At 65.7% G+C, this 110,252-nt stretch carries 116 protein-coding genes and 1 tRNA gene (2 of these 117 only partly in view); 40 read left to right on the top strand and 77 right to left on the bottom strand.

What is annotated here, in order from left to right:
• The 29 genes from HDC35_RS10700 to rpsL all read right to left on the bottom strand — a co-directional run.
• Positions 1 to 605: the 5' portion of an SRPBCC family protein gene (locus HDC35_RS10700; RefSeq protein WP_184646425.1), read on the bottom strand. It extends 67 nt beyond the left edge of the window; only the first 605 of its 672 coding nucleotides appear in the window; its start codon is at positions 603 to 605; its stop codon lies beyond the left edge, outside the window.
• 54 nt (positions 606 to 659) lie between these two features.
• A complete protein-coding gene (locus HDC35_RS10695) occupies positions 660 to 1,307 on the bottom strand; it encodes an adenylate kinase (protein WP_184646581.1) in 648 nt (215 codons plus the stop codon).
• A 54-nt stretch (positions 1,308 to 1,361) separates the two neighbouring features.
• Positions 1,362 to 2,735, bottom strand: a complete 1,374-nt coding sequence (secY, locus tag HDC35_RS10690) for a preprotein translocase subunit SecY (RefSeq protein WP_184646423.1) — start codon at positions 2,733 to 2,735, stop codon at positions 1,362 to 1,364.
• Positions 2,736 to 3,004: 269 nt separating this feature from the next.
• The gene (gene rplO, locus HDC35_RS10685; protein ID WP_184646421.1) at positions 3,005 to 3,526 is read right to left on the bottom strand and encodes a 50S ribosomal protein L15; all 522 of its coding nucleotides are present in this window, start codon (positions 3,524 to 3,526) and stop codon (positions 3,005 to 3,007) included.
• 45 nt (positions 3,527 to 3,571) lie between these two features.
• Entirely contained in the window at positions 3,572 to 3,778 is a 207-nt protein-coding gene (locus HDC35_RS10680; protein WP_037556386.1) for a DUF1737 domain-containing protein, read from the bottom strand.
• A 6-nt stretch (positions 3,779 to 3,784) separates the two neighbouring features.
• Entirely contained in the window at positions 3,785 to 3,970 is a 186-nt protein-coding gene (gene rpmD, locus HDC35_RS10675) for a 50S ribosomal protein L30 (RefSeq protein ID WP_037515666.1), read from the bottom strand.
• Between the two features lie 4 nt (positions 3,971 to 3,974).
• Positions 3,975 to 4,688 (bottom strand): 30S ribosomal protein S5, encoded by a 714-nt coding sequence (rpsE, locus tag HDC35_RS10670; protein WP_221438192.1) that lies wholly within the window; start codon positions 4,686 to 4,688, stop codon positions 3,975 to 3,977.
• A 2-nt stretch (positions 4,689 to 4,690) separates the two neighbouring features.
• Positions 4,691 to 5,044: a 50S ribosomal protein L18 gene (rplR, locus tag HDC35_RS10665; protein ID WP_120221718.1), complete on the bottom strand. Its 354-nt coding sequence runs from the start codon at positions 5,042 to 5,044 to the stop codon at positions 4,691 to 4,693.
• A 3-nt stretch (positions 5,045 to 5,047) separates the two neighbouring features.
• Positions 5,048 to 5,581: a 50S ribosomal protein L6 gene (rplF, locus tag HDC35_RS10660; RefSeq protein WP_184646419.1), complete on the bottom strand. Its 534-nt coding sequence runs from the start codon at positions 5,579 to 5,581 to the stop codon at positions 5,048 to 5,050.
• Complete coding sequence (rpsH, locus tag HDC35_RS10655; RefSeq protein WP_037556380.1) at positions 5,581 to 5,985, bottom strand: 30S ribosomal protein S8; 405 nt, start codon at positions 5,983 to 5,985, stop codon at positions 5,581 to 5,583. The genes rplF and rpsH overlap by 1 nt, the downstream gene beginning before the upstream one ends.
• Positions 5,986 to 5,997: 12 nt before the next feature.
• Positions 5,998 to 6,303, bottom strand: coding sequence for a 30S ribosomal protein S14 (gene rpsN / locus HDC35_RS10650; RefSeq protein WP_037556379.1), 306 nt, complete (start codon positions 6,301 to 6,303; stop codon positions 5,998 to 6,000).
• A 49-nt stretch (positions 6,304 to 6,352) separates the two neighbouring features.
• The gene (gene rplE, locus HDC35_RS10645; protein ID WP_058805188.1) at positions 6,353 to 6,931 is read right to left on the bottom strand and encodes a 50S ribosomal protein L5; all 579 of its coding nucleotides are present in this window, start codon (positions 6,929 to 6,931) and stop codon (positions 6,353 to 6,355) included.
• Positions 6,924 to 7,241, bottom strand: a complete 318-nt coding sequence (gene rplX / locus HDC35_RS10640; protein ID WP_184646417.1) for a 50S ribosomal protein L24 — start codon at positions 7,239 to 7,241, stop codon at positions 6,924 to 6,926. Before rplX ends, rplE begins: the two co-directional genes overlap by 8 nt.
• 2 nt (positions 7,242 to 7,243) lie before the next feature.
• Positions 7,244 to 7,612: a 50S ribosomal protein L14 gene (gene rplN, locus HDC35_RS10635; protein ID WP_011543078.1), complete on the bottom strand. Its 369-nt coding sequence runs from the start codon at positions 7,610 to 7,612 to the stop codon at positions 7,244 to 7,246.
• 60 nt (positions 7,613 to 7,672) lie between these two features.
• A complete protein-coding gene (rpsQ, locus tag HDC35_RS10630) occupies positions 7,673 to 7,942 on the bottom strand; it encodes a 30S ribosomal protein S17 (RefSeq protein ID WP_039578283.1) in 270 nt (89 codons plus the stop codon).
• 11 nt (positions 7,943 to 7,953) lie between these two features.
• Positions 7,954 to 8,157 (bottom strand): 50S ribosomal protein L29, encoded by a 204-nt coding sequence (gene rpmC / locus HDC35_RS10625; RefSeq protein WP_184646415.1) that lies wholly within the window; start codon positions 8,155 to 8,157, stop codon positions 7,954 to 7,956.
• 4 nt (positions 8,158 to 8,161) lie between these two features.
• Entirely contained in the window at positions 8,162 to 8,593 is a 432-nt protein-coding gene (gene rplP / locus HDC35_RS10620; RefSeq protein WP_058805191.1) for a 50S ribosomal protein L16, read from the bottom strand.
• Positions 8,594 to 8,604: 11 nt separating this feature from the next.
• The gene (gene rpsC, locus HDC35_RS10615) at positions 8,605 to 9,312 is read right to left on the bottom strand and encodes a 30S ribosomal protein S3 (protein WP_184646413.1); all 708 of its coding nucleotides are present in this window, start codon (positions 9,310 to 9,312) and stop codon (positions 8,605 to 8,607) included.
• Position 9,313: 1 nt separating this feature from the next.
• Positions 9,314 to 9,694 carry a 50S ribosomal protein L22 gene (gene rplV / locus HDC35_RS10610; RefSeq protein WP_054589690.1) on the bottom strand — a complete coding sequence of 127 codons (381 nt, stop codon included), beginning with the start codon at positions 9,692 to 9,694 and terminating at the stop codon, positions 9,314 to 9,316.
• Positions 9,694 to 9,969, bottom strand: coding sequence for a 30S ribosomal protein S19 (gene rpsS / locus HDC35_RS10605; protein ID WP_037556370.1), 276 nt, complete (start codon positions 9,967 to 9,969; stop codon positions 9,694 to 9,696). The genes rplV and rpsS overlap by 1 nt, the downstream gene beginning before the upstream one ends.
• Positions 9,970 to 9,972: 3 nt before the next feature.
• A complete protein-coding gene (gene rplB / locus HDC35_RS10600; protein WP_184646411.1) occupies positions 9,973 to 10,809 on the bottom strand; it encodes a 50S ribosomal protein L2 in 837 nt (278 codons plus the stop codon).
• A 21-nt stretch (positions 10,810 to 10,830) separates the two neighbouring features.
• Positions 10,831 to 11,139 (bottom strand): 50S ribosomal protein L23, encoded by a 309-nt coding sequence (locus HDC35_RS10595; protein ID WP_184646409.1) that lies wholly within the window; start codon positions 11,137 to 11,139, stop codon positions 10,831 to 10,833.
• Complete coding sequence (rplD, locus tag HDC35_RS10590) at positions 11,132 to 11,758, bottom strand: 50S ribosomal protein L4 (RefSeq protein ID WP_184646407.1); 627 nt, start codon at positions 11,756 to 11,758, stop codon at positions 11,132 to 11,134. Before rplD ends, HDC35_RS10595 begins: the two co-directional genes overlap by 8 nt.
• Before the next feature lie 2 nt (positions 11,759 to 11,760).
• Positions 11,761 to 12,534, bottom strand: a complete 774-nt coding sequence (rplC, locus tag HDC35_RS10585) for a 50S ribosomal protein L3 (protein ID WP_184646405.1) — start codon at positions 12,532 to 12,534, stop codon at positions 11,761 to 11,763.
• Positions 12,535 to 12,812: 278 nt separating this feature from the next.
• Positions 12,813 to 13,124 (bottom strand): 30S ribosomal protein S10, encoded by a 312-nt coding sequence (gene rpsJ, locus HDC35_RS10580; protein WP_003042199.1) that lies wholly within the window; start codon positions 13,122 to 13,124, stop codon positions 12,813 to 12,815.
• 147 nt (positions 13,125 to 13,271) lie between these two features.
• Positions 13,272 to 14,462 carry an elongation factor Tu gene (gene tuf / locus HDC35_RS10575; RefSeq protein WP_058805194.1) on the bottom strand — a complete coding sequence of 397 codons (1,191 nt, stop codon included), beginning with the start codon at positions 14,460 to 14,462 and terminating at the stop codon, positions 13,272 to 13,274.
• Positions 14,463 to 14,593: 131 nt separating this feature from the next.
• Positions 14,594 to 16,687, bottom strand: a complete 2,094-nt coding sequence (gene fusA / locus HDC35_RS10570; RefSeq protein ID WP_184646403.1) for an elongation factor G — start codon at positions 16,685 to 16,687, stop codon at positions 14,594 to 14,596.
• Positions 16,688 to 16,783: 96 nt separating this feature from the next.
• On the bottom strand, positions 16,784 to 17,254 hold the full coding sequence (gene rpsG / locus HDC35_RS10565; protein WP_033074359.1) for a 30S ribosomal protein S7: 471 nt from the start codon (positions 17,252 to 17,254) through the stop codon (positions 16,784 to 16,786).
• A 73-nt stretch (positions 17,255 to 17,327) separates the two neighbouring features.
• Positions 17,328 to 17,699, bottom strand: coding sequence for a 30S ribosomal protein S12 (rpsL, locus tag HDC35_RS10560; protein ID WP_058805196.1), 372 nt, complete (start codon positions 17,697 to 17,699; stop codon positions 17,328 to 17,330).
• A 306-nt stretch (positions 17,700 to 18,005) separates the two neighbouring features.
• On the opposite strand from rpsL, the gene HDC35_RS10555 reads away from it, so the two are divergent.
• The gene (locus HDC35_RS10555; protein ID WP_184646401.1) at positions 18,006 to 18,509 is read left to right on the top strand and encodes a DNA-deoxyinosine glycosylase; all 504 of its coding nucleotides are present in this window, start codon (positions 18,006 to 18,008) and stop codon (positions 18,507 to 18,509) included.
• Between the two features lie 142 nt (positions 18,510 to 18,651).
• On the opposite strand, the gene HDC35_RS10550 is transcribed toward HDC35_RS10555, so the two are convergent.
• Entirely contained in the window at positions 18,652 to 19,953 is a 1,302-nt protein-coding gene (locus HDC35_RS10550) for an amidohydrolase family protein (RefSeq protein WP_184646399.1), read from the bottom strand.
• Positions 19,954 to 19,994: 41 nt separating this feature from the next.
• A complete protein-coding gene (locus HDC35_RS10545; RefSeq protein ID WP_184646397.1) occupies positions 19,995 to 22,361 on the bottom strand; it encodes a S8 family peptidase in 2,367 nt (788 codons plus the stop codon).
• A 129-nt stretch (positions 22,362 to 22,490) separates the two neighbouring features.
• Between HDC35_RS10545 and HDC35_RS10540 the strand changes: the two genes are divergently transcribed.
• Positions 22,491 to 23,168 (top strand): pyrimidine 5'-nucleotidase, encoded by a 678-nt coding sequence (locus HDC35_RS10540; RefSeq protein ID WP_184646395.1) that lies wholly within the window; start codon positions 22,491 to 22,493, stop codon positions 23,166 to 23,168.
• Positions 23,165 to 24,007, top strand: a complete 843-nt coding sequence (gene dapD, locus HDC35_RS10535; protein ID WP_184646393.1) for a 2,3,4,5-tetrahydropyridine-2,6-dicarboxylate N-succinyltransferase — start codon at positions 23,165 to 23,167, stop codon at positions 24,005 to 24,007. The genes HDC35_RS10540 and dapD overlap by 4 nt, the downstream gene beginning before the upstream one ends.
• Here dapD and HDC35_RS10530 read toward each other — a convergent pair.
• Positions 23,985 to 26,030 (bottom strand): DUF3857 domain-containing protein, encoded by a 2,046-nt coding sequence (locus HDC35_RS10530; RefSeq protein ID WP_260397650.1) that lies wholly within the window; start codon positions 26,028 to 26,030, stop codon positions 23,985 to 23,987. The genes dapD and HDC35_RS10530 overlap by 23 nt on opposite strands.
• Positions 26,031 to 26,103: 73 nt before the next feature.
• Positions 26,104 to 26,790: a 2,3-diphosphoglycerate-dependent phosphoglycerate mutase gene (gene gpmA / locus HDC35_RS10525; RefSeq protein WP_184646391.1), complete on the bottom strand. Its 687-nt coding sequence runs from the start codon at positions 26,788 to 26,790 to the stop codon at positions 26,104 to 26,106.
• A gap of 189 nt (positions 26,791 to 26,979) precedes the next feature.
• On the opposite strand from gpmA, the gene HDC35_RS10520 reads away from it, so the two are divergent.
• Positions 26,980 to 27,438 (top strand): Hsp20 family protein, encoded by a 459-nt coding sequence (locus tag HDC35_RS10520; RefSeq protein WP_184646389.1) that lies wholly within the window; start codon positions 26,980 to 26,982, stop codon positions 27,436 to 27,438.
• A gap of 67 nt (positions 27,439 to 27,505) precedes the next feature.
• Here the strand turns inward: HDC35_RS10520 and HDC35_RS10515 are convergent, their stop codons facing one another.
• The 12 genes from HDC35_RS10515 to HDC35_RS10460 form a co-directional block, all read right to left on the bottom strand.
• Entirely contained in the window at positions 27,506 to 27,982 is a 477-nt protein-coding gene (locus HDC35_RS10515) for a GNAT family N-acetyltransferase (RefSeq protein WP_311770751.1), read from the bottom strand.
• On the bottom strand, positions 27,979 to 29,088 hold the full coding sequence (locus HDC35_RS10510; RefSeq protein ID WP_184646387.1) for a carboxypeptidase family protein: 1,110 nt from the start codon (positions 29,086 to 29,088) through the stop codon (positions 27,979 to 27,981). The genes HDC35_RS10515 and HDC35_RS10510 overlap by 4 nt, the downstream gene beginning before the upstream one ends.
• The gene (locus HDC35_RS10505; protein WP_184646385.1) at positions 29,085 to 29,714 is read right to left on the bottom strand and encodes a DUF4136 domain-containing protein; all 630 of its coding nucleotides are present in this window, start codon (positions 29,712 to 29,714) and stop codon (positions 29,085 to 29,087) included. The genes HDC35_RS10510 and HDC35_RS10505 overlap by 4 nt, the downstream gene beginning before the upstream one ends.
• A 91-nt stretch (positions 29,715 to 29,805) precedes the next feature.
• Positions 29,806 to 30,468, bottom strand: coding sequence for a cell wall hydrolase (locus HDC35_RS10500; RefSeq protein WP_184646383.1), 663 nt, complete (start codon positions 30,466 to 30,468; stop codon positions 29,806 to 29,808).
• A gap of 195 nt (positions 30,469 to 30,663) precedes the next feature.
• A complete protein-coding gene (locus tag HDC35_RS10495) occupies positions 30,664 to 31,095 on the bottom strand; it encodes a DUF1491 family protein (RefSeq protein WP_260397649.1) in 432 nt (143 codons plus the stop codon).
• 70 nt (positions 31,096 to 31,165) lie between these two features.
• Complete coding sequence (locus tag HDC35_RS10490; protein WP_184646382.1) at positions 31,166 to 31,630, bottom strand: PTS sugar transporter subunit IIA; 465 nt, start codon at positions 31,628 to 31,630, stop codon at positions 31,166 to 31,168.
• A 149-nt stretch (positions 31,631 to 31,779) separates the two neighbouring features.
• Positions 31,780 to 32,355 (bottom strand): ribosome hibernation-promoting factor, HPF/YfiA family, encoded by a 576-nt coding sequence (gene hpf / locus HDC35_RS10485; protein WP_058804353.1) that lies wholly within the window; start codon positions 32,353 to 32,355, stop codon positions 31,780 to 31,782.
• A gap of 46 nt (positions 32,356 to 32,401) precedes the next feature.
• On the bottom strand, positions 32,402 to 33,100 hold the full coding sequence (gene dnaQ, locus HDC35_RS10480) for a DNA polymerase III subunit epsilon (protein ID WP_184646380.1): 699 nt from the start codon (positions 33,098 to 33,100) through the stop codon (positions 32,402 to 32,404).
• Between the two features lie 19 nt (positions 33,101 to 33,119).
• Positions 33,120 to 33,743: a dephospho-CoA kinase gene (gene coaE / locus HDC35_RS10475; protein WP_184646378.1), complete on the bottom strand. Its 624-nt coding sequence runs from the start codon at positions 33,741 to 33,743 to the stop codon at positions 33,120 to 33,122.
• Positions 33,740 to 34,546 carry a shikimate dehydrogenase gene (locus HDC35_RS10470; RefSeq protein WP_184646573.1) on the bottom strand — a complete coding sequence of 269 codons (807 nt, stop codon included), beginning with the start codon at positions 34,544 to 34,546 and terminating at the stop codon, positions 33,740 to 33,742. Before HDC35_RS10470 ends, coaE begins: the two co-directional genes overlap by 4 nt.
• 2 nt (positions 34,547 to 34,548) lie before the next feature.
• Positions 34,549 to 35,145, bottom strand: a complete 597-nt coding sequence (locus tag HDC35_RS10465) for a Maf family protein (RefSeq protein WP_184646376.1) — start codon at positions 35,143 to 35,145, stop codon at positions 34,549 to 34,551.
• Entirely contained in the window at positions 35,142 to 35,954 is an 813-nt protein-coding gene (locus HDC35_RS10460; protein ID WP_184646374.1) for a pyruvate, water dikinase regulatory protein, read from the bottom strand. Before HDC35_RS10460 ends, HDC35_RS10465 begins: the two co-directional genes overlap by 4 nt.
• Positions 35,955 to 36,290: 336 nt before the next feature.
• Between HDC35_RS10460 and hemE the strand changes: the two genes are divergently transcribed.
• The 6 genes from hemE (at position 36,291) to HDC35_RS10430 (ending at position 41,278) form a co-directional block, all read left to right on the top strand.
• Positions 36,291 to 37,319: a uroporphyrinogen decarboxylase gene (gene hemE / locus HDC35_RS10455; RefSeq protein ID WP_184646372.1), complete on the top strand. Its 1,029-nt coding sequence runs from the start codon at positions 36,291 to 36,293 to the stop codon at positions 37,317 to 37,319.
• A 33-nt stretch (positions 37,320 to 37,352) separates the two neighbouring features.
• Entirely contained in the window at positions 37,353 to 37,769 is a 417-nt protein-coding gene (locus HDC35_RS10450) for a CopD family protein (protein ID WP_409437944.1), read from the top strand.
• Positions 37,770 to 38,516: 747 nt separating this feature from the next.
• Positions 38,517 to 39,773, top strand: coding sequence for a transcription termination factor Rho (rho, locus tag HDC35_RS10445; RefSeq protein ID WP_184646368.1), 1,257 nt, complete (start codon positions 38,517 to 38,519; stop codon positions 39,771 to 39,773).
• 9 nt (positions 39,774 to 39,782) lie between these two features.
• Positions 39,783 to 40,076 (top strand): antibiotic biosynthesis monooxygenase, encoded by a 294-nt coding sequence (locus tag HDC35_RS10440; protein WP_184646366.1) that lies wholly within the window; start codon positions 39,783 to 39,785, stop codon positions 40,074 to 40,076.
• A 59-nt stretch (positions 40,077 to 40,135) separates the two neighbouring features.
• Complete coding sequence (locus HDC35_RS10435) at positions 40,136 to 40,798, top strand: TerC family protein (protein ID WP_221438222.1); 663 nt, start codon at positions 40,136 to 40,138, stop codon at positions 40,796 to 40,798.
• A gap of 93 nt (positions 40,799 to 40,891) precedes the next feature.
• Complete coding sequence (locus HDC35_RS10430) at positions 40,892 to 41,278, top strand: DUF1489 family protein (RefSeq protein ID WP_260397648.1); 387 nt, start codon at positions 40,892 to 40,894, stop codon at positions 41,276 to 41,278.
• Here HDC35_RS10430 and HDC35_RS10425 read toward each other — a convergent pair.
• Both HDC35_RS10425 and HDC35_RS10420 read right to left on the bottom strand, forming a co-directional pair.
• Positions 41,275 to 41,679 (bottom strand): nuclear transport factor 2 family protein, encoded by a 405-nt coding sequence (locus HDC35_RS10425; protein ID WP_184646362.1) that lies wholly within the window; start codon positions 41,677 to 41,679, stop codon positions 41,275 to 41,277. The two genes, HDC35_RS10430 and HDC35_RS10425, sit on opposite strands and share 4 nt — an antisense overlap.
• Entirely contained in the window at positions 41,676 to 42,374 is a 699-nt protein-coding gene (locus tag HDC35_RS10420) for a dienelactone hydrolase family protein (protein WP_184646360.1), read from the bottom strand. Before HDC35_RS10420 ends, HDC35_RS10425 begins: the two co-directional genes overlap by 4 nt.
• 108 nt (positions 42,375 to 42,482) lie before the next feature.
• On the opposite strand from HDC35_RS10420, the gene HDC35_RS10415 reads away from it, so the two are divergent.
• The 12 genes from HDC35_RS10415 to HDC35_RS10360 all read left to right on the top strand — a co-directional run bounded on the left by HDC35_RS10415 (position 42,483) and on the right by HDC35_RS10360 (position 57,390).
• Positions 42,483 to 42,779 carry a DUF6489 family protein gene (locus tag HDC35_RS10415; RefSeq protein WP_058804340.1) on the top strand — a complete coding sequence of 99 codons (297 nt, stop codon included), beginning with the start codon at positions 42,483 to 42,485 and terminating at the stop codon, positions 42,777 to 42,779.
• 23 nt (positions 42,780 to 42,802) lie between these two features.
• Positions 42,803 to 44,107, top strand: a complete 1,305-nt coding sequence (mnmE, locus tag HDC35_RS10410; protein WP_311770754.1) for a tRNA uridine-5-carboxymethylaminomethyl(34) synthesis GTPase MnmE — start codon at positions 42,803 to 42,805, stop codon at positions 44,105 to 44,107.
• A 75-nt stretch (positions 44,108 to 44,182) separates the two neighbouring features.
• Entirely contained in the window at positions 44,183 to 46,051 is a 1,869-nt protein-coding gene (mnmG, locus tag HDC35_RS10405; RefSeq protein WP_184646358.1) for a tRNA uridine-5-carboxymethylaminomethyl(34) synthesis enzyme MnmG, read from the top strand.
• 281 nt (positions 46,052 to 46,332) lie between these two features.
• The gene (gene rsmG, locus HDC35_RS10400) at positions 46,333 to 46,974 is read left to right on the top strand and encodes a 16S rRNA (guanine(527)-N(7))-methyltransferase RsmG (protein ID WP_184646356.1); all 642 of its coding nucleotides are present in this window, start codon (positions 46,333 to 46,335) and stop codon (positions 46,972 to 46,974) included.
• The gene (locus tag HDC35_RS10395; RefSeq protein WP_184646354.1) at positions 46,971 to 47,753 is read left to right on the top strand and encodes a ParA family protein; all 783 of its coding nucleotides are present in this window, start codon (positions 46,971 to 46,973) and stop codon (positions 47,751 to 47,753) included. Before rsmG ends, HDC35_RS10395 begins: the two co-directional genes overlap by 4 nt.
• The gene (locus HDC35_RS10390; RefSeq protein ID WP_184646352.1) at positions 47,754 to 48,713 is read left to right on the top strand and encodes a ParB/RepB/Spo0J family partition protein; all 960 of its coding nucleotides are present in this window, start codon (positions 47,754 to 47,756) and stop codon (positions 48,711 to 48,713) included.
• A gap of 337 nt (positions 48,714 to 49,050) precedes the next feature.
• Positions 49,051 to 49,548, top strand: a complete 498-nt coding sequence (locus tag HDC35_RS10385) for a DUF4402 domain-containing protein (RefSeq protein ID WP_184646350.1) — start codon at positions 49,051 to 49,053, stop codon at positions 49,546 to 49,548.
• Between the two features lie 193 nt (positions 49,549 to 49,741).
• Complete coding sequence (locus HDC35_RS10380) at positions 49,742 to 50,569, top strand: molecular chaperone (protein ID WP_184646348.1); 828 nt, start codon at positions 49,742 to 49,744, stop codon at positions 50,567 to 50,569.
• A gap of 33 nt (positions 50,570 to 50,602) precedes the next feature.
• Positions 50,603 to 53,395, top strand: a complete 2,793-nt coding sequence (locus HDC35_RS10375) for a carboxypeptidase-like regulatory domain-containing protein (RefSeq protein WP_184646345.1) — start codon at positions 50,603 to 50,605, stop codon at positions 53,393 to 53,395.
• Positions 53,396 to 53,539: 144 nt separating this feature from the next.
• The gene (locus HDC35_RS10370) at positions 53,540 to 55,075 is read left to right on the top strand and encodes an NAD(P)/FAD-dependent oxidoreductase (RefSeq protein WP_184646343.1); all 1,536 of its coding nucleotides are present in this window, start codon (positions 53,540 to 53,542) and stop codon (positions 55,073 to 55,075) included.
• Between the two features lie 24 nt (positions 55,076 to 55,099).
• Positions 55,100 to 55,531, top strand: a complete 432-nt coding sequence (locus HDC35_RS10365; RefSeq protein WP_184646341.1) for a GtrA family protein — start codon at positions 55,100 to 55,102, stop codon at positions 55,529 to 55,531.
• Complete coding sequence (locus tag HDC35_RS10360) at positions 55,528 to 57,390, top strand: hypothetical protein (RefSeq protein WP_184646339.1); 1,863 nt, start codon at positions 55,528 to 55,530, stop codon at positions 57,388 to 57,390. The genes HDC35_RS10365 and HDC35_RS10360 overlap by 4 nt, the downstream gene beginning before the upstream one ends.
• A 1-nt stretch (position 57,391) precedes the next feature.
• On the opposite strand, the gene msrB is transcribed toward HDC35_RS10360, so the two are convergent.
• The 4 genes from msrB to HDC35_RS10340 all read right to left on the bottom strand — a co-directional run bounded on the left by msrB (position 57,392) and on the right by HDC35_RS10340 (position 61,480).
• Positions 57,392 to 57,877 (bottom strand): peptide-methionine (R)-S-oxide reductase MsrB, encoded by a 486-nt coding sequence (msrB, locus tag HDC35_RS10355; protein WP_184646337.1) that lies wholly within the window; start codon positions 57,875 to 57,877, stop codon positions 57,392 to 57,394.
• 43 nt (positions 57,878 to 57,920) lie between these two features.
• On the bottom strand, positions 57,921 to 59,177 hold the full coding sequence (locus tag HDC35_RS10350) for a cytochrome P450 (protein WP_184646335.1): 1,257 nt from the start codon (positions 59,175 to 59,177) through the stop codon (positions 57,921 to 57,923).
• A gap of 69 nt (positions 59,178 to 59,246) precedes the next feature.
• Positions 59,247 to 60,530 (bottom strand): ABC transporter permease, encoded by a 1,284-nt coding sequence (locus HDC35_RS10345; protein WP_184646332.1) that lies wholly within the window; start codon positions 60,528 to 60,530, stop codon positions 59,247 to 59,249.
• A complete protein-coding gene (locus HDC35_RS10340) occupies positions 60,527 to 61,480 on the bottom strand; it encodes an ABC transporter ATP-binding protein (RefSeq protein WP_184646330.1) in 954 nt (317 codons plus the stop codon). The genes HDC35_RS10345 and HDC35_RS10340 overlap by 4 nt, the downstream gene beginning before the upstream one ends.
• Before the next feature lie 67 nt (positions 61,481 to 61,547).
• On the opposite strand from HDC35_RS10340, the gene queG reads away from it, so the two are divergent.
• Positions 61,548 to 62,600 carry a tRNA epoxyqueuosine(34) reductase QueG gene (gene queG / locus HDC35_RS10335; protein WP_184646327.1) on the top strand — a complete coding sequence of 351 codons (1,053 nt, stop codon included), beginning with the start codon at positions 61,548 to 61,550 and terminating at the stop codon, positions 62,598 to 62,600.
• A gap of 7 nt (positions 62,601 to 62,607) precedes the next feature.
• Here queG and HDC35_RS10330 read toward each other — a convergent pair whose 3' ends face one another.
• Positions 62,608 to 62,988 carry a hypothetical protein gene (locus tag HDC35_RS10330; RefSeq protein ID WP_184646325.1) on the bottom strand — a complete coding sequence of 127 codons (381 nt, stop codon included), beginning with the start codon at positions 62,986 to 62,988 and terminating at the stop codon, positions 62,608 to 62,610.
• Positions 62,985 to 63,668 (bottom strand): EI24 domain-containing protein, encoded by a 684-nt coding sequence (locus tag HDC35_RS10325; RefSeq protein ID WP_184646323.1) that lies wholly within the window; start codon positions 63,666 to 63,668, stop codon positions 62,985 to 62,987. The genes HDC35_RS10330 and HDC35_RS10325 overlap by 4 nt, the downstream gene beginning before the upstream one ends.
• A gap of 108 nt (positions 63,669 to 63,776) precedes the next feature.
• Here HDC35_RS10325 and HDC35_RS10320 point away from each other — a divergent pair, with 108 nt between their 5' ends.
• Complete coding sequence (locus HDC35_RS10320; protein WP_184646321.1) at positions 63,777 to 64,775, top strand: adenosine kinase; 999 nt, start codon at positions 63,777 to 63,779, stop codon at positions 64,773 to 64,775.
• 56 nt (positions 64,776 to 64,831) lie between these two features.
• Positions 64,832 to 65,089, top strand: a complete 258-nt coding sequence (locus tag HDC35_RS10315) for a hypothetical protein (RefSeq protein ID WP_184646319.1) — start codon at positions 64,832 to 64,834, stop codon at positions 65,087 to 65,089.
• A gap of 3 nt (positions 65,090 to 65,092) precedes the next feature.
• On the opposite strand, the gene HDC35_RS10310 is transcribed toward HDC35_RS10315, so the two are convergent.
• The 3 genes from HDC35_RS10310 to tsaD form a co-directional block, all read right to left on the bottom strand.
• Complete coding sequence (locus tag HDC35_RS10310; protein ID WP_184646317.1) at positions 65,093 to 66,622, bottom strand: lipopolysaccharide biosynthesis protein; 1,530 nt, start codon at positions 66,620 to 66,622, stop codon at positions 65,093 to 65,095.
• A 76-nt stretch (positions 66,623 to 66,698) separates the two neighbouring features.
• Positions 66,699 to 67,691: an NAD(P)H-dependent glycerol-3-phosphate dehydrogenase gene (locus tag HDC35_RS10305; RefSeq protein ID WP_184646315.1), complete on the bottom strand. Its 993-nt coding sequence runs from the start codon at positions 67,689 to 67,691 to the stop codon at positions 66,699 to 66,701.
• The gene (tsaD, locus tag HDC35_RS10300) at positions 67,688 to 68,722 is read right to left on the bottom strand and encodes a tRNA (adenosine(37)-N6)-threonylcarbamoyltransferase complex transferase subunit TsaD (RefSeq protein ID WP_184646313.1); all 1,035 of its coding nucleotides are present in this window, start codon (positions 68,720 to 68,722) and stop codon (positions 67,688 to 67,690) included. The genes HDC35_RS10305 and tsaD overlap by 4 nt, the downstream gene beginning before the upstream one ends.
• Positions 68,723 to 68,785: 63 nt before the next feature.
• Here tsaD and hemC point away from each other — a divergent pair, with 63 nt between their 5' ends.
• Genes hemC through HDC35_RS10275 form a run of 5 tightly spaced genes read left to right on the top strand, consistent with a single transcriptional unit; the run spans position 68,786 to position 73,716 of the window.
• Positions 68,786 to 69,733, top strand: a complete 948-nt coding sequence (gene hemC / locus HDC35_RS10295; RefSeq protein ID WP_184646311.1) for a hydroxymethylbilane synthase — start codon at positions 68,786 to 68,788, stop codon at positions 69,731 to 69,733.
• Positions 69,730 to 70,419 carry a uroporphyrinogen-III synthase gene (locus HDC35_RS10290; RefSeq protein ID WP_184646309.1) on the top strand — a complete coding sequence of 230 codons (690 nt, stop codon included), beginning with the start codon at positions 69,730 to 69,732 and terminating at the stop codon, positions 70,417 to 70,419. Before hemC ends, HDC35_RS10290 begins: the two co-directional genes overlap by 4 nt.
• Positions 70,420 to 70,438: 19 nt before the next feature.
• Complete coding sequence (locus HDC35_RS10285) at positions 70,439 to 71,353, top strand: mitofilin family membrane protein (protein WP_184646307.1); 915 nt, start codon at positions 70,439 to 70,441, stop codon at positions 71,351 to 71,353.
• Positions 71,354 to 71,399: 46 nt separating this feature from the next.
• Positions 71,400 to 72,602, top strand: coding sequence for an acyl-CoA dehydrogenase (locus HDC35_RS10280; protein ID WP_184646305.1), 1,203 nt, complete (start codon positions 71,400 to 71,402; stop codon positions 72,600 to 72,602).
• Positions 72,595 to 73,716 carry a CaiB/BaiF CoA-transferase family protein gene (locus tag HDC35_RS10275; RefSeq protein ID WP_184646302.1) on the top strand — a complete coding sequence of 374 codons (1,122 nt, stop codon included), beginning with the start codon at positions 72,595 to 72,597 and terminating at the stop codon, positions 73,714 to 73,716. The genes HDC35_RS10280 and HDC35_RS10275 overlap by 8 nt, the downstream gene beginning before the upstream one ends.
• 259 nt (positions 73,717 to 73,975) lie before the next feature.
• Here HDC35_RS10275 and HDC35_RS10270 read toward each other — a convergent pair whose 3' ends face one another.
• The gene (locus tag HDC35_RS10270) at positions 73,976 to 76,357 is read right to left on the bottom strand and encodes a TonB-dependent receptor (RefSeq protein ID WP_184646300.1); all 2,382 of its coding nucleotides are present in this window, start codon (positions 76,355 to 76,357) and stop codon (positions 73,976 to 73,978) included.
• A gap of 207 nt (positions 76,358 to 76,564) precedes the next feature.
• On the opposite strand from HDC35_RS10270, the gene HDC35_RS10265 reads away from it, so the two are divergent.
• Positions 76,565 to 77,200 (top strand): TetR/AcrR family transcriptional regulator, encoded by a 636-nt coding sequence (locus HDC35_RS10265; RefSeq protein WP_184646298.1) that lies wholly within the window; start codon positions 76,565 to 76,567, stop codon positions 77,198 to 77,200.
• Between the two features lie 54 nt (positions 77,201 to 77,254).
• Positions 77,255 to 77,743: a DUF1993 domain-containing protein gene (locus HDC35_RS10260; RefSeq protein WP_260397647.1), complete on the top strand. Its 489-nt coding sequence runs from the start codon at positions 77,255 to 77,257 to the stop codon at positions 77,741 to 77,743.
• Between the two features lie 56 nt (positions 77,744 to 77,799).
• Here HDC35_RS10260 and metW read toward each other — a convergent pair whose 3' ends face one another.
• Together metW and HDC35_RS10250 are read right to left on the bottom strand one after the other, a co-directional pair.
• Positions 77,800 to 78,387 carry a methionine biosynthesis protein MetW gene (gene metW / locus HDC35_RS10255; protein ID WP_184646294.1) on the bottom strand — a complete coding sequence of 196 codons (588 nt, stop codon included), beginning with the start codon at positions 78,385 to 78,387 and terminating at the stop codon, positions 77,800 to 77,802.
• On the bottom strand, positions 78,387 to 79,508 hold the full coding sequence (locus HDC35_RS10250) for a homoserine O-acetyltransferase (protein ID WP_184646567.1): 1,122 nt from the start codon (positions 79,506 to 79,508) through the stop codon (positions 78,387 to 78,389). Before HDC35_RS10250 ends, metW begins: the two co-directional genes overlap by 1 nt.
• Positions 79,509 to 79,599: 91 nt before the next feature.
• On the opposite strand from HDC35_RS10250, the gene hisC reads away from it, so the two are divergent.
• A complete protein-coding gene (gene hisC / locus HDC35_RS10245; RefSeq protein ID WP_184646292.1) occupies positions 79,600 to 80,715 on the top strand; it encodes a histidinol-phosphate transaminase in 1,116 nt (371 codons plus the stop codon).
• The gene (locus HDC35_RS10240) at positions 80,715 to 81,629 is read left to right on the top strand and encodes a prephenate/arogenate dehydrogenase family protein (protein WP_184646290.1); all 915 of its coding nucleotides are present in this window, start codon (positions 80,715 to 80,717) and stop codon (positions 81,627 to 81,629) included. Before hisC ends, HDC35_RS10240 begins: the two co-directional genes overlap by 1 nt.
• A gap of 105 nt (positions 81,630 to 81,734) precedes the next feature.
• On the opposite strand, the gene HDC35_RS10235 is transcribed toward HDC35_RS10240, so the two are convergent.
• The 4 genes from HDC35_RS10235 to ftsE are packed head-to-tail and all read right to left on the bottom strand — an operon-like array spanning position 81,735 to position 84,657.
• Entirely contained in the window at positions 81,735 to 82,466 is a 732-nt protein-coding gene (locus HDC35_RS10235; protein WP_184646288.1) for a 1-acyl-sn-glycerol-3-phosphate acyltransferase, read from the bottom strand.
• A gap of 11 nt (positions 82,467 to 82,477) precedes the next feature.
• Entirely contained in the window at positions 82,478 to 83,008 is a 531-nt protein-coding gene (locus HDC35_RS10230) for a YdcF family protein (protein WP_184646286.1), read from the bottom strand.
• The gene (locus tag HDC35_RS10225) at positions 83,005 to 83,922 is read right to left on the bottom strand and encodes an ABC transporter permease (protein ID WP_184646284.1); all 918 of its coding nucleotides are present in this window, start codon (positions 83,920 to 83,922) and stop codon (positions 83,005 to 83,007) included. Before HDC35_RS10225 ends, HDC35_RS10230 begins: the two co-directional genes overlap by 4 nt.
• Positions 83,923 to 83,925: 3 nt before the next feature.
• The gene (ftsE, locus tag HDC35_RS10220) at positions 83,926 to 84,657 is read right to left on the bottom strand and encodes a cell division ATP-binding protein FtsE (protein WP_184646282.1); all 732 of its coding nucleotides are present in this window, start codon (positions 84,655 to 84,657) and stop codon (positions 83,926 to 83,928) included.
• Positions 84,658 to 84,816: 159 nt separating this feature from the next.
• On the opposite strand from ftsE, the gene HDC35_RS10215 reads away from it, so the two are divergent.
• A complete protein-coding gene (locus HDC35_RS10215) occupies positions 84,817 to 85,593 on the top strand; it encodes a zinc-ribbon domain-containing protein (RefSeq protein WP_184646280.1) in 777 nt (258 codons plus the stop codon).
• A 31-nt stretch (positions 85,594 to 85,624) separates the two neighbouring features.
• Here the strand turns inward: HDC35_RS10215 and HDC35_RS10210 are convergent, their stop codons facing one another.
• Positions 85,625 to 86,686 (bottom strand): YeiH family protein, encoded by a 1,062-nt coding sequence (locus HDC35_RS10210; protein ID WP_184646277.1) that lies wholly within the window; start codon positions 86,684 to 86,686, stop codon positions 85,625 to 85,627.
• A gap of 107 nt (positions 86,687 to 86,793) precedes the next feature.
• Between HDC35_RS10210 and HDC35_RS10205 the strand changes: the two genes are divergently transcribed.
• Positions 86,794 to 86,870, top strand: a tRNA-Arg gene (locus tag HDC35_RS10205).
• A gap of 62 nt (positions 86,871 to 86,932) precedes the next feature.
• Here HDC35_RS10205 and HDC35_RS10200 read toward each other — a convergent pair.
• The 9 genes from HDC35_RS10200 to HDC35_RS10160 form a co-directional block, all read right to left on the bottom strand.
• A complete protein-coding gene (locus HDC35_RS10200) occupies positions 86,933 to 87,316 on the bottom strand; it encodes a hypothetical protein (RefSeq protein ID WP_184646275.1) in 384 nt (127 codons plus the stop codon).
• A 195-nt stretch (positions 87,317 to 87,511) separates the two neighbouring features.
• The gene (cobA, locus tag HDC35_RS10195) at positions 87,512 to 88,297 is read right to left on the bottom strand and encodes a uroporphyrinogen-III C-methyltransferase (RefSeq protein WP_184646273.1); all 786 of its coding nucleotides are present in this window, start codon (positions 88,295 to 88,297) and stop codon (positions 87,512 to 87,514) included.
• Positions 88,287 to 90,884 carry a nitrate reductase gene (locus HDC35_RS10190; protein WP_184646271.1) on the bottom strand — a complete coding sequence of 866 codons (2,598 nt, stop codon included), beginning with the start codon at positions 90,882 to 90,884 and terminating at the stop codon, positions 88,287 to 88,289. Before HDC35_RS10190 ends, cobA begins: the two co-directional genes overlap by 11 nt.
• Positions 90,884 to 91,225: a nitrite reductase small subunit NirD gene (gene nirD / locus HDC35_RS10185; protein ID WP_184646269.1), complete on the bottom strand. Its 342-nt coding sequence runs from the start codon at positions 91,223 to 91,225 to the stop codon at positions 90,884 to 90,886. The genes HDC35_RS10190 and nirD overlap by 1 nt, the downstream gene beginning before the upstream one ends.
• Positions 91,222 to 93,699: a nitrite reductase large subunit NirB gene (nirB, locus tag HDC35_RS10180; protein WP_184646267.1), complete on the bottom strand. Its 2,478-nt coding sequence runs from the start codon at positions 93,697 to 93,699 to the stop codon at positions 91,222 to 91,224. Before nirB ends, nirD begins: the two co-directional genes overlap by 4 nt.
• Positions 93,699 to 94,901, bottom strand: a complete 1,203-nt coding sequence (locus HDC35_RS10175) for a hypothetical protein (RefSeq protein ID WP_184646265.1) — start codon at positions 94,899 to 94,901, stop codon at positions 93,699 to 93,701. Before HDC35_RS10175 ends, nirB begins: the two co-directional genes overlap by 1 nt.
• Positions 94,902 to 94,903: 2 nt before the next feature.
• Entirely contained in the window at positions 94,904 to 96,115 is a 1,212-nt protein-coding gene (locus HDC35_RS10170; RefSeq protein ID WP_184646263.1) for a NarK/NasA family nitrate transporter, read from the bottom strand.
• A gap of 261 nt (positions 96,116 to 96,376) precedes the next feature.
• Complete coding sequence (locus tag HDC35_RS10165; RefSeq protein ID WP_184646261.1) at positions 96,377 to 97,585, bottom strand: CmpA/NrtA family ABC transporter substrate-binding protein; 1,209 nt, start codon at positions 97,583 to 97,585, stop codon at positions 96,377 to 96,379.
• Positions 97,582 to 98,163, bottom strand: coding sequence for an ANTAR domain-containing response regulator (locus HDC35_RS10160; protein WP_184646259.1), 582 nt, complete (start codon positions 98,161 to 98,163; stop codon positions 97,582 to 97,584). The genes HDC35_RS10165 and HDC35_RS10160 overlap by 4 nt, the downstream gene beginning before the upstream one ends.
• Before the next feature lie 427 nt (positions 98,164 to 98,590).
• On the opposite strand from HDC35_RS10160, the gene HDC35_RS10155 reads away from it, so the two are divergent.
• Together HDC35_RS10155 and HDC35_RS10150 are read left to right on the top strand one after the other, a co-directional pair.
• Positions 98,591 to 99,808 (top strand): CoA transferase, encoded by a 1,218-nt coding sequence (locus tag HDC35_RS10155; RefSeq protein WP_184646257.1) that lies wholly within the window; start codon positions 98,591 to 98,593, stop codon positions 99,806 to 99,808.
• Positions 99,805 to 101,394, top strand: a complete 1,590-nt coding sequence (locus tag HDC35_RS10150; RefSeq protein WP_184646255.1) for an acyl-CoA dehydrogenase family protein — start codon at positions 99,805 to 99,807, stop codon at positions 101,392 to 101,394. The genes HDC35_RS10155 and HDC35_RS10150 overlap by 4 nt, the downstream gene beginning before the upstream one ends.
• Before the next feature lie 10 nt (positions 101,395 to 101,404).
• Here the strand turns inward: HDC35_RS10150 and HDC35_RS10145 are convergent, their stop codons facing one another.
• The 4 genes from HDC35_RS10145 to HDC35_RS10130 all read right to left on the bottom strand — a co-directional run bounded on the left by HDC35_RS10145 (position 101,405) and on the right by HDC35_RS10130 (position 108,077).
• Positions 101,405 to 102,568, bottom strand: a complete 1,164-nt coding sequence (locus tag HDC35_RS10145) for an alginate lyase family protein (RefSeq protein WP_184646253.1) — start codon at positions 102,566 to 102,568, stop codon at positions 101,405 to 101,407.
• A complete protein-coding gene (locus tag HDC35_RS10140) occupies positions 102,565 to 103,779 on the bottom strand; it encodes an alginate lyase family protein (RefSeq protein ID WP_184646251.1) in 1,215 nt (404 codons plus the stop codon). Before HDC35_RS10140 ends, HDC35_RS10145 begins: the two co-directional genes overlap by 4 nt.
• A gap of 32 nt (positions 103,780 to 103,811) precedes the next feature.
• Positions 103,812 to 106,745, bottom strand: coding sequence for a TonB-dependent receptor (locus tag HDC35_RS10135; RefSeq protein WP_184646249.1), 2,934 nt, complete (start codon positions 106,743 to 106,745; stop codon positions 103,812 to 103,814).
• Positions 106,746 to 106,898: 153 nt separating this feature from the next.
• On the bottom strand, positions 106,899 to 108,077 hold the full coding sequence (locus tag HDC35_RS10130) for a glycoside hydrolase family 105 protein (RefSeq protein ID WP_184646247.1): 1,179 nt from the start codon (positions 108,075 to 108,077) through the stop codon (positions 106,899 to 106,901).
• Between the two features lie 127 nt (positions 108,078 to 108,204).
• On the opposite strand from HDC35_RS10130, the gene manD reads away from it, so the two are divergent.
• The gene (gene manD / locus HDC35_RS10125) at positions 108,205 to 109,416 is read left to right on the top strand and encodes a D-mannonate dehydratase ManD (protein WP_184646245.1); all 1,212 of its coding nucleotides are present in this window, start codon (positions 108,205 to 108,207) and stop codon (positions 109,414 to 109,416) included.
• Positions 109,416 to 110,252, top strand: the 5' portion of a protein-coding gene (locus HDC35_RS10120) for a DUF4861 family protein (protein ID WP_184646243.1). 75 nt of this gene lie beyond the right edge of the window; the window shows 837 of its 912 coding nt (coding positions 1-837); the start codon lies at positions 109,416 to 109,418; its stop codon lies off the right edge, out of view. Before manD ends, HDC35_RS10120 begins: the two co-directional genes overlap by 1 nt.

The raw sequence follows: 110,252 nt of genomic DNA, 5'->3' as shown, positions 1-110,252 counted from the left end.
TTTTGTGGCGGCGTTTCGGCGGCGGACTTATCTGCCGCCCTTTCGTTGCCTATCGGGCGCAAGGCGCCGCCGAGCGCATTGGCCAGGCCGGCGAGCTGTTCGCCGATCACCGTATCGACGGCGGGCGCGATGTCGGCGACCTTGAAACGCATATAACCGCCGACGACATAATCGAACCGCAGCGCGCTGCCCGTCGGCGTTTCCTTGATCTGGATCGTCAGCGTGCCCGTAAGCGCCTCGCCCTGCAGCGGGCCGAACGCACCCGACAGGCGCAGCATCTCGTTCGGTTTCGCAAAGACGATGCGCGCGTGCTGGACGCTGCCGAGGCCCGATTCGCCATTGGGCAATTTTTCGCAGAAACATCCGCCCGCCTGCGAATCGAGCCAGAAATTCGCGGCATCGCCCGACCAGCTATGGTCTTTCGACCACCAGTTTTGCGGCATGCGGAGCATTTTCCACACATCGGCGGGCGCGGCGGCGACCTGCGCCGTGTGCGCGACGGTAAAGCCCGCCTCGCCCTGGTCGACGACCTTGGCTTGTGCGACGGGTGCCAGTGCCAGGGCGCCCGCCATCGCAGCGGCGGAAAAATATCCGGAAAATCGCATCTGCCCGTCCCCCTTTGCGCCACGATAACCGGCGCCGGAGAAGCTGGCTAGCCGTCAACTCGCGAGGATGGTTTCAATCGCGTCGTTGACCTGATCGATCGGCGCCATGCCGTCGACATGCGTCACGATGCCGCGCGCGTCGTAGATCGGCAGGATCGGCGCCGTCTTGGCGCGATATTCGGCCATGCGCGTGCGCACCGTTTCCTCATTGTCGTCGGGGCGGCGCTTGAATTCCGAGCTGCCGCAAACGTCGCAAACATTATCCACCTTGGGCAGCTTGTAGCGGTCGTGATAGCCCGCGCCGCATTTGGCGCAGCTGAAGCGGCCCGTGATGCGGTCGACGAGCGCGTCTTCCTGAACCTGCAGTTCGATCACATGGTCGAGCTTGCGGCCACGGTCGCTGAGGATCGTGTCGAGCGCGTCGGCCTGTGCCGCGGTGCGCGGATAGCCGTCGAAGATCACCGAGACATCGGCGCCGAGTTCGTCGAGCCGCTCGCCGATCAGGCCCGAGACGATTTCGTCCGAGACGAGTTCGCCCGCGTCCATCACCGCCTTTGCCTGCAGGCCCGTCGGCGTTCCCGCCTTGACCGCGGCGCGGAGCATGTCGCCCGTCGAGAGCTGGACCATGCCATGCTCCTGTTCGAGGCGCGAAGCCTGCGTACCCTTGCCCGCCCCCGGCGGACCCAGCAAAATGATGTTCAGCGTCATGGAAGCCCCTGTTGCCTCTGCCGTGTCGCCGTTGCCGTAGCGGGCGCCTTAGCGCCGCGCAACGCCGCCTTTCAATTTGGCCTTTTTGATGAGGTCGCCATATTGATGCGCGAGCATGTGGCTCTGGATCTGGCTGATCGTATCGATCGTCACGTTCACGATGATCAGCAGGCTGGTGCCGCCGAGCTGGAACGGGAGTCCCGATCCGGCGATGAAATATTCGGGAACGAGGCAGATGATCGCGAGATAGGCCGCACCGATCACCGTGATGCGCGTCAGCACATGATCGAGATAGGCGGCCGTATTCTTCCCCGGGCGGATGCCGGGGATGAAGCCGTTCTGGCGCTTCAGATTGTCGGCGGTCTCTTCGGGGTTGAAGACGACGGCGACGTAGAAGAAGCAGAAGAAGATGATCCCCGCGGCGTAAAGCGCCATGTAGAGCGGCTGCCCGTGCGCGAGATACTGGTTGAGCGTGATCAGGAAATCGCCGGTCGCGGTGTCGCCCTGGACATTCTGCCCCATCATCTGCGTCACCGTCAGCGGCATGAGCAGAAGCGACGAGGCGAAGATCGGCGGGATGACGCCGGCGGTGTTGACCTTCAAGGGCAGGTGGCTGCGGTCGGCCTGCATCACGCCGCGCTGCGTCGCGCGCTTCGGATACTGGACGAGAACACGGCGCTGTGCGCGTTCCATGAAGCTGATAAAGGCGATGATCACGATTGCGCCGCCGAGCACCGCGATGATCGTACCGCCGCCCATCGACCCTTCGCGGACCTGCGTGAACATCTGTGCAAAGCTGCGCGGCAGCTGGGCAAGGATGCCCGCCATGATGATCAGCGACACCCCATTGCCGATGCCGCGGCTGGTGATCTGTTCGCCGAGCCACATCAGGAAGAGCGTACCGCCGACGATCGAGATGACCGCGCCGACGCGGAACATCATGCCGGGATCGACGACCGCGGCGATGCCCTGGCTCGCGCCGAGCGATTCGAGTCCGACGGCGATGAAATAGCCCTGGATCGCGGTCAGCGCGACGGTGCCGTAGCGCGTATACTGGTTGAGCTTCTTGCGCCCGCTTTCGCCCTCTTTCTTGAGTGCGGCGAGGCTGGGCGACAGCGCGGCCGCCAGCTGCACGACGATCGACGCCGTGATATAGGGCATGACGCCGAGCGCGATGATGCTCATGCGCTCGAGGCTGCCGCCCGAGAAGGTGTTGAAGATGTCGAGGACGCCGCCCGACGCCGCCTGGCTGTAGAGCGACGCGAGCGCGACGGGATCGACCCCCGGCAGCGGCACGAACGACAGGAAACGAAAGACGATCAGCGCGCCGATCGTGAACCAGATGCGGTTCTTGAGCTCGGTCGCCTGACCGAACTTCGAAAAATTGAGGTTGGATGCAAGCTGGTCGGCGCGAGAGGCCATGGGTAGTTTCCTCGAGGATATTCCGGACCGCGCCCCCCGCGACCCGGCGCCTATGTGCGTTCGGCGGTCGCGAAGCGCAAGGGGAAAGGCCTATTTAGCGGTGAGCCGACGCTCCGGTTCCGCTTTCAATATCCGTTCGAATCGAGCGAAGTCGAGAGGCCTCTCGAACTTGGCTGTCCCGGCGGGTGTCTCAACGTCGCTCGACACGAACGGGAAAGGGGTTCGTCAAATGAGGAAGGGCGGCTCCTGAGGAACCGCCCTAGCCGAAATTATTCCGCCTTGGCTTTGGCGCGGCGCTGGGCCTTCTTGCCTTCGCCTTCGGCCTTGGGTTCGGGAAGCTCGACCTTGCCGCCCGCCTTTTCGACCGCCTCGATCGCGCCCTTCGACGCGCCGGCGACGGCGAAATTGAGCTTTGCGGTCAGTTCGCCCTTGGCGAGGAGGCGGACGCCATCCTTGCCGCCGCGGGCGACGCCGGCGGCCTTGAGCGCGGCGTGATCGATCGTCGCCTTCGCGTCGAGCTTCTTTTCGTCGACCAGCTTCTGGATCATGCCCAGATTGACGATCGCGAAATCCTTGCCGAAGATGTTATTGAAGCCGCGCTTCGGGATACGCATGTGGAGCGGCATCTGGCCGCCCTCGAAGCCGTTGATCGCGACGCCGCTGCGGGCCTTCTGACCCTTTTGGCCGCGGCCGGCGGTCTTGCCCTTGCCCGAGCCGATGCCGCGTCCGACGCGCATGCGGCCCTTGCGGGCACCGTTGTTGTCACGAAGTTCGTTAAGCTTGATAGTCATGGTTGCACTCGCTTTCGCTGTATTCGCGCTATGGACCGAAAAACTTCAGTCCGGTTCGATTTCACTCGACGGCTGAAAGCCGGGATAGGGCCCGGCCTTCTCCATCACGATGGCCTGGGCGACATAGCCGCGGCCATCGACGCTGGTGATCGAGGGGCTCCCGTGAAGCTGCCACCCCCGGTTGAGCAGGCCCTCGACACGCGCGCAGAATGCGCTGTCATCGGGACCGGTCAACAGGCGATACAGCTTCACCGGTGTTTAGCCCTCTACAACTTCCACCATGTGCGGAAGCTTGCGGATCATGCCGCGCACTTCCGGGGTGTCGACCAGTTCAACCTCGCGGTGCATCTTGCCCAGGCCGAGGCCGGTCAGGATCGCACGCTGGCTCTTCGGACGACGGATCGGCGAGCCGATCTGGCGAATCTTGATCTTCTTGTCGGCCATGGTCTTACTCCGTCACCGCCGCGGCTTCCGCCTCGGCTGCGCGGTCGGACGCACCGCCACGCTTGATCAGGTCCGAAACCTTCTTGCCGCGACGCTGTGCGACCGACTTCGGGCTGGTCTGTTCGCCGAGCGCCTCGAAGGTCGCGCGGATCATGTTGTAGGGGTTCGACGTGCCGACCGACTTGGTCACGACATCGGCAACGCCCAGCGATTCGAACACGGCGCGCATCGGGCCGCCGGCGATGATGCCGGTCCCGGCGGGCGCCGAACGCAGCGTGACATTGCCCGCACCGAAATGGCCGCGGCCGTCATGGTGCAGCGTGCGGCCGTCGCGCAGCGGAACGCGAATCATCGCCTTTTTCGCGGCGGCGGTCGCCTTCGAAATGGCTTCGGGCACTTCGCGCGCCTTGCCATGACCGAAACCGGCGCGGCCCTTGCCGTCGCCGACGACGACGAGCGCGGCGAAACCGAAGCGCTTGCCGCCCTTCACGGTCTTGGAAACGCGGTTGATGTGGACGAGCTTTTCAATGAGCTCTTCGCCGCCATCCTCGTCGCGCGGACGGCGATCGTCGCGGCGGCCACGGCCACCGTCACGGCCCCCGCGTCCACCGTCGCGGCCGCCGCGGCCACGGCGACCCGTGACTTCGGCGTTGGTCGTTTCAGGTGCGAGGACCGCCTCGGGCTGGTTGCCCTGACCCGTGGTGTTTTCTTCAGCCATAATCAGAACTCCAATCCGCCTTCGCGTGCCGCGTCGGCCAGCGCCTTGATGCGCCCGTGGAACAGGAAGCCGCCGCGGTCGAACACGACCTGCGTCACGCCCGCCTTCTTGGCGGCAGCGGCAAGGCGCTTGCCGACATCGGCCGCCGCAGCGGTGGTCGCGCCGGTTTTGCCCCGGACATCCTTGTCGAGCGTCGAGGCAGCGGCCAGCGTCGTGCCGGCGGCGTCATCGATGAGCTGCGCATAGATATGACGGCCCGAACGGTGCACCGACAGGCGCGGACGCCCGGCAGCACGCTGGCGGAGGGCGGTACGGACGCGCTGGCGCCGTTTTTCGAAAGGGGTAAGATGTGCCATGGCTTACTTCTTCTTGCCTTCTTTGCGGAAGATGTACTCGCCGCGATATTTGATGCCCTTGCCCTTATAGGGTTCGGGCTTACGCCAACGGCGGATTTCCGCCGCGACCTGGCCGACCTTCTGCTTGTCGATGCCCGTGATCTCGATCGTCGTATTGTCCGGCGTCTTGATCTCGATGCCTTCCGGCACCGCAAAATCGACATCGTGGCTGTAGCCGAGCTGCAGCTTCAGCGTCTTGCCCTGCGAGTTGGCGCGATAGCCGACGCCGGTGATTTCGAGGACCTTGGTGAAGCCTTCGGTCACACCGGTGATCAGGTTCTGGACCAGCGTGCGCTGCATGCCCCAGAAAGCGCGGGCTTCGCGGGTGCTGTTCGCAGGCTGGACCGAAATGCTGCCTTCGCCGACTTCATATTTGATGTTGTCGGACAGCGGCATCGCAAGCGTGCCCTTCGGACCCTTTACCGACAGCTGGCCGCCATCGATCGCGGCGGTGACGCCGCTGGGGATTTCCACTGCCTTTTTACCAATGCGCGACATCAGAACACCTCCGCCAGCACTTCGCCGCCGACATTATGCTCGCGGGCTTCGGCGTCCGAGAGAACGCCGCGCGGGGTCGACACGATGGTGATGCCAAGGCCGTTGCGCACGATCGGCAGCTCTTTCGAGCCCGAATAGATGCGGCGGCCCGGCTTCGAGACGCGGGCCACGTGGCGGATCGCCGGCTGGCCTTCGAAATATTTCAGCTCGATGCGGATGCCCTTGTGCTGGCCCTTGGCGCCCAGCGCTTCTTCGCTGTAGCCGCGGATATAGCCTTCGCGCTGGAGAACATCGAGAACGCGGACGCGCAGGGTCGAGGCGGGGGTGAGGACGCTGTCCTTCTTCGCCTGCTGGCCGTTGCGGATGCGGGTGAGCATATCACCCAGGGGATCGGTCATTGCCATCTGTTAAGTCCCTTACCAGCTCGACTTCACAACACCGGGGATCAGGCCCTTGTTGGCCAGATCGCGGAGCTGGATACGGCACAGCCGGAATTTGCGATAATAGGCGCGCGGGCGCCCCGTCAGCTCGCACCGGTTACGGATGCGGGTCGGGTTACCATTGCGCGGGATTTCCGCCATCTTGAGGCGCGCGATCAGACGCTCGCCATCGTCGAGCGACGTGTCCGCCGCAATCGCCTTCAGCTTCGCGTAACGGCCGGCATATTTCTTCACCAGCTGCTTGCGACGCTCGTTCTTGTTTACCGAACTCAGTTTCGCCATGACTTAAGTTCTCTTTCCTTCTTGAAAGAGCCTGCCTGGTCCCGAAGGATCAGGCGGCTTCCTTTTCCTGCGCTTCGATCGGGAAGGGGAAGCCGAACAGCTTGAGCAGTTCGCGCGCTTCTTCGTCCGTACGGGCGGTGGTGGTGACGATCACGTCCATGCCGCGCACCTGGTCGATGCGGTCATAGTTGATCTCGGGGAAGATGATCTGCTCTTTCAGGCCCATGGCATAGTTGCCGCGGCCGTCGAAGCTGGTCGCCGACACGCCGCGGAAGTCGCGGATGCGCGGCATGGCGATCGTGATCAGCCGGTCGAGGAATTCATACATGCGTTCGCGGCGCAGGGTGACCTTGCAACCGATGGGCATGCCTTCGCGCAGCTTAAACTGGGCGATCGACTTCTTCGCGCGGGTCACGACGGGCTTCTGGCCGGCGATGAGTTCCATCTCGGCAGCGGCCGCTTCGACCTTCTTCTTGTCCTGCGTGGCTTCGCCGACGCCCATGTTGAGCGTGATCTTGTCGATCTTCGGCACTTCCATCGCATTCTTGTAACCGAATTTCTCGGTCATCGCCTTGACGATCTTGTCGTCATAGAGCTTCCGCATGCGCGGGGTGTAGGTGTCAGCCATTGATCGTCTCCCCGGACTTCACGGCCACGCGGACCTTCTTGCCGTCCTTGGTTTCAAAACGAACGCGCGTCGGCTTGCCGGTCTTGGGATCGGCGAGCGCAACCTTGCTTGCGAACAGCGGCGCTTCCTTGCGCTCGAGACCGCCCTGGGGGTTGGTCTGGCTCGGCTTGCGGTGGCGCGTGATGATGTTGACGCCTGCGACGACGACCTTGCCGTCCTTCGGCAGGCTCTGCGTCACTTCGCCGGTCTTGCCCTTGTCCTTGCCGGACAGGACGACGACCGTATCGCCCTTCTTGATCTTGTTCGCCATGGTCAGAGCACCTCCGGCGCCAGGCTGATGATCTTCATATAGCCGCGGCCGCGCAGTTCGCGGACGACGGGGCCGAAGATACGGGTGCCGATCGGCTCCTCATTCTTGTTGACGAGCACGGCGGCGTTGCTGTCGAAACGGATCACCGAGCCATCGGCACGGCGCACGTCCTTCGCGGTGCGGACGATGACGGCGCGATGCACGTCGCCCTTTTTCACCTTGCCGCGCGGCTGTGCTTCCTTGATCGACACGACGATCACGTCGCCGACGCCGGCGGTGCGACGCTTCGACCCGCCGAGCACCTTGATGCACTGGACGCGCTTGGCACCGCTGTTGTCAGCGACTTCCAATTGTGACTGCATCTGGATCATCGATGCATTTCCTTCTTTTTTGGCCTACCGGGCAATCCCGGCGGTTCCGTGAAAATCAGCTCAGGCGTCAGCAGCCGTCTTGGGCTTGCTGTGGGTGTCGACCTTGTCGAGCACCTTCCACGTCTTCAGCTTCGAAATCGGCTTCGTTTCCTCGATCCGGACGGTTTCGCCAGCCTTGATGGCATTGTCCTCATCGTGGGCGTGATATTTTTTCGAACGGCGGATGATCTTGCCGTACAGAGGGTGCTTCACCTTCCGTTCGACCTTCACCACGACGGTCTTGTCGCCCTTGTCGGACACCACCGTACCGGTCAGAATGCGCTTCGGCATCGATAGTCTCCTTACTTCGCAGCCGAGCGCGAACGCTCGGTCTGCTGCGTCTTGATGCGGGCGATCGTGCGCCGCACTTCCTTGACGCGCGACGCTTTTTCGAGCTGGCCGGTAGCCGCCTGGAAGCGGAGGTTGAACGCCTCGCGCTTCAGTTCGCCAAGCTGTTCGGCGAGCTGGTCGTCGGTCTTGGCCTTGAAATCTTCGGTCTTGGCCATGTCCTTAACCCTCCAGATGCGAGGTGTCGCCGAGGCGGGCGACGACCTTCGTCTTGATCGGCAGCTTCATCGCCGCGCGTTCGAACGCCAGCGCGGCCACGGGGCCGGGAACGCCGTCGAGTTCGAACAGGATGCGGCCCGGCTTCACGCGCGCGGCCCAGAATTCCGGCGAACCCTTGCCCTTACCCATACGGACTTCGGCAGGCTTCGACGACACGGGAACGTCGGGGAACACGCGGATCCACAAACGGCCCTGGCGCTTGATCGCGCGGCTGATCGCGCGGCGAGCCGCTTCGATCTGGCGTGCGGTGATCCGCTCGGGTTCCATCGCCTTCAGCCCGTAGGAGCCGAAGTTCAGCGCGGTACCGCCCTTGGCATTGCCATGGATGCGGCCCTTGAAGGCCTTGCGGAACTTGGTTTTTTTCGGTTGCAGCATGTCAGCAGTCCTTAGCGGCGATCTTCACGGGCCGGACGGACACCGGTCGTCTGCGCATCGAGCATCAGACGGTCGGTTGCCATCGGATCGTGACCAAGGATCTCGCCCTTGAAAATCCAGACCTTGATGCCGCAAACCCCGTACGCGGTGTGCGCTTCGGCTTCGGCATAGTCGACATTGGCGCGCAGCGTGTGCAGCGGCACCCGGCCCTCGCGATACCATTCGGTGCGCGCGATTTCGGCGCCGCCGAGACGGCCGGCGCAGTTGATCCGGATGCCCTCGGCGCCGAGACGCATCGCCGATTGAACGGCGCGCTTCATGGCGCGGCGGAACGCGACGCGGCGCTCGAGCTGGTCGGCAATACCCTGGCCGACGAGCTTGGCGTCGACCTCGGGCTTGCGGATTTCGACGATGTTCAGCGACACGTCGCTGCCCGTCATCGCGCCCAGCTTCTTGCGCAGCTTTTCGATGTCCGCGCCCTTCTTGCCGATGATGACGCCCGGACGGGCGGCATAGATCGACACGCGGCACAGCTTCGCCGGACGCTCGATCACGACCTTCGAGATCGCGGCCTGCGGCAGGTGCTTGAACACGAACTTGCGGATCTTCAGATCCTCGACAAGCATGCGGCCATAGTCCTGGCCTTCGGCGAACCAGCGGCTGTCCCAGGTGCGGTTGACCTGCAGGCGCAGGCCGATCGGATTGCTCTTCTGGCCCATCTTACGCCTCTTCTTCCTGTTCGCGCACGACGATGCGGATGCGGCTGAACGGCTTGACGATCCGGGTCGACTTGCCGCGGCCACGCGCATGCCAGCGCTTCATCGAGATCGACTTGCCCACGCTCGCTTCCTTGACGACGAGCGCGTCAACGTCGAGGTTGTGGTTGTTTTCCGCGTTGGCGACGGCGCTGGCGAGCACCTTGCGCACGTCGACGGCCATCGCCTTCTTCGAGAAAGCGAGGACGTTCATCGCGTCTTCGACCTTGCGGCCACGGATCAGCGCGGCGACGAGGTTCAGCTTCTGCGCCGAGCCGCGAATCTGCGTGCCGACCGAGAGCGCCTCATTGTCCGCAACGCGGCGGGGGGACTTTTCCTTGCCCATTAGCGTTTGCCCTTCTTGTCAGCCGCGTGGCCGGGGAAGAAGCGCGTCGGCGCAAATTCACCCAGCTTCATGCCGACCATGTCTTCATTGACCGATACCGGCACGAACTTGCGGCCGTTGTAGACGTTGAAGGTCAGCCCGACGAACTGCGGCAGGATGGTGGACCGGCGCGACCAGGTCTTGATCGGGGCAGAGCTGCCGCCGTCCTGGGCCGTTTCGGCTTTCTTGAGGAGATGAAGGTCCACGAACGGACCCTTCCAGACCGAGCGAGCCATGGCTTACCTCTTCTTCTTGGCGTGACGCGACCGGATGATCATCTTGTCGGTCGACTTGTTGTGACGGGTACGAGCACCCTTGGTCGGCTTGCCCCAGGGGGTCACCGGATGGCGGCCACCCGAGGTGCGGCCTTCACCACCGCCGTGCGGGTGATCGACCGGGTTCTTCGCGACGCCGCGGGTAAGCGGACGCTTGCCAAGCCAGCGGTTGCGACCGGCCTTGCCGAGGTTGGTGTTCTGGTTGTCGGGGTTCGACACCGCACCCACCGTGCCCATGCACTCGCCGCGGATATAACGCTGTTCGCCCGAACCGAGACGCACGATGACAAGACCGCGGTCACGACCGACGACCTGCGCATAAGTGCCGGCAGACCGGGCGATCTGGCCGCCCTTGCCCGGCTTCATCTCGATATTGTGGACGATCGTGCCGACCGGCATCTGCGACAATTCCATCGCATTGCCCGGCTTCACGTCGGTCTTCTTGCCCGCGACGATGGTGTCGCCGACAGCCAGACGCTGCGGCGCGAGGATGTAGGCTTGCGTCCCGTCCTCATATTTCACGAGCGCGATGAACGCCGTGCGGTTGGGGTCATATTCCAGACGCTCGACGGTGGCCGGCATGTCCCACTTGCGACGCTTGAAGTCGATGAAGCGGTACTTCTGCTTGTGGCCGCCGGCGATGCCGCGCGAGGTCACATGACCCTTGTTGTTGCGGCCGCCGGTCTTGCGCTTGCCTTCGGTCAGCGCCTTGACGGGCTTGCCCTTCCACAGCGCCGACTTGTCGACGAGGATCAGGCCGCGTTGCGCGGGGCTGGTCGGATTATAGGATTTGAGTGCCATTTTTCTGTCCCGTTCCTACGCTCAGACGCCCGTGGTGACGTCGATCGACTGGCCTTCGGCCAGGCGAACGATCGCCTTCTTCACGTCGCTGCGCGTGTAGGGCTTGCCCTTCCAGCGCTTGGTCTTGCCCTTGGTGACCAGCGTGTTCACGCTGAGCACCTTGACGTCGAACAGCGCCTCGACGGCGGCCTTGATCGCCGGCTTGGTCGCGTCGTTCGCGACCTTGAACACCACGGCGTTGTTTTCGCTGAGCAGCGTCGACTTTTCAGTGATCACCGGAGCGAGGATGACGTCGTAATGACGCGCATCGACAGTTTTTGCCTTAGCCATTGCAGCGGGCCTCCAGCTTTTCGACCGCCGCGCGGGTCAGGACCAGCGTGTCGGCACGGATGATGTCATAGACGTTGGCACCGATGGCGGGCAGCGCGTCGACACCGATAAGGTTGGCCGAAGCCATGGCGAAGCTTTCGTGCACCGCATCACCGTCGATGAAGAGCGCGCGGTTGCCGAGGTCCATCTGGCCGAGCTTGCCGGCGAGCGCCTTGGTCTTCGCGTCCTTGAGCTCGAGCGTGTCGAGGACGACGAGCTTGCCGCCCTTCGCCTTGTCGCTCAAGGCCATCTTGAGGCCGAGGGTGCGGATCTTCTTGTTCAGCGAGTGGCCGAAGGTGCGGGCACGAGGGCCATGCGCCTTGCCGCCACCGATGAAGATCGGCGCCTTGCGGTCGCCATGACGTGCGGTACCGCCGCCCTTCTGGCGGCCGAACTTCTTGCCGGTGCGGGCGACGTCGCTGCGTTCGCGGGCGGCGCGAGCCGGACCACGGCGCTTTTCGAGCTGCCATGCGACGACGCGATGCAGGATGTCTGCACGGGCATCGACACCGAAGACGTCGTCGTTGAGATCGATGTCGGTGCCGGCCTTGCCGTCGAGGGTCTGAACCTTGACCTTCATGATCAGGACTCCTGTGCGCCGTCGGTGGCCGCGGTGTCGACGACGGTTTCTTCAACCGGCGTTTCGACCGGCGCGTCAGCCGGGGCTTCGTTGCTGTTGGCCGCGCTCTTGATGCCCGCCGGATAGGGGGCTTCGGGGTGGCGCGGCAGCTTCACCGCATCGCGGACGAGCAACCAGCCGCCCTTCGAGCCAGGGACCGAGCCCTTGACGAAGAGAAGGCCGCGCTCGACGTCGGTGCGGACGATTTCGAGATTCTGCTGGGTGCGGTTGCGCGCGCCCATGTGGCCCGCCATCTTCTTGTTCTTGAAGACGCGGCCCGGATCCTGGCGGTTACCGGTCGAACCATGCGCACGGTGGCTGATCGAAACACCGTGGGTCGCGCGCATACCGCCGAAACCCCAGCGCTTCATCGCACCGGCAAAGCCCTTACCCTGGGTCACGCCCTGGATGTCGACGATCTGCCCGGCGACGAAATGGTCGGCCGACAGTTCGGCGCCGACGTCGAGCGCCGCGTCGTCGGCGACGCGGAATTCGACGAGCTTCGCCTTGGGCTCGACTTCGGCCTTGCCATAGGCACCGCGCTGCGGCTTGGCGACGTTCTTCGCCTTGGCCGAACCGGCACCCAATTGAACGGCCACATAGCCGTCGCGTTCTTTATCGCGCACGGAGACGACCTGGCAGCCTTCAAGGCTCAGGACGGTGACGGGCACGTGGCGGCCGTCGTCCTGAAACAGGCGGGTCATCCCCATTTTCTTCGCGATCACGCCAGTACGCATGATCATACTCCTCAACAGAGGCCGGGCGGACCATTCCGCACGGCGTGTGGGACCCGATGAGGCAAGCCTCGACGGAACCCTCCCAACCCAAATTTCGATACATCGCCCCGTCCGGGCTGAGGTGCCGCCATCCCGGAGGATCAGCGGCGAGACGGGGGACGCAGCCCGGACCATGGTGCTTCGCAAGGAAGCGGTCCGGCGGTATCCACCCTATCGCAGTGCAGGCGCCTAAGCGTCCTGCCGATAGAGACCCCCGCTTTCGCGGGGGCTGCGCTGGCTTAGGCCAACTTGATCTCGACGTTCACGCCCGCGGCGAGGTCGAGCTTCATCAGCGCGTCGACCGTTTGCGGGGTGGGCTGCACGATGTCGAGCAGCCGCTTGTGGGTACGCACCTCGAACTGCTCGCGCGACTTTTTGTCGACATGCGGGCCGCGGTTCACGGTGAATTTTTCAATACGCGTCGGAAGCGGGATCGGACCGCGAATGAGTGCGCCCGTACGACGTGCCGTGTCGGCAATGTCGGTGGTGGCCTGATCGAGCACGCGGTGATCAAAGGCCTTCAGGCGAATGCGAATATTCTGCGTTTCCATGACTGTTCCAGTCGAATCCCGTCTAACGATGCGAAAGAGCCGAAATGGCCTGTACCGGCCCCCATCAGGAAGCCGGTCCGGCCATCAAAAACCTTTAAGCTACGAGCCGCGCGAATCGGTCCGAATCGCGCGGCTCGCGGCCCTATATTACTTTGTGATGGTCGCGACAACCCCTGCGCCGACCGTGCGGCCACCTTCGCGAATCGCGAAGCGCAGACCCGGGTCCATGGCGATCGGGGCGATCAGCTTGACCGACAGCTGGACGTTGTCGCCCGGCATGACCATCTCGGTGCCCTCGGGGAGGATGACCTCGCCGGTGACGTCGGTGGTGCGGAAGTAGAACTGCGGACGATAGTTCGCGAAGAACGGCGTGTGACGGCCGCCTTCGTCCTTCGACAGGACGTACACTTCCGAGGTGAATTCGGTGTGCGGCGTGATCGAGCCGGGCTTCGCCAGAACCTGGCCACGCTCGACTTCTTCACGGCCGACGCCGCGGATCAGCGCACCGATGTTGTCGCCGGCCTGGCCCTGGTCGAGCAGCTTGCGGAACATTTCGACGCCGGTGACGACGGTCTTCTTGGTGTCCTTGATGCCGACGATTTCGACTTCTTCACCCACCTTGACGATGCCGGTTTCGACGCGGCCGGTGACAACCGTACCACGGCCCGAGATCGAGAACACGTCTTCGATCGGCATCAGGAAGGGCTTGTCGAGCGGACGTTCCGGCTGCGGGATCCAGGCGTCGACGGCTTCCATCAGCTTCAGGATCGCTTCCTTGCCGATGTTGTCGTCGCGGCTTTCGAGCGCGGCAAGCGCCGAACCCGGGATGATCGGAATATTGTCGCCGTCGAAGTCGCGCTTCGAAAGCTCTTCGCGGATTTCGAGTTCGACGAGTTCGAGCAGCTCGGGATCGTCGAGCTGGTCGACCTTGTTGAGGAAGACGACCATGGTCGGAACGCCGACCTGCTTCGCGAGCAGGATGTGCTCCTTGGTCTGCGGCATCGGGCCGTCAGCGGCCGACACGACGAGGATCGCACCGTCCATCTGGGCGGCGCCGGTGATCATGTTCTTCACATAGTCGGCGTGACCCGGGCAGTCGACGTGCGCATAGTGGCGATCCTTGGTTTCATACTCGACGTGCGCCGTCGAAATGGTGATGCCGCGCTCGCGCTCTTCGGGAGCCTTGTCGATATTTTCGAAGTCGACCTTCTGCGACAGACCTTCTTCGGCGAGCACCTTGGTGATCGCGGCGGTCAGCGAGGTCTTGCCATGGTCGACGTGACCGATGGTGCCGATGTTGCAGTGCGGCTTCGTCCGCTCAAATTTAGCCTTGGCCATGATATTGAACCTTCTTGTTCGATGTTTGCGTTGATCAGTCCTGGACGAGCCTGCTGAATCAGGCGCCGCCCTTAGAGGGTCTTGCCGCGCGGTGCAAGCCCGCGCGGCCCAAGGTCTTAATTGGGACCCTATCAGGCCATCTTGGCCTTCACTTCTTCTGCCACGTTGTTCGGCACTTCTTCATAGTGCGAGAACTGCATGGAGTATTGCGCGCGACCCTGGGTGAAGGAACGCAGCTGGTTGACGTAGCCGAACATATTGGCAAGCGGGACCATGGCTTCAACCACCTGGGCGTTGCCCCGGCTGTCGGTGCCCTGGATCTGGCCACGGCGGCTGTTAAGGTCGCCGATGACGTCGCCCATGAATTCCTCGGGGGTGACGACTTCGACCTTCATCACCGGTTCGAGCAGCTTGATGCCGGCTTTCGCCGCCACTTCGCGCATCGCCGCACGGCCCGCGATTTCGAATGCCAGCGCCGACGAGTCGACGTCGTGATACGCACCGTCGGTCAGACGGATTTCGAAGTCGATGATCGGGAAGCCGATCATGTGACCGTTTTCGGCCGACTCGCGCATGCCCTTTTCGACCGACGGGATATATTCGCGCGGGATGTTGCCGCCCTTGATCTCGTCGACGAAGGTGATGCCCGAACCGCGTTCGCCGGGAGCGACGCTGACCTTCACGCGGCCGAACTGGCCCGAGCCGCCCGACTGCTTCTTGTGGGTGTAGTCGACGTCGACGGGCTTCGCGAGCGATTCGCGGTACGCCACCTGCGGCGCGCCGACATTCGCTTCAACCTTGAATTCGCGCTTCATGCGATCGACGAGGATGTCGAGGTGAAGCTCGCCCATGCCCTTGATGATCGTCTGGCCCGATTCATGGTCGGTCGACACGCGGAACGAGGGATCCTCGGCCGCGAGGCGGCTGAGGGCGATGCCCATCTTTTCCTGGTCGGCCTTGGTCTTGGGTTCGACCGACAGTTCGATCACCGGCTCGGGGAATTCCATCCGTTCAAGGATGATCGGCGCGTTGTTCGCGCAGAGCGTGTCCCCGGTGGTGGTTTCCTTGAGCCCCGCGAGCGCGACGATGTCGCCGGCGAACGCTTCTTCGATGTCTTCACGCGAGTTCGCGTGCATCAGGAGCATACGGCCGATCTTTTCCTTCTTGTCCTTGACCGAGTTCAGGTAGCTGCCCTTGGTCAGGGTGCCCGAATAGATGCGGGCGAAGGTGAGCGAACCGACGAACGGGTCGTTCATGATCTTGAACGCGAGCATCGAGAGCGGCGCCGAATCCGACGTCGCGCGCGAATCGGGTTCGTCGGTGTCGGGGTTGATGCCCTGAACGTCTTCGATGTCGAGCGGCGACGGCAGATAGTCGACGACCGCGTCGAGCAGGGTCTGGACGCCCTTGTTCTTGAACGCCGAGCCGCAGAGGACGGGCACGAACGCCTGGCCGAGCGTCCCCTTGCGGATCAGCTTCTTGAGCGTCGCGACGTCGGGCAAATTGCCTTCGAGATAGGCTTCCATCGCCTCGTCGTCCTGTTCGACGGCGAGTTCGACGAGCTTTTCGCGATATTCGGCCGCCTTGTCGGCGAGGTCGGCGGGGATCTCTTCATAGAAGAATTCGGCGCCGAGGCTTTCGTCCTTCCAGATGATCGCGCGTTCGTTGACGAGGTCGACGAGGCCCTTGAAGTCCGACTCCGCCCCGATGGGAAGATAGAGGACAGCCGGGACCGCACCCAGGCGATCGATGATCGTCTGGACGCAATAATAGAAATTGGCGCCGGTGCGGTCGAGCTTGTTGATGAAGCACATCCGCGGAACCTTGTACTTGTCCGCCTGGCGCCACACGGTTTCCGACTGCGGCTCGACGCCGGCAACGCCGTCGAACGCGGCAACCGCGCCGTCGAGGACGCGCAAGCTGCGTTCGACTTCGATCGTGAAGTCGACGTGTCCGGGGGTGTCGATGATGTTCAGACGATGTTCGGGGCCCTTGCCCTCATCGGCCTTCCACAGGCAGGTGGTGGCAGCCGACGTGATCGTGATGCCGCGTTCCTGTTCCTGTTCCATCCAGTCCATCGTCGCCGCGCCGTCGTGGACTTCGCCGATCTTGTAGGACTTGCCGGTATAATAGAGGATACGCTCGGTCGTCGTGGTCTTGCCGGCGTCGATGTGCGCCATGATCCCAAAGTTGCGATAATTTTCGAGCGGATGGCTGCGTGCCATGGTCTTTTCCTTGGATTTGGGGGGAGGCCTTTGGAGCCGCCCCCGATATAGGAAGTTTTGTTGCGATTGCGAGACGGGCCAAAGACCCGCCAGCGCTTACCAGCGGTAGTGGCTGAAAGCGCGGTTCGCTTCCGCCATGCGGTGCGTGTCTTCGCGCTTCTTGACCGCGTTGCCGCGGTTGTTCGACGCGTCGAGCAGTTCGCCCGAGAGGCGCGCGGCCATCGTGGTTTCGCTGCGGTTGCGCGCAGCCGTGATCAGCCAGCGGATCGCGAGCGCCTGCGCGCGGTCCGGGCGGACTTCGACCGGAACCTGATAGGTCGCACCGCCGACGCGGCGGCTGCGGACTTCGATGTTCGGGCGGATGTTCGCCAGCGCTTCGTGGAACACGCCGAGCGGTTCCTTCTTGGCGCGGGCTTCGACCGATTCGAGCGCACCGTAAACGATGCTTTCGGCGACGGACTTCTTCCCGTCCAGCATGACGCTGTTCATGAATTTCGACAGCACGACATCCCCGAAACGGGGATCGGGCAGGATTTCGCGGCGTTCAGGACGACGACGACGAGCCATGGGTAATTCCTTTTACAACAGCATCCCGGCGCCAAGGCAGCCTGGGATGATCAAATAGCCGAAAAAGCGGTCCTTATTTCGGACGCTTCGCGCCGTACTTCGAACGGCTCTGCTTGCGGTCCTTCACACCCTGCGTATCGAGCACGCCGCGCAGGACGTGGTAACGCACACCGGGAAGGTCGCGCACACGGCCGCCGCGGATCAGCACGACGCTGTGTTCCTGGAGGTTGTGGCCTTCGCCGGGGATGTAGGTGATGACTTCGCGGCTGTTGGTCAGGCGGACCTTCGCAACCTTGCGGAGCGCCGAGTTCGGCTTTTTCGGGGTCGTCGTATAGACACGGGTGCAAACGCCGCGCTTTTGCGGGTTTGCGTCCATCGCCGGGACCTTGGACTTCACCTTCTGGGGAGTCCGGCCCTTGCGGACCAGCTGGTTGATCGTGGGCATGAATGCTTCACCTTTAAATGTCCGCCCATCAAAGCGAACGGTTACTGTACCGCGGTGGATGAAGCTCCGGCCCGAAACCCGCCAAAACTGGCGAAAAACGGCCGACCTGATAACAGCAAAAGACCCCGGCAGACCGACAAGATCTTCCGGAGGCTCCATCCGCGCCAGCAATGTTCAAGCGCTGTTGCAACTGAAAGAGGCGGCAAACCGCCCTTTTCTGTCGAGCGGGCCCCTAGACCCGATTCCGCCTGCGGTCAAGGGGCAGGCAATATTGTTGCGCCGCGCGGGACAGGCTATCGCCCGCCCATGCCAGGCGTCCGCCACACGAGCTTTGCTCCGCACGTCGCGCCCGATACGCGGCTGCTGATTTTGGGAAGCCTGCCCGGCGCCCGCTCGCTGGCTGCGCGGCAATATTATGCGCATCCGACCAACCAGTTCTGGCGCCTGCTGGGCGAGGTAGCGGGCCGGCCGCTCGCCGACATGCCCTATGACGACAGGCTGGCCGCGCTGCGCGAGGCGAAGGTCGGCCTGTGGGACGTGATTCGCAGCGCCGAACGCCGCACAAGCAGCGACAGCCGCATCCGCGAAGCCGAAGCCCACGACCTCGCAGCGCTGGTCGCAGGTTTGCCGGAACTGCGAATGATCGCGTTCAACGGCGGCAAGGCGGCGGCGATCGGACGGAAGCAGCTGCCGCCACTCAAGGATATTGCCATCGTCGACCTGCCTTCGAGCAGTGCGGCGAATACCCGCGGCTTTTCGGCGAAGCTGGAGCGGTGGCGGCAACTTCGCCAAGCGCTGGTCAACGAATAATCCTCGCTGTCGCGTAGCGATGGGGAGGGGAGGGGACCGCTCGCGCAGCGAGTGGCGGAGGGGCCGCGACGGTCGTGCTCTCCGTCAGCGCTTCGCGCTGCCACCTCCCCATGGCCTTCGGCCACAGGGAGGATAATTTCAGTCAGTCGACCACGTTCCCGCGCGCCATCACGAAGTCGACCGTCTTGAGCACCCGCACATCGGCGAGCGGGTCGCTGGCGACCGCGATGATGTCGGCGCTCTTGCCGGGAGCGATCGTGCCGATCTGATCGGACAGGCCGAGCAGGTCGGCGGCGTTCACCGTCGCCGCCTTCAGTGCCTCGACGGGAGTCATGCCATGCTGGACCATCAGTTCGAACTCGTCGGCGTTGCGGCCATGTTTCGACACGCCGGCGTCGGTGCCGAAGGCGATGCGCACACCGCGCGGAACCAGCTTTTCGAGGCTCTGGCCGGTGATGCCGATGCGCCACCGGATCTTCGCCAGCACATCGGGTTCGTAGGCGGCGGCGTTCGCGGCGAGGCGTTCCTTGTAACCGTTCACCGTCGACAATGTGGGGACATAATAGGTTTTCGATTTCGCCCAGGCGGCGATCGTCGCGTCGTCGAGGATCGTACCATGCTCGATCGAATCGGCGCCTGCGTCGATCGCGAGGCGGATACCGTCGGCGCCGTGCGCGTGGACCGCGACCTTTTTGCCGAACATATGCGCGGTTTCGACGATCGCTTTGGCTTCGTCGTCGAACATCTGCTTGCCGAGACCGGCCCCGATGCGGCTGTTGACCCCGCCGGTCGAGGCGAATTTGATCACGTCGGCGCCGCGGCCGATCTGGAGCCGCACCGCGCGGCGGCAATCGTCGGCGCCGTCGCAGGTGTTGCCCGCACCCGCGAAAAACGGCCGAAGCTCGTCGCGATAACCAAGCGAGCCGTCCATATGCCCCGCGCTGCCCGAAATGCTGGCGCCGGCATCGACGATGCGCGGCCCCTGCACCTTGCCCGCGAGGATCGCGTCGCGCAGCGCCAGCGTCGCCCCGTCGCCATCGCCGAGGTTGCGCACGGTCGTGAAGCCCGCGCGCAGCGTCTTCATGCCGTTGACCTCGGCATTGAAGGCCTGCGCCGCGGGGCTGAGCGTCATTTCTTCGAGCTGCCCCGCGATGCCGCCCGCGTCGCTGGTCAGATGGACATGGGCGTCGATAAGGCCGGGGAGAATATATTTGTCCTTGAGGTCGATCAGCATCGCTCCGGGCTCCGCCGCCTGATAACCGTCGACAATGCTGACGATCTTGCCGCCCTCGACGATAATCGTCGAGGCACCGCGCGCCGGCTTGCCGGGTTCGGCGAGCAATTGCCCGGCGTGGATGACGGTGCGCGCGGGCGGCTGTGCGGCCAGCGGCGCCGCGAGCGCTGCGCCGAACAGCGCAAGCGGAAGGAGGTAAAACGGCTTCATTTCTGCATCCCCTGTTTCGAATTGGGGAGCGTTAAAGCCGATCAGAAGCCCCTCGTAAAGCGGAGCGCCGCGCCCTTGTCGTCGGGCATCGCGGCGATGTGGCCGGGATCGCGGCGCCACCATGTGTTGGCGATGAACTCGCCCCCGAACAGCGGCAGCGCGTAGCTCGCCTCTGCGACCAGTTCGCGGCCCGTCGGCGCGAGATTATAGGTACGATGGCCGAAATCGGTGCGGCCGCTGGCATAGTCATGCCCGACGGGAAGCATCAGGTCGAGGCCGCCGCGCGCGACGCGCAAGGGCTGCGCGAAACGGAGCGCGGCATGGTCGCCGGAGCGGAAAAGGCTTGCCCTTGCGACGTCGAAGGAGAAGGCGCTCGACCAGAGCGATCCGCCGGCGACAAGACCGCCCCGGTCGGACCGCGTCCACATCTGGCGCCATGCGCCCGACAGGTTCCAGCCGCGTCCGACCCCGACGCCGAAGCTCGCGTCGCCGACGAGGCTGGTCGCTCCGCCGGCGCCGAAGACGGGGCCGAGGCGCGCACCGAGCAGGCTGTCCGATTCGCGGAGCCAGCTGGCGCCGAGCGCGGCGCGGACGGGGCCGAGGCGCGCGTCCCACGCGGCGCCGACGCGTTGGTAGCGGCCGTCGCGGCGCGAGCGGTAGCGGAGGAGCGGATCGTCCTGCCAGCGTGAGCCCGACACCCATCCCTGTTCGGCATAGATATTAACATATTGATTTTTCACTATATTATAACGGACAAGTGCCCCAGCGCCCGGACTGGCGGCGAAGCCCAGCCCCGCGTGCGCAGCGTCGCCGATCAGCATCGCATGGCCGTTTTCGCCGCGCTCTCCCGCGAGCAGCCCGCCAGTGCCCCGCCCCGCCGCGAAGCCGAAACGCGTCCGCGCGTCGATGCGCGTCATTACCGAGGCGGCAAGGGTGCGGGCGCGCTGCGCATCGTGGAAGGAGAGCCCCGCGAGCGCGTCGGTGCCGCCCGCGCCCGGCGCGGTGACGAGCGAGAGCGCGAGCGACGAACTGGCGGCACTTTGCTGGCGGACGAGACCGCCGATCGCGCCCGACAGTTTGAAATCGGGACGGCGGATACCGAGCGAGCCGCCGAAATCGACGTTGAAGGCGCGGCCAAAACCGTCGGTGACGAGCCCGACCGTGCCCGCACCACCGGCATCGCCCATGGGCCCGCCGAGCAGGCCGAGCGGTGCGCCGAGCGGCACCGCCGTCGAGGTCCCCGTCAGCGCGGTCGCGCCCATCGGCTGGAAAGCGCGCGCGATGTCGAGGATACCCTGCCCATAGACGCCGTCGGCGCCCGCCGCGCCCGCATCGCGCGCCGACTGGTAGAGAAGCGAGACGATCTGCTGGCTCGACAGGTTCGGGAAGGCCTCTGCGATCAGCGCGACCGCGCCCGCGACTTGCGGCGCGGCGAAGCTGGTGCCGTTCAGCACGAAGACGAAATTGCCCTCGGTCTTGAGCGCGCCATTTTCATAGGCACAGCACACGCCTTCGCCCAGCGCCGCAAGATAGGAGCCGGCATAGCCGCCCGCACGGTTGCTGAACGGGGAGATCGTGCCGCTGCCGTCGACCGACCCCGCGATCACGACAAGGCCGCCGCCGGCATCGCGCAGCCCCTGTGCGAAGCGATCGGGATTGTTCGGATCATTGCCGTTTGCGCTCGTATCGCCCTCATTCCCCGCCGCGACGATAACGATGATCCCCGCCGCTGTCGCGCGCGCGACAGCGGCGCGCAGCGACGCGCCGGGCGGATCTTCGCCGCCAAGCGAGATGTTGACGACACGCGCGCCCGCGCTGACCGCCCGGTCGAGCCCGGCGGCGATCGCGGTTTCGGGATAGCGGCAGCCGCTTTCATCGTTCGACGGATCCTCGGTCGCGCAGCTGCCCGGCCGGTCGGCGCGCAGCACAAGCAGGCTGGCGTCGAAGGCGATGCCGAAGGTGCCCGCGTCATTCTTTCCCCCGAGCAGGATCTGCGCGACATTGGTACCGTGCGTCCCTTCGCCGTCGATGCCGCGCGAGCCGGCAAGATCGGCCGAAGCAGACGAGATGCGCCCGGCGAATTCGGGGCTGTCGAGGTCGATGCCGTCGTCGATGACCCCCGCCAATATGCCCTGCCCCGTCGCCCCCGCCTGATAGGCGGTGATCGCGCCGTGGAAATTGACGCCGTCGGATCGTCGCGTTTCGCCGGTGTTGAAATTGCCCGTCGGCGGCGGAGTCGGGGTCGGGGCCGGCGCGGGCGCGGGCGGCGGGGCCGGCGTCGGCGAAGGGCGCGCGCCGCCGCCTCCACCGCCGCAGCTGGCTAGCGAGAATGCCGCGATTCCCAGCAAAAGGGGTAAAGGCCGTTCAGCCATCCGGTGGATGCGCCTGCGTCGGTTCGCGTCGGCCATCGCCGTTCCCCTTACCCTGATCGCCCGCTTTTAACGCGGCGACGGCGCAAGGGGTAGCATCATGCGGTTAATTGCGCGTTCCCGATCCGCGCCTTGCCCCGGCGCGCGCGCGTCTCTATGCGCCGCGCCATGCCCGCCGCGCTCGACCATATCGACAGCTGGATCTTCGATCTCGACAACACGCTTTATCCGCCGTCGGCGAAGCTGTTCGACCTGATCGACGAACGCATGGGCGCCTTCATCATGCGGCTCCTCGGGGTCGATGCGGTCGAGGCGCGGCGGGTGCAGAAGCAATATTTCCACGACCATGGCACGACGATGGCGGGGTTGATGCGCCACCATGGCGTCGATCCCGAGGATTTCCTGATCGACGTCCATGATATCGCGCTCGACCGGCTGCGCGTCGATGCGCGGCTCCGCGCGGGGCTCGAGCGGCTGCCGGGCCGCAAGCTGATATTCACCAACGCCGACGCCGATTATGCGGCGCGCGTGCTCGATGCGCGCGGGATCGCCGACCTGTTCGACGGCATCTGCGACATTCGCATCACGCGCTATACGCCCAAGCCCGACGCGGCGGCTTATGACATGATGGTCGCACACCTCGGTGTCGATCCTGCGAAGAGCCTGTTCGTCGAGGATATGGCGCGCAATCTGACACCCGCCAAGGCGCTGGGGATGACGACGGTGTGGCTGGACAATGGCAGCGAAAGCGGCCATCGCGACCACCTGCCCGACCATGTCGATTTTCACGCAACCGACATCGCCGACTGGCTCGACACCTTGCCTTCACCTTGGGGAATTTCATGACGACCGACCTGCAGAGCACGATCGAAGCCGCGTGGGAAACGCGCGACACGCTGGGGCTGACGACGACGGGCGCGGTGCGCGAGGCGGTCGACGGTGCGCTCGAAGGACTCGATAACGGCAGCTACCGGGTCGCCGAGCGGGATTCGGGCGGCACCTGGCAGGTCAACCAGTGGTTGAAAAAGGCGGTGCTGCTGTCGTTCCGCCTCAACGACATGGAGATCATCGAGGGCGGCGCCGGCGGCGCGACCTGGTGGGACAAGGTGCCGTCCAAATTCGCCGGCTGGGGCGAGAACCGTTTTCGGGGCGCAGGCTTCCGCGCGGTGCCCGGATCGATCGTCCGCCGCGGCGCCTTCATCAGCAAGGGCGTGGTGTTGATGCCAAGCTTCGTCAATATCGGCGCCTATGTCGGCGAGGGGTCGATGGTCGACGCCTGGGCGACGGTCGGCAGTTGCGCGCAGATCGGCGCGAACGTCCACCTGTCGGGCGGCGCGGGGATCGGCGGCGTGCTCGAGCCGTTGCAGGCGGGGCCGGTGGTGATCGAGGACGGCGCCTTCATCGGCGCGCGCGCCGAAGTCGCCGAAGGCGTGATCGTGCGCGAGGGCGCGGTGCTGTCGATGGGCGTCTACCTCGGCGCATCGACCAAGATCGTCGACCGCGCGACGGGCGAAATTTTCATCGGCGAAGTCCCCGCTTACTCGGTCGTCGTACCCGGATCGCTGCCGGGCAAGCCGCTGCCCGACGGGACGCCGGGGCCGTCGCTTTACTGCGCGGTCATCGTCAAGCGCGTCGATGCACAGACGCGCGCCAAGACCGGGATCAACGAGCTGCTGCGCGACTGATCGCGGCGGGCGACAGGCAGGGGACATCGTCGGCCGTCCAGTCGATGTCATAGGTTGCGGGGACGGGCTTGCGCGCTTGGCTCGGCGCAGAATCGCCCATCGGTTCGTACGAGATCCAGCCCTTGCTGTTGTCGAACGCCGCGATCCGGTCATTGTCGCGCCGCGCGCTGGCGGCGTCGATTTCCACGCTATCGACGCGAAAGCCGCGGATCATGCGAATCGAACCGTCGCGAATGTCGAACGCGCGATAATAGTTTTTCCCGAAGATGCGGGTGTCGAAGCCCGACTTGTACGTCCAGTTCGCGGGGCTGGTCGTCGACGGTAAGCGAAGCGTCGTCACGCTGCAGGAAAATTCGGGCGTGTTGGCAAAAGGCAGGTCCTGATCCTGGTCGGCCGGCCGGAACCGCTTTTCGGGCGGGCTGAAACCGCCGCCCGGCAACGCCAGCGACCGCGAATCCCCGTCTTTTTCCCAATCGACCTCCCACGAACCCACGACCGTCAGCACGCTCGCCGCGGCCTTTTCGTCATAGTGCAACTTGACTTCGTCGACCGTCTGCCAGGTGCCGCCGACGATTTGCTGGCGCATGCCCGTCAACAATTGGTCGTTGCTGAGCCCCGACAGCTGCGCATGTTGCTGCAGGCCGGCGATGCCGCGGGTGATCGTGGTGTTCGTCACGCGGGCGGGCGCATCGAAGCCGGCGCGAGCGTCGATTTCATACAGGCTGATCTCGTTGGGCCGTGCCGCCGGACGCCATTCGCGTTTTTCGAGACCGCTGCCGCGCGCGCTGAGCGGCAGGACCCAGCGATAGTCGATCACCGGATCGAGCGAGGGAATCGCGCCGGGCGGCATCGTGCCGTCGAGCCAATATTGTTTGCCGTCGATCCGGGCGCGGACGAGGACATGATCGAAGAGCCCCGGATTCGGCAAGCGTTCGTCGAAACCGTCGTCAGTCCCCTGGTTGTTGGCGACCACCACCTCGGCCTCGATACCCAGTTCGGCAAGCAGCCCGAGCAGCAGCGCGGTCTTCCCCTTGCAATCGCCATAGCGGCGCTGCCAGGTCTCGTCGGCGTTGGCGGGAGTCAGATTGCCGTCGCCGAGCCCGACATAGATATAGCGGACATCTTGCTGAACCAGCTTGAGCGCCGCCGCCGCGCGATCGAGCGGGCGCGGATAGGCCGCGGCGATCTGGCGCGCCTCTTCCTTGAGCGGCGAGCCATCGGGCAGGAGCGACGCCTTGGCATAGAGCGGGGCAAAATGCCGCGACACCGCCGCCCAGTCGGCAAAGTCGCTGTATTCGACCATCCGCCGCCATTGGTACCGCGCCGGCGCGTCCTTCGCCGGCGTCAGCGTTGCAGGATTGTCGAACAGGAAATCGACGCCGTTCCGCCCTTGCTTGGCGACCGCCGCCATGTCCGGGGTCATTCTGACGTTGGGCTTTTGCCCCTCGTCCCAGCTGAGCCCGAGGCGGAACCGCCCGGGCTGCGGGTTGGGAAGCAGGAAGAGCAGGCCCGAATCATTCTTCGCCAGCGTCGGATCATTCGACCGCGTGGTCAGCCCGACCTCGAGCTCGTCGCCGACGCGGAGGTCGGGCACCCGCAGCACCGCCGTGAGCACGCCGTCGAGCATCGCCGCTTCCAGCTGGTCTTCGCGTCGCAATATTTCAAAGGAGGCGTTTTCGAGCACGTCGATCTTTGTCCCGCCGCGGTAGACATTGATCATGTGGACGACCGGCGGACCCGATGCCGGGTTCCAGGCGATCGAGATATTGCCGATTTGCAGGGCATTGGGGTGCAGGAGCCGCATCCGGTAGCCGAGATATTGCGCCTGTCCCCGGTCGTCGAGATGCGCGATTATGTCCTGTCCGCGAACGAAAAGCATCCCGCTCGCCCCGTCGGGGACCGGCATCAGTTCGGACGGAACCACCCAGTCCGGCACCGGTCCCCGCTGAACCTCGCTGTCCTCGCCCCTCGCCGGTGTCGCAGCAAGCGCGAGCGCCAGCACCATGAAACCCGTCGTGCGCAATTCGATCCCCCCGGCAATTTCCCGACATCATGTAGAAAATATGCGGCGGCGCAAGACGCTATGGTTCGGGCCGTCAGCGCTCGCTGAGATAATAGCGTTCGCGCGCGACGAGATCGTCGGCGAGATCGTAGACGATCGGCTGGCCGGTCGGGATTTCGAGCCCGGTGATGTCGGCGTCCGAAATGCCCGAAAGATGCTTGACGAGCGCGCGCAGGCTGTTGCCATGCGCCGAGATCAGCACGGTCTTGCCCGCAGCGAGTTCGGGAACGATCGCCGCTTCATAATAAGGGAGCACGCGCGCGATCGTGTCCTTGAGGCTTTCGGCCGCGGGGATCGCGATGCCGGCGTAGCGCGGGTCGGTCGACAGGTCCCATTCCGAGCCGGCTTCGAGCGGCGGCGGCGGGATGTCGAAGCTGCGGCGCCAGATCTTTACCTGTTCGTCGCCGTGCTTCGCCGCGGTCTCCGCCTTGTCGAGCCCGGTGAGCCCGCCATAATGGCGTTCGTTGAGGCGCCAGTCCTTCGTCACGGGCAGCCACAGCCGGCCCATCGCCTCGAGCGCGAGGTTGAGCGTCTTGATCGCGCGTGTCTGCACCGAGGTGAAACAGGCGTCGGGCGCGACGCCCTTTGCCTTCATCAACTCGCCCGCGGCCCAGGCTTCGGCCGCACCTTTTTCGGTGACGTCGACATCCCACCAGCCGGTGAAGCGGTTTTCGAGATTCCACTGCGACTGGCCGTGACGGATGAGGATGAGCTGGGGCATGTCGGATCCTTGCACTGGAGAGATGCGCCGCCCTTTAGCGCGGCTTTTCGCCGAACGCCAACCACCCTCTTGAAATGGTTTCGGCCGTTACCAGATTTGGATCGTCCGGTCGCCGGTACGGGGCCGGATGGCGATCGCGGCGCGCCGCCGCGGTCCCTTTGCTTCGCTTTAAAAAGGAAGGAATGACCCATGCGTAACAGCTTCGACTGGACCCCCTATCGCCGTTCGACCGTCGGCTTCGACCGGCTGTTCGATTTCCTCGAAACCGGCGGTTCGGGCGCCGAAAACTACCCACCGTTCGATATCGAAAAGGTCGCCGACGACCATTTCCGTATCACCGTGGCGGTCGCCGGTTTCAAGAGCGACGAGATCGACGTCACCGCACAGCAGAACATGCTGACCGTCAGCGGCCGCAAAGCCCCGGCGGCCGAAGGCGAGGAACGCCAGCTTCTCTATAGCGGCATCGCCACGCGTGCGTTCGAACGCCGTTTCCAGCTCGCCGATTTCGTACGCGTCGCCGGTGCCGACCTCGCCGACGGGCTGCTCGTCATCGACCTGGTGCGCGAAGTGCCCGAGGCGATGAAACCGCACAAGATCGCGATCGGCAGCAGCAGAGCGCCGGTAATCGAGGACAAGAAGGCCGCATAAGGGGCATCTTGTCCGAGGCCCTCCTGTGAGCGGGGTCCGGCATCCTTTCCGGACCCCGTTTTCGTTTCTAGAGCGCGCGCGTCATGAAGCGGCTGAACGGGTCGGGTCTATAGTCCGCGAAGGGTTCGCATTCCTCGAAGCCGTGGCGCGCATATAGTGCAAGCGCGGGTTCGAAGGCGGGGCCCGAGCCGGTTTCGAGGCTGAGGCGATCGAGGCCCCGTTCGTGCGCGACGTCGACGATATGGGCGAGCATGCGCGCCGCGACCCCCTGCCGCAGGAAGGCCTCGGCAGTGCGCATCGACTTGATCTCGCCGTGCCGCGCGTCCAGCATCTTGAGCGCGCCGCAGCCCGCGAGGTCATCGTCCTTGTGGATCGACCAGAAGGTCACATCGCCTGCGCGCAGCCCGTCGAAATCGAGAAAGTGACAACTTTCGGCGGGCGAGTTAGCGAGCATTCCCGCAAAATGCACTTCGAGCAATGCCCGGATGGCGCCGCCCGACAGGTCATCCTCGACGATCCGCCAGCCGCGGCCCGCTTCGCTCACAACATCTGGTCCAGCGTCGCGAGGCAGGCGTGCGCGAGCAGTTTCGAGCGTTCGGGCGACCAGCCGCGTTCAGGATCGGGCAGGTCGCGATTATCCTTGAACGGCATTTCGAGCGTCATCGTCACGGCGCCGAACCGCTCGGCAAGCTGCGTCGTCGACATCGACAGATTGGCCTTGCCCGGTGCCGATTGTTCGTAACCAAGGTCGATCTGGAAATCGGGGGTGTTCGCCGCGAGCGCGGTTTCGAACGCTTTATATTTTTCGGCCTGCTCGGCCTTCAGCGACGGAATGCCTTCGAAACCCGCGAGGAAGACCGCGGGGATCGCTTCGTCGCCATGGACGTCCATCGCCCAGTCGACGCCGCTTTCGTCCATCGCATTGCGGACCGCGAGCACTTCGGGGCTGCGGTCGGCAGTCGGATTGTCCCATTCGCGGTTGAGGTTCACGCCGGCAAAATTGGTGCGCAGATGGCCGCGCCGCGAGCCGTCGGGATTCATGTTGGGGACGATATGGAAGCGGCATTTTTTCAGCAGCGAACGCGCGTGCGGGTCGGCGGGGTCGACGAGCTTTTCGAGCGCGCCTTCGATCCACCATTCGGCCATGCTCTCGCCCGGGTGCTGGCGCGCATAGAGCCAGACCTGCGTGTCGCCGCTTCCCATTTCGAGGCAGTCGATCGGCTGGCCTTCGAGGCTGGTGCCGAGGCAGCGATAGGTGACCCCCTCGCACTCGGCGACCGAGGCGACAAGGTCGTGATGGCGCTCCATCGAATAGGGCGCGAAATAGGCGACCCAGAGAATCGGGCCTTCGGCATTGTGCCGGATCGTCAGCGTGCCGGAATCATAGGCGGTGTCGAGGCGGAACCAGTTTTCGCGATCATAGCTCGCGCAGGCCGCATAATCGGGCCAGCCGTCGGGATAGGCCGATCCGGCAAGCCCGCCGATCGCAAGGTCGAGCGCGTCGCCGACGTTGCACGCGACGCGGAAATGGAACCATTGGAAAAAATCCGATTCGCGATCCTTGCGAATCGACAGACGGGCGGACGTGCCGTCGATGGCGTCCACGACGATATTGCCGCTGTCGAAAGCGGCGTTGATGGTGATGGTCATGGGACGCTGATAGTGCGTCCCGATTCGCCGGGGAAGTCCTTGAATAAAGCTTCGGCCAATTTTGCTGCGGCGAGGCTGGGCTGGTTTGCGGGCGCCTTCACCGGTACCGCGGTCAAGGCGCGGCCTTCCCACAGGGCCTGCCCGCTGGCGGCGTCGTCGATCCGTACCGAAAGCTGCAAATCGGCCATCCGTTTCGGACCGCCGCCGAGGTTGATGCCGATACCGAGCCCGACGCCCGAGCCATAGCTGCCCGTCGATCCACCGACACCTACCGACACCGGCGAGCGGCGCCCCTCGGGCAGTTGTTCGGCGCGGTCGAACGATATGCGGACGAGGAGCGGCGCCCGTTCGCCCGATCCGGCCGGGACGAGCCCCTGCCGCTGGAGCTGCTGGTCGACCGCAGTGCGATAGCTGTTCCATTCGAGCGAGGGCATCGCCGTGCCCGGCGCCCCCGTGACCGGGCCGTCAAGCGGCGCGGTCGCGATCGCGTAGCGCGTGCCCGGCGCCCAACCGGCGACCGCGTTGGTGTGGAAACGGGTGACTTCGACCGGCGGAACCGCCGTTGCGCAACCAGCCAGGGCGAAGACCGCTGCAGCGAGCAGGGCGGCGGAAAGAGGACGCGTCATCCGCGCATCATGCGCCAGCAATTCTGGCTTGGCAATGAACGGGATGGATTGAGAATCCTCCCCATGCCTGCGGCACGGGGAAGATCAAAGATCAACGATAGAAGATATGATTGTCGATCTGCGCGATACGCGTCTTGCGCCAGCCTGGCGAAACATAGCGGGCGTGGAAGAAAAGCGCGCCCGGGGCGTGATTCTTCCATGTGCCGTCGCGCGCGATCTGCGCGATGGCGACGGCATTGTTCCACTGCGCTCCGTTCCGGATCGCCGGCATCTTTCCGCCGCGCACGAAACTGAACTGGCTTTTCTGATGGACAACGCCGCAAAGGCTCTTGGGAAAACGGCCCGACTGGGCGCGGTTGATCACGACATGCGCGACGGCGAGCTGACCCGGCAGCGATTCGCCGCGCGATTCGAAATAGACCGCGCCGGCAAGGCAGCGCAGTTCGGGATCGATTTCGCCCGGTTTCGGCGTCGCGGCGACGAGTTCGGCGAGCGATGCGGCGGTCACCGGTGCCGGGGTCGGCACGGGAGCGGTTTCGTTCTCGACGATATTATTGTCTTCGACCGGCGTTTCGATTTCGGTCGGAAGGTCCGCCTTTTCGACTGCAGGCGCAGCGGCGTCCGGCAGAAGGATCGCGGGAATATTGGCATCGGCGGCAAGATCGCTTGCAAAGCCGGGTTCAGCCAACAGCAGCATGGCGGCGGCAGTCATGCCGACGGCGGCCATACCGGCACCATTCAGAATGCGACTCATAGTGTCCGTCAAACGTGCGGCCGATGAACCGAATCTCTCAAAACAGGCGGGGGACTATGGTCCGGTATCGCCGCCTGCGGTCATCGTCCGACTGCGTGTCCAATCCGTTTTTCCGGGTCCTGCAAAGGGCAGGGAACCCGCGGATCGACCTACGCGTTATCGAAGCAGCGCCAGTTATTGTGCGCCGCAACAGAGTCAAGTTAACGCGGCCCACTCCGCGACGAGTCGTGGCGCATCTGCGATATCCAGTTCGACGATCCACAGGTCGGGATCGGCGTTTCGTCGCCGCTCCTGATAGTTTTTCCACGATTCATCATCTTTGGCCTCGCCTGGTCCGACATCTTCCCAGATATATTCGCCATCGGGGCCAAAGCGCCGCTCGAGCAGCGGGCCGGGCTCGCCGCGGTCGCTGCACTGGACGAGGATGGTTCCGGAGGTGTCGTCGCCTTTGGCGAGTATGGCGGCAAAGCCGCCGGCCGCTTCCGTACGGCGGAGGAGCAGGTCGACGAGAAAACGGCTCTTGAACCGCATCACCATGATCCTCCCGGCCGCGCAGCGATGGGGAGGTGGCAGCGGCGAATCCGCTGACGGAGGGGCAATGACGCGACGTTGCAGCCCCTCCACCATTTGTGTCGCGAACGGTCCCCCTCCCCATGCCTGCGGCGCAGGGAGGATTCAGCTTGAGCGCGCCGCCTTGTCAGGCCGCGTCGCGCGTTTCGCTGTCGGCGAGCAGCGCATAGAGCGCCTCGTCGCTCTTTGCGCCGCGCAGCCGGTCGGCGATCGCCTCGTTGCGGAGCATTCGCGACACGCCCGCAAGCGCCTTCAGATGGTCGGCGCCGGCATCGAGCGGCGAGAGCAGGATGAAGAGCAGGTCGACCGGCAGGCCGTCGACGGCGTTGAAGTCGATCGGCCTTGCCAGTTGCAGGAACAGGCCGCGCACCCCACCGAGGTCGGCCATCTTGGCGTGCGGCAGCGCGATCCCGCGGCCGAATCCGGTCGAGCCGAGGCGTTCGCGTTCGAGCAGCGCCTCGCTGACTTCGCCGGCGTCGAGACCGAGAGACCGGCTGGCGAGGTCGCCAACGAAGGGGAAAAGCGCCTTTTTCGAATCGAGCTGGACGTGCGCGCGCACGGTCGCCGGATAGAGAAGGGAAGAAAGATTCATTGCTCTGGTCAAATCTTGTATAACGCCGGCCGCCGCCAGGAACTTGGCTGGCAAGCGATCGCGGATCTGTCGTGGCAGGCCCCCGGCCATCCCGGCTTCGGGCATCGTTGGGCGCGGCCATTAGTCCGGATGGCAAAGAAAATCCAGCCCTATCGTGGTTCGACCCAGCCGATCGTCCCATCGTCGCGGCGGTAGACCATATTATGCGCGCCGGTCTTGCTGTTGACGAAAAGCAGCGCGTTGGTGTTGCGAAGGTCGAGCATCATCACCGCATCCGATACGCTGCTGCTCGGGATATCGACGCGCGTTTCGGCGATGATCGCGGGCGCATCGCCCGCATCCTCTTCGTCGGCGCCGCCATCGAAAACGGTGTAGCTGGCGTTATCCTCGATCTCGTCGATCGTCGGCGAGGGTTCCGCCGGACCGTTGTTGCGATCCTTCAATCGCCGCATATAGCGCCTGAGCTGCTTTTCGATGCGTTCGGCCGCGCCCTCGAAGGCGACATGCGCATCCTGTGCCTGGCCGTGCCCTTTCAGCACCAGGCCCTGCATCACATGCGCGACAATGTCGCACTGGAAACTGTCGTGCGGTCCCTTTCCAAAGGTGGCGTGCGCGCCGATCGCGCGCGAGAAATATTTGTCGGCAATCGCGTTCATCCGGTCCGACACATGCGCCTGCAGCGCTTCGCCGGTTTCGATCTGGTGGCCAGAGACGCGGATTTCCATTTTTCTTCTCCTTACTTGGCCGGCGCGATGACTTAAGGGAGCGTCATCACACCGTATCGAGCCACAGCGGCTGGTTCAGCCCCGCGACAAATTCGGCATGGCGCGCCAGCTCGGCGGCCGACGCCATATGGGGACGGGGTTCGCGAAAAGGACGGTCCGGGCGGGACGGCGCAGGCGTCGCCGCCACCGACGCGGCCATGCTCGCGGTCGAGGCGGCGAGACCGAGCCCGATCTGCCGCCCCCCGGTCATTTCGATATAGAGATGCGCGAGCAATTCGGCATCGAGCAGCGCGCCATGTTTGACGCGGTGGCTGCGGTCGATGCCGTAGCGCGTGCAGAGCGCGTCGAGGCTGTGCTTTGCGCCGGGATGCAGCTTGCGCGCCATCTGCACGGTGCAGCACATGCGCGCCATGTCGAGCGCGGCGCGCCCGGCGCGCGCCAGTTCGGCATTGACGAAGCCGAAATCGAACGCCGCATTGTGCGCGACGAGCGGCGCATCGCCCAGAAATTCGAGCAGTTCGTCGACGCGAGTCGCGAACAACGGCTTGTCCGAGAGGAACTGGATCGACAGCCCGTGCACGGCTTCGGCAGCGGCGGGCATATCGCGTTCGGGGTTGAAATAGGCGTGAAAGGTAACGCCGGTTTCACGACGGTCGATCAGCTCGACACATCCGATTTCGACCAGCCTGTCCCCGTTCCTGGGATCGAAACCCGTGGTTTCGGTATCGAAAATAATCTCGCGCATCGAAGGGATAATCTGGACCCTATCGGGCGTGGAAACAAGAGGTGATGAAACGAATTTGGCGGCGTGTCTCGCTTTTGGGGCGGCCCGTTTCGATGATGAAATCGGCGCGCGATCGCTTGACCCGGTCGGGAAGCTGCAGGCGGCGGATGGCCTTCAATTTCGCCATCGTCATGCCGGGGCGCCGCATCACCCGTTTGCGCTGCATCCACGCGGGGGCCGACACGACGGCGATCGCGCCGACCTTGCGCCAGCCGCCCTTTTCGAAAAGCAGAGGGACGTCGAGCACGACGACGTCGCGCGCGCGGTGACGAGCGAGAAAGCGTTTCTGCGCCTTGGCAACCGCCGGATGGACGATCGCTTCGAGCGCGCCGAGTTCATGGCCGTTGCCGATCACGCGCGCGCCCAGCTTTTGCCGATCGACGCCGTCCGGCCCGGTCGTCCCCGGAAAGCGCGCCTCGATCGCGGCGACGAGCGCGCCGCCGGGGCCTTGCAGCCGGTGGACCTCGGCATCGGCGTCGAACACGGGGACACCCTCGCGCTCGAACATCGCAGCGGCGGTCGATTTGCCCATGCCGATCGATCCGGTGAGGCCGAGGATGAACGGTCGGCGCAGCCGCAGGCCGGGGCGCGGATAATGGGTCATGCGGTCAGGAGCGCGCGCAGTTCCTCGTCGCGGCCCTCGGGGGGCGCGGCGCCGAAGAAAAGCTCGAAGGCAAGCGCGGCCTGGCCGATCAGCATGTCGAGCCCGTCGACCGTGTCGAGCCCGCGTGCTTCGGCGGCTTTGAGCAGGCCCGTTTGCAGCGGCGAATAGACAAGGTCGTAGACGATCGCGTCGTCGGGCAATGGCGCGAGGTCGAGATCGAGCGGCGGCTGGCCCTTCATCCCGAGGCTGCTGGCATTGACCAGCAGGGAGACCGGCGGAAGCTGGGCATCGAGCGCCACAACGTCGCCTTTGAGCCCGAAGGTCGCGAGCAGGCCCATCGCTTTCAACGGCGAGCGGCCCAGGATCGTCACCTTGCCCACATTCGCCCGCGCAAGCGCGAACAGCACCGCACGGGCCGCGCCGCCGGCGCCGACGAGCGCGACGGGCACCCCCTCGAGATCGAGTTCGGCGAGCGGCGCATAAAAGCCCGCGGCATCGGTATTGGTGCCGATCAATGCGCCGTCGGGCTGGCGGACAACGGTGTTCATCGCGCCGATCGTGCCGCGGATATCGCCGGGGTCGTCGACCAGATCCATCACCGCGCCCTTGTGCGGCATGGTGACGTTGCAGCCGCGCCAGTCGGGATCGACCCGGCGGTCGGATATATAAGCCGCGAGGTCGTCGGGCTTCACATGCGCGCGGCGGTAATCGCCGGAAAGGCCGAGCGCTTCGAGCCAGAAGCCATGGATCAGCGGCGATTTCGACTGCGCGATCGGATCGCCGATCACCTCTGCGTAGGACATGCTCATTGCGGAGCCAGCCCGATCGCGCGGAGCCACGCCAGCAAGGGAAGCATCGGCATGCCGATGATGGTCCATGGGTCGCCTTCGACCCGGTCGAACAATTGCACGCCCGCCCCCTCGATTTCGTAACAGCCGACGGTCCAGCGGATGCCGTCCCAGTTTCGTGCGACATAGTCCGCGATGAAGGCGTCCGACAAGGGGCGCATCCACAGCTTCGCCTCGCCGATCGCGCGCCAGACGGGCGCGCCGTCGCGCGCGGCGACCGCGGCGCTGAACAGGCGGTGGCGCGTGCCCGCCATGCGGCGGAGATGATCGGCGGCCTCTTCCGGCGTGGCGGGTTTCGAGAGCATCGATCCGTCGTCGAGCGCAAGGGTCGAATCGGCGCCGAGCACGGTCACGCCCGGAAGCCGCGACGAGATTTTGACGGCCTTCGCCTCGGCAAGCGCATCGGCGATATTGCGCGGGGTCTGGCCTGCCGCGAGCAGCGAGGCGGTGAGCGCTTCCTCGTCGACATGCGCCGGGCTGGTTTCGAAATCGAGCCCGGCGGCGCGCAGCATTGCCGCGCGGCCGCTGCTTTGCGAGGCGAGGAGCAAGGTCATGCGGCGCCGCGATCTTCGACGAGCTTGATGACCGCCGCGGCGGTTTCCTCGATCGATCGGCGCGTCACGTCGATCACCGGCCAGCCATTGTCGGCGAACATGCGCCGCGCATAAGCGAGCTCGGCCTTCACCCGCTCGTCGTCGACATAGGCGGTCTCGGGCGCCTGGTTCAGCGACAGCAGCCGGTTGCGGCGTACCTGCACGAGCCGGTCGAGCCCCGTCGTCAGCCCGACGACCATCGGCCGTTTCAGGTTGAACAAGGCGTTCGGTGGCGGCGATTCGGGAACGATCGGGATATTCGCGGTCTTGAAGCCGCGATTGGCGAGATAGATGCTCGTCGGCGTTTTCGACGTGCGCGACACGCCCGCGAGCACAATGTCGGCCTGTTCCCAATTTTCCCAGCCGATACCGTCGTCGTGCGCGACGGTGAACTGGATCGCCTCGACGCGCGCGAAATAGGCGGCGTCGAGTTGGTGCTGGCGGCCGGGCCGCGCCTTCGCTTCCTGCCCGAGCATCCGCGACAAGGCATCGGTCACCGCGTCGAGCGCCGCGACGGTCGGCAGACCCTGCGCGGTCGCGCGACGTTCGAGGCTGGCACGCAGCTCGCCATTGACAAGCGTGAAGAGGATCATGCCGGGGCTCGCCTGCACTTCGGCCATGATCCGGTCGAGATGCGATTCCGATCGGACCATCGGCCAGAAATGGCGCACGACCTCGACATCGTCGAACTGCGCGATCGCCGCCTTGGCGATATTTTCGAGTGTCTCGCCCGTGGAGTCGGATATGAGATGCAGGTGAAGCCGGCCCATCGCGGCACCATGGCGGGAAAGCGCCGAAAAAGGCAAGCCGCGAAGCGTTGGACCGCTTGTGGATAAGTTTCGGCATAAGTGCAGGGACGAATTCGACACCCGCGTTTCATCCCCGGCCGTGTCGATTCCGCTCCACCCCTTATCCACATGGGATAAATCTTATCCACAGGCTGTGAATATGGGGAAAAGCCGGTCGCGACTCTGCCCGCGCGCTCGGCGGTTCGAGAGTCAAGCTGTTGGCAAAACGGACGCCCCGGCCTAAAGCCGCCTTGTCCGCCGACCAACAAACCACCACAATTCTATTAAATATTATATGAAGAGAGAAAGAGGGCTCGCGTGAAGGCGTCACCGAAGAAGCTGCTCGCGACGCTGCGCGGGGCGCGGCAGGAGCGCCCGCCGCTCTGGCTGATGCGGCAGGCGGGACGTTACCTGCCCGAATACCGCGCCCTTCGCGAAACCAAGGGCGGCTTCCTCGAGCTTTGCTACGATCCCGAGGCCGCGGCGGAGGTGACGTTGCAGCCGATCAGGCGTTTCGGCTTCGACGGCTCGATCCTTTTTTCGGACATCCTCGTCATTCCGCATGCGCTCGGCCAGCATCTCTGGTTCGAAGCGGGCGAGGGGCCACGGCTCGCGCCGCCGCTCGTCGACAACGCCTTGACGTCACTCGAAGCGGCGCACCAACGGCTCGATCCCGTCTATGCCACCGTCGCCCGCGTCGCCGCGGCCTTGCCGCCCGAAACGACTTTCCTCGGTTTTGCGGGCAGCCCCTGGACGGTCGCGACCTATATGGTGGCGGGGCAGGGGTCCAAGGATCAGGCGGCGGCGCGGCGCATGGCGTTCGGCGATCCTGCCGGGTTCCGGAATATCATCGACGCGATCGTCGATTTGAGCGTCACCTATCTGTCGGGCCAGATCGAACATGGCGTCGATGCCGTGCAATTGTTCGACAGCTGGGCGGGCAGCCTGTCCCCCGCCCAATATGAGCGATGGGTGATCGCCCCCAATGCCGAAATCGTGCGGCGGTTGAAGGCGCTGCATCCCGATACGCCGGTGATCGGCTTTCCAAAGGGCGCGGGCGGCAAGCTTCGCGCCTATGCCGACGAGACCGGGGTCGATGCGATCGGGCTCGACGAGACGGTCGACCCGCTATGGGCCGATGCCGCCTTGCCGTCACATTTGCCGGTGCAGGGCAATCTCGATCCGCTCGCGCTCGTCGCCGGGGGCGAGGCCCTCGATACGGCGATCGACCGCATCCTTGCGGCTTTCCCGTCGCGTCCCCATATCTTCAATCTCGGCCATGGCATCGTGCCCGACACGCCGATCGCCCATGTCGAACATCTCATCAAACGCGTTCGCGGCGGATAATCTATGGAACTGGCTGGTTTTCTGGGGGCGACGATGCTTTGGGTCAAAGCCGCGCATATCATTTTCGTGATCTTCCTGATGGCCGGCCTGTTCATGATGCCGCGCTTTTTCGTTTATCACCACCAGGCGCCGGTCGGATCCGACGAGGACAGGACGTGGATCGAGCGCGAGGATCGGTTGCGGCGGATCATCCTGAACCCGTCGCTGATCATCGTCTGGATTTTCGGGCTGATGCTCGCGTTCAACGGCAATTATTGGCGCGAGGGCTGGTTCATCGCCAAATTGCTGCTCGTGATCGCGCTGTCGGGCTATCACGGCTGGATGATCGGCTATTTCAAGAAGCTGAAGAAGGGTGAGCGCCCGCTGACCGAAAAACAGCTGCGCCTGCTCAACGAGGTGCCCGGCATCGCCGCGGCGATCATCGTCATCCTCGTCGTCGTGCGCCCCTGAGCCACGCCGCAGGCAGCGCCGCCCGGGGCGGACTTGACCGGAAGCTGCCGACCGCTCCTCCCCATCGCCGTGCGACAGGGAGGATGGTCTTTTGAAAGCGACCGGTTGCGGACGTAAGATCCTCCCTGTGGCGAAGCCGTGGGGAGGTGGAGCGCGAAGCGCTGACGGAGGGCTTCAACGCCGCCCCTCCACCACTTTCTTCGCGAGCGGTCCCCCGCCTCGCGGCTGCGCTGCAGGGAGGATTTAGCGGCGCCTTATCACCCCAAGGCCGACGCTTGCAAAAAAGGCCTTTCCTACATTATCCAGCCGTGCCAGCCTTCGTTCCGGTTCTTTCTCCATGTCGACAAAAGCATGCGTTTCCCGGTTTATGGATGCGCGCACGAACCGGGCGCGGCACGTCGGCCGCACGCGACCAACCGGCGGCTGCACAGGGCTGACCTTTCCTGACCTTTGAAGCGACGACCTATCGCACTGCCATGATGTGTCCTGAGGTTCAAAGGTCACAGGATTGCATCGCCGATGCGGGGCTTTTGGGACGTTAAGGACCGGGGCCGCGGTTGCCCCGGTCGCAGGCGCGATTGACTTGGAACGCCGCGGGTTATAGGGGCCGGTCAACCCCGCATCCCATGCGGGCGGCGCGTCGACGTGCCGAGCTATCGAAAACGGTCGTCCCCCGGCCGGATAGGCACCTGCCGGTGCGACGAATTAAGTCAGATCCCACCCGAATTTTCTACCCGGAATCCATCCATGCATCTTAAAGAACTCAAAACCAAATCCCCCGCCCAGCTCGTCGAAATGGCGGAAGAACTGGGCGTAGAGGGCGCATCGACGCTGCGCAAGCAGGACCTGATGTTCTCGATCCTGAAAGAACTTGCCGAAGAGGGCGAGGAAATCATCGGATCGGGGACGATCGAGGTTCTCCCGGACTCGTTCGGTTTCCTGCGCTCGTCGGACGCCAATTATCTCGCGGGCCCCGACGATATCTATGTCTCGCCGAACCAGGTCCGTAAGTACGGCCTGCGCACCGGCGACACGGTCGAGGGCGAAATCCGCGCGCCGAAGGATGGCGAACGCTATTTCGCGCTGACCAAGCTGATCAAGGTCAATTTCGACGACCCTGAAGCGGTGCGCCACCGCGTCAATTTCGACAACCTCACCCCGCTCTATCCGAACCAGAAGCTGTCGCTCGACACCGTCGATCCGACGGTCAAGGACAAGTCGGCGCGGGTGATCGACCTTGTCAGCCCGCAGGGCAAGGGCCAGCGCGCGCTGATCGTCGCGCCGCCGCGCACCGGCAAGACGGTGCTCCTGCAGAATATCGCCAAGGCGATCACCGACAATCATCCCGAGGTTTATCTGATCGTCCTCCTCGTCGATGAGCGTCCCGAGGAAGTTACCGACATGCAGCGCAGCGTGAAGGGCGAAGTCGTGTCCTCGACCTTCGACGAACCCGCGACGCGCCACGTCCAGGTCGCCGAAATGGTGATCGAAAAGGCGAAACGCCTTGTCGAGCACAAGAAGGATGTCGTCATCCTGCTCGATTCCATTACGCGTCTCGGCCGCGCCTACAACACCGTCGTTCCCTCGTCGGGCAAGGTGCTGACCGGCGGCGTCGATGCCAATGCACTGCAACGTCCCAAGCGCTTCTTCGGCGCCGCGCGTAACATAGAGGAAGGCGGTTCGCTGTCGATCATCGCGACCGCGCTGATCGATACCGGCAGCCGCATGGACGAGGTGATCTTCGAAGAATTCAAGGGCACGGGCAACTCGGAAATCGTGCTCGACCGCAAGGTCGCCGACAAGCGCATCTTCCCGTCGCTCGATGTCGGCAAGTCGGGCACGCGCAAGGAAGAATTGCTCGTCGAAAAGGACAAGCTGTCGAAGATGTGGGTGCTGCGCCGCATCCTCATGCAGATGGGCACCATCGACGCGATGGAATTCCTGCTCGACAAGATCAAGGATTCGAAGACCAACGAGGATTTCTTCGACAGCATGAACCAGTAAAGCCGGATCATGGCCGTCATCGAGCACGCTTTGCTACCCGTCAGGGCGGGCGGCGAAGATGCGTTCGAGGCGGCCATGATCCAAGCCAGACCGCTGATCGAAGCCTCACCGGGCTTTATTTCCCTCGAAATTTTTCTCCCGACGGCAACCGGACAGCCCTATCTGCTTTTGGTAAAGTGGAGGTCGATCGCGGATCACCGCGACGGCTTCCGGAAATCGGATCGCTATCGGCAATGGCGGGCGTTGCTGCATGGCTTTTATGACCCTATGCCCGAGGTCAGCTATTTCGGAGAGCCGCTGTGATTTTGGAACTTCTGACTCAGGCTGCGGCGCACGCCGGCGGTTTCGGTGGACCCGCCGGGATGTGGGATGCGATCGTCAACGATTTCTCGAACATCGCCGAACCCGCGGCCTTTGCAGCCTTCCTGCAGGTGTTGATGATCGACATCGTGCTCGCGGGCGACAATGCGATCGTCGTCGGCGCGCTCGCGGCGGGGCTTCCTGCCGACCAGCGTCGCAAGGTGATCATGATCGGCGTGCTCGCGGCGCTCGTGCTCCGCATCGCCTTCGCCCTCGTCGTGACGCAGCTGATGCAGATCGTCGGGCTGATCTTCGTCGGCGGGCTGCTGCTCGTCTGGGTGGCATGGAAGATGTGGCGCGAACTGCGCGAAGGCGCGCATTCGTCGGGGTCGCCCGAAGTCGAAGGCGATGAACATTCGGGGCTCAGGCCCGCGAAGAGCTTTGCCGCCGCCGCCTGGGCGGTCGCGGTCGCCGACGTCAGCATGAGCCTCGACAATGTGCTCGCGGTCGCGGGCGCGGCGCGCGATCATCCCGGCATCCTGATCGTCGGGCTGATCTTTGCCGTCGCGCTGATGGGTGTCGCGGCGAACATCATTGCCAAATATATCGAGCGTTACCGCTGGATCGCCTATATCGGGCTTGCGGTAATCGTCTATGTGGCGGTCAAGATGATCTATGAAGGCTGGATCGACCCCAGCGTCGGGATCGGGACCCTGTTCGGCTGATCGCCTTTTCAGCGTGAAATGAAGGAGCCAGCGCCGCGAGGGGCTGGCTTTTTCACATCAGCTTCCCATTTGCCGGGCATGTCTCAGCTTCACATGACCCGCGTGGCCGTCGGCTGCACCGATTACCCCGCACTTGAGGCGCGGGTCGCCAACCATGCACAAGATGGCGAGATTCGTTTCACGACGCGATTCAAGCCGAAGCGCGCTGATGAGCTGATCGGCGGCAAGCTGCATTTTATCGTCAAGCACATGCTCGTCGCGCGCGTCCGTATCCTGCGCTTCGAGGACCGGAGCGACGGGCGCGTCGATATCGTCTGCGTCGCATCGCTCGAGCGCGTGCATCCGCAGCCCAAGCGCGCGCATCAGGGATGGCGTTACCTTGCCGACGCCGACGCGCCGAAGCCCCTCGACGATGCCGACGGCATCGGCGACCTGCCGCCCGAACTGTATCGCGAACTGGCCGGGCTCAGCCTGATCTAGCCCTCCGCCTGCGCCGCGAGCATTTCGGCCATTTTTTCCCAGACCTTGTTGATCGCCTTGAGCGGCCTGACCATCACTTTGAAATCGCTTATCTTTCCATCGGTATTCCAGCGAATGATGTCGACGCCGTTGATCTGGATGCCGTCGAGGCTGCTCTGGAACTCGAGCATCGCCTGATCGCCGTCGACGATTTCGCGCAAATAGCGGAAATCGTCGCCGCCGAGGACATGGCTCGCCGCGTGGAGATAGGCGAAGACCTTGTCGGCGCCCGCCTGCGGCGTGTGGACGACGGGCGAATGGAACACCGCATCCTCGGCGAGCAGGTCGCGCAAGGCCTGCGGATCGCCGCCGCCCGCCATATAGGCGTGCCATGCGGCGAGTCCCGGATGCGGCGCGGTCATGCGAGATGCTCGGCGAAGAAGGCGCGGGTGCGGCCGTCGGCGAGCTCGGCGCCCTCGTCGTTGCGGCGGTTACCCATCGTCGCGGCAAAGCCATGGTCGAGCCCGGGATAGTCATGGAGTATGACCTTCGGATGCGGATCGAGCCCTTCATGGATCTTCTTTTGCGCCGCATGGTCGACGAGATGATCCTCCGACGGGATGTGGAGCATCAGTGGCCGCGCGATCGCGTGGCTTTCGTTCAGCATCTGGTCGATCATGACGCCATAATAGCCGACCGATGCGTCGATATCGGTGCGGGCGGCGGTCATATAGGCGAGGCGGCCGCCGAGGCAGAAGCCGACCGCGCCGACCTTGCTCGCGCCCTGGCCGTGCAGCCAGCGGATCGCTGCCTCGATATCTTTCACCCCGTCGTCGGCGTCATATTGGCCGAAATAGCCGAAGGCTTCCTGCAGTTCGGACTCGACATCGGGGTTGAGTTCTACCCCGGGAGCGAAGCGCCAGAAGATGTCGGGGGCGATCGCAAGATAGCCCTCGGCCGCCCAGTCGTCGCATTTCTTGCGGATGCCTTCGTTGATGCCGAAAATTTCCGGGATGACGATGATCGCGCGCGTGCTGTCGGCGTCGGGGCGCGCGACATAGGCGGGAATTTCGTTCGTCCCGTCGAGCGCGGGGATCGAGGTATTGGTCGCGGCCATGCGGGGAGCTCTCCTGTCTCTTGCTTCTTTGCTGTGAAAGCGCGAAGCTAGCGGGGCGATGGGCAGGGCTCAAGCGGCTAACCGGCATTTTCGGGGCGGAGACAGGCGATGAAATTCAATATCGAGATCGATTGCACCCCCGAAGAGGCGCGGCGCCTGTTCGGGCTTCCCGACCTCGAACCGCTGCACGACATCTACCTCGACCGCGTCAAGGAGCTGATGGCGAAGGGGATTACCCCCGACATGGTGCAGTCGATGGTCAAGACCTGGGTGCCGATGGGCGGCAGCGGGCTCGAGCTCGTCCAGTCGTTGCTCGGCCAGTTCGGCGGCGGGCTGATGGGTGGCGCGGCCAAATCGGCGGACGCGACCGATGACGACAAGCCCGGCAAGGGACGCAAAACCTGAGTCAAACATCTGTAAAAGACACGATTTTTGCGCTGTCGAGCGGCAGGCCGCCGGCGGCGATCGCTGTCGTGCGCGTGAGCGGGCCGATGGCGGGGTCGGCATTGACGGCGCTGGCGGGGCGCCTGCCGCCCGCGCGCCGCGCCTCGCTCGCCCTGTTGACGGACGCAGCGGGCGCGCCGCTCGATCGCGCATTGCTGCTGTGGTTTCCCGGACCCGCGACGGCGACGGGCGAGGATCTCGCCGAACTGCATTTGCACGGCGGTCGCGCGGTGGTCGCTGCGGTCGAAGCGGCGCTGGGGGCGATCGACGGGTTGCGGCGCGCCGAGCCGGGTGAATTTACACGGCGCGCGTTCGAGAACGGCCGGATCGACCTCGCGGAAGCCGAGGGACTTGCCGACCTGCTGGCCGCTGAGACCGAAAGCCAGCGCGTGCAGGCGCTCGGCATGGCGAGCGGGCATGTGTCGCGCGCGGTGGCGGGATGGCAGGAGCGGCTACTCGGGCTGATGGCGGGTGCGGAGGCCGAACTGAACTTTGCCGACGAGGATGATGTCGAAGTTGTCGAAAGTGCCGCGCAGCGGTTGATTTCGGGGATGCGTGGGCTGGCCGACGAGCTGGGTGAATGGCTGGTGCGGCCGGCGGCGGACGTGATCGCCGAGGGGCTGTCGGTGGTTATAGCGGGGCCGCCAAACGCCGGAAAATCGACTTTGATCAATGCATTGGCACAGCGCGAGCTGGCGATCGTGTCGCCGATCGAAGGAACGACGCGCGATGTGATCGAAACCCCCTTGGCGCTGGACGGAATCGCGATGCGCTTTTCGGACACCGCGGGGATCAGGACGGAAGGTGCCGATGCGATCGAAACGATCGGGATCGGCCGCGCGAAGGCAGCGGTCGAGGCCGCGGATATCCTGCTCTGGCTAGGGCCGCCGAAGGAGGCGCCCAAGCATCCGCGCGCAATTCTGGTCGCGGCGCAGGCCGACCGCTGGAAAGGCGACGCGGCAGCCGAAGCCGAAGCCGCGCGATGCGACCTGACGCTGTCGGCGGCGACGGGCGCCGGGATGGACAAGCTCCACGACTATATAGTCGAGATGGCGCGAACGCTGCTGCCGCGCGAGGGCGAAGCGGCGTTGCGCCAGCGTCAACGCGCGGCGCTTGCCGAGGCGAAGGATTGGCTGTTGATCGAAGCCGATTCGCGCGAAGCGGGGGATTTAATCCTTTTAGCAGAGCGACTTAGACTTGCAGCGGCGGCGCTTGACCGAATCACCGGTCGCGCGGGGGTCGAGGAGATGCTCGACACGCTGTTCGGGCGATTCTGCATCGGAAAATGATGTTTCACGTGAAACACCGGGCGATGTGCGTCGCGGTGGATTCGACGTCCGCTTTGCGCTAAAGGCGCCGCAATCATGCAGGACTGCGCAACTTTCGATGTCATCGTCGTCGGCGGTGGGCACGCCGGGACCGAGGCCGCCGCGGCCGCGGCACGGCTCGGCGCGCGCGTCGCGCTCGTCAGCTTCGAGCCCGCGCTGATCGGCACGATGTCGTGCAACCCGGCGATCGGCGGGCTCGGCAAGGGCCATCTGATGCGCGAGATCGACGCGCTCGACGGGTGGATGGCACGCGCCGCTGATAGCGCCGCGATCCATTACCGGATGCTCAACGCGTCGAAGGGCGCGGCGGTGCAGGGGCCGCGCATCCAGGCCGACCGGACATTGTATCGCGCTGCGATCCAGGATTTTCTTACCGCTGAAGAGGCGATCACCGTCGTCGCGGGCGAAGCGGCGGCGCTGCGATTGTCGGAGAATGGACGGGTCGAGGGGCTCGAGCTCGCCGACGGAACGGCGCTTACCGCGCGCGCCGTCGTGCTCGCGACAGGGACCTTCCTTGGCGGTAAGCTGTTCCGCGGCGAAGAACGCATGGAAGGCGGGCGGATCGGCGAAGCCGGCGCCCATCGGCTTGCGCAGCAGCTCCGCGCCGCCGACCTGCCGATGGCACGCCTCAAGACCGGCACGCCGCCGCGGCTCGACGGGAGGACGATCGATTGGGCGCGGCTCGCCGAACAGGCGTCGGACAGCGCCGAGGGCGCGAGCTGGACCTGTTCCACGTGGAACAGCGCCCGCACGGTGCCGCAGGTTTTTTGCGCGATCACGCGCACCAACCCCGAAAGTCACGCGATCATCGCGGCGAACCTCGACCGCTCACCCTTGTTCACGGGCGCGATCGGTGCGGCGGGGCCGCGCTATTGCCCGTCGATCGAGGACAAAATCCACCGCTTTGCCGACCGCGACGGGCATCAGGTGTTTCTTGAGCCCGAAGGTCTCGATACGCATCTTGTCTATCCGAACGGCATTTCGACCTCGCTGCCCGCCGACGTCCAGCTCGCGATGCTGCGCACCATGGAGGGGCTCGAAACGGTCGAGATGGTCGTGCCGGGCTATGCGGTCGAATATGACCATATCGACCCGCGCGCGCTCGATCGGACGCTGCAGGTTCGTGGCTTGGCCGGGCTGTGGTGCGCGGGGCAGATCAACGGCACGACCGGATATGAAGAGGCCGGGGCGCAGGGCCTCGTCGCGGGGGCCAATGCTGCGCTCGCGGCGCAGGGTCGCGAGCCGCTGATCCTCGATCGGTCCGAATCCTATATCGGGGTGATGGTCGACGATCTGGTGCTGCAGGGCGTGACCGAGCCGTACCGTATGCTTACCGCGCGGGCAGAGTATCGGCTGCGGCTGCGTGCGGACAATGCCGCGACGCGGCTGACGCCCAAGGGGATCGCACTCGGGCTGGTGCGCCCGGCGACCGCCGCGCTGTTTGCCGCGCGACAGGCTGAGCGAGTGAGGGCCGAAGCGCTGCTCGATGCGCCGGTGGCGACTGCCGATTATGCTGCTATCGGACTGGCACTGCCCGGCGACGGGATCGCGCGCAAGCGGATCGACCTGCTGCGCTATCCCGATATGTCGATGGCGCGGCTCGCCTTGCTCGCACCCGAGCTGGCATCGGTCGATTCGGCGATCCTGTCCGAAGTCGCGGAGGATGCGCATTATGCGCCCTATATTGCGCGGCAGGACGCCGAATTGCGGTCGCTCGCAGCGAATGAGGCGATCCTGCTCGATCCGGGGCTCGACTATGCCGCGATCGGTGGACTGTCGCGCGAGATGGTCGAGCGGCTGACCAGAGCGCGCCCTGAGACGTTGGGACAAGCGGGCCGGATCGACGGGGTGACGCCGGCAGCACTCACCGCGATCATGGTATATAGCCGGCGGCGCGCTGCCTGAACTCTCGGGCGCTGTGCGAGAGCGTCAGTTTGGGGGTGGGGAACCGACGGTGCAGCCCCCAGCTTCGTCATTCCGGACTTGATCCGGGATCCACTGCGGCGCCGAAATCACAGCCTCGGAGCAAATCCGGCGTGAGGGGGAGGTGCTTCCCGTCTCGTTTGGGCGTGAGGACTTTCACTGCCGCATGCAAAGGCGCTAGGGCGCGAAGAGGGGCTCGATTCCGGCTTCCGCGGGAATGACAAAAGATGGGCGGGTAGCTGGTGAATACAGGCGGAATTCTGATGAGCGAAGATGAGGCGCGGGCCTGGATCGCGAATGAACTTTCGCCGACCGCGGCGCAATGGGCTCGGCTCGAACACTTTGCCCAAATGCTCATCGCCGAGAATGCGCGGCAGAATTTGATCGCGGCGTCGACGATTCCGACGATCTGGTTGCGGCACATCGCCGACAGCGCGCAGTTGCTGGCGCTTGATACGCGCGAGGGAAGGGGGCTCTGGATCGATCTGGGGAGCGGGCCGGGATTGCCGGGGCTGGTCGTTGCGATCCTCTCGGAGCGGCCGATGCTACTCGTCGAATCGCGCAAACGGAGGTGCGATTTCTTGCGCGCGGTCGCCACCGAGTTGGGTCTCGAGCATGTCGAGGTCGGCGAGGCGCCGCTCGAGCGCGTCGAAACACGGCCCGCGGCGACGATCAGTGCTCGCGCCTTTGCCCCGCTCGACAAGCTCATCGACTTATCCGCCCGTTTTTCCACCGAATCGACGCACTGGCTGCTGCCAAAAGGCCGAAACGCGGTTAAGGAACTGGCTTTGTTGCCCGAGCCATGGCAGAGAATGTTCCACGTGGAACAGAGCCGCACCAGCGCCGAGAGCCAAATTTTGGTTGGCACCGGGAAAATTGCGGCAAAACAGCGAGGAAAGCGATGATCCGCATTGCCGTGGCGAACCAGAAGGGTGGGGTCGGCAAGACGACGACCGCGATCAATCTGGCGACCGCGCTCGCGGCGACGGGCTGGCGTACGCTGATCATCGACCTCGATCCGCAGGGCAACGCCTCAACAGGGCTGGGGATCAAGCAGTCGCAACGCGAGCTTTCGAGTTATGAATTGCTGCGCGGCGACGCAACGGTCGCCGAATGTGCGATACCGACCGCCGTACCGCGGCTCGACATCGTCAGCGCGACGGTCGATCTGTCGGGGGCCGAGATCGAGCTCATCGAATTTCAGGATCGCCTGCACAGGCTCCAGCAAGCCTTGTCGGGCGCCGAAGCAGGGCATTGGGACATTTGCCTGATCGACTGCCCGCCATCGCTCGGCATGTTGACGCTTAACGCGCTGATCGCGGCCGAATCGCTGATCGTTCCGTTGCAATGCGAATTTTTCGCGCTTGAGGGGCTCAGCCAGCTGCTCACCACGGTTGAGCGCGTGCGCGAGCGTTTCAACCAGAAACTGTCGATCCTGGGCGTTGCGTTGACGATGTTCGACCGCCGCAACCGGCTGACCGACCAGGTCTCGGACGACGTGCGCGAAGTATTGGGACCGGTGGTGTTCGAAACGGTAATCCCGCGCAATGTCCGCCTGTCCGAAGCGCCCAGCCACGGGTTGCCGGCGCTGATCTACGATCATCGCTGCGCCGGGTCTGCGGCCTATATCGCCCTTGCGCGCGAGCTGATCGATCGGCTCCCCGAAATCCGCAAGGCAGCATAAATGACTGATAGTAAAGATGAAAATGGACCAACGCCGGCGCGCAAGCGACCGTCTGGGCTGGGCCGCGGGCTAAACGCGCTGTTCGGCGATGTCGCGGTCGAGGCGCCGGTGCTCGCGACGCCGGGCGCCGCCGCCAAGGCTGCCCCGGTGGCGGGCGACGCCGTCCAGCATGTCGCGGTCGGATCGATCCGACCGCTTCCCGGCCAGCCGCGGCGGCATTTCGACGAGACGGCGATCGCCGAACTCGCCGATTCGATTGCCCTGCGCGGACTGTTGCAGCCGATCATCGTGCGCCGGTCGCCGGACGGCGAGGGTTTCCAGCTTGTCGCAGGCGAACGGCGCTGGCGCGCGGCGCAGCGCGCGGGGCTGCATCAGATCCCTGCGCTCGTACGCGAGCTCGACGATGCCGCGACCTATGAGATCGCGCTGGTCGAGAATATCCAGCGACAGGACCTCAACGCGATCGAAGAGGCAAGCGCCTACCGCCGCCTGATCGAGGATTTCGGCCATAACCAGGAAGCGCTGGCGAAGCTGGTCGGCAAGTCGCGCAGCCATGTCGCGAATTTGATGCGCCTGCTCGACCTGCCCCAAGCCGTGCAGGCCCTCGTCGGCGACGGGTCGCTGGCGATGGGCCATGCGCGCGCGCTGATCGGCGCCGACGACGCCGAAGCGATCGCACGCCGCGTTGCGAAGGAAGGCCTGTCGGTGCGCGCGGTCGAGGCGCTTGTCCGCGCGGGCAAGGGTGGCGCCGCGCCGCGCCAGGCGCCGCTCGAATATAAGAGCATGGATGGCAATCGCGACCCCGATATCGTCGCGGTCGAACGCCATTTGTCCGAGCTGCTCGGCATCGGCGTCGGCATTCAATATGCGGGTGAGGGCAAGGGGTCGCTGACGCTGAAATTCGCGTCGCTCGACCAACTCGACATGATTTGCCAGCGGCTGTCGGGCGAAGCGATCTGATCCCTCGCGTCGGATCGGCGACGCCCGAAAAGGCTTGCCTTCCCGCCGGCGCCGGAGCGGCGATTCGCGCGCCATGTCCAGCTCGGCGAATCGGCGAAGCACCGCCCCATATTGTGCCAGCCCGGGCCGCCGAGGCGGATTAGATGGTCGCCGATACCAACCCGGTATGCAATCAAGTATTTGATTTATCGGTATTATATCATGTATAGCGCGCCAATTCCTACCGCGCTGTTAACCATGCTTGCTGGCAAAAGTTGAACCGGTCGTCCGCTAAACGGGTCGGCGAATGGGGTGGGATATCCATTCGAATTTCGACTGTTTCAAGGGACCAAAACTTATGCGCAAATTTGGAATGAAGCGCGCCATCGTCGGCGCCGCGATTGCTGCCCTCGCCATGAACGCCTCGGCGGCGCATGCGGCGTCGGCTACGGGCACGGCGAAGGCCAAGATCCTGCGCCAGATCACGCTCACCAACACCAGCGACCTGCAATATGCGACCATCATCAGCGGCGCGACCGCTTCGACCGTCGCGGTATCGACCGGCGGCACGCGCACCTGCGGCGGTTCGCTGACCTGCACCGGCACCGCCACGGCGGCGAACTTCGACGTCGCCGGCACCGACAGCGCGGTGGTTGTCGTCGGCGGCGATTCGAGCGTGACGCTCAACGGGTCGCTCGGCGGCACGATGACGTCGTCGCTGACCTATTCGTCGGCGACGATCACGCTCGGCGCCACGGGCGGCAGCTTTCAGGTTGGTGGCACGCTGAACGTTGGCGCCAACCAGGCATCGGGCGACTATTCGGGGACGTTCAACGTCACCGCCAATTACCAGTAATTGAGGGGGGGGGACGGCGGGCGCTGCGCTCGCCGGCCAAACGAAGGGAGGTCGCCGGACGATCGTCTGGCGGCCTCTTTTTGTGCGGCCGACACCGATGGTTAGCGAAATATCAACCATGTTGGCGCAGGCAGGATGCGACCATCGGGGCGGTGTGGGGCCGTTTCCCGAAACGATTGTGGGGATCGTATCCATGTTGCGTTTTTTGAAGGGCCTCGGCCTGTTTACCGCGGTTGCGCTGGGCGTCGCCGCTGCTCCCGTCCATGCCGCGGGCGACCTGCTGGTGGCGCCGACGCGCGTCATCCTCGACGGATCGCGCGGTACCGAGGTGGTGCTGAACAATATCGGCACCGAACCGGCAACCTATCGCATCAGTCTCGAGATCAAGCGCATGACCGCCGAAGGCGGGCTCGACGAGATCGCGGAGGACGAGGCCAACCCGGCCGAGCGGGCCGCGCTCGACATGATCGCGTTCAGCCCGCGCCGCGTCACCCTGCCGCCAAACCAGCCGCAGGTGATCCGCGTCGGCGTGCGCGTTCCCGAAGGGACGCCGCAGGGCGAATATCGCGCGCATATGCTGTTTCGCGCGGTGCCCGATGCCGCCGCGGCGCCAGCCGCCGCGGCCAAACCCGCGGGCGAAGGCGTATCGATCGCGCTGACCCCGATTTACGGCATCACCATCCCGGTTATCGTCCGCGTCGGCGACCTTGGCGCCGAAGCCTCGATCGGCGAGGCGTGGGTCGGCGAAACGCCCGACGGCCCGGCCTTCAACTTCGACCTGGCGCGCACGGGCAATCGTTCGGTCTATGGCGATATCGAAGTGACGCGGCCGGGGGCCGCCGAGCCCCTGCTCGTCGCGCGCGGTATCGCGGTCTATCCCGAAGTGGCCAAGCGCAACGTATCGCTGCGCGTACCCGGCGAGCTCGCCGCGAAGCTGAAGGGCCCGGTGCGGATCCGCTATACCGAGGACCGCGAAATCGGCGGCGGCACGATCGACGAGGCCGAGCGGATCGTGAAATAGCGGGATCCGGCCAGGGCTGAAGCGGGCGGGACGATGATCCGCGCGGCGCTTGCTCGATGGAAACCGGCGATCCTCGCCGGGCTGGCGCTGGCCGGGCTTGTCCCTGTCGGCGCGCAGGCCGACGACAAGGCGCCGGCCGCGATCGCTCAGGACAACTGGACGCCGAACGACGAGGATAGCTGGTTGTTCGATGTGCGATCGGGCCAGTATCGGCTCGGCGACGGGGTGCGCGGTTATCAGACGCCGCAGGGAATCTGCGTCGACCTTGCCGATGTCGTGCTTGCGCTCGACCTCGCGGTGCGCGTCGATAAGAAGTTGCGCCGCGCAACCGGCTGGGTATTCGACGAGCGTCGCAGCCTGACGATCGACCGCGACGCGGGCGAGGTGCGCGCGGGCAGCCAGCGTTTCGGGCTCACGCCGACGATGATCCGCGACACGCCGGCGGGCTGGTGCATCGATCTGGAGAGCCTCAACAATTGGCTCGGCGTGCCGCTGGCCGCCGACCTGTCGAACGCGGTGCTGCGCATCGATTCCAAGGAAAAGCTGCCGTTTCAGCTCGCCGCCGAGCGCCGCGCGCGCGCTGCGGGAATTCGGCCGCAGGCGTCGTTCGACCTTGCCAGCCTGCCGCAGGCGGCGCGGCCCTATCGGGCGTGGGCGACGCCGTCGGTCGATGTCGTCGCGTCGGCGGGGATGGTGTCGGACAGGCGCGGCGGATCCTATGTTCAGGCGCGCTACGAGCTGTTCGCCGCGGGCGAACTGCTTGGGCAGAGCTTCGACGCGCGGCTGTCGTCGGACAATGAGGGCGTGCCCGACAGTTTGCGGATGCGGCTGTACCGCACCGACGCGGAGGGGCGGCTGCTCGGGCCGCTGAAGGCGACGCATTATGCGGTGGGCGATGTCAGCCTGTTGTCGACGGGGATCGTCGCGGCGTCGGCGCCGGGGCGCGGCGCGGTGCTCACCAATCGCCCGATCGAGCGCCCCGACGCGTTCGACAAGACGGACTTCCGCGGCGACCTTCCTGCGGGCTGGGATGCCGAGCTCTATCGCAACGGCCAATTGCTCGCCTTCACCAGCCCAAATGGCGACGGGCGCTATGAATTCATCGACGTGCCGCTGCAATATGGTGCAAACCGCTTCGAAATCGTGCTTTACGGGCCGCAGGGGCAGGTCCGGCGCGAGATCCGGCAGGTGCAGGTCGGCATGGATTCGATCCCGCCGCAGCAGACCTGGTACTGGGCGGGCTTCGCGCAGGAAAATGCCGATCTGATCGAATTCGGGAACCCGCGCCGTGGTGCGTTCCGGCGCGGCTGGCGCGGGACAATGGGGATCGAGCGCGGACTCGACACGCGGACCTCGGCCGCCGCCTATGTCCACAGCCTGATGATCGAGAATGTCCGCTACAATTATGGCGAGGCGGCGCTGCGCCGATCGATCGGGGCGACCCTGCTCGAAGTCGCCGGTTCCTACGCCGACAATGGCGGTGCCGCCGCGCGCGCCAGCTGGCTTGCGGCATTCGGCGAAACCTATGTCCGCGCCGATGCCATGCGCGGCTGGGGCGGGTTCGTGTCTGACCGGTTCATCAACAATATCACGGGCATTTACGCGATCTCGGTCGACCAGTCGGTGAAACTCGGCCGAACGATCCTGCCGCTCCATTTCGACGTGCGGCAGGTCGGCCGGCGCTCAGGGATCGAGAGCCTGGAAGCGAGCGCACGTGCGTCGGCGAGTTTCCGCGCGATTACCTTTACCGGCCAGCTCGATTGGGCGCGGACCAAGGTGCCGGTCGGGCCCGACCCGGCCGACAATCTGACCGCCAGCCTGCTCGCGAACGCCCGCATCGGACGCGTCCGCGTCCGCGGCGAGGCGCGTTTCGCGCTGTCCGGAGACAATGGCGACACGCGCACGACGGTGATCGGCGAATGGGCGGGCGCCGGAAAGCGCGAGGGCGACGCCGAATGGCGCGCCGAGCTTGGCTATGACCGCGCGCTCGACCGCGCGCGGGCAGGCGTTGGGTATACGCGCCGTTTCAACAAGTTGCAGCTCACGGGCTTTGGCGAAATCGCGAGCGACGGGTCGGTCGCCGCGTCGTTGGCGCTCGCATTCAGCTTTGGGCCGAAGCCCGATGGCGGCTGGCGCGTGTCGAGCGAGAAACTCGCAAGCCGCGGTCAGGTGATCGCCGACGTGTGGATGGACTATAATGGCGACGGCATCCGCCAACCGGACGAAGCGGCGCTGCCGGGCGTGCCGTTGACCGCGGGGCATGCCTATGTCGAAGCGTCGACAGACAAGGCGGGGCGCGGGACGATCGACGGGCTCGAGCCGTTCCGCCCGGTAATGATCGGCATCGACGCCGGCAGCCTGCCCGATCCCTATATCCAGCCCGCGTTGCCCGGCGTCGTCGTCTCGCCGCGTCCGGGCGTCGCGACGCACGTCGCACTGCCGATGGCGGCGGCGGGCGAGATCGAGGGCAGCGTCCGGCGCGATGGCGGCAACCCGATCGAGGGGCTGAGCCTCGAACTGGTCGATGCCGAAGGCCGCGTGCGCGCGACGACATTGACCGAGTTCGACGGATATTTTCTTTTCGAAGCTGTCGCTTACGGGCGTTACACGGTGCGCCTGGGCAAGGCCTCGGCTGCCGCGTTGCGCCTTGATGCCGCGTTCGCCATCGGCGCGGTGCCCGGAAAGGCGACGCCGCGCGTCCGGCTCGGCGCGCTCGCGCTGAAGCCGCTGCGCGGCGACGTCGTGATACAGGGTGATCGACCGATCGGCGCGAACAGCGCGCGGGGGCCGCCCGACAGCGGGCTGGGCAGCAAGCCGCTTCCATGAGGCGCGCGTCGTCTTGGTCTTCCGAGACATGCCGGGGTGCGGAATCGGCCCGCATCGGCGAGAATCCGGACCCCGCGTTAACCAGTTTTTATCCATGTTTGGTCACAGCGGACAGGAGTTGAATTGCCTGTGGGGAACAATCGAATGACCGATGCTTCTGGTTCCGCGAACCGACCGACCAGTGCAGACGTCGCGATCATCGGCGCGGGGCCGGCCGGGCTGACCGCTGCCTATCTGCTGACGCAGCAAGGCTATAGCGTGACGGTGATCGAAAAGGACCCCGTCTATGTCGGAGGGATCAGCCGCACGGTCCAGCATGAGGGGTTTCGCTTCGACATCGGCGGACATCGCTTCTTTTCGAAGAGCCGCGAGGTCGTCGATCTGTGGAACGAAATCCTTCCGCACGATTTCATCGAACGCCCGCGGATGAGCCGCATCTATTATGAGGGCAAATTCTATAGTTATCCGCTGCGCGCGTTCGAGGCGCTGTGGAACCTCGGGGTCGTGCGCTCGGCGCTGTGCATGACAAGTTATGCGCAGGCGAAACTGTTTCCGAACAGCAAGGTCCGCAGCTTCGAGGACTGGACGATCAACCAGTTCGGGCGAAAGCTTTATTCGATTTTTTTCAAGACCTATACCGAAAAAGTGTGGGGCATGCCCTGCGACGAAATGTCGGCCGACTGGGCGGCACAGCGGATCAAGGGGCTCAGCCTCGGTGCGGCGGTGCTCGACGGGCTGAAGCGCAGCCTGGGGCTTAACAAGAAGCCCAACGACGGCATGGCGACCAAGACCCTGCTCGAAACCTTCCGCTATCCGCGGCTTGGCCCCGGCATGATGTGGGAAGCGGCGGCGGGCAAGGTCGTCGCGGGCGGCAACCATCTGCTGATGGGGCACAGCTTCAAGCAATTGACGCAGGATCAGAAGACGGGCCGCTGGCGGATGACCGCGACTGGACCCCACGGCGATGTCGTAATCGATGCGGCGCATGTGATCAGTTCGGCGCCGCTGCGCGAGTTGGCGGCGCGTATTCATCCCTTGCCTGCCTGCGCGCTGAACGCCGCGCCGAACCTGAAATATCGCGACTTCCTGACGGTCGCGCTCAAAATCCGGTCGGAGGATCTGTTTCCCGATAACTGGATTTATATACACGACAGCAAGGTGCGGGTCGGCCGGGTGCAGAATTTCCGTAGCTGGTCGCCTGAAATGGTCCCCGACCCCGAACTCGCGTGCGTCGGGCTCGAATATTTCTGCTTCGAGGGCGATGGGCTCTGGTCGGCGAGCGACGAAAAACTGGTCGCACTTGCGACCAAGGAAATGGAAATCCTGGGTCTTTGCGATCCCGAGGATATTGTCGGCGGCGCGGTGGTGCGGCAGGAAAAGGCCTATCCCGTCTATGACGACGATTATGCCGCGCATGTCGAGGCGATGCGCGGAGAGCTCGAAGCGCTTTATCCGACGCTGCACATGGTCGGGCGGAACGGCATGCACCGTTACAACAACCAGGATCATGCGATGATGACCGCAATGCTGACGGTGCGCAACATCGTCGCGGGCGAGAAGCTGTATGATATCTGGGGCGTCAACGAGGATGCCGAATATCATGAAAGCGGCACCGAGGGCGAACAGGCGGCGCTGGCATCGGTCCGCGGGGTGCCTGCGCGCATCGCGAAGGCCGCCTGAGGCTTGTTGCGGGGAATCGGCGCCATGCAACCCGGCACGCGGCTGATCACTTCGGTGCGGCGCGGTGAGATTCGCTGGCTGAATTATCTGCTTGCGAGCGGGCTTGCGCTTGGCAGCGACGCGGGGCTGTTCCTGTTGCTGCTCGACGCCGGTCTGTCGCCGGTGCCGGCATCGGCGACAGGCTATTGCGCGGGCATCCTCGTCCACTGGATGATTTCGAGCCGGCTCGTCTTTGCCGACGGCGCGGCGGCGCGCGGCACCGGTGAACGGCATCGGCAGAAACTGCTCTTCGTCGGATCGGCGTTCGTCGGTCTGGCGGTCACGACCGCGATCGTCGGCGGCGCCAGCGCGCTCGGCTTCGATCCGCGGCTCGCCAAGCTCGCGGCGATCGTCGTGAGTTTCCAGACCACCTATTTGCTGCGCCGTCATATCGTGTTCCGGGCGGCCGCCGCATGACCCACGCCCCCGCCTTTGCGGGGGGCGGTGCCGGGCCGCCGCAGCCTAGCGCGCCCAAAGCGCGCGCTATCGAGCAGTTTCGCTGGTTCACGCCGGTGCGCATCGCGCTGATCTTGTGGGCGGCTATGAGTCTGCTCGCGATCATCGTCCAATGGCGCGCGATCGGCGCGCTCGATCTCGCCGACACCGACGACGCGATGCGCATGGTGCAGGTCCGCGACCTGCTCGCCGGGCAGGGCTGGTGGGACCTTTCGCAATATCGCGTCAATCCCGCCGGCGGCGGCGTGCTGATGCATTGGTCGCGGATTGTCGATGCGCCGATCGCTGCCGCTATCCTGCTCCTCAAGCCATTTTTCGGGCAGGCGATGGCCGAACGCATCGTGATGGTGCTGTGGCCGCCGTTGCTCGGCGCGGCGCTGAGCGTCGCTTGTGTCCTTGGCTATCGCAATTTGTCCGACCGGCGCCTTGTTTATGCTGTGCCGCTGTTCCTCGTCTTTTCCGTGTTCATTGCCGCCCAATTCCGACCCCTGCGGGTCGATCATCACGGCTGGCAAATCCTTCTTGCGATGCTGGTGATGGGGCAGGCGCTGCGGCCCGCAACGTTGCGCGCCGGCCTGACCGGCGGGCTTTGCGCGGCGGGGCTGCTTGCGGTTTCGATCGAAGGTCTGCCGATCGTCGCGCTGTTCGCGGGCCTTGCTGCGCTGCGCTGGGCGCTGCACGGGCATGGGATCGATCGCGACCGGCTGTACGGCTATATGGGCGCGCTTGCGGGCGGGGCGATCCTGCTTCAATTCCTGACGCGCGGGCCGTTGGGCCTGACCGGGACATGGTGCGATTCGCTCGCGGCGCCCTATATGGCGGCCTTTGTCGCAGCGACGGCGGTGATATTCGCCGCCGCCTGTGCGCATCCGGCACATCGTGTAAGCCGTTTCCTGCTGCTGGGCTGCGCGGGAGCCGCCGCGGCGGGCGCGCTGCTGTGGACCGAACCGCAATGCGCAAAGGGGCCGTTCGCTTCGCTCGACCCGATCGTCGTCGAATATTGGTACCGGCATGTCCTCGAGGGCCAGCCTTTATGGGCATCGAAACCGCTGGTTGCCGTCCATGTGCTCGTGCCGACGCTCGTCGGGCTTGCCGGATCGTGGCTTGCCTGGAGCGCCGCCGCCGATGATGCTGGCCGCCGGAACTGGACGACCGTGATCGTCGCGCTCGCGGCGGCAGGCGGCTTGTCGCTGCTTGTCATGCGCAGCGTTTCCACCGCGCATCTTTTCGCGCTGCCGGGCAGCGCCTGGCTCGGGCTGCGCATCTGGGACCGGGCGCGGACGATCGCCTCGACCGTGCCGCGCATATTGGCGTCCGTGGGCGCCGCACTGACGCTGCCGCTGCTCGGCGGCGCGGCGGCGGCGGCCCTGCTCGGCCTCGTTTTCGCGGAGGTTCGGGACGACGAAAACAATTCGGAAGGGGCGGAGGCCGAACGGGCCTGCCTCGCGCCGCCTGTGACCGCGGCGCTCGCCCGCCTGCCGACGACGACGATCCTGACACCGATCGACCTTGGCGCGCCACTGCTGTTCTGGACGCCGCACAGCGTCGTCGCAACGCCCCATCATCGCAACAAGGCGGCGATGGCCGACACGATCCGTGCTTTCGCCGGCGATCCGGCGAAGGCCGAGGCGATCGTCCGCCGGCAGGGAGCGGGGCTGGTCATATTCTGCCGCGGCGCGAATGATTTCATCGCCTATCGCCGCGCGCGCAAGGATTCGCTGGCCGCGCAGCTCGACAAGGGAACGCCCCCGGCCTGGCTCGAAGCAGTACCGATCGGTACCGACACGGGGCTTTCGGTGTGGCGAGTGAAGCCCGAATGAATCAGGCGGGACGGAAGCTCAGCGCCGCGCCGTTCATGCAATAGCGCTTGCCCGTCGGTTTTGGGCCGTCGTTGAAGACATGGCCGAGATGGCCTCCGCAGCGCCGGCAATGGACCTCGGTGCGCGCATAGCCGACGTCGTAATCGGTCGATGTGCCGATCGCGCCTTTCAGCGGCGCCCAGAAGCTTGGCCAGCCGGTGCCGCTGTCGAACTTGGTCTTGCTCGAATAGAGCGGCAGCGCACAGCCTGCGCATGCGAAAATGCCGGCGCGCTTTTCGCTGTCGAGCGGGCTGGTGAAGGGGCGTTCGGTCGCGGCTTGGCGCAGCACGCGATATTGCAGCGGCGCCAGGCGCTTTTTCCATTCGGCTTCGGATAGCTGCCAGCCGGTCTGGGCCCTGGGCCGCGCCGATTTGGCGAAGAGCATCGGGGCGGCGATGATGGCGCCGCCAAGCGCAAGTCCGCCGAGAAGGTGACGACGTTCGATCATGGCTTGGATACGTACGCCGGGGGGACAAGGTTACAACCGCGCGTCAATATTTCTCAAGCTGGACCGGCATGTGGCGATATCCGTGGACGAAGCTTGCATGCACCCGCTCGGGCTCGGCGAGGACGTTGACGCGCAGACGGCGGCGCTGCATCTCGGAGATCAGCGTGGTGAGCTGCAGTTCGGCGACACGAGCCCCGACGCAGCGGTGGATGCCATAGCCAAAGGCGAGGTGGCGCCGCGCGTTCGGACGATCGACGATAATACGGTCGCCATCGGGAAACACGCTCTCGTCCCGGTTCGCCGACGCGTACCACAATGCGATCTTGTCGCGCGCCTGAATCTGGTGGCCGAACAGCTCGGTGTCTTCGGTCGCGGTCCGGCGCATATGTGCGAGCGGGGTCTGCCAGCGCAGAATCTCGTGCATCGCATTGATCGCAAGTTCGGGATCGTGATTGGTTTCGAGCTTTGCGCGTTCTTCGGGAAATTTGTGGAGGCCATAGGCATAGGCCGACATCGAATTGCGCGTCGTGTCATTGCCCCCGACGATGAGCAGGATGAGGTTCCCCATGAACTCATTCTCGCTCATATGTTTCATCGCATCGGACTGGAGCATGATCGAAATCAGATCATGCTCGCCCGGGTTCTGGGCCTTTTTGTCCCACAATTGCTTGAAGGCGGCGCCCATTTCGAAGGCCTGGGCGAGGCGCGCCTGGCGCTTTTCGAGCGTGTCGAAGCTTTCGATGTCGCCCAGTGCATCGGACCAGCCGGTGAGGCGGTGGCGCTCTTCCCACGGGAAATCGAACAGAATCGCAAGCATGTCGGTGGTGAGTTCGATCGACAGGCGTTCAACCCAATCGAACGTCTCGCCCACGGGCAAGGAATCGATCAGCGCAGCGGTGCGCGCCTGGGTGTCGGCGCGCATCCGTTCGATTTCAGAGGGGCCGAAGGCGGGGGCGACGGTGCGGCGCTGGGCCGTATGCTGCGGCGGGTCCATCGCGATGAACATCGGCATCGGGATTTCGCCCTCCTGAAGATGTTCGATGCCGTCGCCGGCGACGGTGATCCCGCCATATTCCCATGAAGAAGAAAAGATTTTCGGGAGTGCTTCGATATGCTGAATCGGTTTGTAGGTCGTCACCGACCAATAGGGACCGAATTTCGAATCTTCACAGCGATAGATCGGCGCCTCGGCGCGCAGCTGGCGCATCGGTTCCTGCCACCGGTCCTCGCTCCAAAGTTCGGCGCGGCTGACGTCGAGCGGGTTGGCGACTTCGGGGGCGATACGGATCTGGGTGGCCATCGGCTGCTCCTCTCAAGCGGCCGTCTGCGCGGCCGATTGGGTTGCAAGATGCCACTGTTTACAGCTTTGTCAATGAGGCGCGTTGCCGGTAGGCGCGCTGGACGCAGCACCCGTCGCGGCGCGGCGCCAGAATTTCCAGCCCGTGCCGCTGCCGAGAACGCCCGAACGGAAAAGACGCACCGCGATCCAGACGACAAGCGCGACCCAGATCGCCTGCCAGCCGAGCGCGAGCAGGTGGACCGCTTTGGAATCGTCGGTCGCGGCGCGCGCGGCCATCGCGAGCGGCGACGAAAAGGGAAAGACCTGCGCAAAACGGGCAAGGCCGCTGTCGGGCGCGCTTGCGGCGGCGGCACAGAGGCTGAACATGCCGACCTGGAAGATTGTGATCGGCAGGCTGAGCATCTGGATTTCGCGCACCGTCGCCGCTTGCGCTCCGACACCAAGGAAAACTGCGCCGAGCAGCAGGAAGGCCATGACGAAATAGACAAAGCCGATGCCAAGGAAAAAGCCCCAGCCCGTCGCGGGCATCGATGCCACCGCCGCCGCGGCCTTGCCGGCGCTGCCGCCGGCGGCGAGCAGGGCCGGATCGGCGAAGAGCGCGGCGACCAGCCCACCGCCCATTGCCATCGCAAGCCAGAAGGCGATGAACAGCACCGCGACGCCGAGGAAACCTAGCAGCTTGCCAAGGAAGACGCTTTCGAGCGGGACGGCGGCAGCCAATATCTCGATCACCTTGTTGCCCTTTTCCTCCGCCAATGAGCTGACAGTCTGGCCGGCGAGCAGCAGGGTCAGCAGGAAAATGACGAAGACCGCGCCAAACCCCAGCGATTGTTGCAGGGCAATCGACGTCCCGCCGCGCGACAAGGCCTCGAAACGCGGTGCCACGGCAGGCGCGGGGCCGGAGGCGCGCGCGCGCTGAACCTCGCCCGCGAGCAGCGCGAGATACCGGCCCGAATGGCTGCCCGTCTCGCGCTCGACGATGCGCGGAGCGGCGAGGTCGCCGCTCATCACCGCATAGGTGTCGCTGCCCTTTTCGCGCGCGATCGCGACTGGATCGGCAGCCGTAGCGCTGGTTATGCGGATATCGAGCGTCGCGAGATCGCGACCGAGTGCGGTGCGCAGCCGGGTGTCGGCTGCGCGCAGTGCGTCGACATCCGCCGCATCGGCAACGACGACGATCCGGCCGGCGCCGCGCGCGCTGTCGGCAAGCTGCGATGCGCCCATGCCCCCCGCAAGCCCCATACCGACCATGAAGAGCGGGGCGAGCAGGAAAAGAAGGAAGGTCGGCGTCGCGACGATCGCGAGAAAGTCGCGCCGCGCAACAACGAACAGGCTCTGGATGAAGGGGGTCATGCGCTCGCCTCCTCGATGGCGTCCTCGGCAGCGTCGGCATCGAAACTCGCATCGACCTGCCTGACGATATGGACGAAAGCGTCGTGGAGCGCCGGGCGGCTGATTGACAGGCCGGTGACGCCATGGCCGCTCGCGGTGATGCGCGCGAGCAGCGGTTCGACGCCCGCGTCGTCGATGGCGAAATGCCAGGCGTCGCCGCGCCGGTCGGCGCCGGCGGGCAGGTTCGCGGCGACGGCGGCCGGATCGGCTTGGTCGCGCGGGATGTAGCGGACCTGCATCGGTAGCAGCGCGCGCGCTTCGTCGACTGTGCCCTCGAACCGCCGCGCCGAGCGTGCGATGATCGCGATGCGGTCGCACAGGCGTTCGGCATGCGCCATGACATGCGTCGAAAAAAGGATCGTCGCGCCGCGATCGCGTTCGCGGCGGACGAGCATTTCGAGCCGCTCCTGATTGACCGGATCGAGCCCCGAGAAAGGTTCGTCGAGGACGATGAGGTCGGGGGCGTGAACGATCGAGCCGATCAGCTGGATCATCTGTGCCATGCCCTTCGACATTTTGCGGATTTTTTCATCGACGACGCGCTCGAGCCCGAGTTCGGTCATGAAGGATTCGGCGCGGCGGCGGCCTTCGCGCCATTCGAGCCCGCGCAGCGCGCCCATGAAGGCGATCGCTTCGCGCGCCTTCATGCCCGGATAGAGGCCGCGCTCTTCGGGAAGATAGCCGATGCGGTTACGTACCGTCTGCGGGCGTTCGCCGAAGACCCGGCTCGATCCTTCGTCGGGATCGATGATACCAAGCGTCATGCGCAGGCTCGTCGTCTTGCCCGCGCCATTGGGGCCGAGCACGCCGTAGATGCTCCCCGTCGGCACCATGAGGCTGACCTGATCGACCGCCTTGTAATCGCCGAAATATTTGGTGAGGCCGGTCGCCTCGACGCTGAAATCGTTCAAATCATGGTCCCCGACTGGCGCACGTGCAGGCTATGGCACGGCGAGACGGCTCGCGTATAGAGCGCCAATGGTTGCGGAAGCCTTGCCCTCTCTCGAAGAACGCCTCGAAGCCGTCGCGCGTGCGCATGGTTTCGTCGCCTTCGGCATCGCCGATGCGGACGCGGCGCCGCAGACTGCCGCGCGGCTGGACCAGTGGCTGGCCGAGGGGCGGCACGGCGACATGATCTGGATGGAAAGCCGCGCCGAACAGCGCGGATCGCCCAAGGGGTTGTGGCCCGCGGTCAAATCGGTGATCGCGCTGGGCATGAGCTATGCGCCGGCGTTCGACCCGCTGCTGCTCGCCGATCATCCCGATCGCGGCCGCATTTCGGTCTATGCGCAGGGCGGCGATTATCACGACGTCGTCAAAAAGGCGCTGAAGGCGGTCGCGCGCTGGCTGGTCGCCGAAGCGAAGGACGCCGAGGTCAAGGTGTTTGTCGACACCGCGCCGGTGATGGAAAAGCCGCTGTCGGCGGCGGCGGGTCTCGGCTGGCAAGGCAAGCACACCAACCTCGTCAGCCGCGAGCATGGCAGCTGGTTGTTCCTCGGCGCGATCTACACAACGCTCGATCTGGGGGGCAGCAAGCCCGGGCGCGACACATGCGGAAGCTGTACAGCGTGCCAGGATGCGTGCCCGACACAGGCCTTTCCCGCGCCCTACCGGCTCGATGCAAGGCGCTGCATTTCCTATCTGACGATCGAGCATAATGGTCCCATCCCCGTCGAGCTGCGGCGCGGGATCGGCAATCGTATCTATGGCTGCGACGATTGCCTCGCCGCCTGTCCGTGGAACAAATTCGCCGACAGGGCGCATGCGCACCGTGCCTTCCTGCCGCGCGCCGAGCTGGTCGCGCCATCGCTCGCCGACCTGCTCGCGCTCGACGATCCCGGGTTCCGGCAGGTGTTCGCGGGATCGCCGATCAGGCGGATCGGCCGCAACCGCATGGTTCGCAACGCGGCGATCGCGGCGGGCAACAGCGGCGATACGCGATTCGTTCCGGTGTTGGAGCGGCTGACCGGCGACGAATCGCCGATGGTCGTCGACGCCGCATCCTGGGCACTTGCCGAACTGACGCCGTGACGTCGGCCTATTTGCGCAGCGCCTCAATGCAACTCGGCACATTCGCGTCGCGCCCGTCGGGCGTGCGCGCGTCGACATGCGTCGCGAGCGGGTCCGCGCCTTGTTTCGGCGCGTAATAATAGACGTCGAGAATGCAGGGTGTCCCGGCGAATTGCAGCTTGCGCCCCGACCCTTCGGCGACATCGAGCCGCGGCTTGCCGAACAGGCCGAGCGCGGCGTTGGCATTGCGACCGATCAGGCTGTTGTTCTGGACCGGCCGCGGTGACGCGACCGGTGCGTTCGACGATGGCGACTTCGGCGGCGTTGCATAGGGAATCGCGGGGCCCGCGCAGGCGCCGAGCGTCAAGGCGAGCATGGCGACGGCGGCCAAGCGACGATTTTCGATCATTTTTCGGGGTCCCCATTGCGCAGGTGCAGCATGTGCACCGCCATAGCGGCGCTCACGATGGGCGCCAACAGATTGGCGACGGGCACCACGAAGCTTGCGGCGGACAGCAGGCCCATCGACCAGCGCGCCGGGCGGCCGAAGCGCGGCCGTTCGGAGTGGCGCGCGAGAACCATCGCCTCGAGGTCGCGGCCGAGCAGCAGCGCGTTGACGAGCAGCGCGAAGATCGGCGTCCCGACCCCGGTGACGAGCAACAGGATATAGACGGGCAGTGCCAGCAGGTTGCCGCCGATCAACCGTCCCAGCGAGGCGAGCGCGAGCGCAACATTCTGCCGCCAGCCGACGTCGCAGGCGCGGGCGGCAGCGGCAGGATAATGGCGCCTTTCGACATCGGCGACGATGCCGTCGGCGAACAGGCCGACGACGACGATCGCCACGGCGCGGAACAGCAGCCAGCTTCCCGCGACGATCGCCAGCACGATCAACACCCCGGCCATGTCGAGGCTGTCGCCGCCCAGCCATTGCCAATGCGCGAGCGCCCAGCGCGCGCCGAAAAAAATCGCAGCGCCAGCGCCGATGAAGATGAGCAGCGTAAGCGCGAGACTTTGCGCGAGGACGCGCAGCACGCGCGGACTGTTCAGATCCCTGACGGCAAGGAGAAAAGCCTGAAGCGCGCGAGCCATGCGACGGGATGGCGCGGGCGCGGGGCGTTCGTCAAGGCTTCCGCTTGCCTTGGGGGGCGCTCCCCACTAAGGCGCGCGCAGCTTTTCCCACACAGCACAGGATTTTTCATGGCCGCCACCGCCCGTTTCGATGTCGTCGCCATCGGCAATGCGATCGTCGACGTTCTTGCCCGCGCCGACGATGCGCTGATCGAGGCCGAAGGCCTGACCAAGGGATCGATGCGGCTGATCGACGGCGAAGAGGCCGAACGGCTTTATGCGGCGATGGGGCCGGCGGTCGAGGTTTCGGGCGGCAGCGCAGCGAACACGCTTGCCGGGATGGCGGCGCTCGGCGAACGGTGCGCCTTCATCGGCCAGGTCGCCGACGACCAGCTCGGCCATGTTTTCACCCATGATTTGCGCGCGCTCGGCGTCGCCTATGAAACCCCCGCGCTCAAGCAAGGCGCGCCGACCGCGCGCTGCCTGATCCTCGTCACCCCTGACGGCCAGCGCACGATGAACACCTTTTTGGGCGCGAGCCACCTGCTCGACCAGGCGATGATCGACGAGGCGTGGATCGCCGATGCGAAGATCCTCTATCTCGAAGGCTATCTGTGGGATCCGCCGCTGTCGCGCGCTGCGATGCGCCGCGCGATAGACGTGTCGCGCGGCGCCGGGCGCAAGGTCGCCTTCACCCTGTCGGACGCCTTCATCATCGACCGTCATGGCGAGGATTTCCGCAAGCTGATCGCTGAAGGGCTGTTCGACATCCTCTTCGCGAACGAAGTCGAAATCTGCGCTCTTGCCGAAACCGAGGACTTCGAGGCGGCGGTCGCCAAGATCGCGCCGCAGGTGCCGCTGCTCGTCGTCACGCGCGGCGCGCATGGCGCGATCGCGCTGCATGACGGGGTGCGCACCGAGGTCGGCGCCGAACCGATCGACCAGGTCGTCGACACAACCGGCGCCGGCGACCTCTTCGCCGCCGGTTTTCTCGCGGGTCATGCCGAGGGCCGGTCGATGCACGACTGCCTGACGATGGGCGCAGTGTGCGCGCGCGAAATCATCGCGCAGGTCGGCCCGCGCGCGCAGACCGATCTCAAGGCGAAGGTTGCGGCGCGGTTGGGATAGGAACTTTCGCCGGTCCCGAAGCGTCCTATGCGCCATCAGCATAGGGAGAGTTTCTTATGGCCGACGAAATCCACACGACGCGCGATCCCGACGGGACAACGCACACCACCACGGTCATCGACCGCGAACCGCGCCGCGGCGGCGGGATAGGCTTGGGCCTGATTTTTCTCGCCGCGATCCTGATCGCCGCCTTTTTCGCCTTCCAGTTCCTCGCCAACGACAAGGCCCAAAGCGGGGCGATCACCGAGGCCGCGCAAAAGGTCGGGGGTGCCGCCGAGGATGTGGGCGACGCGGCCCAGAAGGCGGTCGAATAAGGGTCAGGCGGCGGCCGCTTCGGCCGGATCGGGGTGCTTCTTGAACAGCGCGCGATCGGCCGGGCCGAAACCGCGCGTCCAGATCAGCCACGCGTAAACGCCCAGGATGAAGGGCACGCCGATCAGCAGCTCGGCCCATTCGGGAAGCTGCGTCGCGCCCCAGCCGAGCACCGCGGCGCCCGCAGTTGCCCACACGAGCGCCCAGCGCAGGCTGTTCACCGGCGCGCCGAGCACGCGCGCGAGCAGCCGCGCCTTGACCACCGAGGCGAAACCGAGCGCGAGCATCAGCGCCAGCGCGACGGCGCCGGCGTAATAGATCGGCGGCAGGCCCATCGATTGTGCGACCAGGATCAGCGCGACGCTGAGGGCGGCTTGCAGCGCGAGCGTCGCAATGCTGATCAGCAGGTTGCGGTGGCGCGCGACATAGACGAGCGCCGCTTCGCTGACGACTGCGGTCGCCGCGACCACCTCCGCGGCGAGCAGGAAGGCGAGCGCTGCGGTGCCGCTCACAAATTCGGGGCCGACGAGCCCCATCACCGCCTCGCCCGGGATGCCGAGCGCGAGCGCGACGCCGGCCTGCGCCGCGATGATCCAGAACCCGACCTGGCTCACTTGTGCGGCCACGGCGGCAAGCCGCTTTTCGGCGAGGTTGCGCGTGATGACGGGGCCGAGGATCGGCTCGAAGCTGGTCTTCAGCTTTTGCGGCAGCGAGGCGACCTGCTGCGCCATATAATAGATGCCGTAGATCGTCGGCGAGGTGAACTGGCCCAGGATGAACAGGTCGAGCCGGCGCGTGCCCCATTCGATCGCATCGGCGGCGGCGAGCGGCGCGTTGCGCCGCGCAACTGCGATCAGGTGCGCAGGGTGTGGTTGCCACCCCTGCGGCCCGCCATAATGGCGGAGCATCGGGATCAGCGCGGTCAGAAAGGCGCCGAGCATCGCCGCGGCGTAGGAGAGCATGAGGCCGTCGCGCACCGACACAAACCAGAATCCGGCGGCGGCGGCGCTGATAACCCAAGGCTCGACTACCGCGCGCGCGCGCACCGTCGCGCCGATATCGAATTTATAGGCGCAGGCGGCAAGCGCGATGTCGGTCCCGGCGATCGCGAAGACGAGCAGCGCCATCCAGCGGTCGGTGCCATCGATGCCGCCCGACGGAAACATGATCTGCGGGAAGAGCGCAAGGAGTAGCGACCCGGCGGCGGAGGCGATGAGCGCGACGAACATGCCATCCCAGACGACGGTCCGATGGTCGGCGCCGGGCGCGCTCAATTGTTCGGCGAGGCCGCGCTTGAGCCCCAGCGTCGCGAGCTGTGCAACAAGTTCGATGACAAGCACGGCAAAGGCGAAGCGCCCGACCGCCTCTGGCCCGTACCAGCGGCCCGCCACATAGAGGAAGGGCAGGCGCGCGACGAGGCGAAGGATGAAACCGAAGAAGTTGGTGCGCCCGCCCTTCGCGAGGGCCGCCGTATCCGCGTCCCGCGGGGGACCGTCCGGCGAAGCGGGCGCGGCTGCGCTGTCCGTCTGGCTCAAGCCTCGCGCCCCTTCTGCCTCGCCCTGCCGGTCAGTCTAGCGTGGCGCGGGCGAGCAGGCAATTGTGTGCGGCCCATCATCGGCCTTCGGATCGCAGCGGCCGGCTGAGCAGGGCATGAATGGCGTCGGCGACGCGCACTTCGTCCGCAACGAGGCGCGCGACGGTATCGGTGATCGGCATGTCGATGCCGTCGGCGCGCGCGGCGGCGGCGACCACGGGGGCGCTGAACGCGCCTTCGGCGACGGTGCGGCGGTCGGCCATCAGCGTGGTGGCCTCTTCGCCGCGACCGAGCCCCTGGCCGAGCGCGAAGTTGCGCGAATTGGACGAGGTGCAGGTCAGCACGAGGTCGCCAAGTCCGGCGAGTCCGGCAAGCGTTTCAGCCTGTGCGCCGCGCGACAGACCGAACCGCGTCATTTCGGCGAAACCCCTGCTGATCAACGCCGCGCGCGCGTTAAGCCCGAGCCCGGCCCCGTCGACGATGCCGCAGGCGATCGCGAGGATATTCTTGACCGCGCCGCCGATTTCGGCCCCGATGACGTCGGTCGAGACATAGGGACGGAAATGCGGGCGCGCGAGCGCCTGCGCGAGACTGCTAGCGACGGCGGCGTCGGCTGCGGCAAGCGTGATGGCGGTGGGGAGGCCGGCGGCGACCTCGTGTGCGAAGGTCGGACCCGACAGCACCGCATGCGGGCGCTGCGGCGCGAGATCCCGTGCAATGTCGATCGGGAAGGCGAAACTGCCCGCTTCCATCCCCTTGCTGCAGAAGATCAGCGGCGCGCTGCCCCGCGGGAGCTCGGTAAGGACGGCGCGCAGGAAGGGGACGGGGACGACCATCAGCAGCGCGTCCAGGTCGGTCATTTCGAGAAGGTCCGTGGTGGCGCTCAGCGACGGTGACAATGTCGCGCCGGGTAGGAAGACGGGGTTTCGATGCTCGCTATTGATCGCCGCAACGACATCCGCTTCGCGTGCCCACAGCCGCACGGGCGCACCGTCGGCAGCGAGAAGCTGTGCAAGCGCGGTCCCCCACGCGCCGCCACCGACGACGCCGAACTTCGAATAGGACGTCATGCCTTCACTCCTGCTCCGCGGACCGTCTCGGCATCGGGATCGAGCGGCCACCGCGGACGGGCGGCGGTATCGAGCGGGTCGGTGAGCCCCGCCGCGAAACGTTCGACGCCCGCCCACGCGATCATCGCACCATTGTCGGTGCACAGCCACAGCGGCGGTGCGACAAAGGCCTTGTCGAAGCGCGCGGCGAGGTCGGTTAGCGCGGTGCGTATCGCTCCGTTCGCGGCGACACCGCCGGCGACAACGAAAGCGGTCGCTTCGGGGCAAGCGGCGAGCGCGATGCGGCTGCGATCGACGAGGCAATCGACGACCGCTTGCTGAAAGGACGCGGCGAGGTCGGGGATGCTATGCTCGCCGCCCGCTGCGGCGCGCGCAACCGCGCTCTTGAGGCCCGCGAAGGAGAAATGCGGCTCGATGCTGCCGACAAGCGGTCGCGGCAGCGGCACGGCGTCCGGCCTGCCGTCCTTCGCGATACGCTCGACCGCGGGGCCGCCGGGATATCCGAGGCCGAGCAGCTTGGCGGTCTTGTCGAACGCCTCGCCCGCGGCGTCGTCGATCGTCGTCGCGAGGCGGCGGTAATCGCCGACGCCGCGCACGAGCAGCAACTGGCAATGCCCGCCCGAGACGAGCAGCAGCAGATAGGGGAATGCGAGGGTCGGATCGGCGAGGCGCGGGCTCAGCGCGTGGCCTTCGAGATGGTTGACCGCGATCAGCGGCTTGTTCGCGGCATGCGCGAGCGCCTTTCCCGTCACCAGCCCAACCATGACGCCGCCGATCAGCCCGGGCCCGGCGGTGGCGGCGATCGCGTCGACCTCGGCGAGCGTCACGCCAGCGTCGGTCAGGACGCCCTCGACGATCGGCGCGAGCCGATCGACATGCGCGCGTGCCGCGATCTCGGGCACGACACCGCCATAGGGCTTGTGCTCCGCCTCTTGCCCCGCGACGCGGTGCGCCAATATGCGCCGTTCGCTGTCGACGAGCGCCGCCGCGGTTTCGTCGCAGCTCGATTCAAGGCCGAGGATGAGAGTCATATTGTTGCGCGCTCCTTTACCCGCCCCTTTATCGCGAGAGCAAGCCGCGCTAGCAGCATCGGGATGAATGGCATTCCTACCCCCGAAAACCCGTTGCGTATCGGCACAAGGGCCTCGCCGTTGGCGATGGCCCAGGCCCATATGGCGGCGGCGGCGCTGATTGCCAGCCATGGCATCGACATGGCGGCGCTCGAAATCGTGCCCATGACCGCGACGGGTGACAAGATTCAGGATCGCGCGCTCGCCGAAGTCGGTGGGAAGGCATTGTGGACGCGCGAGCTCGACGCCGCGCTCGATTCGGGACGGATCGATATCGCCGTCCATTCGCTGAAGGACGTCGAGACGCTGCGCGACCCGCGCTTTTTTCTCGGCGCGATGCTCGAGCGCGCCGACCCGCGCGACCGGCTGGTCGTGCGCGAAGGGATTGCCGCGACAATGATCGCCGACCTGCCGCACGGCGCGCGGCTCGGGACCAGCAGCCCCCGCCGCGCCGCGCAGGTGAAGCGGATCCGTCCCGATCTCGAGACTGTGCTGCTGCGCGGCAATGTCGCGACGCGGCTCGCCAAGATTGCGGATGCCGACGCCGATGCCACCTTGCTCGCGGCGGCGGGGCTCGACCGGCTCGGGATGCATGACGTCGGATCGGTGCAGCCGGCCCACATGCTGCTTCCCGCCGCGTCGCAAGGGGCGATCGGGATCGAATGCCGCGCCGACGACGGTCCGGCCCGCACCTTGCTCGCGGCGATCGACCATGAACCGACGCACCGGGCGGTCGCGGCGGAGCGCGCATTCCTTGCAGCGCTGGGCGGCGACTGCCGGTCGCCCGTGGCGGCGCATGCAAGTTGGCAGGCGGATGGGAGCCTGCGCCTCGCCGCCGAAATTTTCTCGGACGATGGCGCCGACCATGGTGTGGGACATATCATCGTCGACGGCCCCGACGCGGCGGGGGCGCTGGCGCGGCGCTTGCTTGCTGCCGCGCCCGACAGTGTCCGGCGCCTGTTCGCGGCATGAGAACCGGCGCGCCGCTGATCGTTACGCGGCCCGAACCGGGCAATGGCGCGACCGTCGCGCGCGCCCGCGCGATGGGATTCGACGCGCGCTCACTCCCGCTTTTCGCCGCGCGGCCGCTCGATTGGACGATTCCTGCGGCGAGCGAGTTCGATGCATTGCTGCTGACCAGCGCATCGGCGCCGCGCCTTGCCGGCCCGGCGCTCGCGTCGCTGGCGTCGCTCCCTGTCCATGCCGTGGGCGCGGCGACCGCGAACGCCGCGGACGCCGCGGGGCTGACGGTGGACAAAGTCGGTGCCGCTGACGCGCAGCAGCTTCTTGATGACATGGCGTCACGAAATATCCGCCGGATATTATGGCTTTGCGGGCGCGACCGCTCCGAATTCGACGCCCGCACCGCCGCGATTACACCGCTGCCCTGCTATGCCGTCGACCGGATTGCGCCGCCCGCCGAATGGGCGCAACTGATCGCCGGGCCGGCGGTGCTGCTTGCGCATTCGGTGCGCGCCGCCGCTTATGTTTCCGAGCTCGCCGGCGCGGCCCGCGATCACCTGGCGCTCGTCGCGATCAGTGCCAAGGTGGCAGCCGCCGCAGGCGACGGCTGGGGCGATCTCGTCATCGCGGGACAGCCCGACGACGGTGCAATGTTGGCACAAGCGCATGCTTTGTGGCACAAGGTCCCCAAATAGGGTCGTTCGAAAGAGAAACATGGCAATCGACAGCATCGACACCTCCTTGCCCGCGAAGGACGAGGCGGTTCCTGCGCGGGGACTATCGTTTCGCGCACTCGCCCTTGGCGCTTTCCTCCTGCTCCTGATCGGGGTCGTCGGGGGCGGCTGGGCGGTTAATCGCTGGCTGACGGGAAATGACAGCGTCCCGGTCACGAAAATGATCGAATCGCCCGGCGGCGCAACGGCCCCGGTCGTGGTCGCCAGCGGCGCGGTAAAAGCCCCCGCCGCCGGCCAGCCGCTGGTCGTGGCGCCGATCGACGGCGCCAACGCGCTCGCCGCGCGCGTCGCCGAACTCGAACAGCGGCTGTCGCGCATCACCCTCGAAGCCGAATCGGCCTCTGGCAATGCGTCGCGCGCCGAGGGGCTGCTCGTCGCCTTTGCTGTGCGCCGCGCGCTCGATCGCGGTTTGTCGCTGGGCTATCTCGATGCGCAACTCCGTCTGCGTTTCGGCGACGACCAGCCCAATGCGGTGAAAACGATCATCGACACGTCGCGCGAGCCGGTGACGCTCGAACAATTGCGTGCCGAACTCGATACGCTGGCACCGCAGCTGGTCGGGCGCGGCGGCGACAGTAACGGCAGCCTGTGGACCGGGCTTCGCCGCGAACTCGGTGAATTGTTCGTCGTGCGCGCCGCGGGGACCCAGTCGCCGCGCGCGTCCGAACGGCTCGAACGCGCGCGGCGCTATCTTGCCGGGGGCCAGGCCGACAAGGCGATTGCCGAGGTCGAAGCCATGCCCGGGGCGGCGGCGGCGACCGACTGGCTGATCGATGCGCGGCGCTATCATGAAGCGCGGCGCGCGCTTGACCTGATCGAGACCGCGGCGATATTGGAACCGCGCGACAGTCCCGCTGCCGCAATGGCCCGCAAAACGGCCGAACCGACCTCGTAGCGCGCATTCCGTAAGGGCTGCCCGCCCTTTTAAGGAAGCCCGTTCCATGGCCCTCGCCGACCCGCAACGCATCGAAGCGCTCGATCCGCTCGATCCCCTCCAGCTCGACGCCGAACTGAGCGACGAGGAGCGGATGGTGCGCGACACGGCGCGATCCTACGCGACCGACGCTTTGCTGCCGCGCGTGACGTCGGCGTTTCTCGACGAACGGTTCGACCGCGAGATCATGTCCGAAATGGGCCAGCTCGGCCTGCTTGGCGCGACGATCGACCCCGAATATGGCGGCGCTGGACTGAACTACGTCAGCTACGGCCTGATCGCGCGTGAAGTCGAACGCATCGATTCGGGATATCGTTCGGCCTGTTCGGTGCAGAGCAGCCTGGTGATCCACCCGATCAACGCCTATGGCAGCGAGGAGCAGAAGCGCAAATATCTCCCCGGACTGACCTCGGGCGACCTCGTCGGCTGCTTCGGCCTCACCGAACCCGATGCCGGGAGCGACCCCGGCGGCATGCGCACGCGCGCCGAAAGGATCGAGGGCGGATATCGCCTGAAGGGCGCGAAAATGTGGATCACCAATTCGCCGATCGCCGATGTGTTCGTCGTATGGGCGAAGTCCGAAGCGCATGACGGCGCGATCCGCGGGTTCCTGCTCGAAAAGGGCATGAAGGGCCTGTCGGCGCCGAAGATCGAGGGCAAGGTGAGTCTGCGCGCCTCGGTCACCGGCGAAATCGTCATGGACGGGGTCGAGGTTGGCGAAGATGCGCTGCTGCCGCATGTCTCGGGGCTCAAGGGGCCGTTCGGCTGCCTCAACCGCGCGCGCTACGGCATCGGCTGGGGCGCGATGGGCGCGGCCGAATTCTGCTACGAAGCGGCGCGCAATTACACCGGAGAGCGCAAGCAGTTCGGACGCCCGCTCGCGGCAAACCAGATCGTGCAATTGAAGCTCGCCAACATGCTCACTGAAATCGCGCTCGGGCTCCAGGCGGCGCTGCGCGTCGGCCGGCTGATCGACGAGGGGCGGCTTGTTCCCGATGCGATCAGCCTCCTGAAGCGCAACAATTGCGGCAAGGCGCTCGATATCGCCCGCGTTGCGCGCGACATGCACGGCGGCAACGGCATTTCAGCCGATTATCATGTCATCCGCCACGCGGTGAACCTTGAGACGGTGAACACCTATGAAGGCACGCACGATGTCCACGCGCTGATCCTCGGCCGTGCGATCACGGGCATTTCGGCCTTTGCCTAAACCGCTTGAGGGCATCCGCGTCGTCGAGCTGGCGCGGGTGCTCGCTGGCCCCTGGTGCGGGCAGTTGCTCGCCGATCTCGGTGCCGAGGTGATCAAGGTCGAACGGCCGGGTACGGGCGACGATACGCGCGAATGGGGCCCGCCCTTCGTCACCGGAGCCAACGGCGAGAATCTTGGCGCGGCCTATTATCATAGCTGCAATCGCGGCAAGCGGAGCGTGGCAATCGATATCGCGCGTGCCGAGGGGCAGGCGGAGGTGCAGGCATTGCTTGCCAATGCCGATGTCGTCATCGAAAATTACAAGGTCGGCGGCCTCGTCAAATATGGGCTCGATCCGGCAAGACTCTGCGCAGATTTCCCGCAGCTCGTCGTCTGCTCGATCACCGGTTTCGGCCAGACCGGGCCTTACGCGCACCGGGCGGGCTACGATTATATCGTGCAAGCGATGAGCGGCTTCATGTCGCTCACCGGTGAGCCCGACGGGGCGCCGCAAAAGGCGGGGATCGCCTATGCCGACATCTTTACCGGCATGTATTCGGCGGTTGCGATCCTGGCTGCGTTGCGACGTCGTGACGCCACCGGTGTGGGCGCGCATGTCGACATGGCGCTGCTCGATTCGCAGGTCGCGGTACTCGCCAACCAGGCGGCCAATTACCTCGCGAGCGGGGTTGCGCCGAAACGGATGGGCAATGCACACGTCAATGTCGTGCCTTATCAGGTCTTTGCGACCGCCGACGGCCAGCTCGTGATCGCGGTCGGCAACGACGGGCAATATCGAAAGCTCTGCGCGACATTGGGCGTGCCCGAATGGGCCGACGATCCGCGTTTCGTCAACAATGCCGCGCGGCTTGCGAACCGCGCCGAACTGATCCCGCTGCTCGCCGCAAAGATCGCGGCGTGGAACGCGCAGCCCCTGTCGCTCGCGCTCGAGGCGGCGGGGGTGCCGGCGGGGCCGATCAACGATCTGGCGCAGGTGTTTTCCGACCCGCAGGTTATCGCACGCGGCATGCGTTTCCGGCCCGAGGGCGCGTCCATCGACGGGGTCGCAAGTCCGATCGTGATCGATGGCGAGCGCATGGTGGCATCGACAGGCGCGCCGGCGCTAGGCGATTGACTCCGGGTTCCGACCGGTTGCTGCCGGTGCACGCAGGGCAGCTATTGACCGATAGTTGTCATAAGATCCTCCCCGTGCCGCAGGCATGGGGAGGTGGCAGCGCGAAGCGCTGACGGAGGGGCAAATGGCGCGACGCTGCGGGCCCTCCACCACGCCCTGCGGCGCGGTCCCCCTCCCCACCCCAAAACGGACGTTGCGTCGCCAAAGAAAAGGGGCGCCGTCGCTAGCGCCCCTTGCCCCCTTTTTACAAACCGCCCGGTCAGAATTTGACCGTGCCGGTCACGAATAGCTGGCGCGGGTTTCCGTAGAAGGCGGTCGCGATGCCTTCGCGGCCAAGCGACGGGATCGGATTCCCGTTCGGTGCCGCAAGCGGCAGGCCCGTGGTCGGGCTGGTCAGAAGGAACTGATAGCCCGACGTCTTATATTGTTTGTCGAGGATATTCTTTGCATGGAGGCCGATCGAATAGCGGTCGCCGGCGAAATTATAGACGAGGCTGGCGTCCCACAGCGCATAGCCCTTCTGGTCGAGATAGGGGCTGGGATATTCGAACTGCTGCGTCTTGCTCCGATAGGAGACGGTGGTCGACAGGTTGAGGTCGCCGTCGCCCATGGGAACCAGCGCGCCGAGCGTGCCCGATGCGGTCCAGGTCGGCGTGTTCTGGATATCGGTGATATCCGACACGTCGGTGCCGAGGTTGCCGATAAACTCGTCATATTGCGCATCGATATAGCCGAGCGTGCCGGAAAAGGTCATGCGCGACCCCGCGCCTGCGAAATCATGCGCGAAGCGTGCCGAGGTTTCGAGCTCCAGGCCCTTGAAAGTTGCCGAGGCGGCGTTGGTGGTAACGCCCGAAAAGCCTTCGAAAACGCCGTCGTTATTCGCGTCGATGCCGACCGAGCCCGGAATCTGGACATTCTTGTAATCGGCGTAGAATCCCGTCAGCGCGAAATTGACGTCTCCATTCGCCGACGCGCCCTTGATCCCGGCTTCGTAGCTGTCGACCGTTTCGGGTTCGAACAGGAAGAAATTGTAGATCTCGTCATAGGCGAAGATACCGTCGTTGTTGATATCGATCGCGCGGACGTTCGCGCTGCCGCGCGGGTCGAAACCGCCGCCCTTGAAGCCCTTTGAATAGGAAGCATAGATCATCAGGTCGTCGTGGACGTCGAACGACACCGAAGCGCGCGGGGTGAATTTCTTGAAGCGCGCCTTGCCGTCGAAATCGGTGATCGGCGCGCCGATCGGGACGCTCTCGCCGCCGAATTCGGGATCGGCGCCGAGGATCTGGTTGGTCTTGAAGATATAGCTGTCGCGATTGTCGACGGTATAGCGCCCGCCGACCGACAGGTGCAGCCGGTCGGTCACGTCGAAGGTGACGTCGCCGAACACCGACCAGCTATCGGTGCGTACGTCGCCGATCGTTTTTTGGCCGAAACCGAGCGCGACGGGAACCGGAGTCGGCAGCAGCGGGCCGGTTTCGGCAAGGATCACGTCGAACTTGGTATAGGCGCGCGCGTCGAGATAATAGAAGCCCACGAGGCCGTGCACCCGGTCGCTTTCATAAAGGAGCTGGAATTCCTGGCTCAGCTGTTCGTTGCGATAGACGGCGGGCACGTCGACATCGACCGCGGGCAGCGCGTCGAAATCGATCGGCGTGAAGCTGTCGTCCTTGCGCCAGGCGCTGATCGAGCGGAGCGTCAGATTGTCGCTGAGCTCGGCGGTGACGTTGAGCGCGAGGCCCCATGCTTCGACATCCTGCTTCGGCGCGTTAAGTCCGGCGCGCGTGTCATAGACATCGTCGAGGACGGGCGCGCCCGACAGCAGGCCGGGGATCAGGCGGTGGCCGTTACGCGGATCCGACTTGTCGCGCGTATAGTCGCCCGACAGGCGGATGAGGACGGGCGCGTCATAGCCCCCAAATTCGATCGTGCCGCGGCTCCCCCAGACGTCCTTGTTGTAATTTTCGACGCCGGGGATGTTCAGATTGTCGCCGAACCCGCCGCGCGACAGTCGCGCGAGCGAACCGCCCACGCGCAGCATGTCGCCGATCGGCGCGCTCACCGTCAGCACGCCTTCGGCCTGGTCGTAGGTGCCATAGGTCGCGCGCGCCTTCAGGCTGAAATCCTGCGGCAGCGACTTGGTGACATATTTGACCGCCCCGCCGATCGTGTTGCGGCCATAGAGCGTCCCCTGCGGGCCGCGCAGCACCTCGATCCGCTCGACATCGTAAATGTCGAGGACCGCCGCCTGAGGACGGTTCAGATAGACATCGCCGAGATAGATGCCGACACCCGCCTCGAAACCCGGGACGGGATCCTGCTGGCCGACGCCGCGGATGAAGGCGCTGAGCGTCGAATTGGTCCCGCGCGAGGTCTCGAGCGTCGTATTGGGGGTGATGTTCGCGACATCGGTCAGATCGAGCGCGCCCCGCGCTTCGAGCGCGTCGCCCGAAATCGCGGTGACCGCGACCGGAACATCGAGCAGTCGTTCGTCGCGGCGGCGTGCCGTCACGATAATCTCGTCATCATTTGCATCGTTGGCGCCGGCGTCCTGCGCAAAGGCTGCGGGCGTGAAGGCGATCATCGAAAGGGCGCTGGTGGCAAGGACCGCGCGACGCAGCCGGGGGGCGAAAGGACGCATATGAGTCTCCCATGTCTCGGGTGACCCCACGCCACCCTGGTTCTGCTTTTCTTTGGGCCGGTGCTTGCCAAGCCGCGCTGCGTCCAATAATGAAACATGAACCAAGTTTCAACTTGGAATATGCATTTGTCGTTTTTTGCTTGCCTGTGGTGCCGAAAAGCCACGATGCAGGGTGGGGGCAGCGACGGAGGGGAGACGAAGGCAGCCATGGACCAACCGCCAGTCGCGACAGGAAATGCGGGAAGCGATGCGCGCGACAAGACGCCGCGCACCGAGCGCGGCCGCCGGACGCTTCGCAAGCTGCTCGACGCGGCGGCGGTCGAATTCGGCGAGCGCGGCTTTCACGATGCATCGATCAGCGCGATTACGCGCCGCGCCGGCACCGCGCTCGGCAGCTTCTACACCTATTTCGATTCAAAGGAGGAGATCTTCCAGGCGCTCGTCCGCTACATGAGCGAACAGTTGCGCGACCATGTCACGCCGCTGGTGCAGGCGGCGCCCGACGAGATCAGCGCCGAACGCATCGGACTCGAATCCTATCTGGGCTTCGTGCGCGAGCATAAGGAGATTTACCGCATCATCGACGAGGCCGAATTCGTCGATTACGCCAGCTATCGCCGCCACTATGAAACGACCGTCGAGCGCATCCGGCAGCGCCTGGAGGCGGGCGCAGGGCGCGGCGAAATCCGCGCCGACGTCGGCGAGATCCACGCCTGGGCGATCGGCGGCATGAATGTGTTTCTGGGGATGCGCTACGGTCTGTGGGACACCGAGAGCGACATTTCCGAAATTGCCCGGATCGCGAATGACATGCTGGCCAATGGCCTGAAAAAGAAGGATTGAAGGCCCGGCCGCCAATTACAGGGATATGCGATGCCTTACGCTCAATCAGCGCGAATGACTTTTGCCAACATGCTCGGCACGCTCGAGCATCTTGTCGGCAAGGCGGTCGATGCCAAGATGCCGGACGATGTGCTTGCCGCAAAACTGACCGAGGATATGTTCCCGCTCGAGCTTCAGTTCCGCGTCGCTTTGAATCAAGTGCTTCTGGCCCTCAATCAAGTGGGTGGTACGGCGGTCCCGCTCGAAGAAACCACATATACCTCGCTTGCAGAGATTCGTCAGCGGATTGCCGCGGTCCGCGCGCTGGTTGATCAGGCCGACCCTGAGCGATGGGCCGACGCCGAAGCAACGGTCGATCTGACATTGCCAAATGGCGTGCGCTTTGTGATGTCTTCCGAAGAAGATGTTCGCGACTGGATAATGCCGAACTTCTATTTTCACGTGACGATGGCCTATGCCTTGCTGCGCGATGCGGGGCTCGCCATCGGCAAGATGGATTTCATGCCGCATATGGCCCGCCACAAGGTACCGGCCGCGGACTAGCCGCGGATCCGCTACGCTCCCGTCGCTCCCGTCCCTGTCGCCTGCGACTTCGGGACTCAGCCGCGCGCGATCAGGAAGATCGCATGTTCGGCCCGCCAGCTGGCGGCGGCGTCGCTGGCCGGCTTGTCGCCCGACAGGTGCCAGACGCGCTCGACCCGGATGCCCCTGTCGCGGACGAGGTCGCGAAAGTCGCTGACCGTGACATGGTGGATATTCGGCGTTTCGTACCACGCGACCGGCAGCAGCCGCGTCACCGGCATGCGCCCGCCCCACAAGAGCGCAAGGCGGATGCGCCAGTGGGCGAAATTGGGAAAGCTGACGAAGGCGCGCGGCGCGATGCGCAGCAGTTCGTCGACGACGCGGTCGGGTCGCTCGGTCGTCTGCAGCGTCTGCGACAGGATCGCATAGTCGAAGGCGTCGTCGGGATAGTCGGCAAGGTCGCGGTTCGCGTCGCCCTGCACCACCGACTGGCCGCGCGCGATCGCTGCGGTGACGTTCGCGGGGTCGATTTCGAGCCCGCGCGCGTCGACCCCCTTGCCCCGCAGTGCAACCATCAACTCGCCGTCGCCGCAGCCGACATCGAGCACACGCGCCGATGACGGCAGAGCGTCGGCGATGATCGCGAGGTCGGGGCGCAGCGCCATCAGAAACCCGATCCGAGCGCGCCGGCGACGAGGCGGTCGAGCGCGGGGACGTCGAGAAGGAAGCTGTCGTGGCCGAAGGGCGCCGACAGCTCGACGAAGCTCGCCGCGGCACCGACGCTTTGCAGCGCCTGGACGATCCGGCGCGATTCGGAGGTCGGATAGAGCCAGTCGGTATCGAAGCTGACGAGCGTGAAGCGCACGTCCTTCGCCGTCGCGAACGCGCCCGCGAGGCGCCCGTCGTGCGGGTCGGCGAGGTCGAAATAGTCCATTGCGCGCGTGATATAAAGGTAGGCGTTGGCGTCGAAGCGGTCGGTGAAGGCCAGCCCCTGATGCCGCAGATAGGATTCGACCTGGAAATCGGCATCGAAACCGAAACTCTTGATGTCGCGCGCCTGCAGCCGGCGGCCGAACTTCTCGGTCAGCCCTTCCTCGGAGAGATAGGTTATGTGCGCCGCCATGCGCGCGACCGCGAGGCCCTTGGTCGGGGCGCGCGCGCTGCCATAATATTGGCCGTCCTGCCAGTCCGGGTCGGCCATGATCGCCTGCCGCCCCACCTCGTGGAACGCGATATTCTGCGCCGAGTGGCGCGCCGCGCTCGCGATCACGAGCGCCGAGGCAAGCCGCTCGGGATAGGTCGCGGCCCAGGCGAGCGTCTGCATTCCCCCCATCGACCCGCCAACGACGGCGTGCAGGCGCGAAATACCGAGATGATCGAGCAGCATCGCCTGCGCGCGCACCATGTCGGTGATGGTGATGACGGGAAAGGCCATGCCGAGCGGAGCGCCCGTCGCTGCATCGGGGGTCGCCGGGCCGCTCGTTCCCATGCAGCTGCCCAGCACATTGGCGCAGATGACGTGGAAGCGGTCGGTGTCGATCGGCTTGCCGGGGCCGACCATGCGCGCCCACCAGCCCGGCTTGCCGGTCGCGGGATGGTCGCTCGCGACATATTGGTCGCCGGTGAGCGCATGGCAGATCAGCACCGCGTTCGACCTGTCGGCGTTGAGCGTGCCATAGCTTTGCCACGCGATCGTCACCGATGGCAGCACCTGTCCGCTGTCGAGCGGCAGCGGCGCGTTAATCGTCACGCCTTGATGCTGAATCTGGTGGAGCAGGCTCGCCATGATGCGCGCGGGGCTAAGCGGCCCGGCGGGGCGTGTCAACGTGCTGGACTAGGTGCTGGACTTGGGGCGCACAGCCGTTAAACGGCGCGGCATGACCAAAGCGACCCAGACCCTTACGCCCAAGCCGTGGATCGGCGGCATCGCTCCCTATGTTCCCGGCAAGTCCGCAGGTGCCGACGGGCGCCCGCTGATCAAGCTCAGCGCGAATGAAAATCCGCTCGGTACGGGCGAAAAGGCGCGCGCGGCATTCGCTGCCGTGCAGGCTGCGGCCGATGCGCTGTCGCGCTATCCCGATCCGGGCTCGACCCAACTGCGCGCTGCGATCGCGGCCAAGTTCGACCTCGACCCGGCGCGGATCATCTGCGGCAACGGCTCGGACGAATTGCTCCATCTCGCGGCGGGGACCTATGCGGGGGCGGGCGACGAGATCCTCTATGTGCGGTACGGCTTTGCGGTCTACGAGATCGCGGCGCGGCGCGTCGGCGCGGTGCCGGTCGAGGCCGACGACAAGGATTATGCGACCGACGTCGATGCGCTGCTCGCAGCGGTGACCGACAAGACGCGCGTCGTCTATCTCGCCAACCCCAATAACCCGACGGGCACGCTCGCGACATGCGAAGAGGTCGCGCGGCTCTATGCCGGGCTGCCCAAGAATGTGCTGTTCGTGATCGACCAGGCCTATTCCGAATATCTCTCGGAAGCCGAGGACGATGGCGGGCTCGAACTCGCCAAGACGCAGCCGAACGTGTTCGTCACACGCACCTTTTCGAAGATTCACGGGCTGGCCGCCGAGCGCATCGGCTGGGGCTATGCTGCGGCCGAAGTGATTTCGGCGCTGCACCGCATTCGCCTGCCGTTCAATGTCACGCGCGCGGGGCAGGCCGCGGCGGTCGCGGCGCTCGGCGATGCGGAGTTCGTCGCGCACAGCCGCGACCATAATGCGAAGTGGCGCGCGTGGCTCGCGGGCGAACTCGAAAGCCTCGGCAACCATGGCGTGCGCGTCATTCCGTCGGCGTGCAATTTCCTGCTCGTGCTGTTCGAGGGCGATACGAGCGCCGAGACCGTCTATAACCGGCTGATGGACGCGGGCTATATCGTCCGCTGGCTGCCCGGGCAGGGGCTGCCGAATGCGCTGCGCATGACGATCGGCACCGAGGATGAGACGCGCGGGCTCGCGGCGGCGATCCGCGCGGCGCTGAACGGCTGATGCCAAAAGCGTCGAGCGTCGATCGCGTCGCGGTCGTCGGGCTGGGCCTGATCGGCTCTTCGATCGCACGCGCGGTCGAAGAACGGCTGCCGCACGTGGCGGTCACCGGCCACGATGCCAGCGCCGAGGTGCGCACGCTCGCGCGCGAACTCGGGCTTTGCGAAACGATTGCCGACGATGCAGCCGCGGCCGTGGCCGACGCCGACCTCGTCATCCTTGCAGTTCCGGTCGGGCGCATGGCCGACGCGGCCGCAGCGATCGCGCCGGGATTGAAGGCCGGCGCGATCATCTCGGACGTCGGTTCATCGAAGGCGGGCGTCGCCGAGGCGCTGGCAAAGACGCTGCCCGATCATATCGTCATTCCCGCGCATCCGGTCGCGGGGACGGAGAATAGCGGACCCGCCGCGGGTTTTGCGACCCTGTTCGACGGCCGCTGGTGCATCGTCACTCCCGGCGCGGGTGCGCCGGGCGAAGCGGTGGCGGCAGTGACGGGCTTCTGGCAGGCACTCGGCGCGCGGGTCGAGACGATGGATGCGGCCCACCACGACATGGTGCTGGCGGTGACGAGTCACCTGCCGCACCTTATCGCCTATACGATCGTCGGCACCGCGAGCGAACTCGAAGAGGTCACCGAGAGCGAGGTGATCAAATATTCGGCGGGGGGTTTCCGCGATTTCACGCGTATCGCGGCGAGCGATCCGGTGATGTGGCGCGACGTTTTCCTCGCCAACAAGGATGCGGTGCTAGCAACCTTGCAACGCTTCAACGAGGATCTGACGGCGCTCCAGCAGGCGATCCGGCGCGGCGACGGTGCCAAGCTCGAAGACTGGTTCACGCGCACGCGCGCGATCCGTCGCTCGATCATCGAACAGGGTCAGGATGACGCGGCGCCCGATTTCGGGCGCAAGCATTAGTCCACCCGAATCAACTCCAACCTCCGATCGTATCGAGCGAAGTCGAGATACGCCTGCACAGCCCAAGCCTTCACGTGTCTCGAATTCGCTCGACACGAACGGGAATTAGGCGGCGGTGTAGCCTTCCAGCAACGCCTCGGGCGGGTTCAGCGCGTTGATCGCGCGCCAGACGCGCTCTTCGGCTTCTTCGCGCGGCAGACCCGCGGGGATGGTTTCGCCGACCTTATAGGTGATCGTGCCGGGCCATTTAACCCAGCGGCGCGGCGGATAGGCGATCCCGCTGTTCACCGCGACGGGGATCACCGGCACGCCGAGCAGGCGGTAGATGCCGGCAAAGCCCGAGCGCAGTGGGGGGGCCAGCCCGTGCGGGATGCGCGTCCCTTCGGCGAACAATACCAGCGGCCGGTTTTTGGCAAGCGCAGCCTTCGCGGCGTTCAGCATTGCGCGCATCGCCTTGCCGCCGCCGTCGCGATCGACGGGAATCAGGCCATAGAAATGCGCTGCCTGTCCCCAGACAGGGATATTGAAGAGCTGTTCTTTCGCAAAGACGGCCGGATGCTTGAACAGCCCCGGCTGCTCGATCGTCTCGAACGCGCCCTCATGCTTGAAGACATAGAGGACGGGCATGTCGGGCATATCGCCCTCGACGACGATCCGCTGGCCGAGCACGAAGCGACAGATCAGCCGGTGGAACTGCGCCCAGATACGCACGAACCAGATCGTCGCCTTATGCGAAACGGGCAGCGAAATCACCGCACCGATCGAACTGACGCTGCTCATCAGGACGAACAGCAGCCAGAAGAGGATCGAGCGGATAAGGGCGACGGTGTAGCGCATCGGCGCGCTTCTTAAAGGCCGAGGAGGCCGCCCGCCAGCCCCGCGAGATATTTATGATATTCGCGGAACAATGTCGCGAAATTGGGCTGGCTGCGCACGGCGTCGGGCAGGATCGTCACCGCGTCGCCGACCGCGCGGCCGATTTCATATTCGGCGCGGCGCATGTGCCAGTCGGTGGTGACCAGCCGGATGCTCTTATATTTGCGCCGCTGCGCCCAGGTTGCGACCTCAGTCGCGTTCGAGCGCGTATCCTCGGCCTCGAACCCCAGTGCGATGCAGCAGTCGAAAAGCGACACCGGACGCTTGTATTCGGCGGCGAGTTCGCGCGGCTTCACCTCGCGCGCGACGCCGCTGATGAGCAGGCGCTTGGCGTCGCCCGCCTCGAGCCGCTCGAGCGCGCGGTCGATGCGGCCGGGCCCGCCGGTAAGCACGACGATCGCGTCGGTCTTTTGCGCGCCTGCAGGTAAAGGCAACAGCAGCGCAAACCATGCGAAGCCGAGCACCCAGGCCAGGAACAACAGGGAGAACAGGCGCTTGATCATAGAATCTTCTTGAGCGCCGCGAGCAGGGTCTGGCGCGCGGTCAGGGCTGCGAGCGCGATAGCCAATAGCGGCAGCGCCAGCAATAGCACCCAGCCTGCGGGACCGAGCGACGCGGTCGTCGCGAGCCCCGCGGTGACCCCCGACCATTGCCAGCCGATCAGCAGCAGGATTGCCGCGGCGACAGCGCTGCCGAGCGCGATGCCATAAGCGGTATCGATCGCGATGCGGCGCTGGAACAGCCGCGTAATCTGGCGGTCGGTCGCGCCGATCAGGTGGAGCATCTCGATCGTCGGATAATGGGTGGCGAGCGCGGCGCGCGCGGTCATGATCACCACCGCCGCACTGGCGAGCGTCATCAGCACGACCATGCCGCCTGCGATCCAGGCGAGCGAACGGATCAGCCGCGCGACCGGGCCGAGCCATTCGGCATGCGGGATGACGCGCGCACCGGGCGCCTCGCGCGCCACGAGCGCCCGCAAGTCGCGTATATGGCCGCTGCGGTCCTCGCCCACGAAATCGATATCGACGAGCGCGGGCAGCGGAAGCGATTTCAGCACCGGGTCGTCGCCGCCCTCGCCGCTTCCTTCGCTGCCGAACCATTGACCGAGCGTCGCCCGGAGCTCCTCCTGTTCGACCGAGCGCGCGGAGCGGACGAAGGGCTGCGCGGCGGCCGCGCGGCGCAACGACGCGGCCTGCTGCGCGCGCGTGACGGGATTGGCGGTGACGATCTGCACCGTGACGCGCCCTGCGATCGCGCTCCCGATCGCATTGGCCGAGCGCGCGAGGCCCACGCCGGCGGCGGCCGCCAGCAGGGTCAGCATCATCAGGATCGCGATCACCCACGGTGTCGGGCCCGACAGGCGGCGATCGGGAAGCAGGCGGCGATGCTGGACCGGGACGCGCGGGATGATCATCGGTCAGGCCCGGTTCGCCGGCGGATAGCGCAGCGCGCCGGTCGGGTCGGACAGGCGCCCCTTTTCCAGCCGCATCATCTGGGCGTTTTCGATCCGGCTGATCAGGTGGATGTCGTGGGTCGCGACGACGACGGTGGTCCCGAGGCGGTTCAGCGCCTCGAACAGACCGAGTAGCCGCATCGCCATGTCGGGATCGACGTTACCCGTCGGTTCGTCGGCGACCAGCAGTTGCGGGCGGGCAATCACCGCGCGCGCGATCGCGACGCGTTGTTGCTCGCCGCCCGACAGCGTCGCCGGGCGCGCGTCGGCGCGATCGCCCAGCCCGATCCAACTCAGCATTTCGCCGACCGGCCCCGACAGATCCTCTTCGCCGACGCCCGCGACGCGCAAGGGCAACGCGATATTATCGCGCGCCGACAGATGCGGGATCAGGCGGAAGTCCTGGAACACGACGCCGATGCGGCGGCGAAAGCCGGGCAGGCGGTGGCGGGGCATTGCGACCAGATCTTCGCCGAACAGGCGCACGATGCCGCGGCTCGGCCGCTGCGCGAGATAGAGCATCTTCAAAAGCGACGTCTTGCCCGCGCCCGATGCGCCGGTGAGGAAATAGAAGCTGCCCGGCTGCAGGTTGAAGCTGATATCGCTGAGCACTTCGGCATCGGGGCCGTACCGCAGCCCGACGCCGTCGAATTCGACCATGGCGCCGCCGGGCCGCACGGGAGCCGCATCGGTCATGGCGTCGCGCGCGCGCGATCGTGCGCCTGTGTCGGGGCAAGGAACAGGGGCGCTGGTCCGCTCATTCCGCAGCCTGTCGCACGGCTGTCCACAGAGGACAAGCCGGGAGTGCGACGCAAGGCTTGCAACACCGCGAATCAGCGTGTTTAGAGGAACCCCATGATCCTCGCCTGCCCGTCCTGCCATACACGCTACGTCGTTCCCGATACGGCGATCGGCCCGACGGGTCGCACGGTGCGCTGTGCCAATTGCCGGCATAGCTGGTTTCAGGAGCCCGCAAACGCGCCGGCGGACAGCTTCGCCGCGCCTGCGCCGCCCGCGCCCGAACCGGGCGCAACCCCTGCGGCCTCCGCGCCCGAAGCGCCGCCGCGGCCCGCCACCGCCTATTCCGATCGTCCCGACCCCGCGCCGACTCCTGCGCATGCGCCGCGAAGCTTTGCTGCCGAACCCGCGCCGCGCGTTGTTCCGGCGGACGAGGAAGCCCCGCTGCCGTTCCGCCGCCCGCGCCGCAATCCGGCGAAGCGCTGGACGGCGATCGCCGCGGCTGCCGCGGTGTTGATGATCGGTGCGACCGCGGGCCTCGTCTATTTCGGGTTGCCCGGCTGGGCGCAGGGGCTGGGCCTGCCCGGCACGACCGCCGAACCCGACCTTGTCATCGAACTGCCGCCCAACCAGGACCATCGCGAGCTGGCCGACGGCACGATCTATTTCGCCGCGTCGGGCGTCATCATCAACCCGACCGACCGCGAACAGCGCGTTCCGCCGATCCTTGCCGAATTGCGCGATGCGCAAGGCACGATCGTCTATAGCTGGACGATCAAGCCGCCGGTGCGGATGCTGCCGCCCAACGAAAAGGTCAATTTCAGCGAGGCGAAGCTCGACATCCCGCGCCGGGCGACGCAGCTGACCGTCAGCTGGGCCCTCCCGAAAGGGTGATATTCCTGATCTAGGGCTTGGCGTCGCGGCGTTACAGGCTGAGCGCGGCGGCGAAGGAAAGCAGAAAGCTGGTCAGCGTCGCGACAATGATCGGCGCGAAACTGCGCCAACCCTGATCGAGCAGCAGGTGCAGCCGCGCCTTCATCGCGGTGGCGACGATCGCGAGCAGCAGTAGCGCCTGCGCGCCGCCAGCGGCAGCCTCCTGCGCCTGCCGGGGAATCGCGATCAGCGAGTTGGCCGCGGCAACGGCGAGAAAGCCGAGGATGAACCAGGGCAGGCGTAGCGGGATGCGCGGCTTGCCGTCACGCTCGCCGCTCCGCCCAAGCCAGAGCGCGACGAGCATCAGCATCGGCGCGAGCAGCGCGACGCGCGTCAGCTTGACGATCGTCGCGACCTCGCCGGCTTGCGGTGAAAAGGAAAAGCCGCCGCCGATCGCCTGCGCGACGTCATGGATCGACGCGCCGATCAGGAAGCCCGCCTGCGCATCGGTCAGCCCGAACTGCGCCGCGAGGACCGGATAGAGCGTCATCGCGAGCGCGCTGGCAACGGTGATGCCGACGAGCGTCAGCGTGAAGCGCGCTTGGTCGACACGCCGGTCGCCGATCAGTGAATAAAGCGCAAGCGCCGCCGACGCGCCGCAGATCGCGGTCGCGCCGCCGGCGAGCAGCGCGGCGTGACGGTCCTGCGCGAACAGCCGTGCGCTGGCGACGGTCACGACGATGACTGCAAGCATGATGAGGACGAGCAGCGCAAAGGGCAGCGGCCCCAATTCGGCCAATTGTTCGGCGGTGATCCGCGCGCCGACGAGCACGATGCCGATGCGCAGCGCGGTCTGTGACATCAGATCGAGCCCGGCATGGGTGCGCTGGTCCTGCGACAGGAACGACAGGGCGAGGCCGATCAGCAAACCCATCAGGACGATCGGCGCCGCATAATGATCGGCGAGCCACGCCGCGGCGAGCGCGGCGATGGCGGTGACGAGCGCGCCGGGCAGATAGTCGCGCGCGCGCCGTCGCGCGGGCGGATGCGCTTCGAGCTGCATTTCGCCGTACAGGTCGGCGGCCATCGGCCATCTTTGTTCGATCGGCGTCATTTCGGTTCCCTCCGCCCGCGCGTCGGCACCGCTTTGCATATCCGTGCGCGACGGTCGATAGCCCATTGCTGGCGGGGCAAGGGCTTGCTAGAGGGCCCCCTCTATCAGCACCCGTAGCTCAGCTGGATAGAGCGCTGCCCTCCGAAGGCAGAGGCCAGGGGTTCGAATCCCTTCGGGTGCGCCATACTCCTGCTCTCTGCAGTGAACCCGACCGGCGACCGACCGCGTAGCGCGCTCGCGCAGCGGTCACCTGTAAAGCCGGTCGATCATCCGGCCAAGCTGGAGCGGGAGGTCGATGTCGGCGTCGATTTCCTGAAATCGGCGTTTCAATTCGGCGAGCCTGAGGAGAGAGGCCTCGTCGGCGGCCCCGTTTCCGTCAGCCCGATCCGCGCGAAAAACGAGTTCGAGCACGATCATCCGGACGATCTCGGCCAGGACCGGCAGGCGCATTTCGCGAAAACCCGCCCGTGCCGATCCCCAACTGAGGATTTCGGCGGCGGGGGGCATCGTCATCCGGTCGCTACCGGCCATGATCGATATCACCAGCGCCGTGTTCCAGATCAGCCTCTCTTCATCCGTCAGCGCGCCGTCCCCATGCTCTGAAATCTTGTCCGCGATCGACCGCAGCACTGTATGGGTCCGGTCCGGATGAGGGGCAGCGACGTCGATGCGCCGTCCGGCGCTGGGCGGCCCAGCGGGCGCAAACCGCCCGGCAAGCAAGCCGATCAACATAGGGCGCACGCCAAATCCGGCGGATCGGCAAGCGCCGGATCCGCAAGAGCCGGACAGAATGGCGGCTCCTTGCCGCCGATGCGGTTGCCTTGGCTAATCATGCGGGTATCGCGCGATCTTGTTTAGGGCGGCAGGCGCGACATCGGCGGCTGCAACCGCCGATCCGACCAGAATCAGCGTTGGCGCGTCGGCTGCGAACGCGCCGGTCGCCAAATCGAGCAGGTCGAGCCGCGTCGCAAGCCGACGCTCGTCGGGGGCGCTGACATGGCAAGCGATCATGACGGGCGTGGCACCGGCCATGCCGGCGCGCATCAGGCCGCGCATGATTGCCCCGGCCGCGCCGCGCCCCATGTAGAAGGCGAGCGTCGAGCCACCATGGGCGAGCGAAGTCCAGTCGACGTCGAGCGCCGCGCCGCGCTTGCTGTGCGCAGTGACGAAGCGGACGTCGCGCGCCACGCCGCGCAGCGAAAGCGAGATGCCCGCGGAAGCGGCCGCGGCGCAGGCGGTCGTAATGCCGGGGCAGATGCGAACGCGAAAACCCGCGTCGCGCAGCGCCGCCAACTCCTCCGCCGATCGGCCGAAAATCGACGGGTCGCCTCCCTTTAGCCGGAGGACGCGTTTGCCGGCGGCGGCCGCCTCGACAAGCAAGGCATCGATCGCGCGCTGATCCTTCGAATGGCGGCCTGACCTTTTGCCTACACTGACGCGCTCGGCCCGATGGGGAATCAGGGCAAGGACTCCCGTGCCGACGAGCGCGTCGTGGAAGACGATGTCCGCGCGCTCGATCAGCCGCACCGCCTTCAGGGTGAGCAGTTCGGGATCGCCGGGGCCGGCGCCGACGAGCCAGACGGTGCCGGGCGCAAAATCGTCAGGCTGCATGGCTGGTCTCCTCGGTCAGGATGCGCGCGAGCGCAGGACGGCACGAGCCGCAGTTGGTGCCCGCACCGATGGCACCGCCGATCGCGGCCACGTCCGTGAGGCTCTGATCGCGGATCGCGGCGACGATCGTCTTGAGCCCGATATCGAAGCAGACGCAGATGATCGGGCCGCGGTCGGCCTGTAGGCCGGGCGCGCGGCCGGCGAGCAGAGTGGGGGCGACGTCGGGGGCCGAAAGCTGGGCGATCAGCCAGTCGCGCGGCGGCAATTCACCGCTTTCGGTCACGAAAAGCGCACCCGCGAGACGGCCGTTCGCTACGATGGCGACCCGCCGCGTGCCGCGCGCCGAATCCTGCGCCTCGATGCGCTCGCCCTTCGGGAGCAAGGTTTCGATCGATCGGCAGTCGTCGTTGCCCGCGATCTCCCACATCACGCCCGCCGGCACCGCGACGCGCGTCGCCCAGAGGCAGCGCGGCGTTTCGGGCAGTTCGCGCGCGAGAAGCAGAAAGCCGCGCCATTTGGGGGTGACTGCGGCGATCGACGCCGGGGTGCGCTTGAAACCCGGCTGGCCGGAGACGGGATCGACGAGCGGGCGGGGGAGGAGCCCGGTGCGGCCGCCGCTCGCCGTGCGGTCGGTCCAGTGGATCGGGACGAACAATTCTCCGGGGCGCTGACCGCGGTGGAAGGCGACGCGATAGAGGCTGTCGCCCTGCGGCGTATCGACGCGCGCAAGCCCGCCGTCGGTCAGGCCGAGGCGCGCGCCGTCGTCGGGGTGGACCTCGACGAGCGGCTCCTCGCGATGGCGCGCGAGTTTGGGGGCGAGGCCGGTGCGCGTCATACTGTGCCACTGGTCGCGGTAGCGGCCGCTGTTGAGCGTCAGCGGCCATTTGGCGAGCGGTTCGGGCAGCGGCTTCTGCGCCACCGGAACCAGCCGCGCGCGGCCGTCCTCGGTCGAAAAGCGGCCGCCGGCGAAGGGGTGCTCGCCGCCCCAGCGAAAGGGTTCCATTGCGTCATAGGCGGCGTTGCCGCCGAGCGCCGCGCCGGGCAGCGCGAAGAGCCGCGCGCCGTCATTGTCGTAATTCGACAGGCGGCAATGTTCGCGCCAGATGTCGGCCGGGCGATCATAGGAAAAGGCGGTCTTCCAGCCCATCCGCCGCCCGACTTCCTTGACGATCCACCAGTCGGGCATCGCCTCGCCGGGGAGCGGGAAGAGCGCGCGCTGGCGACTGATCGTGCGGTCGCTGTTGGTAACGGTGCCGTCCTTCTCGCCCCACGCCGCGGCGGGCAGGCGGACATGTGCGAAGGCGCCGGTGTCGGTCTTTTCGATGACGTCGCTGACGACAAGGAAGGGGCATGTTTTCAGCGCGTCGCGCACGGCGTTGGCATCGGGCATCGATACGGCCGGGTTGGTCGCCATCACCCACAGCGCCTTGATCCGGCCTTCGCCCATGGCGCGGAACAGGTCTACCGCCTTCAGCCCCGGCTTTTCGGCCATCGTCGGCGACGCCCAGAAACGTTGCACGCGCGCGCGGTTCTCGGGCGCGAAATCCATATGCGCGGCGAGCGTGGACGCGAGCCCGCCGACCTCGCGCCCGCCCATCGCATTGGGCTGGCCGGTGATCGAGAAGGGGGCGGCGCCCGGCTTGCCGATGCGGCCCGTCGCGAGGTGGAGGTTGGTGATCGCGTTGACCTGATCGGTGCCCGCTGTCGACTGGTTGATACCCTGGCTAAACAGTGTGACGGTGCGCGGATGGGAGGCAAACAGCTCGTAGAAATGCCTGAGGTCGGCGGCGGGGACATCGCAAATGCGCGCCACTGACCACAGGTCATTCCCCTCTCCAGGCTGGTCCCAGAAATCCGCCGGAACGGCGACATGCGCGGCTAGATAATCCTCGTCGACAATACCGGCGTCGCGGCAATGCTGGAGCAGGCCAGCCATCAGCGCGACGTCGCTGCCGGGACGGATGGCCAGATGCAGATCCGCCTCTTCGGCGGTTTCGGTGCGGCGCGGGTCGATGACGACGAGCTTCGCGCCGGCCTCACAGCGCGCGCGGATGCGTTGGTAGATGATCGGGTGGCACCAGGCGGTGTTCGACCCGACCAGGATGATCAGGTCGGCGGCGTCGAGATCGTCATAGGTGGCGGGGACGATGTCTTCGCCGAACGCCCGCATATGCCCTGCAACCGCGCTCGACATGCAGAGGCGCGAATTGGTGTCGATGTTCGCGGTGCCGATAAAACCCTTCATCAGCTTGTTCGCGACATAATAATCCTCGGTGAGCAATTGTCCCGAGACATAGAAGGCGACGCTGCCGGGGCCGTGACGCGCGATCGTGTCCTTGAAGCGCTTGGCGACGAGGTCGAGTGCCTTGTCCCAACTTGCGCGCTTGGCGCCGATCATCGGATGCAGGAGGCGGCCCTCGAGCCCGACCGTCTCACCAAGATGCGTGCCCTTCGAGCAGAGGCGGCCGCGGTTGGCGGGATGGTCGGGGTCGCCCGCGATCTCGACGCTCCGCGCGCCCGTCACCGTCGCACGGATGCCGCAGCCGACGCCGCAATAGGCGCAGGTGGTGCGGACTGCATCGGCCATCAGGCCGCGGCCTTCAACGTGCTCGCCCGGCATATCAGCACGCGCCCACCGTCGATCTTGACCGGCACCGTCGGCGTGCAGCCCTTGTCCTCGCCGAGCGCCTCGCCGGTCGACAGGCTGATCCGCCAATTGTGCAGCGGACAGGCGACCGCGCCGCCGTGGACTATGCCCTGGCTGAGGCGGCCATGCTTGTGCGGACAGCGGTCGAGGAGCGCGAAGACCTTGCCCTCGGCGGTGCGGAAGACGGCGATGTCGTCGCCGCCCGCGACCTGAACGGTGCGGCTGCCGCGCACGGGAATCTGGTCGATCCAGCCGATGTCGAGCCATTCTGCTGTGGTCATGCGATTTCCTTTTGCGGAGTAAAGCGCGCCATCGGCGCATGATGCTCGGCCTCGGCGCCTTCGGCGCGCTGCGCCCAGGGGTCGTCCTGACTGAAGCTCTGTGAAAAGAGGAAGCGTGCGCGCAGCGCCTCGCGGCCGGGCGCATCATCGACGATGCGTGCCTTGATATGCTCAAGCCCGACGCGCTCGATCCATGGCGCGGTGCGTTCAAGATAGCGCGCTTCCTCGCGGTAGAGCTGGATGAAGGCGGCGCAATAATCCATCGCCTCCTGCTCGGTCGCGACCTTGCAGAGCAGGTCGGTGGCGCGGACGTGGATGCCGCCATTGCCGCCGACGTGCAGCTCGTAACCGCTGTCGACGCAGACGACGCCGAAGTCCTTGATCGTCGCCTCGGCACAATTGCGCGGGCAGCCCGACACGGCGATCTTGAACTTGTGCGGCATCCAGCTGCCCCAGCTCATCCGTTCGAGCTTGACGCCGAGCCCGGTCGAATCCTGCGTGCCGAAGCGGCACCATTCGGACCCGACGCAGGTTTTCACCGTGCGTAGTGCCTTGCCATAGGCGTGGCCCGACACCATGCCCGCGGCATTGAGGTCGGCCCAGACCGCAGGCAGATCCTCCTTCTTGATCCCGAAGATGTCGAGCCGCTGACCGCCGGTCACCTTGACCATCGGGGCATTATATTTCTCGACGACGTCGGCGATCGCGCGCAGCTCGGTCGGATTGGTGAGCCCGCCCCACATGCGCGGGACGACCGAATAAGTGCCGTCCTTCTGGATGTTGGCGTGCAGCCGTTCGTTGACGAAGCGGCTTTGCTGGTCGTCAACATATTCGCCGGGCAGCGCGCAGAGCAGATAGTAATTGAGTGCGGGACGGCAGGAAGAACAGCCGTCGGGGGTGGTCCAATGCAGCTTCTGCATCACCTCGGGGATCGAGCGCATGCCCTGCGCGACGATTTCGCGGCGGACATCGTCGTGACCGAAGCTGGTGCATTTGCACATCGTCTTGGGCCCTGCCTGCACATCGTCGCCGAGCGTCAGCGCCAGGATATTTTCGACGAGGCCGGTGCACGAGCCGCAACTGGCCGACGCCTTGCAGCTGCCGCGCACCGCGTCGAGGCTGTGCGCGCCCTTGGCGATGCACGAGACGACCTGGCCCTTGGTAACGCCGTTGCAGCCGCAGATTTCCGCATCATCGGAAAGCGCCGCAACGGCGGCCTTAGGGTCCGCCGCGCCGCCTCCCGCGGCGAAGGCCTGGCCAAAGATCAAGAGGTCGCGAAGCTGCGACACATCCTCCTGCTTTTTCAGCAGGTCGAAATACCAGCTGCCATCGGCGGTATCGCCATAGAGCACCGCGCCGACGATGCGGTCGTCCTTGACGATGACGCGCTTGTAGACGCCGCGGCTCGCGTCGCGCAGGACAATGTCCTCGCACCCGTCGCCGCCCGAAAAATCGCCCGCCGAAAAAACGTCGATGCCGGAGACCTTGAGCTTGGTCGAGGTGACCGAGCCGCGATAGCCGCTTGGTTGTTCGACCAGCCCGTCGGCAAGGCTGCGACACATGTCCCACAGCGGCGCGACGAGCCCGTAAACCTGCCCATCATGTTCGACGCATTCGCCGACTGCCAGAATATGCGGATCGCTGGTGACCATATGGTCGTCGACCTGAATGCCGCGTCCGACCGCGAGGCCCGCGTCGCGGGCGAGCACGACCGAGGGGCGGATGCCCACCGCCATGACGACGAGGCTGGCGGGGATCAGCGTGCCGTCTTTCAGCTTCACCCCCTCGACCTTGCCGTCACCGACGATCTCGGCGGTGTCGGCGCCGGTCAGAATCGTCTGTCCGCGCTCTTCGAGCGCGTTCTTGAGCAGCCAGCCTGCCGCTTCGTCGAGCTGGCGTTCCATCAGCGTCGGCATCAGGTGGAGCACCGTGACCTTCATGCCGCGCAGCGATAGGCCGTGCGCGGCCTCCAGTCCCAGCAACCCGCCGCCGATCACCACCGCGTCGCCGCCGGCATCGGCCGCGGCGAGCATCGTGTCGACATCGTCCATGTCGCGAAAAGCGATCACGCCGGGTAAATCCTTGCCCGGCACGGGGATGATGAAGGGATCGGACCCGGTGGCGATCAGCAGCCGGTCATAGGATTCGGTCAGCCCGCCGCGCGTCGTCACGGTCCTGGCGGTGCGGTCGATCGCGACCACCGGATCGCCCGCGACGAGCGCGATGCCATTGGCGTTGTACCAATCGGCATCGTTGATGACGATGTCGTCGAAACATTTCTCTCCCGCCAGGACGGGAGAGAGCATGATGCGGTTGTAATTGACGCGCGGTTCAGCGCCGAAAATCGTCACGCGATACCGGGCGGGATCGCGCGCGAGCAGTTCCTCGACCGCACGGCATCCGGCCATGCCGTTGCCGATGACGACCAGATGGTCGCGGGTATCGGCCTCCGGCGAGAGGGGACTATGTTCCATCAAAGCGTCCAATCGAGTTGCAGCCAAAGCTTGTCGGTGTTGGTGGCGAAACCTTTGGCGCGATAATGGGCGTAGCGCGCCGAAGCGGCGACCTGGCCCAGCTTCGCGCTCGCCAGAAGGTCGATCTCGTCGCCATAGGATCGCGAAGCGCGATCGCTGCGGAAATCATGGTAAATCGCTTGCAAGGTCAGGGCTTTCAGCGGTCCCACCGCCTTCCAGCCCCAGCCCGCACTCGCATAAAGGTCGCGCACGCCATCGGGCGGGGTGACAAGGAATTTATCGGCCCAACCCTGAAATTTGAAGCCGGTGGCGAGCGGCGTTTGAAAGCTGGTAAGCGCGGTGCCGTCACTGGCACCCAGCACCTCATAACCCACCCCCAGACGCGGCCCGCCGAAATCGGCCGCAACGTCGGCGAGATAATAGTCGGCGCTGTAATCATTGGGATTGCGATGCCAGTCCGACTGCCGCGCATAGCTTAACTGATAGGCGAGCTTTGCGGTGCCGAGCGAGGGCGATCCCTGCAGGCGGACGCCATAGCTTTGGCTCGACAGGCGGAAAGCCTGTACCGCCGCCTCGTCCTGATCGACGAGATAAGCGAAAGTGGCCAGCTTTCCCACGGGGGTTTCGATACTGAGGTTGCCGAAGACATTGTCGCCCGACACCGCCTGTTGCCGGGCGCCGCCGCCGTCGATGCCCCAGATGGTGCGGACACTCCACACATAGGCGAGGTCGGCCTTCACGCCCTTGGCCGGTGTGATTTCGGCGCGCACAGCATCGAAGCTCTGCCCATTCTGGCGAAAGCCGACGCCGCCGACAAAGCGCTCATCGTCGAAGCCCAGGCGCTGGCGTCCGGCGGTGATCGCGAAGGCGGGCTGGCTGTACCGGATCTGCGCGCGGGCGAGGGCGATATTCTGGGGATCGGCGACCAGCGGGCGGGTCGCCGCGCCGTCCAGCCCGTCGAAATAATGATCGACGATCGCCAGATTGCCCTGGCTTTCGACCAGCGCCGACCATCCTCCCGCCTTTGCCTCGACCCCGGCGCGCAGGCGCAGGGTCAGGGCATCGGCGTTGGCGGACAGGCCGTCCTGATCGACCAGTTCATAGCGGAGGCGGGCTTCGCCGATCGGCGTCAGGACGATGTCCTCGGCGTGAGCGGCCCCGGCCGGCGCGAGCGCCAGCAGGAGGATGAGCGTGCGGTTCATGATTAGATCCGCACGCCTTGGGCGGCGCCCCAGGTGCGACGCCATTGGCCCTTGACCAGCGTCAGCGCGACCAGGGCGAGCACGGCAAGCCCGGCGAAGATGTAGAAGCCCGGCGCGAAGCTGCCGGTCCACTGTTTCGCAAAGCCAAGCGAGGAGGCGAGATAGAAACCGCCGACGCCGCCCGCCATGCCGACGAGTCCGGTCATGACGCCGATCTCCTTCGCAAAGCGTTGCGGCACGAGCTGGAACACCGAGCCGTTGCCCGTGCCGAGCGCGAGCATCGCGATCACGAACAGGCCGAGCGCGGCGGGCAGCGTGGCGGCTTGCGGCACGCCGGCAAGGGCAAGCGCGGCGAAGACGAAAACCATCATCAGCGCCTTCACTCCGCCGATCCGGTCGGCGAGCGCGCCGCCTATCGGCCGCACCAACGACCCGGCGAAGACGCAGGCTGCGGTGCAATAGCCCGCCATCACCGGCGTCAGGCCGAACTGGTCGGTGAAATAGATGGGGAGCGAGGCGGCGAGCCCGACGAAGCCGCCGAAGGTCACCGAATAAAAGGCCATCAGCCACCAAGCGTCGGCGGTCTTGAGCGGCTCGAAATAATGCACCAGCTTCTTCGGCGCGGGCGCATTGGGTGCGTCCTTTGCCATGAAGAGATAGAGGACAAAGACGATCGTCAGCGGGATGCATGCGAGGCCGAGCACCGCGTTCCAGCCGAAGAGCTTGGCAAGGCCGGGAGCGAAGAGCGCGGCGAGCACGGTGCCCGAATTGCCCATGCCGGCAAGACCCATCGCCTTGCCCTGATGCTCGGGCGGATACCAGCGGCTCGCGAGCGGCAGCGCGATCGCGAAGCTCGCGCCTGCAAAGCCGAGGATCACGCCCAGAGCAAGCGTGCCCGCGAAGCTGGAGACCCCCATCGTCCAGGCGGCGAACAGCCCGCCGATAACCACCAGCTGGCTGATCGCGCCCGACCGCTTCGGGCCGATCCGGTCGACGAGCAGGCCGTTGACGACGCGAAGCACAGCGCCTGCCAGCGTCGGAACCGCGACCATCAGGCCCTTTTGCGCCGGGGTCAGGCCGAGATCTTCCGAGATCGCGGGCGCGAGCGGCCCCAGGATTACCCACACCATGAAAGCCAGATCGAAATAGAGAAAGGCAGCGACCAGCGTCGGCCAATGCCCGCTGGTCCAGAAATTCGATTTTGCCGTCGTCATCGTCCGTCCCCTTTGCGTGACGGGCAATAAAAAAGCCGCCAGGACGGCGGCCACGCGGGCGCATCCTGACGGCTTCATTGCCTGTTGGGATATCGGGAAAAAGGCTTCCCGTTCGCCTCGCGGTTCGACCCCCTCGTTGGAGTCGTCGCCGCTTTATCCTGCCCCGGCAGCCTTGCCGAGTGCCCCTAAGGTGCCCGATTCGCCGGGGCGCCGCAAGTTGTTATTTCGCAGTTGCAGCATAAAATTCGGAGGCCGGAAAAATTACCCCAATCCAGCAAGATAGGACTGAATATCGTCTGGGTCGAAGGAGCGGCCATCGAAAAATCGGTCGCTGCCGAGGGTTAGTCGGCCCTGCACCGACCCCGCGCCGATCGGCTCGTTCAGTCCCCCTTCGAGCTTCGAAGAAGCGCCGGGGAGCGGCGCGCCCGTTCCCGCCAGCGCCGCGCGATATATGTCGGGACGGAACACCGCAGACGCCGTCGCGGCCTCGGCGTCGGAGAAGGCATTGCTGTCCCAGCGGATCATCTGCGAATACAGCCACGCCGCCTGGCTACGCCACGGGAAATTCGCGGCTTCGCGATATTGGAACATGAAGTCGGGATAATGAACCGGTTCGCCGCCGGGAACAAGCCGGATATGATCGGTGATCGCGCGCAGCACCGTCTCGCGGGGCGCGTCCAGATATTCGGGCCGCGCCAATATGTCGGCGCTTTCTTCGGCTGCCTCGGGGGTGACGAAATGGGCGGCCGCGGCGTGCAGCGCGCGGACGAGCGCCTCGACGGCGCCGCGTCGTTCTTCGACGACCGTCTCGCGCAGCGCGAGGACCTTTTCGACTCCGCGCCGCCATATCTGCGCGGTTGCCAGCGCGATCTGGCCGACGCCGCGGTCGACCGCGATCGAATTCCAGGGCTCGCCGACGCAAATGCCGTCGACTTCGCCCGCGGCGAGCGCGTCGGCGGCGAAGGGCGGACTGGTCACGGCGATCTCGACGTCCGCATCGGGATGGATGCCGACGCCCGCGAGCCAATAGCGCAGCATATAATTATGGCTCGAATAGCGATGAACGACACCGAAGCGCAGCGGTTCGCCCGCCGCCTTGCGCGCTGCCGCGACGCGGCGCAGCCCTGCGCCCACCGCGACCGGATCGCCCAGCGTATCGCCGACGCCGACCGCGCGGGCGAGCGCGACCGAAAAGGTCACGGCATTGCCGTTGAGGCCCAGGACGAAGGGAACCGCCATCGCAACCGGCGGACGGTCGCGGCCGAGCGCGGTGGCGATCGCCAGCGGTGCGATGATGTGCGCGGCGTCGGTGTGACCATAGAGCAGGCGGTCGCGCACCGTCGCCCAGGTCATGTCGCGCACAAGCTCGATCGCCACGCCCTCGCGCGCCGCGAAACCGAGCTCGTGCGCCAAAATGGGGAGCGCGGCGTCGACCAGCGGCAGGAAACCGATGCGGAAGCTGTCGCTCATTCCATATCTCCCAGCAGCGCTTCGCTCGTCACAATGGCTTCGGCGATTTCGCCGATCCGGCGGTTGGTCCGCATCGCCTGACCGCGGAGCAGCGCATAGGCGGCGGGTTCGTCGACCTGCCGACGCTTCATCAATATCGCCTTGGCGCGGTCGATCGTCGCGCGTTCGGCGAGCGCATTCCTTGCTTCGTGCAGTTCGCGCTGGAGCGTCGAAAAGGCCTGGAAACGGCGGATCGCCAGGTCGATCACGGGTTTGATCCGCTGTTTCGACAGGCCATCGACGACATAGGCGGACACGCCGGCATCGATAGCGGCGCCGGTCGCTTCGGCGTCGCTTTGATCGACGAACATCGCGATCGGCCGCGCCAGCGCGCGCGACATGGCGAAAAAATCCTCCAGCAGGTCGCGGCTGGGATTTTCGAGGTTGATCAGGATGACTTCGGGCTTCGCGGTTTCGATCTGCGCCACGACCGGGCCGGCGGGATCGATCAGCACCAGATCATCGAGCCCGGCCTCGCGCAGACCATCGGAAATGATGGCCGCGCGCGTCGTGCTGGTGTCGATGATCGCGATCCTCATGACGGCGCCTTTACGATGCAGCGCACAAATCTGCCAGCAGGATTCTGTTCGGCGAATGTCCGGCGCCGTCGGAGGGCGGGTTTTTGAAATTTCCGATCAGTGGCGACCTGTCGGCGGCAGGCGCTGGATCGGGCGGGACCATCATCATCCATGCTGCGGCGCCTCGGCGCGCCATGGTTTGTCGGCGACGCCGCAGAGCGCAACGGCCCCCGGGCCAAGCCGCAATCTCGTTTGTTGCTGATCTTGTCGTTCAATTAGAGTGGCTTGACAGCAAGCAACTGGCTCTGGCGCAGAACGGCGCTGGCTGATAGTAGCGACTGAGACGGTGGACGGCGGGGTGCAAGACGCGTCCGGCCCGCCGGATCGCAGACCCGGTCGGTTCGGCCGGGATGTCACGGGACGGGTTTCGCGGGGAGATTGGGGCCGGATGTACGACCTGCTGGCCGGCCTGTCGGTGATCGAAGCCTCGTCCTTCGTCGCCTCCCCGACCGCCGGGCTCTATTGCGCGCAAATGGGCGCCGACGTGATCCGCGTCGATCAGATCGGTGGCGGACCCGATTTCCGACGCTGGCCCGTCACCGACGCCAATGACTCGCTTTACTGGGAAAATCTGAACCGCGCGAAAAAATCGGTCGCGCTCGACCTGGGGCGGCCCGAGGGGCGCGAATTGTTGCAGGCGCTGGTGCGCGCGACGGGGCAGTTCATAACCAATTTCCCGGTGGGGGGATTTCTGTCGCACGCGGTCCTCGCCGAAGGACGGCCCGACCTTGTCACGATCCGGGTCATGGGCTGGGCGGACGGCTCGCCCGCGCTCGACTATACGGTCAACAATTCGGTGGGCTATCCGATGCTGACCGGCGCGGGCCCCGACCCGGTAAACCATGTGCTGCCCGCGTGGGACCTGCTCACCGGTGCTTACGCCGCCTTTGCCCTGCTCGCGGCGATCCAGCGGCGGAGCGCGACCGGCGAAGGCGGCGAGGTGCGCATTCCGTTGTCGGATGTCGCGATCGGAACCGTCGCCAATCTGGGCGGTGTCGCCGAGACGCTTTACACGGGCGCGAACCGCCCGCGGCTCGGCAACGCCGTTTACGGCCTGTTCGGCCGCGACTTCGTGACGCGCGACGGGCAGCGGACGATGGTCGTCGTCGTCACTCCGCGCCAATGGGCCAATCTGATCGCCGCGCTCGACCTCGGCGACGCCATCGGACGGATCGAGAACGAGCGCGGCGTCTCCTTTGCCAGGGACGACGGGCTTCGCTTCGAGCATCGCGATGCGCTTTATCCGTTGTTCGAGCGGGCGATCGGCGCGCGCGACCATGCCGATCTCGCCGCGGCCTTCGATGCGGGGGGCATCGTCCATTCGCCCTATCGCACGATGCACGATGCCGTGCGCGACCCTGCGCTTGTCGCCGACAACCCGATCTTCGGACAGGCGGAGAACCCCAGCGGCTTCGCCTATCCCGCCGCGGGCGCCTTCGCGACCCTGCCGCAGCAAGACCGCCGCCCGCCTGCGGCGGCGCCGCGCAACGGCCAGCACAGCGAGCAGATATTGAGCGAACGGCTTTCGCTTCCCTCGGGCGAAATCGCCCGCCTGATCGACGCGGGCATCGTCGGCGTCGCGAGCGGGGGAGGGGGAGGCCGATGACCCTTCGCTCCGCGCTCGAAGCGGCCGAGGCCTATCGCGCCGCGGCTCAGGCGGCGCTGGCCGACCGGCTGACGCACGCGCCGATCGATCGCGAGCAGCGCGCGGCGCACGGCTTTGCCTGGGTCGCGACGACGGTCGCGGCGCTCGAAGCGACGCTCGGCTGGTGCGAGTCCGGCGAGGACTCGAACCCGCTCGACGCGAAGATCGCCACGCTCGCCTTCGCGGAAGCGATCGGCCAGCTTACCGGCGGCTTGCCGATGGGACAGAATGAGATCTTCCGCCCCGCCGATCTTGGTCTCTCGGCTGCCGCGCGCACGCTTGCCGGCGCTTGCGCCGATCTGCTCGACGCCGACCATGCCGCGATCCGGACCGACGTCGCCGCCGCGCTCGCCGATGGCCAATGGCCGAGCGAGACGCTGCACGACGCCGACCTCGACGCGATCCGCCAACAATATCGCCGCTTCACCGATGCCGAAATCCTGCCCCACGCGCACGGCTGGCACCTCGCCAACGCATTGATCCCCGACGCCACCGTCCGGGCGATGGCCGACCTCGGCACCTTCGGCGTTTGCATTCCGGAGGACTATGGCGGGCTCGGGCTCGGCAAGCTCGTCATGTGCATCGTCACCGAGGAATTGTCGCGCGGCTGGATCGGCACGGGGTCGCTCGGCACACGGTCGGAGATCGCGGGCGAGCTGATCGCGATGGGCGGCACCGATAAGCAGAAGGCCGAATGGCTACCCCGGATCGCCAGCGGCGAGGTGTTGCCGACCGCCGTGTTCACCGAACCCGACGTCGGATCGGACCTTGGTTCGCTGCAAACAAGGGCGCGCCGCGAGGGCGATCATTGGATCATCGACGGCGCGAAAAACTGGATCACCCATGCCGCGCGTTCGGACCTGATGACGTTGCTTGCGCGCACGGTGCCCGATGCGAAGGGCTATGCCGGGCTGTCGATGCTGCTCGTCCAGAAGCCGCGCGGGACCGACACCGATCCTTTCCCCGCGGCGGGCATGAGCGGCAGCGAGATCGAGGTGCTCGGCTATCGCGGGATGCGCGAATATGCGTTGCAGTTCGATGCGATGCACGCCCCCGCCGACGCGCTGCTCGGCGGTGCGGAAGGGCAGGGGTTCAAGCAACTCATGCGCACCTTCGAAGGCGCGCGCATCCAGACCGCGGCGCGCGCGGTGGGCGTGGCGCGGCGCGCGCTCGAGCTCGGGCTCGATTATGCACGGAGCCGCAAGCAGTTCGGCAAGGCGATCATCGCTTTCCCGCGCGTGTCGGACAAGCTCGCGATGAGCCTCGTCGATTTCGTCATGGCGCGCGAGTTGAGCTACGCCGCGGCGCGCGCGAAGGACAGCGGCAAGCGCTGCGATATCGAAGCGGGGATGGCGAAGCTGCTCGGCGCGCGCGCCGCCTGGTCGAATGCCGATGCCAGCCTGCAGATCCATGGCGGCAACGGCTATGCCATGGAATATGAAATCAGCCGCATCCTTTGCGACGCGCGCATCCTCAATATCTTCGAGGGCGCGGCGGAGATCCAGGCGCAGGTAATCGCGCGCGGGCTTGTCCAAGGGCGCAACTAGGGTCCTGACCCTAGATCCAGAGCAGGGGCTGGCGGACCGGGAAGTTGCGCACGACCTCGCCGCTAACCGGATCGGGGTCCAGCCGCTGCCAAAGTGCCAGCCAGTCCCCGCGTCGCTCCGCCATGCCGCCGAAGAGCAGGCTCGGCTGGCGCACCGGAAAACCCTCCCAATATTCCACGTCGGGCGGCAGCGGCCATGCCGCCTTGTTGGCGATATAGGGCGCCATCCATGCGATCGCGCCGGCGATCGAGCGTCCGTCGGCGGTCTGCCAGCCGACCAGGTCGCCGCCGCCGAGCAGCCACGCCGACGCGGCGAGCACGTCGAGGTTGAAGAGCGAATAGGCAAAGGGCTTGGTGCGCGCGAGTTCGAGCGGCTGGCGCCCATCGGCGGCGATCTGCGTCGGGACGATGATCGTCTGGAGCCGGGTGCGGGCATCGGCCAGGATGTCGGCGCGGCCGATCAGGGCGGCGAAAGACGCGGTCTGCAAGAGCCAGCAGGTGCCATGATTATTCTTCTCGTCGCGCTCTTCGATGCCGAAGGGTGAGGCCGTAAGCCAGTCGAGATAGTCGGCGAACCAGCGCTCGACGCCCGCGCGGATCGCGGCATAGCCCGGCGCGTCCTTTCGTCCGAACAGCGCCGCCGCGCGCGCCACCTCGACGATCTGCAACGTGTCGATCACTCCGATCGCGCGGCCGCTGTTGACGCCGATGATCGCCTGCGCATGGTCGAGGTTCGGATTCATTCGCGTCCCTGGATCGACGAACCATGCGTGGAGGTGGCGTATGGCAGCATCGGCAAAGCGCGTCTCGCCGGTCAGATCCCACAGCGCCGCCAGCGCGGGCACGGTGCGCCCGAAGGCGATCAGCGCGTCGCGGTGGCCGTCGAACTTGTCGGGGTTCGAACGGCCGTCGCGGCGTATATAGGCGCCGCCGGGGTTCGCGGGGTCGGGCCACCAATAATCGCCTTCCGAATAATAATCCTGCCGCCCGCCCGGACTGCGCGGCGCGGGTATCGCCGCGATGGTGCGCGGTTCGGTGGCGAGCAGGGTTTCGGTCTGCGGCATCAGGCGGCGGCGCTCGATCGCGCGAATGTCGAGTCCGATCGGCTGCGGCCGCGCCCATGCCGCGGGTGCCGCGAGCAGTGCGGCGAGCAGCAGGGTCCGGCGCGCGATCATCGATCTTCCCCGATGATGGCGCGGCGGCGCAGCAAAAGCTCGCCGTCAACATTGCGCGGATAGGCGCCAGGCCCCCAGGCATCGTCGGCGCGGACGAGCAGCCCGTCGAGCATCGCGGTGGGCCAGCCCTGCTCCTTGTACGGCCAGTCGGCACTGCGGCCGCGATATGCGGCGACATAATCGGTTGCCTTGCGGAGCGACCGGCCCCCCTCTTCGGCGCGATAAAGATCGATGCCGAGGCACGCCGCGCTGTCGGCCAGCGTGTAGGCGGCATCGAGCGCATAGAGCGAATAGTGGAAGCTGCGCGTTCGCGTCAGTTCCTTGGGCAAGGCGCCCGAGCGATCGACTTGCCGCGCCAGGCGCTTCGCCGGAAAGGCGGCGACGATCCGGCGCGCGACCTCGGGGCGCCGCGCGAACAATGCGAAGCGCGCGACCTGCGCGTCGTACCAGAGACCATGGTTGTTCGACGCCTTACCCTCCGCCCTGCCGTTGGGGCTTTTCAGCATCCAGTCGACATAGCGCGAAAACCAGCCTTCGAGCGCGGTCATTTCGGCCGGCGTCAGCGCGCCCGACGGCGCGATCAGCCCGGCGGCGTCGATCGCCGCGATGAAGCCCGCACCGTCGAGCACGCCTTCGGCGCGGCCGTTCGACACGCCGGGCACCGCCTGCGCGAAATTCATGTTCGGGTTCATTCGCGTCGCGGGATCGACGAACCAGGTTCGGATGACGCGCGCCGCGCCTTCGGCATATTTGCGGTCGTCGCTATAATAATAAGCAAGCGCGAGCGTGTCGGCGTCGCGCGCCATGCGCGCGAGCGCGGCGCGGTCGAAGCGATCGCTTTCGATATCGGGATTGGTGTCGCCGTCGCGGCGCACATAGGCGCCCTTCGGATTGGCGGGGTCCGGCCACCAATAGCGCGCGAGGCTGACATAGTCGTGGCGGTCGCCCGACACGGGGATACTGCGCTTGTCGATCACCGATGCGGGCTTGGCCGCGAGCGCCTTGTCGGCCTCTGCAATCAGCTTGCGATAGGCGGCGCCGGTCGCGGGATCGTCCGGAAGCGCCGCCTTGATCGCGTCGAGATCGGCGGGACGCAGCGCAAAGGTACGGCGGCCGTCGAAGGAGGCCGAATAGCCTTCGCTCGTGTCACAGGCCGGCGTTGAGGATAAAGCCGCCGCCGCGGACGGAAAGAATGCGGCGGCGGCCAGCATGGCCCAAGGGAGTCGGGCTGAACGTGCTGGCTTCACAGGCGGACCCGGAAGCCGAAGAAATATTGCGGACCGCTGCGCGATACTTCGGCGATGCTGTCGTATCCGCCCTTGTACATGATGTCCTGGGTGTTCGTGACGTTGAGCGCCTGCAGCTTGAGCTGGACATGATCGGTGAGATTATATTGCGCCGACAGGTTGAGATAGGTTCCGCCGCGGATTTCCCGGTTGGTGCCGCCGTTCGGCTTGTAATAGCCCGAACGATAGCGAAGGTTGGCGCGGAGCGAGAGACCCCATTTTTCGAACCACACCGATCCGCTCGCGGTCCATTTCGACAGCCCGATCAGGTTGGCGGGATCGACATAGTCGGCGATCGGCGAGGTGTCGGGATATTCGAAATTGGCGAAAGCGCGGTTGACCGATCCCTGGATGCCGAACCCGTCGAGCGGGTCGGGAAGCCAGGTGAAGGCGTGGCTCGCCGTCGCCTCGACCCCGTACAGATGCCGCGTCTCGCTGTCGTTCGTCGGGGCAACGGGCGAAATGGTGACGGTCTCGGTCACCGGCGCGCCGCCGTCGCGGATCGTCGTGATGGTGACGTCGGTCGGGATCGGCTCCTCGGCGCTGATCACCGTGCCCTTCGCCCATTTATAATAGCCGGCGATCGAGAGCAAAGTGTCCTGTGACGCGTAAAGCTCGAGGCTCGCGTCGACGTTCCATGCGCGCAGCGGCTTGAGGTTCGGGTTGCCCGTCGTCGCGTCGAAAACGATATTCTCGAGCCCGGTCCCCGCGGTCGGGTTGAGCCGGATGCCCGCGCCGAAGCTTTCGATCCCCGACCGCGCGATCGCGCGATAGGCGGCAAGGCGCAGCTTGACCTCCTGCGACAGGTCGAAGGCAATGTTCGCGCTCGGCAGGAAATAATTATAGCTGCCCTTGGCGCGGTTGGTGAGCAGCTCGCCGTTCGGATCGGGATCGACGCTATAGCTGTCGCCGGCGGTGTCGATCGTGATCACATAGGGCTGGCGATAGCCGATCGAGCTAATGTCGGTCTTGACCCAGCGCAGCCCGATATTGCCGCTGAACGGCACGCTGCCCGCTTGCGATTCGAAATTGGCGAGGCCGTAGAGCGCATAGATGCGTTCGGTGACGTCGATGTCGCTCGGGTCGCGGCCATCGGCCGGATAGGGCAGCGCATCGTCGCCGCCGGTGAAGGTACGGAACAGGCAGTCGTTGTCGAACGTCGCCCAGCGCGTGACGTTGGTGCCCATGCCCTGCATGTAGCTGCTGGTGGTGAACGGGACGCGGCAATTCTGGTTCGCCTGCGCGATCAGTTCGGCCGGCGTGACGCCGTCGATGGCGACGAGGGTGTTGAGGTCGTTGTTGCGCGCATTGTCGTTGGTACGATGGTGGTCCGAATAGCGGCCGCCGACCTTGACCGAGGTGATGAAGCCGTCGAGCTCGCGTTCGATGTCGAGCCGTCCGGCCCATATCCGGTCGCGGCGGTCGGTGACGAAGCGGTTGCGCGCATAGACCGAATTGGCCGCAGTGGTCAGGAACAGGTCGTGGTCGGTGATGTCGAAATCCTCGAACTCGACATTCGGCACGACATCGTCGTCCAGATAGGTGAGCGTATAGCCGAGACGGCGGTTCGACCGCATGCGCGTCGCCTTTTGCGTCTCGGTGCGGTGGCTGTCCGAATAGGAGCCGTCGAAGCTGACCGTCCAGCGATCGGGGGTCCAGACCAGACCCAGGCCGCCGCCCTTGTAGGTTTCGTTGCGCTGGCGCGTTTCGAGCTGGTTCTCGATATTCGAATTGCCGCGATAGCTGATCAGCGCGCCGGGCGAATAGCCGTTGATGCCGTTGCCGATGACCAGTGGCTCGATCCCGCGCAACCCTTCGGTTATGCCCAGCACATTGCGTTCCTCGCGGCTGCGGCGTTTCGAATATTGGCCGTCGATCGCGATCTCGAACTCGGGTGACGGACGCCACTGGATCGCGCCGATCAGCCCGTCGCGGATTTCGGACGTCTTTTGCGTGCGAAAGCTGCGCGACGAGGTCGGGAAATAATAATCGCCGATCGTCTCGCCGACGGTCACGCCGCTGGCGGTACGCGGCCCTTCGGCGAAGGCGCAGTTGATATTGGCGCCTGCGGCGGCCTGCGTTGCGGCGCTGCCGGTCAGCTGCCAGGGGTTGTCGGCCGAGGTGTTGCAGAGCTGGAAGGTCGAATTGCCGTTATAATAATCTTCGGGCGCGCTCGTGTCCTGCCGCTGGTAACCGATCGACACGCCGATGTCGCCCAGCCCGGTTTCATATTGGTCGGTGTAGGAAAAATTGGCGCGATAGCCGAGCCCGTCATGCTGGTAGACGTCATTGTCCTGCGGCTGGAAATCGCCGCGCACTTCGAACTGGATGCGCCGCTTGCCGTAATCGAGCGGCTTCATCGAACGAAGCTCGATCACCCCGCCGACGCCGCCCTCGAGAAAGTCGGCGCGCTGCGTCTTGTACACGAGCACCCCGTTGACCAGCTCCGACGGGAATTGCTGGAAGGCGACCGAACGGTCGGGGCCCGCGGTCGACACTTCGCGGCCGTTGAAGGTCGAAAAGCTCAAGGTCGGGCCGAGCCCGCGCACCGACAGTTCGTTGGCGTTGCCCTTGAAGCGGTCGGCCGACACGCCGACGATGCGTTCGAGCGTATCGCCGACCGAATTGTCGGGGGTCGCGCCGATTTCTTCGCTGACGAGCCCGTCGACGACGACATCGGCGGCGCGCTTGAACTCGATCGAACTGCGCTGCGTCGCGCGCGTGCCGGTGACGAGGATTTCCTCGCCGCCGATGTCGTCGGTCGTGGCCGCGGGCACGACGCTTTCGGGCGCGCCTGCCGAGGTGCCTTGCGCGAAAACGGGTGCCGCGACGAAAAATGCGGCGGAGGCGAGCAGCGACGTGCGAACCGGCGCGAGTGATGACAACTTCATATTTTTTCCCTCCCATGCCGCCCTGCTGGGCGATGTCGACCCGATTGATACCGGTGTCATTTTAAGATGTATTACAACTTCAAAGTTGTAATATAAACTTCGTCGGCTAAGTCAATGGCTCGCCCCGGACCCGGCTTCGTCGAAAGAGCCGGCTCATCGGACTGATTTCCGGATAGCATCCGCTTCGGGGCTGCGCTTCTTCGCCAGATCATACATCGCGGTGCCGGCAAGCAGATAGGCGCCGCTGCCGTAAAACTGCGTTTCCTTGGCCGAGACGCTGTCGGGGCGGTCGCCCACCTGTTGCACCCATCCGAGCATACCGTCGGGCTGTACCGCCCGACCGAGTGCGGCCCAGCCGCGCACCGCGGCTGGCTCATAGGTTGCGCGGTCGAGCAGGCCGTTGTCGACCCCCCATGCGAAGGCATAGGTGAAGAAGGCGGTGCCGCTCGACTCGGGGGGCGTGCCTTGATCCTGGTCGAGCAACGACGCGGGCCAATAGCCGTCGGCCTTTTGCAGCGTCACGAGCTTAGCCGACATGTCCTTGAACAATTTCTCATAATAGTGGCGCTGCGGATCGGTCTTGTCGAGCACCTGCAATAGGCGCACGAGGCCGCCCATCACCCAGCCGTTGCCGCGGCTCCAGAACAGCTTGCGCCCCTTGGCGTCGCGCATGTCGAAAAAGCGGCTGTCGCGAAAATAGAGCTGCTCGGACGGGTCGAACAGATAGTCGGTCGTCGCCTTCCACTCCTCGTGCACGAAGTCGGCGTAGCGTTTGTCGCCCGTCGCCTTCGCGAGCCGGAGCATCGTCGGTGGCGCCATGAACAGCGCATCGCACCAGCACCACCGATCGGTACAGGTCGACGTGCCCTTGCCCGGCGCGACGGGAACGAATTCGAGCCCGATCGTCGGGCGTTTGGAGAGAACATTGTCGAAATAAGCCCGAATCGGCAAAACCGCCTCCTCGCCCTCGCCATTCTGCGCCGCCCATAGCCACGCCTGCCCGATCAGCTGGTCGTCGGCGTGAAAGGGCAAGTCGCCCATCTGCCACTTCTCGGCGCGGCCGAGGTCGAGCAGCGGTTTCGCATAGGCGCTGTCGCGATTCGCGAGCTCGGTCAGCGCGACCCAGAAGGTAGCCTGCTGCCAGTCGCGCACCTCCTGCACGCTCTTGCGCGCCGCGGGCATCGTCGCCCAATTGGTCCGGTTCGCGAGCTGCCATTCGGCCACGCGGCGCGTGTCGGCGAGGATCGCCGCGGGCTGCGGCATCGCGGCTTGCGCGGGCGGCGCCATCGCTGCGGGAGCGGTCATCAGAAACGAAAACAGGCTCAGCGACATGACTATCCTCTCCCTCTCAAGCAGGCCTGGCTTTTCGCCTTGACACCGGTGACATACCTCTTTCCTTTTGGAGCTGGTGTCAATAAGGTTGTCACACAACTGTTCCGAATGGCGATGAGGGGATGGAATGCCGAAGATCGTGTCAGCCCGGGTGATATTGACCTCGCCGGGCCGCAATTTCACCACGCTGAAGATCGAGTGCGACGACGGGACGACCGGCGTCGGCGACGCGACGCTCAACGGCCGCGAACTTGCGGTCGCGGCCTATCTTTCGGAACATGTCGTCCCCTGCCTGATCGGGCGCGACGCGCACCGGATCGAAGATATCTGGCAGTTTCTCTATAAGGGCGCCTATTGGCGGCGCGGACCGGTGACGATGGCGGCTATCGCGGCAGTCGATATGGCGCTGTGGGACATCAAGGGCAAGATCGCGGGCCTACCGGTGTACCAGCTGCTTGGCGGCGCGGCGCGCGAAGGTTGCATGGTCTATGGCCATGCGAATGGCGCGACGATCGAGGATACGATCGAGGCGGCGCTCGATTACCAGGGGCAGGGGTATAAGGCGATCCGCTTGCAATGCGGCGTGCCTGGAATGGCATCGACCTATGGCGTCAGCAAGGATCGCTATTTCTACGAGCCTGCCGACAATGATTTGCCGACCGAGAATGTTTGGTCGACGGCGAAATATATGCGCGTCGTGCCCGAACTCTTCGCTGCGGCGCGCGATGCGCTCGGCTGGGAGGTGCACCTGCTCCATGATGTTCACCACCGGCTGACCCCGATCGAGGCGGCGCGGCTTGGCAAAGACCTTGAACCCTATCGGCCCTTCTGGATTGAGGATGCGACCCCGGCCGAGGATCAGGACGCGTTCCGCCTCATTCGCCAGCATACGACCACGCCGCTCGCGGTCGGCGAAATCTTCTCGTCGATCTGGGATTGCAAGGCGCTGATCGAGAATCGCCTGATCGACTATATCCGTGCGACGGTGCTCCACGCGGGCGGCATCACCCATATGCGCCAGATCGCATCGCTCGCCGACCTTTATCAGGTCCGCACCGGTTGCCACGGCGCGACCGACCTGTCGCCGGTGACGATGGCGGCGGCGCTGCACCTCGGCATTTCGATTCCCAATTTCGGGGTCCAGGAATATATGCGCCACACGGCCGAGACTGACGCCGTCTTCCCGCACGCCTGGCGCTTCGCCGACGGCATGCTCCATCCGGGCGACGCGTCGGGGCTCGGGGTCGACGTCGATGAGGCGCTCGCCGAAACTTTTCCCTATGCCCGTGCCTATCTGCCGGTGAACCGGCTCGAGGATGGGACGATGTGGAGCTGGTGATGCGCCCGGTCCTTCTGGCGCTCACCCTTCTGGCTGTCCCGGCGGCGGCGGAGCATGAGCCGCTCCGGCCCGCGACCGCCGAGGAGCAGAAGGCGCGCGCCGCGGTCGTGATTGCCGACTATCGCTTTGACGACCTCCTGTGGGAAAACGACCGCACCGCGCATCGCATCTATGGCCGCGCGCTCGAAAAGGCCGAGCCGCCTTCGTCGTCGGGGATCGACGCGTGGGGCAAGCGCGTGCGCTGGCCTTTCATGGACCGCCAGCTGCGCACCGGCGACCAGCACGCCGACCATGGCGAAGGGATCGATTTCTATAATGTCGGCACCGGGCGCGGCACGGGCGGGCTCGGCATCTGGTACGACAACAAGCTCTGGACCTCGCGCAACTATGTCCGCCCCCGCATCCTGCAATCGGGGGCCGAAGTCGCGGACTTCACTGTCGATTACGATCCTTGGCCCGTCGACACACTGCGCACGGTGCGCGAGACGCGGCGTTTCACCCTGCCCGCGGGCACGAACTTCACGCGGATGAGCTCGACCATCGCGTCGAGCAGCGATGCCGAACTGATTGTCGGGATCGGCATCTCGAAACGCCCGATCGGCGGCGGTAGGCTGGGCGAGGTGCGCAAGGATCGCGCGGCCGGGCGGTTGAGCTGGTGGGGCCCTGCGGACGGCGAAAAGGGCCGGATGGCGGCGGCGGTGATTGTAGATCCCGCCGCTTTTGCGGGCTTTGTGGAGGATGCCGACAATTATCTGATCCTCGTTCGCGTGCAGCCCGGGTGTCCTTTTGTCTATTATAGCGGCGCAGCATGGGCGCTTGGCGGCGATTTCGCGACG

Source organism: Sphingopyxis sp. JAI128, from assembly GCF_014207235.1.
In the GTDB taxonomy this organism is placed as follows: Bacteria; Pseudomonadota; Alphaproteobacteria; order Sphingomonadales; family Sphingomonadaceae; genus Sphingopyxis.
The sequence above is the reverse complement of the archived record's forward strand: the minus strand, read 5'-3'. Positions and strand labels throughout refer to the sequence as shown.

Excerpts from the sequence above, each read along its gene's own strand:
- hpf (WP_058804353.1), bottom strand. The coding sequence starts at position 32,355 with ATGGAAATCCGCGTCTCTGGCCACCAGATCGAAACCGGCGAAGCGCTG.
- HDC35_RS10215 (WP_184646280.1), top strand. The coding sequence starts at position 84,817 with ATGATCCTCGCCTGCCCGTCCTGCCATACACGCTACGTCGTTCCCGAT.
- HDC35_RS10450 (WP_409437944.1), top strand. The coding sequence starts at position 37,353 with ATGCTTTGGGTCAAAGCCGCGCATATCATTTTCGTGATCTTCCTGATG.
- HDC35_RS10320 (WP_184646321.1), top strand. The coding sequence starts at position 63,777 with ATGGCCGCCACCGCCCGTTTCGATGTCGTCGCCATCGGCAATGCGATC.
- HDC35_RS10510 (WP_184646387.1), bottom strand. The coding sequence starts at position 29,088 with ATGACCATCACCATCAACGCCGCTTTCGACAGCGGCAATATCGTCGTG.
- HDC35_RS10465 (WP_184646376.1), bottom strand. The coding sequence starts at position 35,145 with ATGACCTTGCTCCTCGCCTCGCAAAGCAGCGGCCGCGCGGCAATGCTG.
- rpsC (WP_184646413.1), bottom strand. The coding sequence starts at position 9,312 with ATGGGCCAGAAGAGCAATCCGATCGGCCTGCGCCTGCAGGTCAACCGC.
- HDC35_RS10490 (WP_184646382.1), bottom strand. The coding sequence starts at position 31,630 with ATGAATCTTTCTTCCCTTCTCTATCCGGCGACCGTGCGCGCGCACGTC.
- HDC35_RS10435 (WP_221438222.1), top strand. The coding sequence starts at position 40,136 with ATGTGGGATGCGATCGTCAACGATTTCTCGAACATCGCCGAACCCGCG.
- ftsE (WP_184646282.1), bottom strand. The coding sequence starts at position 84,657 with ATGACCGATGCGGCTCCCGTGCGGCCCGGCGGCGCCATGGTCGAATTC.
- rho (WP_184646368.1), top strand. The coding sequence starts at position 38,517 with ATGCATCTTAAAGAACTCAAAACCAAATCCCCCGCCCAGCTCGTCGAA.
- rpsG (WP_033074359.1), bottom strand. The coding sequence starts at position 17,254 with ATGGCTCGTCGTCGTCGTCCTGAACGCCGCGAAATCCTGCCCGATCCC.
- nirD (WP_184646269.1), bottom strand. The coding sequence starts at position 91,225 with ATGACCACAGCAGAATGGCTCGACATCGGCTGGATCGACCAGATTCCC.
- HDC35_RS10495 (WP_260397649.1), bottom strand. The coding sequence starts at position 31,095 with ATGGTGGAGGGGCTGCAACGTCGCGTCATTGCCCCTCCGTCAGCGGAT.
- HDC35_RS10370 (WP_184646343.1), top strand. The coding sequence starts at position 53,540 with ATGACCGATGCTTCTGGTTCCGCGAACCGACCGACCAGTGCAGACGTC.
- HDC35_RS10415 (WP_058804340.1), top strand. The coding sequence starts at position 42,483 with ATGAAATTCAATATCGAGATCGATTGCACCCCCGAAGAGGCGCGGCGC.
- HDC35_RS10260 (WP_260397647.1), top strand. The coding sequence starts at position 77,255 with ATGACTTTTGCCAACATGCTCGGCACGCTCGAGCATCTTGTCGGCAAG.
- manD (WP_184646245.1), top strand. The coding sequence starts at position 108,205 with ATGCCGAAGATCGTGTCAGCCCGGGTGATATTGACCTCGCCGGGCCGC.
- HDC35_RS10315 (WP_184646319.1), top strand. The coding sequence starts at position 64,832 with ATGGCCGACGAAATCCACACGACGCGCGATCCCGACGGGACAACGCAC.
- mnmG (WP_184646358.1), top strand. The coding sequence starts at position 44,183 with ATGCAGGACTGCGCAACTTTCGATGTCATCGTCGTCGGCGGTGGGCAC.
- HDC35_RS10420 (WP_184646360.1), bottom strand. The coding sequence starts at position 42,374 with ATGGCCGCGACCAATACCTCGATCCCCGCGCTCGACGGGACGAACGAA.
- HDC35_RS10555 (WP_184646401.1), top strand. The coding sequence starts at position 18,006 with ATGCCAGGCGTCCGCCACACGAGCTTTGCTCCGCACGTCGCGCCCGAT.
- HDC35_RS10270 (WP_184646300.1), bottom strand. The coding sequence starts at position 76,357 with ATGCGTCCTTTCGCCCCCCGGCTGCGTCGCGCGGTCCTTGCCACCAGC.
- HDC35_RS10155 (WP_184646257.1), top strand. The coding sequence starts at position 98,591 with ATGTACGACCTGCTGGCCGGCCTGTCGGTGATCGAAGCCTCGTCCTTC.
- HDC35_RS10145 (WP_184646253.1), bottom strand. The coding sequence starts at position 102,568 with ATGATCGCGCGCCGGACCCTGCTGCTCGCCGCACTGCTCGCGGCACCC.
- HDC35_RS10520 (WP_184646389.1), top strand. The coding sequence starts at position 26,980 with ATGCGTAACAGCTTCGACTGGACCCCCTATCGCCGTTCGACCGTCGGC.
- HDC35_RS10265 (WP_184646298.1), top strand. The coding sequence starts at position 76,565 with ATGGACCAACCGCCAGTCGCGACAGGAAATGCGGGAAGCGATGCGCGC.
- tsaD (WP_184646313.1), bottom strand. The coding sequence starts at position 68,722 with ATGACTCTCATCCTCGGCCTTGAATCGAGCTGCGACGAAACCGCGGCG.
- rplR (WP_120221718.1), bottom strand. The coding sequence starts at position 5,044 with ATGGCACATCTTACCCCTTTCGAAAAACGGCGCCAGCGCGTCCGTACC.
- rplB (WP_184646411.1), bottom strand. The coding sequence starts at position 10,809 with ATGGCACTCAAATCCTATAATCCGACCAGCCCCGCGCAACGCGGCCTG.
- HDC35_RS10345 (WP_184646332.1), bottom strand. The coding sequence starts at position 60,530 with ATGACCCCCTTCATCCAGAGCCTGTTCGTTGTTGCGCGGCGCGACTTT.
- HDC35_RS10190 (WP_184646271.1), bottom strand. The coding sequence starts at position 90,884 with ATGGCCGATGCAGTCCGCACCACCTGCGCCTATTGCGGCGTCGGCTGC.
- rpsE (WP_221438192.1), bottom strand. The coding sequence starts at position 4,688 with ATGGCTGAAGAAAACACCACGGGTCAGGGCAACCAGCCCGAGGCGGTC.
- HDC35_RS10240 (WP_184646290.1), top strand. The coding sequence starts at position 80,715 with ATGCCAAAAGCGTCGAGCGTCGATCGCGTCGCGGTCGTCGGGCTGGGC.
- HDC35_RS10550 (WP_184646399.1), bottom strand. The coding sequence starts at position 19,953 with ATGAAGCCGTTTTACCTCCTTCCGCTTGCGCTGTTCGGCGCAGCGCTC.
- HDC35_RS10305 (WP_184646315.1), bottom strand. The coding sequence starts at position 67,691 with ATGACGTCCTATTCGAAGTTCGGCGTCGTCGGTGGCGGCGCGTGGGGG.
- rplX (WP_184646417.1), bottom strand. The coding sequence starts at position 7,241 with ATGGCGAACAAGATCAAGAAGGGCGATACGGTCGTCGTCCTGTCCGGC.
- gpmA (WP_184646391.1), bottom strand. The coding sequence starts at position 26,790 with ATGCCCCAGCTCATCCTCATCCGTCACGGCCAGTCGCAGTGGAATCTC.
- secY (WP_184646423.1), bottom strand. The coding sequence starts at position 2,735 with ATGGCCTCTCGCGCCGACCAGCTTGCATCCAACCTCAATTTTTCGAAG.
- rplE (WP_058805188.1), bottom strand. The coding sequence starts at position 6,931 with ATGGCTGACACCTACACCCCGCGCATGCGGAAGCTCTATGACGACAAG.
- rpsN (WP_037556379.1), bottom strand. The coding sequence starts at position 6,303 with ATGGCGAAACTGAGTTCGGTAAACAAGAACGAGCGTCGCAAGCAGCTG.
- HDC35_RS10505 (WP_184646385.1), bottom strand. The coding sequence starts at position 29,714 with ATGACGCGTCCTCTTTCCGCCGCCCTGCTCGCTGCAGCGGTCTTCGCC.
- HDC35_RS10540 (WP_184646395.1), top strand. The coding sequence starts at position 22,491 with ATGCCCGCCGCGCTCGACCATATCGACAGCTGGATCTTCGATCTCGAC.
- HDC35_RS10160 (WP_184646259.1), bottom strand. The coding sequence starts at position 98,163 with ATGAGGATCGCGATCATCGACACCAGCACGACGCGCGCGGCCATCATT.
- rsmG (WP_184646356.1), top strand. The coding sequence starts at position 46,333 with ATGAGCGAAGATGAGGCGCGGGCCTGGATCGCGAATGAACTTTCGCCG.
- HDC35_RS10175 (WP_184646265.1), bottom strand. The coding sequence starts at position 94,901 with ATGAACCGCACGCTCATCCTCCTGCTGGCGCTCGCGCCGGCCGGGGCC.
- queG (WP_184646327.1), top strand. The coding sequence starts at position 61,548 with ATGGTTGCGGAAGCCTTGCCCTCTCTCGAAGAACGCCTCGAAGCCGTC.
- HDC35_RS10330 (WP_184646325.1), bottom strand. The coding sequence starts at position 62,988 with ATGATCGAAAATCGTCGCTTGGCCGCCGTCGCCATGCTCGCCTTGACG.
- HDC35_RS10210 (WP_184646277.1), bottom strand. The coding sequence starts at position 86,686 with ATGACGCCGATCGAACAAAGATGGCCGATGGCCGCCGACCTGTACGGC.
- HDC35_RS10290 (WP_184646309.1), top strand. The coding sequence starts at position 69,730 with ATGAGAACCGGCGCGCCGCTGATCGTTACGCGGCCCGAACCGGGCAAT.
- HDC35_RS10130 (WP_184646247.1), bottom strand. The coding sequence starts at position 108,077 with ATGTCGCTGAGCCTGTTTTCGTTTCTGATGACCGCTCCCGCAGCGATG.
- rpsJ (WP_003042199.1), bottom strand. The coding sequence starts at position 13,124 with ATGGAAACGCAGAATATTCGCATTCGCCTGAAGGCCTTTGATCACCGC.
- rplF (WP_184646419.1), bottom strand. The coding sequence starts at position 5,581 with ATGTCGCGCATTGGTAAAAAGGCAGTGGAAATCCCCAGCGGCGTCACC.
- HDC35_RS10460 (WP_184646374.1), bottom strand. The coding sequence starts at position 35,954 with ATGGGCCGGCTTCACCTGCATCTCATATCCGACTCCACGGGCGAGACA.
- HDC35_RS10395 (WP_184646354.1), top strand. The coding sequence starts at position 46,971 with ATGATCCGCATTGCCGTGGCGAACCAGAAGGGTGGGGTCGGCAAGACG.
- rplO (WP_184646421.1), bottom strand. The coding sequence starts at position 3,526 with ATGACTATCAAGCTTAACGAACTTCGTGACAACAACGGTGCCCGCAAG.
- HDC35_RS10385 (WP_184646350.1), top strand. The coding sequence starts at position 49,051 with ATGCGCAAATTTGGAATGAAGCGCGCCATCGTCGGCGCCGCGATTGCT.
- rpmC (WP_184646415.1), bottom strand. The coding sequence starts at position 8,157 with ATGGCCAAGACCGAAGATTTCAAGGCCAAGACCGACGACCAGCTCGCC.
- HDC35_RS10545 (WP_184646397.1), bottom strand. The coding sequence starts at position 22,361 with ATGGCCGACGCGAACCGACGCAGGCGCATCCACCGGATGGCTGAACGG.
- HDC35_RS10135 (WP_184646249.1), bottom strand. The coding sequence starts at position 106,745 with ATGAAGTTGTCATCACTCGCGCCGGTTCGCACGTCGCTGCTCGCCTCC.
- HDC35_RS10280 (WP_184646305.1), top strand. The coding sequence starts at position 71,400 with ATGGCCCTCGCCGACCCGCAACGCATCGAAGCGCTCGATCCGCTCGAT.
- HDC35_RS10225 (WP_184646284.1), bottom strand. The coding sequence starts at position 83,922 with ATGATCATCCCGCGCGTCCCGGTCCAGCATCGCCGCCTGCTTCCCGAT.
- metW (WP_184646294.1), bottom strand. The coding sequence starts at position 78,387 with ATGGCGCTGCGCCCCGACCTCGCGATCATCGCCGACGCTCTGCCGTCA.
- msrB (WP_184646337.1), bottom strand. The coding sequence starts at position 57,877 with ATGATCGAACGTCGTCACCTTCTCGGCGGACTTGCGCTTGGCGGCGCC.
- hemC (WP_184646311.1), top strand. The coding sequence starts at position 68,786 with ATGAATGGCATTCCTACCCCCGAAAACCCGTTGCGTATCGGCACAAGG.
- rplC (WP_184646405.1), bottom strand. The coding sequence starts at position 12,534 with ATGCGTACTGGCGTGATCGCGAAGAAAATGGGGATGACCCGCCTGTTT.
- fusA (WP_184646403.1), bottom strand. The coding sequence starts at position 16,687 with ATGGCACGCAGCCATCCGCTCGAAAATTATCGCAACTTTGGGATCATG.
- rpsH (WP_037556380.1), bottom strand. The coding sequence starts at position 5,985 with ATGGCAATGACCGATCCCCTGGGTGATATGCTCACCCGCATCCGCAAC.
- rplV (WP_054589690.1), bottom strand. The coding sequence starts at position 9,694 with ATGGGCAAGGAAAAGTCCCCCCGCCGCGTTGCGGACAATGAGGCGCTC.
- rpsS (WP_037556370.1), bottom strand. The coding sequence starts at position 9,969 with ATGGCTCGCTCGGTCTGGAAGGGTCCGTTCGTGGACCTTCATCTCCTC.
- HDC35_RS10165 (WP_184646261.1), bottom strand. The coding sequence starts at position 97,585 with ATGAGCGACAGCTTCCGCATCGGTTTCCTGCCGCTGGTCGACGCCGCG.
- rpsL (WP_058805196.1), bottom strand. The coding sequence starts at position 17,699 with ATGCCCACGATCAACCAGCTGGTCCGCAAGGGCCGGACTCCCCAGAAG.
- HDC35_RS10325 (WP_184646323.1), bottom strand. The coding sequence starts at position 63,668 with ATGGCTCGCGCGCTTCAGGCTTTTCTCCTTGCCGTCAGGGATCTGAAC.
- HDC35_RS10500 (WP_184646383.1), bottom strand. The coding sequence starts at position 30,468 with ATGAGTCGCATTCTGAATGGTGCCGGTATGGCCGCCGTCGGCATGACT.
- HDC35_RS10425 (WP_184646362.1), bottom strand. The coding sequence starts at position 41,679 with ATGACCGCGCCGCATCCGGGACTCGCCGCATGGCACGCCTATATGGCG.
- HDC35_RS10430 (WP_260397648.1), top strand. The coding sequence starts at position 40,892 with ATGACCCGCGTGGCCGTCGGCTGCACCGATTACCCCGCACTTGAGGCG.
- HDC35_RS10390 (WP_184646352.1), top strand. The coding sequence starts at position 47,754 with ATGACTGATAGTAAAGATGAAAATGGACCAACGCCGGCGCGCAAGCGA.
- rplD (WP_184646407.1), bottom strand. The coding sequence starts at position 11,758 with ATGAAGGTCAAGGTTCAGACCCTCGACGGCAAGGCCGGCACCGACATC.
- dnaQ (WP_184646380.1), bottom strand. The coding sequence starts at position 33,100 with ATGCGCGAGATTATTTTCGATACCGAAACCACGGGTTTCGATCCCAGG.
- rpsQ (WP_039578283.1), bottom strand. The coding sequence starts at position 7,942 with ATGCCGAAGCGCATTCTGACCGGTACGGTGGTGTCCGACAAGGGCGAC.
- HDC35_RS10250 (WP_184646567.1), bottom strand. The coding sequence starts at position 79,508 with ATGGCGAGCCTGCTCCACCAGATTCAGCATCAAGGCGTGACGATTAAC.
- HDC35_RS10440 (WP_184646366.1), top strand. The coding sequence starts at position 39,783 with ATGGCCGTCATCGAGCACGCTTTGCTACCCGTCAGGGCGGGCGGCGAA.
- HDC35_RS10170 (WP_184646263.1), bottom strand. The coding sequence starts at position 96,115 with ATGACGACGGCAAAATCGAATTTCTGGACCAGCGGGCATTGGCCGACG.
- HDC35_RS10140 (WP_184646251.1), bottom strand. The coding sequence starts at position 103,779 with ATGCTGGCCGCCGCCGCATTCTTTCCGTCCGCGGCGGCGGCTTTATCC.
- HDC35_RS10375 (WP_184646345.1), top strand. The coding sequence starts at position 50,603 with ATGATCCGCGCGGCGCTTGCTCGATGGAAACCGGCGATCCTCGCCGGG.
- HDC35_RS10285 (WP_184646307.1), top strand. The coding sequence starts at position 70,439 with ATGGCAATCGACAGCATCGACACCTCCTTGCCCGCGAAGGACGAGGCG.
- hisC (WP_184646292.1), top strand. The coding sequence starts at position 79,600 with ATGACCAAAGCGACCCAGACCCTTACGCCCAAGCCGTGGATCGGCGGC.
- coaE (WP_184646378.1), bottom strand. The coding sequence starts at position 33,743 with ATGACCCATTATCCGCGCCCCGGCCTGCGGCTGCGCCGACCGTTCATC.
- HDC35_RS10380 (WP_184646348.1), top strand. The coding sequence starts at position 49,742 with ATGTTGCGTTTTTTGAAGGGCCTCGGCCTGTTTACCGCGGTTGCGCTG.
- nirB (WP_184646267.1), bottom strand. The coding sequence starts at position 93,699 with ATGGAACATAGTCCCCTCTCGCCGGAGGCCGATACCCGCGACCATCTG.
- rplP (WP_058805191.1), bottom strand. The coding sequence starts at position 8,593 with ATGCTGCAACCGAAAAAAACCAAGTTCCGCAAGGCCTTCAAGGGCCGC.
- dapD (WP_184646393.1), top strand. The coding sequence starts at position 23,165 with ATGACGACCGACCTGCAGAGCACGATCGAAGCCGCGTGGGAAACGCGC.
- tuf (WP_058805194.1), bottom strand. The coding sequence starts at position 14,462 with ATGGCCAAGGCTAAATTTGAGCGGACGAAGCCGCACTGCAACATCGGC.
- HDC35_RS10365 (WP_184646341.1), top strand. The coding sequence starts at position 55,100 with ATGCAACCCGGCACGCGGCTGATCACTTCGGTGCGGCGCGGTGAGATT.
- rplN (WP_011543078.1), bottom strand. The coding sequence starts at position 7,612 with ATGATCCAGATGCAGTCACAATTGGAAGTCGCTGACAACAGCGGTGCC.
- HDC35_RS10150 (WP_184646255.1), top strand. The coding sequence starts at position 99,805 with ATGACCCTTCGCTCCGCGCTCGAAGCGGCCGAGGCCTATCGCGCCGCG.
- HDC35_RS10595 (WP_184646409.1), bottom strand. The coding sequence starts at position 11,139 with ATGGCTAAGGCAAAAACTGTCGATGCGCGTCATTACGACGTCATCCTC.
- HDC35_RS10235 (WP_184646288.1), bottom strand. The coding sequence starts at position 82,466 with ATGCGCTACACCGTCGCCCTTATCCGCTCGATCCTCTTCTGGCTGCTG.
- cobA (WP_184646273.1), bottom strand. The coding sequence starts at position 88,297 with ATGCAGCCTGACGATTTTGCGCCCGGCACCGTCTGGCTCGTCGGCGCC.
- HDC35_RS10350 (WP_184646335.1), bottom strand. The coding sequence starts at position 59,177 with ATGGCCACCCAGATCCGTATCGCCCCCGAAGTCGCCAACCCGCTCGAC.
- HDC35_RS10230 (WP_184646286.1), bottom strand. The coding sequence starts at position 83,008 with ATGATCAAGCGCCTGTTCTCCCTGTTGTTCCTGGCCTGGGTGCTCGGC.
- HDC35_RS10360 (WP_184646339.1), top strand. The coding sequence starts at position 55,528 with ATGACCCACGCCCCCGCCTTTGCGGGGGGCGGTGCCGGGCCGCCGCAG.
- HDC35_RS10470 (WP_184646573.1), bottom strand. The coding sequence starts at position 34,546 with ATGTCCTACGCAGAGGTGATCGGCGATCCGATCGCGCAGTCGAAATCG.
- rpmD (WP_037515666.1), bottom strand. The coding sequence starts at position 3,970 with ATGGCCGACAAGAAGATCAAGATTCGCCAGATCGGCTCGCCGATCCGT.